Genomic DNA, 113,622 nt, shown 5'->3' on the forward strand with positions numbered 1-113,622 from the left:
CAGCGTTGGCCGCCAGGTCCGACGATTTTTCGTCGGCGGCGGCAAAGTGGCGCGCCGAAATGCCGCTGCGCGATACGATCCACTCGTCGGAAGTTTCGATGCCCTTGGCGGCCAGCTGCTGGGCCAGGTCCTGGTTGGTCACACGTTGCGCCGGCAAGTAGCTGCCGGTGCCGATAATTTTGCTATACAAGGTCATGCCGTCTATTCCACTCGATAGTTAGCCAGCAACGACGCCGGCGGCACTGGGGGCGGCTGCAGGTGCGGCAGCCGCCTCAGGCGTTTCAGTGTTGCGCGGCATCAGCTCGGCGATCAGGGTCGAAATGTGCGGCAACACGTCATTTTTGGCTGCATCATACGCCCGCTTGATCGCCCACTCAAAGGAATATGCGTCGGCGCCACCATGGCTTTTGAACACCAGGCCGCGCAAACCGAGCAGGCTGGCGCCGTTATAGCGCGACGGCGACAGGCGGTTCTTGATGGCAGTGAGCGCGCCGCGGCCCAGCAAGGCGCTGAGGATGGTCAGCGGCGTACGCTTGAATTCGGTCTTGACGGTGTCGGCAAAGAAGCGGGCCACGCCCTCCACTGCCTTGAGCGTGACGTTGCCGGTAAAGCCGTCGCACACCACCAGGTCGGTGGTGCCCTTGAAGATGTCATTGCCTTCAACGTTGCCGAAGAAGTTCAGCGCGCCGCGTTCGTGGTCGATCTGCAGCAGCTTGCCGGTGGCCTTGACCACTTCGTTGCCCTTGATGTCCTCGGTACCGACGTTAAGCAGGCCGATGGTCGGGCGTTCGATGTTTTCCATGGCCGAGACCAGCACCGAACCCATGATGGCGAACTGGTGCAGGTGATGCGGTTCGCAATCGACGTTGGCGCCCAGGTCGAGCATGTAGGTCGGGCCGTTCTTCTGGTTCGGCATGATCGAGCAGATCGCCGGGCGATCGACGCCGCTCATGGTTTTCAGTACGTAGCGGGCCACTGCCATCAGGGCGCCGGTATTGCCGGCCGAGACAGCGGCCTGGGCCTTGCCGGATTTGACCTGCTCGATCGCCACGCGCATCGACGAATCTTTTTTTCGGCGCAACGCAACTTCCAGCGGGTCGTCCATGGTCACCTGCTCGGAAGCGTGGACGATGGACAGGCGCGGATGGGTGTCGGCGTGATGCTTTTTCAGTTCGGCGCGCAGGACGTCTTCGAGTCCGATCAGGATCAGCTCGGCGTCTTGTTCGCGGTTGACGAAGGAGATTGCTGCGGGAATGGTGACCGATGGACCGTGATCTCCGCCCATGCAGTCGATAGAAATTTTGATTGTCATTGTTTGGGTTCAGTACCACGCTCCAGCCCTTCCGGGGCGAGCTGCGGCAAGCTGCGGACCAGTAACGGCCGGCGTATCAACATGACGGTGTGCAAAAGTGGTTTGCAGCCGATGAAAAAAGAAAAAGCGATGCTCAATAACTCAGCACCGCCTGTTTCCGTGTCCAGCAAAAGCGTCGATTACTCGTCGTTTTTGGTTTTCAGGACTTTACGACCACGGTAGAAGCCGTTAGGGCTGATGTGGTGACGCAGGTGGGTTTCGCCGGTGGTTGGCTCGATACCCAGTTGTGGAGCAACCAGGAAATCGTGCGAACGGTGCATACCGCGCTTCGAAGGGGACTTCTTGTTCTGTTGAACTGCCATGTTAATGACTCCTAATACATAAGTTCTAAAATTTTAACACAATCGATCAGCAAATACATGCGAATCGAGTATCCCGCCGGCAATACAGCCCGGCGACGTTAAATGCGGGTACTACTTTTACTACAACTTGCCAATACTCGATTACTGCACGCGCATGACACGTTCTTTACTACAGCTTGTTCGGATTTGCGGCTTACCGGTGCCGACTTATTTCAGGCCCTTGAGTGCTTCGAAGGGCGAGATCTTGGCGCTTTTCGCCTTATCGAGCAGTGATGCGTCAGGGCAGACTGCGTGGCGCGGCGATTGCGGCAAGGCCAGCAACGCTTCATCTTCCACCAGGTCCATCACCAGCATGCTGCGGGTGCCGACGATCACATCGATCGATTCGTCAGCAATAATTTCTTCGATTTCGTCGGCTTCCTGATCATCCTTACCAAGCACCAGCACGGTCGACGAGTCGAGGGTGTGGGCATAAGGTGTCAGGCACCGCTGGCAGACCAGTTGCACCGTGCCGGCAACCGACAGGGTCAACTGCGGGTAGCCCATCTTGCCGGCGCCGCCTTCTACCTTCCAGGTAATCTCGCCGGACGCGTCAGCGCAGTCCTTGGCCAGACGGGTCATTTGAGCAACAGGCGTTACGCCGTGTTCGCTGCCATTGTGACGACAAAAATCAAAAGCGTCGATGACCGTAGCATTCATTACAGAAAAATTCCCCGGAAAACCTGCGATAATAGCAGGGTTTTCACCCGCAAGTCAAAAGCTGTATGACTTAACACGCTGTTTGAGCATTTTTACGGTTTTTAATGTGTCCGGCGCGCATCAGCGAACGCCGGCGACAGAGCATATAACATTCCCCCCTATGACATCAAGTTTACCGTTACGCCTGGTGCTGGCATCGAGCTCCGCCTACCGCAAGGAGCTGTTGTCGCGCTTGCACTTGCCGTTCGACGTGGCCGTGCCCGATATCGACGAAAGCCCCCTGCCCGGCGAGACGCCGAGCGCCACCGCGCTGCGCCTGGCGCGCGAAAAAGCTGCTGCCGTGGCCGCCAAACTACCGGGCAGCGTCGTGATCGGCTCCGACCAGGTGGCCACGCTCGACGACGAACAGATCGGCAAGCCCGGCAACCATGCCAACGCGCTGGCGCAGTTGCAAAAAATGCGCGGGCGCGAAGTGGTCTTCCACACCGCGCTGTGCGTGTGGGATGGCCGCGCCGAGCACCCCGACAGCGCCGCCCAGCTGGCCGACATCCAGACCCGCGTGACCTTCCGCGACCTGCCCGATGCCGAGCTCGACGCCTACCTGCGGATCGAGCAGCCGTACGACTGCGCCGGCAGCGCCAAGAACGAGGGGCTCGGCATTGCCATCCTGGAACGGATCGACAGCACCGACCCCACCGCCCTCACCGGCTTGCCTTTGATCGCCCTGACAGGCATGCTGCGCAATCTTGGTATTTCCTTTTTTAGATAGTTGATGAGTTATTCATGCCCGGCACCTTATTTTTGATTCCAAATACCCTGGGCGAGACCGAAGCGCTCGCCTCCGTGCTGCCTGAACAGGTCCAGCGCATCACGTCGCAGCTCGATTATTTTGTGGCCGAGAACGCCAAGACCGCGCGCGCCTTCCTCAAGCTGGTCAATGCCAGCCATCCGTTGAGCAAGCCGCTGCAGGAAATCACCATTTCCGAACTGAACGTGAATACGCCGCCGGCAGCGCTGGCCGGCTTGCTGGCGCCGTTGCTGGCCGGTCGCGATGGCGGGCTGGTGTCGGAAGCAGGCGTGCCGGCCGTGGCCGACCCCGGCGCCGATCTCGTGCGCCTCGCGCATCAGCACGGCATCCCGGTACGGCCGCTTGTGGGCCCATCGTCGTTGTTGCTGGCAGTAATGGCAAGCGGCCTGAACGGCCAAAGCTTCGCCTTCAACGGCTACCTGCCCACCGATGCGGCCCAGCGCAGCGCCCGCATCAAGGAACTGGAAACCCGTTCACGCAAGGAAAAGCAAACCCAGCTGTTTATCGAAACGCCGTATCGCAACACGGCCATGCTGGAAGCCTTGGTCGGCGCCTGTGCGCCAGGCACGCTGATTTGCGTGGCCACCGATTTGAGTCTGGCGACGGAAACCATACGCACCCAGACCGGGGCGCAGTGGAAGAGCCAGCTGGCTGGCGGCAAGGCGCCCGATTTTCACAAGAAGCCGACGGTGTTTTTGTTGTTGGGACAGTAAGGTCTTTTATTAAAACCCGCGCGAGTATTCCGTCACCCACTCGATCGCCGCCAGCTGTATCGCATACAGCTCGGCCGGCCTGACGGCAATCTGCTCCAGCATCTGCCCCAGCGCCACCGCATCGCGCCCGCGCTCGATATTCTCGATCAGGCTCAGCAGCACGCCGTAGTCCCCCGCCCGCTCCAGCAGCGCCGTGCGCACTTCGTCGAGCACGTTCACGCTGTCGAGCAGTTCCTGCATGTGGATCGAAAACAGCGTATCCATCAGCGACATCACGCCCACCGTAAAGCCGATATCGGCGCTGGTGCGCTGCCCGGGCCGCGTATGTTCGACCAACAACTCGATGGTTTTGCCGCGCGTGGTGGCCAGTTGCAGCAGGGGCGACGTGAATTCGTGCGCGCCGCCGCTTTTTACATACAGCAAAATCTGCAGCCAGCGCCGCAATTGGCGCCTGCCCAGCACCATCAACGCATGCCCCACCGAATTGATGCGGTAGCGCGTGCCCACCGCCGGGGTATTGACCAGCCGCAGCAGATTGAGGGTGATCAGCGCATCGTGCTTGACCATCGATTCGATCTCGTGGCTGCTGGCATCGGTATCGATCAGGTCGAGCAAGTGCAGCACGCTGCGCTGGGACGGCGAGATCTTTTTGCCGCTGAGAATGACGGGACGGGCAAAGTAATAGCCCTGGAAGTATTCAAAACCGAGATCCATGCATTGGCGGAACTCTTCCACCGTCTCGACCTTTTCAGCCAGCAGCTTTTGCTTCGGATTCTTCAGTACCCTGGCCAATGCCGCCAACGTGCCGGGCTTCATCTGCTTGATATCGACCTTGATCACGTCGCACAGCGGCTGCAGCTTTTGCACGTCCGCCGTCTCGCCGATGACGTCGTCGAGCGCGAAGCGAAAGCCGGCGCGCTTGAGCTCGCGCACGCGTTCGAGCACGGCAGGCGTGGCTTCCACGGTTTCCAGGATTTCGAGGATGACCTTGTCGTGTGGCAGAAAGCGGATGAAGTCGCTCATCAGGCCAACTTCATCGACATTGACGAAGGCAAGCTGGTCGCCCACGACCAGCTCCATGCCCAGCTCGGACGCGTGGGCGATCACCGTGGCGGTGGCGGACGCATCGTCGCGAAACTCTGCGGTGGTGGCGGTGTGGGCGTCGCGGAACAGCAGTTCGTAACCGACCAGCCGCTGGCCCCGGTTGAGGATGGGCTGACGGGCCAGGAAGAAATTATCGGCAAGCCTGGACGGTGGCAGCTCGGTCGCTGACAGCATGGACATCCCCTCAGGAGACCCCGAAACCTGTTGCGTGGCCCCCGCTAAAGTGCTGGAACGCGGCGCTGAACTGACGTCGGCGCCCGCGGATACCCAACTATACCCGATGCTACCAAAATGACAACTAAAAACCTATCGCGTGCCGGACCGGCGCGGACCATTGTTGCGTGCAACTGCGGGCTGGTCGCTGCCAGCCGGCTTGGCGGCCGTCGGCCGGGCCGGGGCTGGCCTGGCCCGGGCAGGTTTGCCTGTTGGGGAGGTCTTGGCGTCGGCAGACAAACCTGCCGAAGCGGCCTTGGCACCGAACGCTGGCTTGCCGCCAAACCCGGGCTTGGCATTGAAAGGCGTACTGGTGCTCGCGCCCGGACGGCCACCGGGACGACCGCTGGCGCCGGGACGACCGCCGGCAGCACCCTCGCCGGTGCCGGGACGGGCCAACGGGGTGCGGGTGCGGATCGATTTACCGACCGGCAGCGGCTTGCCGCTCTCGAGCGTAAAGCGTGCGCCGCTGTCCTTGCCCAGCGCCTTGACCAGCCACGGCATCACTTCCTTGAGCATCGGCTCGAGCGTGTAAGGCGGATTGAGGATGAACATGCCGCTGCTGTGCAGGCCGAAGCCATCGGGCATCGGCGTGTGGGTGGTGAGCACCACGTTGAGCCAGTCGTTGCATTGCAGTTGCTTGAGCTTGTCCGCGAATTCGCGCGATTCCATCCGTTGCAGCAGCGGATACCAGACCGCGTACGTGCCGCCCGGGAAGCGCAGCAGCGATTCGGCCAGCGTATCCTTGACCTTTTTATAGTCCTGCTTGTCTTCGTACGGCGGGTCGATCAGCACCAGCGCGCGGCGCGATGGCGGCGGCAGCAGCGCCTTGAGCGACTGGAAGCCGTCGCCCTTGGTCACCAGCACGCGCTTGCCGCGCGTGGTCGGGCGGATGCCCTGCTGGGCGGCGTGCTCGTCGAGCTTGCGGAAGTTATCGGTCAGCAGCTTGAAGTCGGCCGGATGCAGCTCGAACAGGCGCAGGCGGTCATGCTCGCGCGCCACCAGGTCGGCGATGAACGGCGAGCCCGGGTACTGGCGCATCTTGCCGCTCGGGTTCATGCCCTTGATCAGGTCAACGTATTCCTTGACCGGCGCCGGCATGTCCTTCAAGTCCCACAGCGGCCCGATGCCGGTGTCGTACTCGGCGTTCTTGGAGGCGAAAGCGCCGTCGAGCGCATACACACCGGCGCCCGAGTGGGTGTCGATATAGGTGTAGGCGGTGTCTTTCTGATTCAAGTATTGCAGCATCTGGATGGTCACGAAATGCTTCAATACATCGGCGTGATTTCCCGCGTGAAAGGCGTGGCGGTAGCTGAACATGTGTGGGGACTTTCTAAATAGGTAATGCAGACTGGACTGCGCAATCCCGCATTATCCACCAGAACCGGGGCCGGACCCAAAAACGGTTGTACCACGTTTGCATCAAGGCGCACACGTCGGGCAAATCTAAGATGGCGAATTGACCAACGGGGAGGTAAACATGAAGATGACCATCGTGACCGACGATCAGGGAGAAATTCTGGGGGCGATACCGGGAGACACCGTGCCGGAGCACGTGATATTGAAGGACTTTCAGTCCCACATCGTGGAAGTGCCCGATGACACCGGCGCGATCACCGACGGCGCGGAATTGAAGAAGCGCCTGCAAGAAGCCTTGCAGGCGCAGCACGGCAGGCAGTAACCCTCACCCCGCGCTTATAACGCGGAGCAGGCTTTACCGCTCGCGGTCGGGCCCTGTCAGGCTCCGACCCCGCCTGGCCGTGCGGGTTTTAAACTGGTTAAGCAACCTTTTTGTCGAAGAATTGTTCGTCCTCGGTGGAACCGTGCAGCGCCGTGGTGGACGACTGGCCGTTCTGGATGGTCTGGGTGACGGCATCGAAGTAGCCGGTGCCGACTTCGCGCTGGTGCTTGACGGCCGTGAAGCCCTTCTCGGCAGCAGCGAATTCTGCTTCCTGCAATTCCACGAAAGCCGACATCTGGTTGCGGGCATAGCCGTGCGCCAGGTTGAACATGCCGTAATTCAGTGCATGGAAACCAGCGAGCGTGATGAACTGGAATTTATAACCCATGGCGCCCAGCTCTTTCTGGAACTTGGCGATGGTGGCATCGTCCAGGTTTTTCTTCCAGTTGAACGATGGCGAGCAGTTATAAGCCAGCATCTTGCCCGGGAACTTGGCGTGCACGGCGTCGGCGAACTGCTTGGCAAAAGCCAGGTCCGGCTTGCCGGTTTCGCACCACACCAGGTCGGCATACGGCGCGTAGGCCAGGGCCCGCGAAATGGCCTGCTCGATACCCGGTTTGACTTTATAAAAGCCTTCCACGGTGCGCTCGCCGGTGCAGAACGGACGGTCGTTTTCATCGACGTCGGACGTCAAGAGGTCGGCCGCTTCGGCATCGGTACGGGCGATCACCAGGGTGGAAGTGCCCATCACGTCGGCTGCCAGGCGGGCGGCGGTCAGTTTTTCCACGGCTTCGCGCGAGGGCACCAGCACTTTGCCACCCATGTGGCCGCATTTCTTGACCGAGGCCAGCTGGTCTTCGAAGTGGACGCCGGCAGCGCCCGCGTCGATCATCGACTTCATCAGTTCGTAGGCGTTCAGTACGCCGCCGAAACCGGCTTCGGCATCGGCCACGATCGGCGCGAAGTAATCGATGTCGTCCTTGCCTTCCGACCATTGAATCTGGTCGGCGCGCTGGAAGGTGTTATTAATGCGGCGCACGACCAGCGGCACCGAGTTGGCCGGGTACAGCGACTGGTCCGGGTACATCTCGCCAGCCACGTTGGCGTCGCCCGCCACTTGCCAGCCGGACAGGTAGATCGCTTTCAGGCCCGCTTTGACTTGCTGCATGGCCTGGTTGCCGGTCAGCGCGCCGAGTGCGTTGACGAATGGTTCGTTGTTGACCAGGTCCCACAGTTTTTCGGCGCCGCGCTTGGCCAGCGTATGCTCGATCTGCAGCGAGCCGCGCAGGCGCACAACGTCTTCCGCCGTGTAGGTGCGGGTAACGCCCTTCCAACGTGGGTTGGTGTCCCAGTCTTGTTGCAGGGCGGCGATTTGCTGTTCACGAGTTGCCATGGTGTTCTCCTAGGGTTGATTCAGTTTGGTGGTAAAGAATGCCGTGCTGTTGGAACTATAGTAGTCCTTTTTGTGCAGCGCATGAGCAGTCTTCTATAAGACATATAACTAAAATATATTCCTTAACAATCAACGCATTAAAAATCATTTTTCAGGATACGGAACGCCTTTTCTCAGCATGAAAGAAGTCGATGCTGCAAACTCACATGAAATCCCACGATGTGAAATTGATTTTCCGCCAGATGAAAAAAGGGCGCAAAAAGCGCCCCTTGTTGTGATCCACAACCGAACTTATCTAAAAAATAATTCTGAAAAGTGATGCAATCGCCCAACACTCGCGGTTTTTCAATCGGATCGGTCTCACGCCGCCTTGGCCGCCAGCATGGACCGGCTGTTATTGCCCACACCGATGGTGGTGAAGATCACCAGTGCCTGGAAGATGGCGATGCCGACGAACACGCCAGCCGGGTGGCCGGCATCCATCAGCGCCGCAAACATCAGCGGGCCGATGGCCAGGCCCGTGTCCAGCCCCGAATACACCACGCCGAACACGCGGCCGGTGGCGTTGGCTGGCGCCGCGCCCCGTATCATCAGGTCACGCGACGGCCCGGCAATGCCGGTGGCAAAACCCACCAGTCCCATCAGCACGATCGACATCCAGGCTGGCACCACGGCTGCCGCCAGTATCAATGCGAACACCGCTGCCGCCGCAAAAGCGCCGATGATGATGCGGTCGTGGCGGCCATTACCCGCACCGAGGAAACCGCCGTACAACATGCCGACCGCCGACGACAGCATGAAACACGTGTACGCCGACGTGGCCCACGCCAGCGACATGCCGTACAGGCTCACCAGGCTGGTGGAAGCAAAGGTCTGCACACCAGCCAGGGCCACCGCCGAAATCACGAAGAAGGCAAAGCACATCCACACCACTTTCAGGCGCAGGAAGCCAAGTGCGCTTGCTCCGGCCACGACTGCCGCGCCGGTGGCAGGTACGGCCGCCGGTTCCGGCCGCAGCGCGTGACGGTTCCAGAGCAGCAGCGCCAGCACGCCCAACGGCAGCACGGACGCGCACAGCAGCGCGGTGCGCCAGTCGGTCCGGCCGGCCACCGACGTCAGGAACAATGGCGACAGCGCCCAGCCGATATTGCCGCTGATGCCGTGCACCGAGAAGCCGTGCGCCAGCCGCTTTTTTGATACGCGCTGGTTGAGCAAGGTGTAGTCGGCCGGGTGGAACACGCAGTTGCCGCAGCCGGCCAGGAAAGCGCCAACCATCAACTGGCCGTAGTTCTGCGCCGACGACAGCACCACCGCAGAAATGCCCAGCAGCGCCACGCCGCTCATCAGCACCACCCGCGCGCTGAAACGGTCCACCACGAAACCGGCCATGGCCTGCCCCACGCCGGACACGGCAAAGAACACCGTCATCAAAAGGCCCAGTTCTCCATACGACAAGTTGAACTCGGGTTTGAGCCACGGGATCAGTGCGGCCAAAATCAAGTGATAAAAGTGGGAAGTGCCGTGCGCCAGTCCGACCAGGCCGATCACCCGGGCGTCTTGCCGAAATAATTGTTTGTCATCCATTGTGCGCTCCTGTTGCTATTTTGAAACGCCAGTGTAGGCCGAAACGCGCCGTCTGATTTAAGATAGGACGACATCTTTTAGCGCGATTCCGCCACAACCCGCCACCATGCCAGCTCCGATCGTCACCCACACCTTGTTCAACCGGGTAGGCGTCTACCCTACCCTGCAACGGCAAGTCACCATCGCCGGACGCAACCTGGCCGCCAACGCTGTGCTATTGCCGCATCACCATCCGTACGGCCAGTTCACGTACGCCATGCAGGGCATGGTGCGGGTGACGGCCAACAACAGCAGCTGGATCGTGCCGCCGCAGCGGGCGATCTGGATCCCGCCCGACATGGAGCACACGGTGACGGTATTGGAACCGACGCTGCTGCGGCCGGTCTTCGTGCATGCGAGCCGCTCGCCGTTTGCCGGCGACGATTGCAAGGTGGTACACGTATCGAACCTGCTGCGCGAGCTGATCGCCGCGCTCGAGCAGCACGACGAGCACGAACAGTCGGACCGCGAGCGGCTCCTGAGCGAGATGATTCTCGATGAAGTAACGCGCTGCGCGGTGCGGCCGATGCGCGTGCCGCTGCCAGTGGACAAGCGCCTGAAAGCACTGTGCGATGCGCTGATCGACGATCCGGGCGTGGAGCTGACCTTGCAGGATTGGTCGGGCCGGGTGGGGGCGTCCGAGCGGACCTTGACGCGGTTGTTCGAGCGCGAACTGGGAATGAGTTTCGTGCAGTGGCGCCAGCAGGTGCGGCTGGCGCACGCAGCGCCATTGATTGCGCGCGGCATGCCGCTGTCGCAGGTGGCGGCCCAGCTCGGTTATGCGAGCCAGTCGGCGTTTTCGGCGATGTTCAAGAAAACGTTCGGCAGCACGCCGACGGCGTTTTTTAGTTAAGTTGCACCGAGATCCGTCATCCCCGCGTGCGCGGGGATGACGGCGTTGCGGCTCACGGTTCACGGCTGGCTGCCAGCCGTTACCTGTTACCTGAACGTCAGCTCGCCATTTTCCGCATCGACGTGAATCACGTCCTTCGGACCAAACCGCCCTTGCAGAATCAGCTTGGACAGCGGATTTTCGATCTGCTGCTGGATCGCGCGTTTCAGTGGACGAGCGCCATACACCGGATCGTAGCCTGCCTCGGCGATTTTTTGCAGCGCGGCGTCGGTGATTTCGAGCGCCATGTCCATCTTGCCCAGGCGTTTTTCCAGGATCGCCAGCTGGATCTTGGCAATCGCGCCGATGTTCTTCTCGTCGAGGCCATGGAATACCACGATCTCATCGATGCGGTTGATGAACTCGGGGCGGAAGTGCGACCGCACCTCGGCCATCACCGACAGCTTGACCACCGACGGATCGGAATCTTCCATCGCCTGGATTTTATGCGAGCCCAGGTTGGACGTCATGATGATCACCGTGTTTTTGAAATCGACGGTTCGGCCCTGGCCGTCGGTCATGCGGCCATCGTCGAGCGCCTGCAGCAGCACGTTGAACACGTCCGGGTGCGCCTTCTCCACTTCGTCGAGCAGGATCACGCTGTACGGCTTGCGGCGCACCGCTTCGGTCAGGTAGCCGCCCTCGTCGTAACCGACGTAGCCGGGCGGCGCGCCGATCAGGCGGGCCACCGAGTGTTTCTCCATGAATTCGCTCATGTCGATGCGGATCATCGACTCTTCGGTGTCGAACAGGAAACCGGCCAAGGCTTTCGACAGCTCGGTTTTACCCACGCCCGTCGGTCCCAGGAACATGAACGAACCATATGGCCGGTTCGGATCGGACAGGCCGGCACGCGAGCGGCGGATGGCGTCGGACACGGCCGAAATCGCCTCGTCCTGGCCCACCACGCGTTCGTGCAGCTTTTCCTCGATGTGCAGCAGCTTGTCGCGCTCGCCCTGCATCATGCGCGAGACGGGAATCCCGGTCGCGCGCGACACCACTTCGGCAATCTCTTCGGCCCCCACCTCGGTGCGCAGCAGGCGCTGCTTCGGCGGCGTATTCTTTTCCAGCGACACGCCGTTGGCCGCCGCCGTTTCGGCCTGCTTCAGTTCCGCTTCCAGCTCGGGCAGGCGGCCGTATTGCAACTCGGACACGCGCTGCCAGTTGCTCTCGCGCGTGGCCTGCTCCATTTGCAGCTTGATGCGCTCGATCTCTTCCTTGATATGGGTGCTGCCCTGCACCACCGCCTTCTCGGCCTTGAGGATTTCCTCGTAGTCGTTCAGTTCGCGTTGCAGGCGTTCGATTTCTTCCTCGATCAGGTCCAGGCGACGGCGCGAGCCCTCGTCCTTTTCCTTTTTGACCGCTTCCTTTTCGATTTTCAGCTGGATCAGGCGGCGTTCGAGCTTGTCCATCACCTCGGGCTTGGAGTCGATCTCGATCTTGATTTTCGACGCGGCCTCATCGATCAGGTCAATCGCCTTGTCGGGCAGGAAGCGGTCGGTGATGTACCGGTGCGACAATTCCGCCGCCGCGATGATGGCGGCGTCCGAAATGGCGACCTTGTGGTGCAGCTCGTACTTGTCCTGCAAGCCGCGCAGGATGGCAATCGTGTCTTCCACGCTCGGCTCATCGACCAGGATTTTCTGGAAGCGGCGCTCGAGTGCGGCATCTTTCTCGATGTACTTGCGGTACTCGTCGAGGGTGGTGGCGCCCACGCAGTGCAGCTCGCCCCGGGCCAGCGCGGGTTTGAGCATATTGCCCGCGTCCATGGCGCCGTCAGCCTTGCCGGCGCCGACCATCGTATGCATTTCGTCGATGAAGACGATGGTCTGGCCTTCGTCCATCGCCAGCTCCTTGAGCACGGTTTTCAGGCGCTCCTCGAACTCGCCGCGGTACTTGGCGCCGGCCACCAGCGCCGCCATGTCGAGCGCGAGCACGCGCTTGCCCTTGAGCGAATCGGGCACTTCGTTGTTGACGATGCGCTGCGCCAGGCCTTCGACAATCGCGGTTTTACCGACGCCCGGCTCGCCGATCAGCACCGGGTTGTTCTTGCTGCGGCGTTGCAGCACCTGGATCGCACGGCGGATTTCATCGTCGCGGCCGATCACGGGGTCGAGCTTGCCGGCGCGGGCGCGCTCGGTCAGGTCCAGCGTGTATTTTTTCAGCGCTTCGCGCTGGCCTTCGGCCTCTTGCGAATCGACCTTGCCGCCGCCGCGCACGGCCTCGATCGCCGCTTCCAGCGCCTTGCGCGTCAGGCCGCTTTCGCGGGCCAGCGTACCGGCGTCGGACTTGTCTTCGGTGAGGGCCAGCAGCACCATTTCGCTGGAAATGAACTGGTCCGCGCGTTTTTGCGCTTCGCGGTCGGCCATGTTGAGCACGCCAACGAGCTCGCGGCTGGCCTGGACGTCGCCGCCCGTGCCCGACACCTTGGGCTTGCGGTCGAGCGCATCCTTGAGCGACTTGGTGAGACCGCCAACGTTGACACCGGCGCGCTGCAGGATCGAGCGGGCACTGCCGTCGTCCTGGTTCAACAGCGCCAGCAGCAAGTGGCTGGGTTCGATGTACTGGTTGTCATTGCCCACTGCCAGACTCTGCGAGTCCGACAAGGCTTCCTGGAGTTTGGTCGTGAGTTTATCTTGCCGCATGGTGATGCTCCGATAGATTTGAGTTAGCGCACAGATAGGGTTGTACGACTACTTTTCAAGACCTGCGACCAGAACCATTTGACAACATCAGGTAGACGCGGCCCCCCGCCATTTGGCCAGCGCCGCGTCGTCGCTCACGCGGGCATCGACCCACCGGGCGCCGTCTGGCGTGACTTCCTTCTTCCAGAACGGCGCGTCGGTCTTCAGATAATCGATGATGAACTCGCAGGCGGCAAAGGCCTCGCCCCGGTGCGCGGCCGTGGCCGCCACCAGCACGATCTGGTCGAGCGGCTTGAGCGGCCCCACGCGGTGGATCACCAGCGCCCCGAAGGTTGGCCAGCGCAGCCTGGCCTGCTCGATGATGGCGGCAATCGACTGCTCGGTCATGCCCGGGTAGTGCTCCAGCTCCATCTCGGCCACCGACGCGCCGTCGTTGAGGTCGCGTACCGCGCCGACGAACGTCACCACCGCGCCGATCTTCGGGTTGGCGGCGCGCAGGCGCGCCACCTCGGTGGTCAAATCAAAATCTTCGGTCTGGATCCGGACCTGATTGAGTTGACTACCCTCGCTCATGCCCGCTCCGAACCGCCGATCCGGCGCAGCAGCTGCTCGATACGGCTGACGGTGCGGTCGTCGGCCAGCGCCGGCATCGCGCACAATTGCAGGTAGGCGGCGGTGGCCGACAGCGGTTTCTGGCCCGATTTCAACGACGTTTGCAACACTTCTACCTGCATTTTCAGGCGCTCGCGCGCGAACTCGGCGCCGGAATCGACCCCGGCGACGATCTCCAGGCGCAGCACTTCGTCGAGCAGCTTGGCGCGATTGGCTTCCAGCTGCCTGGTGTACGACTCGCGTCCCGCCTCCAGGGCCGTCACGCCAGCCGCAAAGCGGCCTTGCAGCGCCTTGTCGTAGTCGCCGCCGAGCGGCGGCAACGCGGTCCAGCGGGCTTGCCAGGCGTCGGCATCGAGTTGTTCGCCCTGCCCTGCAATCGACTGCTCCAGCGCCTGCACCAGGCGCAGCTTGTCGCGCAGTGCATTGGCCTGGGCGGCGCCGGCGCGGCGCTTGATGGCGTCGGCTTGCGCTTGCACGCCGGCCACTGCCGCCTGATAACGCTCGTTAATGCGGGCTTCGGCCGCGCGCGGCACCACGCCGGCGCTGTTCCACGCCGTTTGCGCATCGCGCAGGGTGTGCGCGATGGCTGCCAGTTGGGCTTTGTCGTCGCCGCTGAAGGTGGCCGTTTCCAGCGCCTTGCAGAGGTCTTCGCGCGCGTGCAGGTGGGCTTTGCGCTCGTGGTCGGCGGCGTGCGCGGTTTCCTTGCGCTTGGCGAAAATCGCATCGCACACGGTGCGGAAACGCTGCCACAGCGCCTGCTCGATCTTGCGCTCGAGCGGCAGCGCCTTGGCCAGCTCCTGCCAACGTTCCTGCAGACGGCGCAGCTTGTCGAGCGTGTGGCGGTCGGCCGGCTGCAACTGTTCAGCTTCGGCAATCAGTTCCTCGCGCTTGGCTGCCTCGATCTTGCGCTGTTCGGACAATGGCGCCTGCAACTGCCCCAGGGCCTTGTCGAAGGCCTGGTCGAGCTTGCGCTTTTCCTTGCGGTCGATGGCGCCGAGACGGCCCCACACCTGGCGCAGGCGCTGCACGGCAGCGGCAACGTTTTTCAGGTCGGCGCCGTCATGGGCCGAGTCGGCCATGGCGCGGATCTCGTCGATCAGCGCTTGCGCCTTGGCAGCGTTGGCGTGGCGTTCCTCGGCCAGGTGCTTGAAGTGGGCGGCGGCCGGCGCGTAGGCGGCGGTGCAGGCAGCGTCGAACTTTTCCCACAAGCCCTTGGGCGCGTGGCCGGAGACGGCGTCGAGCTCCTTCCAGCGTTCGCGCATGCTGCCCACTTTTTGCGCCAGCTCGCTCATCGACAGGCCCTGGACCGGCAGTTCTTCCACGGCCTTGACCAGTTCCTCGCGCGAGACATTGCCGCTCCAGCGGGCCCAGTCGGCCAGGCGCTTGAGTTCGGCACGAACGTGATTCAGGTGGTCGGTCTGCTGCTGCGACAGGCGGATCTTGTGATCCTTGAGCCATTTGTCGTGCTCGGCAGCGGCGTGCAGCGAGCCCTGCTCGAGGGCTGCTTCCATGGCCTCCAGCGTGTCGAGGAATTTCTTTTCCACTTCCTTCGATTGCTGGGGCTTCGGTGGGCGCTCCTTCTTGGGCGCGGGAGCGGCGGCGTCGGTGGCTGCGGGGCTGGCTTCGGCACCGGCGGCATTGGCGGCCGATGGATCGGCTGCCGTAGTGGCTGAGGTATCCGCTGCCGTAGCGCCCGGTGCGTCTGCGGCCGGGACAGTAGCGCCGGAGGCAGCGCCTGCAGAAGCGCCGCCAGGTACGGCGGTGACAGCAACTGTGGCGGCCCGGCGTCCGGCAGCAGCGAACGCAGCACGCGCCTGCTCGATAGCCTGGTTGTAATCGGACAGCAAATGACGTGGCAACGCCGCGTGCTCGGGCGCCTGCTGGTAGTCGGCCAGTTCGGCGGCGTGGCGCGCCAGCGTTTGTTCGGACTCGCCCACCGGCAGTCCTGCATTCGGCAACTGGCGCACCACGGCCATGGCATCGATGATCTTGCGCTGCAGCGCCACTTGCGCTTCCAGGCGGCCTGCCAGCGCGGCGCGGGCGGCCGCATACGGCTCTGCCACCGCCGGCACCGCCGACGTGATGGTCCACTGGCGATCGAGTTCGGCCACCTGGTTCGGTGTCAGCTTTTCTTCCTTCAGCAGGCGCTCGGCCTGCTCGAGGCAGGCCTGGGCTTTTTGCAGCTCGGCCTGCTGGTAGCGGATGGCGTCGAGCCGGCCCTGCATCAGCTTGGCCACGCGGCGGTCGGTGTTGCGCATGGCGGCCAGCACTTGTTCCAGTCCTGACTGCGATTGCACGTGTTCGGCGGCGGCCAGGCGCACGCCGGCAAATTCGCTTTGCAGGATCAGGGCCACGGCGCCCGCTTCGTCGCCAGCCAGCGCGGCGGCGCGTTGCGCCTGCTCATCGCGGCGGCTGGTCGAATCCGCAGCCGCCGCGGCGGCTCCCGTATCCGCTGCGCCCGGAGCATTGGGCGTGGCCTGGGTTTGGGCGGTAGTGCGCTTAAAGATGAAATCGAACATGGGGCGCTATGGAGGTGGGATAAACCACCATCATAGCAAAGCAGAAGGAATTTGCCCGGCGGGCGTGCGGCGGGCGTGTAATTCGTGACCGGACGGCGCGGCCAGCGTCAATTTGGCGGGCTACTGGCAGGCTGTTGCGCAGGCTATTTGGCCATGGCTTCGTCGAGCAAGCCGTGGCGTGCCGCCGGCCGCGATCGTGCCGGCCGGGTGTGCGGCAAGTCCTCTTTTTCATCGTCATCGTCCACCAGCGGCAATACCTGCAACCCGGGTATGGTGATCTGGGCGTCGGTGAGTTGCCGGACCGCAGCACGTGGCGCCACGGCTGCCGGGGCACAACGCTTCATTTCTTCCAGGTGCTTGTCGTGCATCATCAACTGGTTGGCGATGGAGAACCAGGTATCGCCGGCGAATGCCGCACGGGCGATGGCAAACAGTTCCTGTTCTTCCTTTTCCAGCCGCTTCAGCATGGACGAACAAAAGGTTTCGATGCTGTCGCACACTTGTTCGACGCGAAAATCTTGCATGCCGGCAAAAATACCCATCTTTTCCTGCAAGTTGCGGATGGCGGTGAGCGCCGACTGGTTCAGGCGGTTGAGTTCGTCAAGCAGGTGGTCGGCACGCTCGGTGGTCTGGCGCAGCGCGGGAATCAGGTACATTTCGGTTTTGCGCCAGTGACATGCCTGGTAGAGCTTGTGCAGCGATTCGCAAGCGAACTCGAGTTGCGAGAGCGTGATGCTGTTTTGCTGCAGCAAGGTATTGCGGACGTATTGCTGGAACGATTGCAGACTGAGGCGGACGCTGGCTTGTTCCACCGACAGCGCAACCAGGGTATATGTGGCTGTTAACATTCTGACTCCCAAAACTGAAGTTGCGCGCCCATGGCGAGACAGCGAGAGCGGAAGTGGAAAGTGTAAATAATTCCGACACCTGCGCCTTGACCCAAGACAAACCTGGTCCAACGCGGTGCATGAATTGAATGTCCAATATATAACAGTCTGCGGGCGAAATCTACTTCAATGACAGCTGCAAACGCACCATGCCGGGCTCCTGGTGCGGCAAAACCACGCCGCCGAAATGGCGCACCAGTTTTTGCACGCCGAGGTTCTCGGCCAGCGCATCACCAACGATCTCGGCCGTACCACGCGCGCGGAAGTAATCGACCAGCTTGCCGAACAGGATGTAGCCGAGCCCTTTCCCCTTCAGGTCAGAGCGGATGATGATAGCGAACTCGGCACTCTGGTTGGCGGGATCGAGCACCGCGCGCACCACGCCCAGGGTTTCGGCGCCGCCACCGGCAAGCGGCCTGGTCGCGATGAAGGCCATGGCGCGGTCGTAATCGATCTGGGTCAGGCGCGCCAGCTGGGCCGGCGGCAACTCGCGCATGGCAGTGAAGAAACGCAGCCGCACATCGTCGGCATCGAGCGCGTGGAAAAACGCCTGGTGCTGCGCGGCGTCCTCGGGCCGGATCGGCCGCAGCACGATGTCGCCGCCATTCCACGCCACCGTTTGTTCGAGCTCCTGCGGATACGGCCGGATCGCCAGCGTGCGGCGGCTGCGCGGCGCCGCCAGTTGCAGGCGCGCGCCCAGCGCCACCACCGCGCCGCCGATCGCCAGCACCGGGTTGAGGTCGAGTTCAGCCAGCTCCGGCACGTCGGTCAGCATGTCGGCCACCTGCACCAGCGTGCGCACCAGCGCCTCGGCATCGGCGGCGGTCTGGCCTTGCGCGAGCAGGCGCGAGATGCGGGTACGGCCCACCATGTCGCGCGCCAGTACCATGTTCAGCGGCGGCAGCCCGGCCGTGAGGTCGGCCAAACCCTCGGCCGCCAGGCCGCCCTGGCCGAAGAACACCACCGGCCCGAACACGCGGTCGATACCGATCCCGATACGCACCGCTGCCGGCGTGTGGCCTGCCAGCGCGGCCTGCTGCGGCGTGGCGAGGGCGATGCCATACGCGGCCAGCAGGCTGCGCGCTTCGTCGTCGCTCAGGACCACCGGCCCCTTGTTCTTTTCCTGTTCCTTGCGGTGCGCCGCCAGCGCCGCCTTGACCAGCGTACGTGCGGCCGCCCGCGGCGGCGCGGCGGTGCCCGGCACCCCGGCCGGCACCTCCATCAGCAAGGCCTGGTTGCGGCGGTATCGGGCCATCTGCAAAAAGCCGTGGACCGCCGTTTCCGGGGTCTCGAACGTGGGCAGGCCGGCGTCGGCAAACTGCCGCCGCGCCCTCGCCGCCGAGACGCCGCCCAGCCAGCACGACAGCACATTGCGGCCACCGGTCTGGAACAGCGGCGCCAGCGCCTGCGCAATCGCCTCGCTTGCCACCATGGCCGTGGGCGCGTGCAGGAACAGCAGTGCGTCGGTCTGGTCGTCGGCCAGCAGCGCCTGCGCCGCCGCCACGTACAGTTCGACCGGAGCATCGGCCGGCAGGTTGATCGCCAGGTTGGCCGTCGAGTTTGCAGTACTGGTGGCAGCATTCGCTGCCCCCTGCTGCGCCAGGCGCTTGCGGGTGGCAGGCGACACCGGCGCCGGGCGCAGTTCACCTGCGGCCAGCGCATCGGCCGCGACCAGCGCCAGGCTGGCGCCATTGGTCAGCACGGCCAGTCGCTCGCCGCGCTGCGGACGGCGGCGTGCCAGCGTTGCCACGGCATCGAATAAATCTTCGGTGGAGTGCACGCGCAGCATGCCGGCGCGGCGGATCGCAGCGTCGAACACCAGGTCGGCGCCGCCATCGAGCTCCTGGCGCACCCCCAGCTTGAACACGATCACCGGCTTGGCGCGCGCCGCCAGCCGTCCGGCCGACATGAATTTACGGGCCGAGCGCAAGTCTTCCACGCATAGCAAAATCGCCTCGGTGCCGGCATCGGCGGCCAGGTAGTCGAGCAGGTCGCCAAAATCGACATCCACATCGTCGCCCAGCGTGACGAATTGTGAAAAGCCGATGCCGCGCTCACCTGCCCAGTCCAGCACCGCCCCCGCCAGCGCGCCCGCTTGCGACACGAACGCCAGCTTGCCCGCGCCCGCCGGCACATGCGTGAAGCTGGCGTCGAGACCCAGGGCCGGCGCTTGCAGGCCGATGCTGCCCGGCCCCAGGATGCGCAGCAGGTGCGGGCGCGCCGCGTCCAATAACGCCTGGCGCTGCGCGCGGCCACTCACTTCCGTCATGACAATGACGGCGCGGGTTCCGCGCGCGCCCAGTTCGGCGATCAGGCCGACGATGGTGGCCACTGGCGTGCAAATGATCGCCAGATCGGGCGCCTCGGGCAGCGCGGCCACGCGCGTGTAGCACGGCATGCCGTGCAACTCGGTGTACTTGGGATTGACGGGCCAGATTTTTCCGATCGCGGCAACGCCACCGGCGGCCAGGTTGGCCAGTACGCGGGTGCCCACGCGGTGCGGCTTGCCGGACGCGCCGATCACGGCCACGGAACGGGGCGCCAGCAAGCGGTCGAGATGTTTGATGCTCATGCGGCCCTTTCAGTGAGTTGCTACCAGCGCGACGTGTGCTCCTCGGTCACGCCCATCATTTGCGTCACCATGCGTTTTGGCTCGTCGGGCGTGCTGCGCACCCAGCCGGTGAACGTGCCCACCGGTTGCAAAAACCGGCTGGCTGCGACCAGGTTCTTGCGGTTGTCGCGGCGCGCGCCCTCGGGCGTGAAGTGCAGCTCGAGCAAATCGTCTTCCGTAAAAATATGCCAGGTCGATAACGGATCTTTTGCATCGTACAGGAAGCGGGCCGGCGCCAGTGCGTGCACCTGGCCGTCGAGCCACAGGGCGTTCTCGTTGGCGCCGAAATAGCCGGCCTGCAGGTTGAACCCCAGTTCGAGCGTGTGCGCCGAGGCCCAGCGCCACGCAGTATTACGCGCCAACAGGCCGTTGGAGTAGTCGAAACTGGCCACGCCGCCGGCCAGGTCGTACTCCTCGCGCCAGGTACGCACTTCGCCGCTGAGCGGCATGCCCGACGATTTTTGCGTGGTATGCACGGCGCCGCCTGCCACCGCCCCCACGGCCAGCAACAGCGGCGCGTTGGGCGGGCCGAATTCGGCGTCGATCTCCAGGTAGTCGCACACCACCGACAGCGTAAAACTGCCCGCGCCCGACGGCTCGAGCGCGATGCGTCCCTTGGGCGACTCGAAATGACTGGCGCCGCCCGAATGGTCGGCAACACGGCCGCGCCGGCCCAGGCGGCCGTCAGCGGAAAAATTGGCCAGCATGTCGCCGTCGTTGCGGTCGAACGCATAGGCGAACGCGGTGCTGGTCCAGCCCAGGTCGACGATCGCCACGCCGCAAAACACCCGCTCGGTGCACAGCGCCACGTAATGCCAGCGCTTGTGGTGCAGGCGACGCCACAGCGCGCCGTGCGCGTACGGCGGCGCCAAGCCGTCCCAGTCGACATGACCGGTCTGGCCGGCATAGCGGCCCAGCAGCGGCTGGCCGTCGGCACTCAATAGGCTGGCCGGCGCGTGAGGCAGGATCATGCTGGTTCCGTTTTTCTCAAGATTGGTCCTCTGCCCGGTGAATATCGATGGCCGGACATCCGGCCCGTCGCTATTTTAATAAGGATTTCAAAGTAGCTGACAGTCCGGATGCGCTATATTGTGTTTTTCCCGGTCGTTTACTCTCAATTCATGCGTCTGCTGCACACCTCCGACTGGCACCTCGGCCAATCCCTGCACAATTTCGAACGTCACTACGAACACCAGCGTTTCCTCGACTGGCTGCTCGACACCATCGTAGCCGAGCGCGCGGACGCGCTCCTGATCGCCGGCGACATCTTCGACAACGCCAATCCCTCGTCGGCCTCGCAAAAGCAGCTGTACCGCTTCCTGCAGCGCGCCAAAGAACGCATGCCGCACCTTAACCTGGTGGTCGTGGGCGGCAACCATGATTCGCCGGGCCGCCTCGAAGCGCCCGGGCCGCTGCTCGAAGCGCACGGCACCCGCGTGATCGGCGCCGTGCAGCGCCACGCGGACGGCGCCATCGACCTGGAAGCCCTGGTGCTGCCGCTCACCGGCGCCGACGGGGCGGTGCAGGCGTGGTGCCTGGCCGTGCCGTTCCTGCGCCCCGGCGACGTGCCGCGCAAAGCTGCCGACGCCGAAACCGCCGACAGCGCGGCCGATCCCTACCTGGCCGGCATCGCCCTGCTCTACAAGCAGGCACTGGACCTGGCGCTGACCAAGCGCCAGCCCGGCCAGGCCATCGTCGCCATGGGCCATTGCCACATGGTCGATGGCCAGATGTCGGCCGACTCCGAACGCCGCATCGTCATCGGCGGTACCGAGATGCTGCCGGCCGGGATCTTCGATCCCGCCATCGCCTACGCGGCCCTGGGCCATTTGCACCTGGCGCAGGCGGTGGGCAAACAACACCACATCCGCTATTGCGGCAGCCCGATTCCGCTGTCGTTTGCCGAGGTAGGCTACCAGCACCAGGTGCTGCGCATCGACCTCGATGGCGACGCGGTGCGCGAAATTGCGCCGATTGCCATCCCGCGCGCGGTGCAGCTGCTGCGGGTGCCGGCCAAGCCGGCATTGATCGGCCAGGTGCTGGAAGAACTGGCCGCTCTTGACGTGCCAGACGCGCCTACCGAAGAACAACCGTTCCTGGAAGTGCGGGTACGGCTCGACGCACCTGAACCCGGCCTGCGCGCGCGCATCGAAGCGGCGCTGGACGGCAAGCCGGTGCGCCTGGCAAAGATCGAGACGTCGAGCGCGGCGCGCGGCTCAGTGCTCGATGCGGAAGTGATGACGCTCGACCGCCTGGAACAGCTGAAACCCGACGACATCTTCCGCCAGCTCTACCAGCAGCGCTTCGGCAACGAGGCGCCGCCCGATCAGTTGAGCGCCTTTGCGGAGTTGATGCTGCCATGAGAATCTTGCGCATCGGCGGTAAAAACCTGGCGTCGCTGGCCGGGGAATTTTCGGTGGACTTCGAGCAGGAGCCACTCGCCTCAACCGGCCTGTTCGCCATCAGCGGGCCCACCGGCGCCGGCAAGAGCACCCTGCTCGACGCCCTGTGCCTGGCACTGTACGACGACACGCCAAGGCTGCTCAAGGTGTCGGGGCGCAGCATGCTGGCCGACGTGGGCAGCGAAACGGTCTCCACCCAGGATACGCGCACGCTGCTGCGGCGCGGCACGGCGGACGGCTACGCCGAAGTGGATTTTATCGGCAACGACGGCGCAGCGTACCGCGCGCGCTGGAGCGTGCGCCGCTCGCGCACCCGGGTGGAAGGCGCATTGCAACCGACTGCCATGACCTTGCACCTGCTGCCCGCGCTGCAACCGATCGGCGCCACCAAGACCGAAGTCAGAGGCGAGATCGAACGCCGCATCGGCCTGTCGTTCGAGCAGTTTACGCGCGCCGTTCTGCTGGCGCAAAACGAGTTTTCCGCCTTCCTCAAGTCGGAAGACAACGAGCGCGGCGAACTGCTGGAAACGCTGACCGGCAGCACCGTCTATACCGAGATTTCGATGCGCGCCTTCGAGCGCGCCAAGCTCGAACAACAGGCGCTGCAAAAGCTCAACGCCCGCCTGGCCGACCAGAAGCCGCTCTCCACCGACGAGCGCGCGGAGATCGAAGCGCAGGCGGTAACTGCTACCGCAGCGTTGCAAGCGCTGGAACAGCGCAAGGCCGACCTGGAACAGGAATTGCGCTGGCATCGCCAGGCGGAGCAACTGGAGCAGGACGAACTGGCCGCGCGCCAGGCGTGCGAACGGGCGGCGGCGGACGTGGCAGCGTCCAGCCCGCGCCGCGCCGCCCTCGCCCAGCTGGTCGCCGTGCAGGCGGCGCGGCCGCTGGCCAATGACATCGCCCGCATCGAAGCGGACATCGCCGCCACCGAGGCGGCGCTGGCAGCCGGGGTCCAGGCGATGGCCGGCGCCGCGCTGCAACTGGACCTCGCCAACGCCGGCCAGCAGCAGGCTGCCCTGCAAGTGCAGCAAGCGGAAGCGGCGCAGCGCACGGCCGGACCGCAGCTCGACCAGGCCAAGGCGCTCGATGCCCGCGTGGAAGCGATGCTGCCAACCTGGCGCCAGGCTTCGACTGCCCGCGAAACCGCCAACCACGCCGAAGCGACCGCCAAGGCGGCGCTGCAAGCACGTCAAGATGAACGGCGCCGCCTGCATGCGCAGGTGGAAGCCGGCGCCGCGTGGCTGGCGCAGCACCGGCAATGGCAAACCCTGGCGCAGTCGTGGGACCGCTGGGATGTGCTGTTCGCGCAGGCCGGCCAGGCCGCCGGTCAAGCCGAACGCCTGAACGACCAGCTGGCGCGCGTGCAGCGCGCCGCCAAAGCCCACCGCGACGACGAAGCGCAAGCCGCCGCCAGACTGGCCACGTCGTCCACCGTGCTCGAAACGCTGGAAGCGCGGCGCCAGGATGCCAACTCCGCGCTGGCCGCCTTCGATGCCGAGCGGTTGCACACCGCGCGCAGCGGCTGGCAGCAGCACCGCGATCTGCTGGCCGGCGCCGAAAAGCTGTGGTTCGAGCTGGACACGCGCCAGCAGCGCCAGGCCCAGGTCGAGGCCCAGCGCCAGCAACTGCGCACCGCCAGTGCCGCCGCCGAACAATTGCTGGCGACGGCGCAGCAAGAAGCCACCGGCCTGGCCGCCGCCCTGGCGCAGGCCGAACGCTCGTTGACACTGGCGCAAGCCGCGTCGGGCGCAACCGTCGAAAAGCTGCGCGCCACGCTCACCGACGACACGCCGTGCCCCGTGTGCGGCGCCCACGATCACCCGTACCGCCACCACGATCCGGCCATGCAGGGCATGCTGGACAGCTTGCAAGCGGAGCTGGCGCGCTGCCGTCACCAGTTCGACGTCAACGTCAGTCAGCAGGCCGTGCAGCGCGCCACCGTGCACGCCAGCAGCGAACAATTGACAGCGCTGACACTGGAGGGGGAAGGTGTCCTGCAGGCACTGGATCGCGCCAGTGCCGCCTGGCGCGACCACCCGTTGCTGGCCGACGACAGCCCGGCGCCGCCGCCGGCCGAACATGCGCGCCGCGACTGGTTCGCGGCGCAGCTGGACACCGCCCGCGCCAATTTGCAGGCGATCGAACAACAGGACCGGGCAATGAACGCGGCCCGCATCACGCGCGACCAGGCGCAGGCAGCCTACGAAGCGGCGGCCGCCGACATGAAGCAGCTGCACGACACGGTCGCGCATGCCCGCACCGCGCTGGCGCAGGCCGGTGCCGAAGCCAAGGCGCTGGAAGACCAGCGCGGCGAGGTGATGGCAACCCTGGCCGACCTGCTGGCCGACCTGGACCCGGCATTTACTGGCGGCGACCTGCCTAACGAAGGCTGGAAGGACGACTGGAGCGCGGCCCCCGCACGCTTCCACGAGGCGCGCCAGGCCGAAAGCCGGCAATGGCTGGCGCAGCGCGACGCCCATGACCAGCGCAGCACAGCGCTGGCCACCTTCGACGTGGAGATGAAGGCGCTGCACGACGCCGTGAGCCGCGCCGGCGAGGACGCGCTGGGAGTGCGCCATGCATTTGCCCAGGCCGACGCCGCACTGAAGGAGACCCAGGACCAGCGCATGGCGCTGTGGGGCGGACGCGAAGTGAGCGCGGTCGAACGCATGCTGGCCGCCGCCATCGAGCAGGCACGCGCACTGCTGGCCACCCGCCAGCACGAAGCGCAGCAGGCCGCGCAAGCGCGGGTGCGCGCCGACGAGGCGCATACCCAGGCCGGCAACCGTTTAAGCACCTTGCGCACGGCAGCGGACACAGCCCGCCAGCAGTTGGCGCAATGGCTGGCCGACTTCCAGCAACGCCAGCCATCGAACGACAGCGACGCCGGCGTGGCAGATCTGAACCGGTTGCACGCGTTGCTGGCGCAACCGCCGGCCGCAATCGACGTCGAACGCACGGCGCTGGCGGCCATCGACCGCGCTGCCGACAATGCGGCCACGGTGCTGGCCGAACGCCAGCGCCAGCGTGCGCAGCACCAGTTGGCGGCGCCGCCAGTACGGGTTGCCGCTGATGGTCCCGCGGCCGATATTGCAGACGATCAGCTGGCCGCTCCAGCGGCGCCAGTGAACGTGCTGGCCGCCGCCCTCAACACCTTGCTGGCCGAGCGCAAGGCCGCCCAGGACAACGCCGCCGCCGTGCAACTGGTGCTGGCGCAGGACGACGCCAGGCGCCAGCGTTCGCAATCGATGCTGGCCGAGATCGCGCACCAGGAAGCGATCGAGCAGCGCTGGTCGCGCATGAGCGACTTGATCGGCTCCGCCGACGGCAAGAAGTTCCGCAACTACGCCCAGCAGTTCACGCTCGATGTGCTGCTCGGTTACGCCAACGCCCACCTGAATCACCTGTCGCGCCGCTACCAGCTCGAACGGATCCAGAATCCGGCCAGTCCGTCGCTGGCGCTGCTGGTGCGCGACCAGGACATGGGCGGCGAGATGCGCTCGGTACACTCGCTGTCCGGCGGCGAATCGTTCCTGGTCTCGCTGGCGCTGGCGCTGGGACTGGCCTCGCTGTCATCGAACCGGGTGCGGGTGGAGTCGCTGTTCATCGACGAAGGTTTCGGCAGCCTGGACGCCGAAACCCTGCGGGTAGCGATGGATGCCCTCGATGGCTTGCAGGCGATGGGCCGCAAGGTGGGCGTGATCTCGCACGTGCAGGAAATGACGGAGCGGATTTCGACCAAGATCCTGGTGCAGCCGGCTGCCGGCGGGCGCAGCACCATCAGCGTGGTATAGTTTTTTAGTCATGCTATGATTTGAGCTCCTGCCTGGGAGTTCACCATGAGCATAGGCGCCATCACCATCAGCCCCGCGGTCAGCCAGCCGGAGCGCTTTACGCCCGCGGCGCGCACCGGTGCGCCCGTGGCGGCGTCCACGTCGCAGGACTCCGGCGCTTCCAGCACCACCACCCTGACGCCCGAGGCGCTCAAAATGGTGGAAGACCTCAAGGCGCGCGATACCGAAGTGCGCCAGCATGAGCAGGCCCACCTGGCCGCAGCGGGCGGACTGGCCATCTCCGGCGCCACCTACACTTACCAGCGCGGTCCCAACGGCGTCAATTACGCCATCGGCGGCGAGGTGCAGATCGATACCTCGCCCGGCGCCACGCCCGAAGAAACCATTGCCCGCGCGGCCTCGATCCAGGCTGCCGCCACCGCGCCGGCCGATCCTTCCGGCGCCGACCGCGCGGTGGCCGCCCAGGCGCAGCAGATGGCGGCCCAGGCCAGGGCCGAACTGGCCAAGCAGGACGGCGGCAACGGCGCGCCAGGTGAGCGCGTGCAGCGCGGCTACGCGATCGAACCCGGCGCCGCGCCCACCATCAATGTGACTGCGTGAGTGATAAAATCGCGCCTTTCGTCCCAACCTGCACAGATCAATCATGTTAAAAGCACCACGCACCCTCACCTTCAAATGCGCCAAGTGCGCCAAGGCCGTCCAGGTACGCCTGCAAAAAGTGTCGGCCTGCTCGCACATCCAGCCGTACCTGGGCGTGTGCCCATGCGGTGAAGTCAAGCACCATGCCATCGGCCAGAAAGACGCGGTGGCTTCCTACCTGGCCGCGCCGGAAGGCTGGACCCATCACCACTAAACATTAACAAAGCGGCAAACCCTCAAGTTCAGAAAAGTCCGGCCGTTATAGAAGTACTATCAAACGGAAGCTGCCATGGCCAACATCCCCGCACTCGGCGCCCGCACTCTGCCGGCAAACTACTATCCAGCCAGTCCCCGGGCCGAGGGTAAAACCGCCAATGCCCCTGCCACGCAAAAGGCCGGGGAAGCCTCGACCTTGTCGAAGTTGTCGAGTAACGCGCTGGACATGCAGCAGCGCGTGGCTTCGCTGGGAAATGCAACCGTCGATTTCGCGCAGGATTTTGTCAGCAGCTTCACCCACGCGCTGTTCGGCGACGACGCCAAGGGCGCCACTATCGATTTCGACTCGGCCAGCCTGGAAGCCTCGTCCAGCGTGGCGATGGGCGTACAGCAAACGTCCGACGCCAACGGCGTGCGCACGCTGGCCGGCTTGAGCCTCACCGACAGCTCGCACTTCATCGGCAAGGGCACCATCACCACCGCCGATGGCCGCAAGTTCGACTTCGAAGTGGAAGTCAAATACGACTTCCAGCTCAATGCCGCCGCAGGCAGCCAGACCGGCAAGCCCGCCACCGACAAGGCCGACGCCAGGCCGCAGGGCACCGACCTGGCCGACCTGCCCACCGTCAAGGTGCCGAATATCGATTTCCCCGGCACGCTGGCCGACCTGTTCCAGTTGATCGGCCGCGATTTGCAGTCGGCCCTGTCCAGCAGCGGCGACCAGTCCGACCAGACCGGCGACAACATCGACCGCAACACCTTGCGCGGCCTCTCGCTGCGCCTGCTTAACCTGGTCGATAGCAAGAACGCTGATACCTACACCATTCCATCTGCCGCAGAGAAAGCCAAGTCGGTCGCCGCCTATGGCGCGCAGGCGCCGGTGGACGACGTGACGATGCCGGTCAAGACGCAGCCTGACGCGGCAACGTCGCAGATCGAAGCACCGGTGCCGGAAGCAACGGCTGCCGCAGCATCGGCTGCCGAGGAAACGCCCGCGCGCTGACCGCGCGGCATCGACGCGCGAGCGATCCCGGTTGCGGCCCGCCAACGCTCCGGCATCGGCCTGGTGGCGACACGCCTGCGGCCCGCTAGCCTCCCGCTGATGGCTTGCTCGCGTGCCCCGGTATAATACGCACCCGTATCACGCACTCTCCACGCCAACGCCGGATGAACGCAACGCGTCGCCGGCGTTTTTTGCGTGCCTTGCGTCGTCCATCCGCTCATTACCGCTTATTACCTTTACCGATCGCCCGCCATGTCCGCAAATACCCCCACCTCCCCTACGCCGCAGCAAATCCACTGGGAGGAAAACGGCGTGCAGCACAGCGCCCGCTGGCGCTCCGAGGCGGGCATGCCGCCCCCCAAGCGCGTGGTCATCGCCGACGACCGCACCAACGCCGATGTCGCGTACCGCCTGGCGTGCGAAGGCACTGCCCTGCTGTGGCGCGGCGACTTCCAGAACGCGCGTCAACTGCTGCAAGCACTGGCACGCCGCGCCGACCACAAGAGCAAGCCGGCCAAGAAAGCCAAGCCGGCAAAAACCCCGGCTACGCCCACCGAGGCGTTCCACCTGCACCGCCAGGCCCAATCGCAACGCGCCCGCACCCTGGCCATGCTGCTGCTGCCGTTCGAAGACGGCTACACGCTGCCGCTGCGCCGCGCGCCCGACGTGCAACTGGCCTGCAACGAAGCTTACGGCCGGTTCGAAGAGCCGTTTGTCGCCTCGCTGCGCGAGCTGCTGGGCGTGATCGGCGCCCACGAATGGCGCCGCACCGGCGTCGAGATCCCGGCGCTGGGCGCGCGCATCCATCCGTACTACGGCGTGTTCTCGCCCGTGCGCGGCGAGTACGTGCAACTGGTGGCCGAGGCGCCGCTGCCATCCGATACATCGCTGGCATTCGACATCGGCATCGGTACCGGCGTGCTGTCGGCCGTGCTGGCGCAGCGCGGAATCAAGCGCGTGGTCGGCACCGACCAGGACCAGCGCGCGCTGAGCTGCGCCCGCGAAAACATCACCCGCCTGGAACTCGAACAGCAGATCGAGCTCAAAGTGGCCGACCTGTTCCCCGAGGGACGTGCGCCGCTGATCGTGTGTAACCCGCCGTGGGTGCCGGCCCGCCCGAGTTCCGCCATCGAACACGCGGTGTACGATCCCGAGAGCCGCATGCTGCGCGGATTCCTCGCCGGCCTGACCGAACACCTGGCGCCGCGCGGCGAAGGCTGGCTGATCCTGTCCGACCTGGCCGAGCACCTGGGCCTGCGCCCGCGCGCCGAGCTGCTGGCGTGGATCGAGGCAGCCGGCCTGAAGGTAGTGGACCGCATCGACGTGCGCCCCACCCACCCGCGCGCCGCCGACGCCAGCGATCCGCTGCACAAAGCCCGCGCCGCCGAAGTAACGTCGCTGTGGCGCCTGGCAGCCGCCTAAACCCTTACCCCAGGGCAGCATGAAAAGCTGTCCTTGCGCAATCGGCTGAACCTGTATATAATTCATGCCTCAGACGCGGGGTGGAGCAGTCTGGCAGCTCGTCGGGCTCATAACCCGAAGGTCACAGGTTCAAATCCTGTCCCCGCAACCAAATACAGCAAACCGTTGATTTTCATCAGAAGATCAACGGTTTTTCTGCATTTGGATGTGCACTTTCGACACAAGCCGGCTCAATGTGCTAGCCTTGAACTCTGTGTACTGCCCGTTAAAAACAGGCTCGGCCAATACAGCCTTTATTCAAGCCATACAGGAGGTCAACATGACACCCACTCAATTCGAGGTATGCGAGGAACGCGTACCTTACGGCAATGACGTAACTGTCGTCGAGCGCGATGGCGTGGTCTACGTTGATGGCGTACCCTTCACGCCCGAAATGATCGCTGCGTTCACCAAGCCGGATATTCCACGCTCGAGGCGCGTAATGACCAAGGAAGAAATTTTGTCATTGCAAGTACCTTTGTAATGCACGTCAGTTTCGACCTGTCTCACCCCAACTTCTCATCGAAGTTGGGACTACTTGCCGCAACCAACCCCGCGCTCCATAATTCCCTCCTGAGATTTTTCGCCGATGCGAGTGGCGCTTCGCTCGATGATTTTCTTCGACAGAACGTTTGCTGCATTCACAACGCACCGCATTTCTTTGCCAGCACCGTCTTCGGTCACTTCACCCCAGCCACGGTCCAGCTCTTCGAAATTTACGTCGAAATGGAAACCAGCAATGCCATGCTGACTGGCCACATGGTACCCGTGTCATTTTGGCGCCCCGAGTATCTTCGGTGATCAGAGTGCATTGGCACGGGATGAACCCGGTCACATATCCAAATCCCGCCAAAACTGTCACAATTATTCCTTTCAGTAATTCGAAGGAGTGAACGGTGAACGATCAGGACCAGCAAGTGGGCGCGACACAAACAACAGCACAGCAGGATGCCCCCGCCAGCCCTTCGCGCCGGCGCATTTTCCAGGCTGCTGCCGCCACCGGCATCGCTACTACCCTGCCAGCCGTCGCCACCCTGGCTGAAGCAACCACCAAGCCCGCCATCACCAGCGGCTCGCTCGACGCCAAGCTCAAGGCCAACGTCAAGAACGTGGTCGTGATCTACCTGGAAAACCGCAGCTTCAACAACCTGTTCGCCGACTTCCCCGGCACCGCCCAGCCGCTGTCCGAAGTGCCGGCCGCCGCTTACGTGCAACGCGACCGCGATGGTTCGGTGCTGGCCACCTTGCCCAAGGTATGGGGCGGCATGGTGCCCGAGCAGCAAAATATCGGCGGTACCGACTACCTGATCAAGGAAGACCAGATCAAGGACCTGCCCAACGCGCCGTTCAAATTGAGCGACACGGCTGGCAAGCCACTGCCCGAGGCGATCATCACGCGCGACCTGGTGCACCGCTTCTATAACAACCAGATGCAGATCAACGGCGGCAAGAACGACGGCTTTGCCGCGTGGGCCGACAGCGGCGGCCTGGTGATGGGCCATTACGGCGAGACGTCGAAAAACCTCAACCTGTGGCAGATCGCGCGCCAGTACACGCTGTGCGACAACTTCTTCATGGCAGCCTTTGGCGGCTCGTACATGAACCACCAGTTCCTGGTCACCGGCCGCGCCAACGAATACTTCAACGCCGCCGACACCGCCGCCAAAAAGAAGATCGCGGTGCTGGAAGACGGACCGCAAGGCGTGCGCCTGGCCGTCAAACCCGACTCGCCCAAGTCGGCGCTGGACGGCAAACCCCACTACGTCAACGACGGCGCCATCACGCCGGACGGCTACGTGGTCAACACCATGGCGCCGCCGTATCAGCCCAGCTATATCCGCCCGGCCTACGACGGCGATCCGCTGGCTGCCGATCCGGCCGACGCCAACACGCTGCCGCCGCAAACCTACGACACCATCGGCGACCTGCTGTCGCGCAAGGGCGTGAGCTGGGCGTGGTATGGCGGCGGCTGGCAAGCGGCCCTCGATCGCAAGGGCGGCGGCAGCAAGCCTAACTTCCAGTTCCACCACCAGCCGTTCAACTACTTCAAGCAGTTCGCACCCGGCACCGCTGCGCGCGCCGAGCACCTGCGCGACGGCGGCCTCGGTGACAGCCCGATCTCGAACAAATTCATCGCCGCAGCGGTAGCGGGCAAACTGCCGGCCGTGACGTTCTACAAACCGCAGGGCAACCTGAATCTGCACGCCGGTTATTCGGACATCGAATCGGGCGACGCCCACATCGCCAACGTGATCGAGCACCTGAAAAAATCCCCGCAATGGAACAACATGGTGGTGGTGATCACGTTCGACGAAAACGGCGGCTGGTGGGACCACGTGGCGCCGCCCAAGGGCGACCGCTGGGGTCCGGGCTCGCGCATTCCGGCCATCGTCATCTCGCCGTTCTCGAAGAAGGGCCAGGTCGATCACAGCTTCTACGATACGACATCGATCCTGCGCTTCATCACGCGCCTGCACGGCCTGCCGCTGCTGCAGGGGCTCAAGGTGCGCAACGAGGCGTTTGCGGCCAACCACGCCACGCCGCCAGGCGATTTGACTGGCGCGTTGAGCTTCCGCTAAAGGTTTTTTGCCCACGCGCTTTGTGATACACTGCGCGCTTCACTGAGCCCGACTCTCGCAGCCGGGCTTTTGTTTTGAGCGACGCTTTTTGGAAATGCGTCGTGGGCACGAGATTGCGCAATGAGAGATAAAAAAGACAACGCCACGTTCGACCTGCCCGGTTTCGGCCCGGCCGCGCCGCTCGAACCGGAAGCCAAACGGCCGCCAGCGCCACGTCCGCGCAGGTCTGGCCTCAAGCAGGAACAGCTCGAACTGCTCGAGCCGACCGACAACTCGGGCTTGCCGGTCTGGGTGCGCGACGACAAGCTCGATCTCACCGGCTTGCCCGTATGGGCGCCGGATTAAGCGCCCGATTAAGCATCACCCGTAATACCTTCAGCATCCCCTCACACAGCATCAGGGCCGGAACGGAGCCTGTTAGACTGTGCCAACGTCCTTTTTGAACAGGTCTGACACCATGACATCCACCGACACCTTCGCGCCCGACCAGCAAGACGACGCGACCTCCTTCGCCAGCCTGGCGCTCAATCCCGCGCTGCTGGAAAACCTCGATACGCTCGGCTACAAGGAAATGACCACCATCCAGGCCCAAAGCCTGCCGTCGGTGCTCGCCGGCCGCGACCTGATCGCGCAAGCGAAAACCGGCAGCGGCAAGACCGCCGCCTTCGGCCTCGGTATCCTGAATAAACTCAATCCGGCGTGGTTCGCGGTGCAGGCACTGGTGCTGTGCCCTACCCGCGAGCTGGCCGACCAGGTGGCCAACGAGCTGCGCCGCCTGGCGCGCAGCACCGGCAACGTCAAGGTGCTGGTACTCACCGGCGGCTCGCCGATGCGCCCGCAGATCGCTTCGCTCGAACACGGCGCCCACATCATCGTCGGCACGCCGGGCCGCGTGCGCGACCACCTGGGCCGCGCCACGCTCGACCTGTCCAAGGTCGAAACCCTGGTGCTCGATGAAGCGGACCGCATGACCGACATGGGCTTCTACGACGAAATCGCCGGCATCGTCAGCGCCTGTCCGAAGCGCCGCCAGACCTTGCTGTTCTCGGCGACCTACCCGGACGACATCCGCCGCGCCACCGATTCCTTCCTGGTCGATCCGGTCGAAGTGACGGTGCAGGCGCAGCACGACAACAGCCAGATCGAGCAGCTGTTCTTCGAAATCGGTTTCGACAACCGCAACCAGGCCGTGGCCACGCTGCTGGGCCACTACAAGCCGGTGTCGGCGATTGCCTTCTGCAACACCAAGGTGCAGTGCCGCGAACTGACCGAGCACCTGCGCGAACAGGGCTTCACGGCGCTGGCCTTGTACGGCGAACTGGAACAGCGCGAGCGCGACGAGATCCTGGTGCTGTTCGCCAACCGCAGCTGCTCGGTGCTGGTCGCCACCGACGTCGCCGCGCGCGGCCTCGATATCCCGAACCTGGAAGCGGTGATCAACGTCGATGTCTCGAAAGACACCGAAGTGCACATCCACCGCGTGGGCCGCACCGGCCGTGGCGGCGAAAAAGGCCTGGCGCTGTCGCTGTGCGCGCCGAACGAGAAAAAATGGGTCAAGCTGATCGAGGAATACCAGAGCGCGCCGGTCGAATGGTACGACCTGAAAAGCCTGGACGGCGGCGACTACGGCGTCGATCCGGCGCCGATGATGACCTTGGTGATCAGCGGCGGCAAAAAGGACAAGCTGCGCCCCGGCGACCTGCTGGGCGCCCTCACCGGCGAAGCGGGCCTGAGCAAGGAGCAGGTGGGCAAGATCAACGTGTTCGAGTTCCAGACCTACGTGGCGCTCGACCGCCGCGTGGCGTACGAGGCGTTTGATCGCCTGAGCAGGAACAACCCGCTCGGCGGCGACTTTGGCGCCATCAAGGGCCGCAACTTCAAGATGCGGTTCATCGAGGTTTAAAAAAAGCCGGCGCGAGCCGGCTTTTTGACATCAGCGCTTGTGCTGCTCGATATGCGGCAGCAGCACCGTCAATATCCCCAGCAGCGGCAGGTACGAACACAGTTGGTACACGTAGGCGATGCCCGCCACGTCGGCGATGTGGCCCATGGCCGCCGCGCCGATGCCGCTCACGCCGAACATCAGGCCAAAGAAGATTCCCGCGATCATGCCCACCTTGCCCGGCATGAGCTCCTGTGCGAACACCACGATGGCGGAAAACGCCGACGAGATCACAAAGCCGATCACCACTGTCAGCACGGCGGTCCAGAACAGGTCCACGTACGGCAACGCCAGCGTGAAAGGCGCAGCACCGAGGATCGACATCCAGATCACGCGCTTGCGGCCAATACGGTCGCCGATCGGGCCGCCCATGAAGGTGCCTGCCGCCACGGCGGCCAGAAACAGGAACAGGTACATCTGCGCCGACGACACCGATACGCCGAATTTATCAATCAGGTAGAACGTGTAGTAGCTGCTCAGGCTCGACATGTAGATGTACTTCGAGAAGACCAGCAGCGCCAGCACGGCCAGCGCGCCATACACGCGCGCTTTGGGCAGCGGCGACTGTGCCACGACCGCCTTCTTGCGCGGCAAGCTGGCCAGGTGGGCGCTGTGCCAGCGGCTCACGTACACCAGCACCGCAAACGCCACGCCGACCAGCACCGCGAACCAGCCGATATTGCCCTGGCCACGACCGATGATGATGGCGGCGGCCAGCACGGGACCCAACGCCGAGCCGACATTGCCGCCCACCTGGAACAGCGACTGCGCAAAGCCGAAACGTCCGCCCGACGCAGTGCGCGCCACGCGCGAGGCCTCGGGGTGGAAGGTCGAGGAACCCACGCCGATCAGCGCGGCCGATACCAGCAGTGCCGGGAAGCTGTGCGCCACCGCCATCATCAGCACGCCGATGAAGGTGGCCACCATCCCAGCCGGCAGCAGGTACGGCATCGGACGGCGGTCGGTGTACAGGCCGATCCACGGTTGCAGCAGCGACGCGGTGCACTGGAACGTCAGCGTGATCAGGCCGACCTGGGTGAACGACAGGCCGAATTCCGCCTTGAGCATGGGGTAGATCGACGGCAGCATGGCCTGCACCAGGTCGTTGAGCAGGTGCGCAAAAGCGACCGCGCCGAGGATTTGCATGACGGTCTGGGACTGGGTAGCGGGCGCGCTTCGTGGCGGCGCGGAGGCTGTGGCAGCAGTGGAGTTCATGGAGACACCTTGTTATGAAGAGCTGGAAGTGTAATATGGCTGGCAACACCGGATATTCCAATCTTCGTCTAGAAAGTGACAAATGGCTTCTCCCGAACGCAGTAGCGACCACCGCGACTACCAGCGGGTGCCGCGCGTCGTCACGGCCATGGCGCGTGATGAACAGCATGGCGTCACCGTCAAGCCGCACAGCCACGAACGCGCGCAGCTGCTGTACGCCACGGCAGGCCTGATGCGGGTGAACACGGACCTCGGTGTGTGGATCCTGCCGCCGCGCCGCGCGTTGTTCATCCCGCCCGGTGTCGTGCACTACTGGACCTCGATGAGCAAGGTGACCATGCGTACCATCTACATCGAACCATCGGCGGCGGCCAGCTACGGCAACACCTGCCGCCTGATCGAGGTGAGCGCCCTGCTGCGGCAGTTGATCCTGGCGCTGCTGGAAGAGCCGATCGAATACCCGATTCCCGGCCGCGGCGAACACCTGGCCATGCTGATCCTCTCGGAACTGGCAGCAGCTGAGACAGTGCCCATTGCCATCCCGTGGCCGCGCGACCGGCGCCTGGTGGCCGTGTGCGACGCCATCGTGGCCGATCCCGGCAGCGCCCGCACCATCGAGGACCATGCCGCCGACGTGGGCGCCAGCGCGCGCACGCTGATCCGGTTATTCCCGCAGGAGACCGGCCTGCACTACCGCCAGTGGGTGCAGCAGGTGCACCTGGCCGAGGCGTTCGGCCGGCTGGCGCAAGGCCACAGCGTGGGCGCCATCGCGGCGGCACTCGGGTATGCGAGTCCCAGCGCGTTTACCGCCATGTTCCGCCGCATCCTGGGCAAAACGCCGCAGCACTACCTGACGGAATGGCGCACACCCGTCGAAGTGGAGTAATCAATACCGGGACCTGCGGCGCGATCAACTACAATGCAGCGATCATGGAAAAACTCATCGCCGAGCTCAGAAGGCTCTACCTCCCCGACAGCCAGCACCCGGTGACCGCCGCGCTGGAAGACCACCTGCGCGCCAACACCACCCTGGCCATCGACCTTGCCACCAACGGCGGTACGGCGACCGCCACGGCGCGCGCGCTGGCGCTCGATTTCCCGCGCGCCGCCGACGAGCAGCACTGGCTGCTGCTGTGCGACGTGGCCAACGCGCTGCAACAGGATCTGAAATTGCCGGCGCCGGCCGTCAGCGTCAACGGCGCCGACAAGTACAACCTGTGGCTATCCTTCGCGCAGCCGGTACCCTTGGCGCGGCTGCGCCGCTTCCACGCCCTGCTGCACCAGGCATATTTCGCCGACCTCGATGCGGCGTCCGGCGCCACCGTGGTGGAAATGCCGCCCTGCCTGCACCAGCGCAGCGGCTTGTGGGCCGCGTTCATCAACCCCGCCATGGGCGCGTCGCTGGCCGAAGACCTGGGACTGGAGATGCCGCCGCCGATCAGCGCACAGGCCGCGTTCCTGCAGGGCCTCGACAGCATCACCGCCGAGCAGTTCGAGCATGCGATGCAGGTGCTGCAAGCGGCCCCCGGCAACGCAGCTGCGCCAGCCCAGGCGGTCACCGCCAAGACCGCGACGCTGGCCCCGGCAGCCGGTGGCGACAACGCGTCAGGACTCCTGCTGCAGCACGCCACGCTAGAAGACATCGTGGCCGAACTCCACCGGCGCAACATCGAACCGACGCTGCGCCACGTGTTGCATCGCCAAGCTTAGCGCACCGCCAGCGAAACGCTGGCCTTGAACTGCGGCGCGCGCCGGTGCAGCGTGGCCTGCTCGTACGAATACGCCATGCGGATCAGCGCAGCCTCGCTGTAGGCCGCGCCCACGAACGACAGCCCCACCGGCAAGCCATGCACCTGCCCTGCCGGCACGGTGATGTGCGGGTAGCCGGCCACCGCCGCCGGCGACGAGAAGCTGCCGCCGTAATGGTCGCCATTGATGAAATCCGTCAGCCACGCGAGGCCGCCGGTGGGCGCCACCAGCGCGTCCAGCTTGTGCTCCTTCATCACCTGGTCGATACCTTCCGTGCGCGCGTAGCGGCCGTTGTTGACCAGCGCTTCACGGTAGGCCGGTGCATCTAGACCATCCTTGGCCTGTGCGCGTTCGAGGTACTCCTGGCCGAAGTACGGCATCTCTTCCTGCGCATGCGTGCGGTTGAAGGCGATGACGTCGGCCATGTTGGCCACCTGCGCATGCGGCGCATATTCCTTCAGGTACGCTGCCAGTCCCGCCTTGAATTCGTACAGCAGCACCTCGGTCTCCGAGTCGCCATACTTGTCGCTGTTGGGCACTTCCACCTCGACCAGCACCGCGCCCTGCGCGCTCAACTCGTCGAGCGCCTTGGCGATCACGGCATCGACCTCCACGCTGCGGCCGAAGAAATTGCGCGCCACGCCCAGGCGCTTGCCCTGCAAGCCACCGCGCTCCAGCGCCGCCAGGTAATTGACCGGTTTCGTTTCGCGGGTGGCCGCATCGCGCGGGTCGGCGCCGGCGAGCGCGGTCAGCAACGCCGCCGCGTCGGCCACGGTGCGCGCCATCGGCCCGGCCGTGTCCTGCGAATGGGCGATCGGGATGATGCCGCTGCGGCTCACCAGCCCCAGGGTCGGCTTGATGCCCACCACGCCGCAGATCGATGCCGGCGAGACGATCGAGCCATCGGTCTCGGTGCCCACGGCCAGCGTGGCCAGACCGGCGGCAATCGCCGCGCCCGAGCCGGAACTCGAGCCGCTGCAATTGCGATCGAGCGCATACGGGTTGCGCGTGAGGCCACCGCGCGCGCTCCAGCCGCTCACCGACTGGGTGGAGCGCATATTGGCCCACTCGCTCAGATTGGTTTTGCCGATGATGATGGCGCCGGCGGCGCGCAGTTGCGCAGCCACGTGGGCGTCGCGCCGGGCGCGCACGCCGGCCAGCGCCAGCGATCCGGCAGTGGTGCTCATGCGGTCGCCGGTGGCGATGTTGTCCTTGAGTAGAACCGGGATGCCGTGCAGCGGACCGCGCACCCGCCCGGCGGTGCGTTCGCGGTCCATCTCCAGCGCCAGCTTGAGCGCTTCGGGATTGACCTCGATGATGGCGTTGATGCGCGGGCCGGCCTTGTCGATGTTGCGGATGCGGGCCAGGTACTGCGAGGTGAGTGCGTGCGACGTGAGCTTGCCGGCCTCCATTTGCTGCTGTTGCTCGCGCACGCCGGCTTCGAGAATGCCGCCGCTGGTCGGCTTGACTGCAGCCAGCGCCTTGCCGCTGCCTGCCACCGCACCTGCGGTCGCTCCCGCCACCACGCCCATCCGAACGAACTGCCTGCGATCCATGCCCACCCCTGTCAATTGAATTTGCTGCGCTGCATTAATATAGCAAAGCCTTATCGGTACAGGCGAAAAAAAAACGCCCCGGAGGGCGTTTTTCTGACGATCGTTCGATTACTCGATTGCTCGCGCTTGATTGCTCAATTAGTTGCGAACGATTTTTTTGTATTCGTTGGTACGGGTGTCGATTTCGATGACGTCGTCCTGGCTCACGAACAGTGGCACTTGAACCGTGAACTGCTTCGATTCGATGGCGTTTTCGATGCGCGCTTCTTTCAGTACGTTACCCGAGGTGTTGCCCTTGACTGCAGGCTCCGAGTACACGATCTGACGCTGGATGGTGGTTGGCAGTTCGACCGAGATGGCTTTGCCATCGTAGAAAACTGCTTCGCATTCCATACCGTCTTTCAGGTAGTTCAGTGCGTCGCCCAGGTTTTCTTCTTCGATTTCGTACTGTTCGTAGTCAGCGTCCATGAAGACGTACAGCGGGTCGGCGAAGTACGAGTAGGTCACTGGCTTTTTGTCCAGAACCACGACGTCGAACTTGTCGTCGCCGCGGAACACGTTTTCCAGCGGGCTGTTGGTCAGAAGATTTTTCATCTTCCATTTGTAGGTGAAGCCGGTGCGGCTCGAACCGTTGACGTCCGAGCGCAGCACGATGAATGGCTTGGCATCGACCATGATGATGTTGCCGACACGAATTTCTTTTGCTGGTTTCATAGTAATTTACTTAAAAATTTAAGTTGCGTAAAAATCATCTGCGCCGGGCGCAAGGCCATCAGCTCACGATTGATCAGGGTAAAAAATGTTCTAGAGATTAACCCGGCATTATACCCGGGTTTTCTGGCGCAGCCTATCTTGGCCGTGGCTTAAGCACCTCTGATCGACTGCGCGAAAGCCAGCAGGTTGGCGGCCAGGTCGCCGTGTGCGGCCACCTGCTGCTCCCATGCCACCGCGCGCGCGGCGATCTGCGGCGCCTCGGCACGCAGGTCGCGCCACAGCGCAGGCCAGTCGGCGCCGAGGTGAACGCCGTTCCACGCCAGCGAAAACGCCTTCATGGCTTCGAGCCCCACCGCGTACCGCTGCAAAAAGGCGCGCAATTTCTTGTGGTGCAAATTGTCGTCTTGCGCGTAGATATGCCACACGAACGGCTTGCCCGCCCACTGCGCGCGCACCCAGGAATCCTCGCCGCGCACCAGGTTCACATCGCACGCCCACAGCAGCTTGTCGTAGTCCGGCTGCGGCACGAACGGCAGCACGCGCACCGTCAGATTGCCCTGAGTAGCGGCCGCGCCGGCAACCGCGTCGATTCCAAGAAAGTCTTGTACCGCCTGGGTCGCCACGCCTTCGGGCACGAAACAGGTGATGGCGTCAGCACCGTCGCGCCACGCATCGAACAGCGGCGCCACCGGGGCAATCGGGTAGCAGAACAGCGACACGCGCGTAGCTGCCAGCTCGGCCGGCATGGCGCCGAGCGACTGCAAAAATTCGGTCGCCGTTGCCGGATCTTGCAGGAACGCGCGCCGCTCATCGAACAGCGCCGCTTCGCGCGGCAGACCGCCGGTTTTTTCCGTAAAACCGGGGAAGAAAAAGTGCTTGGTCAACGGCAGTTGCGGATGCGGCGACGTCAGGCGGTGGCAACCTTCCACCCATTCTTCCGCCGTCAACCCTTCGAGGTTGAACCACACCGGGCGCGGCGTGCACTGCGCCATCGCGGCCACGTAAGCGGGCGGCAGATCGACGGCGAAAAATTCGATGACGATATCGGCCACGTCGTCCACCGTGTACACGCCGTCCTGGTCGCGCCAGTGGCGCACGGCCACGCCCTGCACCACCTGGTTTTCAGCCGTAATATCGACTTCGGGGCGCAGGTGGCGGAAGCTGACCAGGTCGTCCACCCACAAGCGCACCGCGATGCCGTGCTCGGCATGCAGTTGGCAGGCCAGGCGCCAGCAGATGCCGATGTCGCCATAGTTGTCGATAACGCGGCAAAACAGGTCGAGGCGCAGGGTCATGGTAGCGAATAAAAAAGGCGGAATGAAAAAAAGCCGCACGAGGCGGCTTTTTCCTGTTGCTGTCTGGCGTCTCCACGGGGATTCGAACCCCGGTACTCACCGTGAAAGGGTGATGTCCTAGGCCTCTAGACGATGGAGACAGAAATCTGTCGTACTGACCTGGCATTACAAATTGGAAATATCTGGCGTCCCCAGGGGGATTCGAACCCCCGTACTCACCGTGAAAGGGTGATGTCCTAGGCCTCTAGACGATGGGGACATTTCCAAGGCGCGAATCATAGCAGTGTACCGCCATCAACGCAACCAAAACCGTTGTTTTCACAGGATTTTTTTGGTTTCACCAAAATAACACGCATAGCAAAAAGCCGCTCGATGAGCGGCTTTGCTGTACTGCTACCTGGCGTCCCCAGGGGGATTCGAACCCCCGTACTCACCGTGAAAGGGTGATGTCCTAGGCCTCTAGACGATGGGGACAGTGTCTGTGCTCTCTACGCAGTGGTGGAGGTAAGCGGGATCGAACCGCTGACCTCTTGCATGCCATGCAAGCGCTCTCCCAGCTGAGCTATACCCCCCGGGCGCAGAAAGTCTTCTGTCGTACATCTACTTTTTTACTACTGCCAGCACAAACAAGCTGGCGTCCCCAGGGGGATTCGAACCCCCGTACTCACCGTGAAAGGGTGATGTCCTAGGCCTCTAGACGATGGGGACCTTGGCACTACGGTAAAACAATATAAACCATTTACTACATCTGCCTTTGCGCTGTTGGTGGAGGTAAGCGGGATCGAACCGCTGACCTCTTGCATGCCATGCAAGCGCTCTCCCAGCTGAGCTATACCCCCCGGGCGCAAAAACAATTCACTTCTTACTGCTACCAGCTCTGGCGAAGCTGGCGTCCCCAGGGGGATTCGAACCCCCGTACTCACCGTGAAAGGGTGATGTCCTAGGCCTCTAGACGATGGGGACCTTGGAACTACGGCACTGCTTTTACTACATCATCTCTGCAAACCTGGTGGAGGTAAGCGGGATCGAACCGCTGACCTCTTGCATGCCATGCAAGCGCTCTCCCAGCTGAGCTATACCCCCGTTTGCGCGAGAGACAAGAGTATAGCAGAGGCTCCGTATTATGCAAATACCCTTTTGCAACTTTGCCCCTGCAATCAACTAATAATTAAAGGAACTTCGCCACGCGCGCCACAACGGTCTCGCGACCGAAGATTTCCAGCACCGCGTCGATCGCCGGCGTCTGCAACTGGCCGGTCAGGAACAGGCGCAGCGGCATGGCCATCTGCGGCATCTTCAAACCGTTCGCAGCCAGCACTTCCTTGATCATGGCAGCCAGCGCGGCCTTGTTCCACTCCACCGTCTGGCAGCGCTCGGCAAACTGCGCCAGCGCCGGCTTCACGGCATCGGTCACGTGCTGGGTCAGCAGCGCAGCGTCGGGCTGCGGCGTGCGGAAGAACAGCATCGATGCGTCGGCCAGTTCGTTGACGGTGTTGGTGCGTTCCTTCATCAGGCCCAGCACCACCCCCAGCGCCGGCGCGCCGTCGAACTCGGCGCCGTTGTCCAGCATGCGCGGGCGGGCCAGGTCGGCCAGGCGTTCGTTGTCGGCCTGCTTGATATAGTGGTTGTTCAGCCAGTTCAGCTTTTCGATATTGAACTGCGCGGCCGAATTCGACAGGTGGCTGCCGTCGAACCATTCGATCATCTGCGCCATCGAGAACACCTCTTCGTCGCCGTGGCTCCAGCCCAGGCGCGCCAGGTAATTGAGGATCGCTTCCGGCAGATAGCCTTGCGCCGGGTAGTCCATCACGTTGACGGCGTCCTTGCGCTTGGACATCTTGGCGCCATCCGAACCGAGGATCATCGGCAGGTGGCCGTATTCCGGCAGCGGCGCGCCGATGGCGCGCAGGATGTTGATCTGGCGCGGCGTATTGTTAACATGGTCGTCGCCACGCAGCACGTGGCTGATTTCCATGTCGAGGTCGTCGATGGCCACGCAGAAGTTGTACGTCGGCGTGCCGTCCGGGCGGGCGATCACCAGGTCGTCCAGTTCCTTGTTACCGATGGTGATCGAACCTTTGACGAAGTCGTTCCAGGTCACTTCGCCATCGAGCGGATTTTTAAAACGCAACACCGGCTTGCGGCCTGCGGGAATGGCCGGCAGGGTCTTGCCCGGCTCCGGGCGCCAGGTGCCGTCGTAGCGCGGCTTTTCACCGGCGGCGCGCATGCGTTCGCGCATCGCTTCCACTTCTTCGGGCGACGAATAGCACTGGTAGGCGGTGCCGGCTTCCAGCATCTGCGCCAGCACTTCGCGGTAGCGGTCCATGCGCTGCATCTGGTAGAACGGGCCTTCGTCGTGGGCCAGGCCCAGCCACTCCATGCCTTCGATGATGGCTTGCACCGCTTCCGGCGTGGAGCGCTCCAGGTCGGTGTCTTCGATACGCAGCACAAAGGTGCCGCCGAAGTGGCGGGCGAAGGCCCACGAGTACAGCGCCGTGCGGGCGCCGCCCAGGTGGAGATAGCCGGTCGGGCTGGGGGCGAAACGGGTACGGACTGGTTTGGCTGGTGCGTTGGTCATCGGGATCAATAAAGCTGAGGTAGAAAGACCGCTATTTTACAGCCTTGATACGCGGTTCCGTCACCAGCCGCTGAAACGCTCCCATTTGCGCGGCACACCGCCCTCCTGTGGCAATACATAATAGAAGGGGTGCTGGGCGCCGGTGGCGCAGGCGTGATTGGGCACGATGCGCAGGCTGCTGCCCACCGGGTACCGCGCCGCCAGATCGACGATGTCACCGGTCCATTGCAACACGCCGTGCTCCTGGTTGGCCTGGTTGAATGCCAGTTCGGCGATGGCGTTGCCATCGGCATCGCACACCATGCCGTAGCCATAATCGCGCACCTGCTTTTGGGTGCCGCGGTCGCGGCTCATGGCCATCCAGCCGGCGTCGGTAATGATCCAGCCATCAAGCGGGCGGTGGCCGATCACCGTGCACAGGACGGACAAGGCGATATCGCCAGTTTCGCACACGCCCACGCCAGCCATCACCAGGTCGAAAAACACGTACACGCCCGCCCTCACCTCCGTCACGCCATCGAGGTGGCGGGCCGACAGCGCGGTGGGCGTGGAGCCGACGCTGACCACTTCGCACGCATGGCCGGCCGCGCGCAGCCGTTCGGCCGCATCGACACAGCGGCTGCGCTCCTGCTCGGCCATGGCGGCCAGGGCCTCGGGCGTGTGCAAATCGTAGGAACTGCCGGCATGGGTCATCACACCCTTCAAGCGTGCGCCGCCGGTCAGGGCAGCCGCCACGTCGAGCAGCAGCGGGTCGGCAGGGGCGATGCCGGAGCGGTGGCCGTCGGTATCGACTTCGATCAGCACGTCGTAACACACGCCATGTTCCCGTCCGTGGCGCGCCACCTCGGCAGCCATGGCGCTCGATTCCACCAGCATCGTCAGGCGCAGCCCGGCGCGCACCAGCCGCAGTGCGTGATCGAGCTTGTTCGGCACGATGGCCACCGCGTACAGGATGTCGTCCACACCCGCCGCGAAAAACTGCTCGGCCTCTTTCAAGGTGGACACCGTGATGCCGCGCGCACCGAGCGCCAACTGGCGCCTGGCTACTTCCAGGCACTTACTGGTTTTGACGTGCGGGCGGAATGCCACACCAAGAACATTCATGCGCTCCTGCATGCGCGCCATATTGTGCTGCATGCGCGCTTCGTCCAGCAGCAGTGCCGGGGTTTCCAGGTTCAGTTCCATGTACACTCCTCGTCGGTTTTTAAGACAGTTTATCCATTTTTAGATAAAATTCCAAATACTATCGACAACCAGGAACCATCATGCGCGACACCGCCCAATTGCTGCTGCTCGATCGCGATGCCATCGCCGCCCTGCTCACCGCCGACCTCGCCCTGCACGCCGTGCGCGACGCCTTTACCCTGCACAGCCGGCGCGAAGGGAGGGTGTTCCCGGTGGTGCGGGAACAGTTGGCGGACGGCGTATTCGGTATCAAGTCCGGCGACGTGGCGGCGCGCCGCCTGCTGGGCTTCAAGGCGGCCGGCTTCTGGCCCGCCAACCGGCTGCACGGTGGCGAACCGCACCAGGCCACGGTGATGCTGTTCGATCCCGCCACCGGCCGGCCGATGTGCCTGATGGACGGCAACGCCATCACCACCGCGCGCACGGCCGCCGCCGCCGAACTGGGGACGCTGCTGCTGGCGCGCGCCGACAGCACCCGCCTGACCGTGTTCGGCACCGGCGTGCAGGCCCGCGCCCAGGTGGCGGCCGCCATGCGCGCCCTGCCCGCGCTGGCGTCGGTGCGTTACGTGTCGCGCGATGGCAAGCCGGACGCGCGGTTCGAGGCTGCCCTGGCCGACCAGCGCAACATGCGCGGCGTTGGCGACGCGTCCAACGTGAGCAACATGGGCAGCGTGTCCGACATGTGCAGCATACGCCACGCGCCAGACGCAGACATAGCGGTGGCCGACAGCGACGTGGTCATCACGGCCACGCCAGGCGGCGGTGCGCTATTTAATATTGATGCAGTGCGGCCGGGCACGCACTTCACCTGCGTGGGCGCCGATACGCGCGGCAAGCGCGAACTGCCCGAGGGCTTGCTGGAACGATCGCGCGTGGTGGCCGACGATCGCGCGCAAGCGCTGGCGCTGGGCGAGATGCAGTGGGCGGCGGATATTGAATGCGTGGAGCTGGGGGACGTTTTGACCGGCGGCGCATTTACGCGCGCGGAGAACGACGTCACGGTGTTCGATATGACAGGGCTGGCGTTGCAGGACCTGGTGCTGGGGGAGTGCTTATTTGCTGCGGCGCTGGAAGCGGGTGTCGGGAACGGCGTTGCATGGCCGTGGTAAAAACAGGTTACACCCAGCCGCAGGTCCGTCATCCCCGCGAAGGCGGGGATGACGGATCAAACGCCAACGATTTAATCGTTCTTGATAACGATACTCGGGAACTTGCTGGTCATGTCCTTGGCCTTCTCCGCCACCTGCACCGCGATCTTGCGGGCGATGTCTTTATAGATCGCCGCGACCGGGCCATCGGGATCGGCCACCACGGTCGGCTTGCCGGAATCGGCCTGCTCGCGGATCGACATGGTCAGCGGCAGCGCGCCGAGGAAGTCCACGTTGAAGTCCTTGCACATCTTTTCGCCGCCGCCGGCGCCGAAAATCTCTTCGGCGTGGCCGCAGTTCGAGCAGATATGGGTGCTCATGTTTTCCACGATGCCCAGGATCGGAATGCCGACCTTTTCGAACATTTTCAGGCCCTTGCGGGCGTCGAGCAGCGCGATGTCCTGCGGCGTAGTGACGATCACGGCACCGGTGACCGGCACTTTTTGCGATAACGTCAACTGGATGTCGCCGGTACCGGGCGGCATATCGACGATCAGGTAGTCGAGGTCGCGCCAGTTGGTTTGTTCCAGCAGTTGCTGCAACGCCTGCGTGACCATCGGGCCGCGCCAGACCATCGGCTCGTCCGGGTCGATCAGGAAACCGATCGACGACACTTGCACGCCGTGGTTTTCCATCGGCTCCATCGACTTGCCGTCGACCGTTTGCGGGCGGCCGGACACGCCCAGCATCATCGGCTGCGACGGACCATAAATATCGGCGTCGAGCAGGCCGACCGACGCGCCTTCGGCAGCAAGCGCCAGCGCCAGGTTGACGGCGGTGGTCGATTTACCGACGCCGCCCTTGCCCGACGCGACGGCAATGATGTTTTTCACATTGGGCATGAGCTTGAGGCCGCGCTGCACGCTGTGGGGAATGATCTTCGAGCTCACACCGACGCTGATATTGCCGGCGCCAGGCAAGGCCTTCAGCGCGGCGATAACGTTGCGGCGGATGCTGTCGACCTGGCTTTTGGCGGGGTAGCCGAGCTCGATGTCGAGCGAAATGTCGCCATTGTCAACTTTAAGATTTTTCACGGCCTTGCCGCTAACGAAATCTTTCGTTGTATTTGGGTCAATAACTTGCGACAGGGCGGCTTTGACTGCGTCTACTGTGATACTCATGAGGCTCTCCGTGAAATATGCGCCCATTCTAGCGCATCGCGGCAAAAATCCCCGGCCGGCCGTCCGGCGGGATGACCGCCAACCCGAACCGCTGTTAAAATGCTTCTTTTCCACCCACAAAGTGCATCAACCATGACCCGCAAGCTGTTCGTCACCACTGCCCTGCCCTACGCAAACGCCGCTTTCCATATTGGCCACATGATGGAGTACATCCAGGCCGACATCTGGGTACGGTTCCAGCGAATGCAGCGCGACGGCGAAGGTGAAAACAGCACCCCGCGCGTGGTCCACTTCGTGGGCGCCGACGACACGCACGGCACGCCGATCATGATCGCCGCTGAAAAGGAAGGCATCACGCCGCAGGAATTCGTGGCCAAGATCGCCGCCGGCCGCGCCCAGTACCTCGACGGCTTCCACATCGCGTTCGATAACTGGTACTCGACCGACTCGCCGGAAAACGTCGAACTGTCGCAAGGCATCTACCGCAAGCTGCGCGAAGCTGGTCTGATCCAGACCAAGATCGTGCCGCGCTTCTACGACCCGGTCAAAGGCATGTTCCTGGCCGACCGCAACATCAAGGGGGAGTGCCCGACCTGCCACGCCAAGGATCAATACGGCGACAACTGCGAAGTGTGCGGCGCGGCCTACCAGCCTACCGAACTGATCAACCCGTTCTCGGTGTTTACCAACGCCACCCCGGTGCTCAAGGATTCGGAACAGTACTTCTTCAAGCTGTCCGACCCGCGCTGCTACCAGTTCCTCAAGGACTGGCTCAACACGCCCGGCCGTTTGCAGCCGGAGATGGTCAACAAGGTCAGCGAATGGCTGGGCGAGTCCGGCGAAAAGCTGGCCGACTGGGACATCTCGCGCGATGCGCCGTACTTCGGCATTCCGATCCCCGACGCACCCGGTAAATTCTTCTACGTCTGGCTCGACGCGCCGGTGGGCTACCTGGCCAGCCTGAAAAACTACTGCGACAAGCAGGGCATCGACTTCAACGAGCTGCTCAACGATCCGGCCACCGAACAGATCCACTTTATCGGCAAGGACATCGTGTCGTTCCACCTGCTGTTCTGGCCCGCGATGCTGAAGTTCGCCGGCCACCCGGTGATCGACAAGCTCAAGGTCAATGTGCACGGCCACCTGACCGTCAACAACGAAAAAATGTCGAAGTCGCGCGGCACCGGCATCTCGCCGCTGCGCTACCTGAACCTCGGCATGAACCCGGAATGGCTGCGCTACTACATCGCGTTCAAGCTCAACTCCAAGGTCGAAGACCTGGACTTCACCGGTGACGATTTCGTCGCCCGCGTGAACAGCGATTTGATCGGCAAGTTCGTCAACATCGCCAGCCGCTGCGCCGGTTTCATCGCCAAGAAATTCGACGGCAAGCTGGCCGACACGCTGTCGCCCGGTGCACAGGAGTGGATCAAGCGCGCGCTGGTCACGCTTGACGGCGTGGAGCGCCAGGCCAATATCGCCGCCAACTTCGACGCCCGCGAGTACGGCAAGGCGCTGCGCGAAATCATGGAAATCGCCGACATCACCAACCAGTACGTCGACGAAAACAAGCCGTGGATCCTGGCCAAGGACGACGCCAAACTGGCCGAACTGCACGACGTCTGCACGGCGGCGCTGATCCTGTTCCGCCAACTGACCATCCTGCTCTCGCCGGTGCTGCCTGGCGTGGCCGCCAACGTGGCCAAGTTCCTGAATGACGGCCAGCTGGTGTGGGCCGACACCGATGTCGCCAGCGGCGCTGTCTCGCAAGCGCTGCTTGGCCGCACCATCGGCGCCTACACGCACCTGATGACGCGCGTCGATGCCAAGATGATCGAGGATCTGTTCGACGCGCCTAATCAGCAAGCCGCAGCCGCGCCGGCTGAAAAACCGGCCAAGCCCGCCAAGCAGGCCGCGCCTGCCGTGGCCGCGCTAGTGGTGCCAATGCCCGAAGGCGTGGAAGAACTGGCGCCGCAAATCTCGATCGACGATTTCGTCAAGATCGACCTGCGCGTGGCGAAGATCGTCAACTGCGAACACGTGGACGGTTCCGACAAGCTGCTGCGCCTTACGCTCGACGTGGGCGAAGGCCGCCTGCGCAACGTCTTCTCGGGCATCAAGTCGATGTACCAGCCGGAAGACCTGGTGGGCAAGCTGACCGTCATGGTGGCCAACCTGGCGCCGCGCAAGATGAAGTTCGGCGTCTCCGAAGGCATGGTGCTGGCAGGATCGGCCAAGGATGAAAAAGCCAACCCTGGCATCTATATCCTCAACCCATGGCCTGGCGCACAACCCGGCATGCGCATCCGCTAGGAAGCCGCTCATGATGCCCTTAGCTTCGTTGCAGCGCCTTGCCGTGCCGGCGCACTGTCTGCGGCGCTGCGCCTCGCTCTGGGCATCATGAACATGATGCTCTCGGCTTCGTTGCAGCGCCTTGCCGTGCCGGCGCACTGTCTGCGGCGCTGCGCCTCGCTCTGGGCATCATGAATCGGCCTCCCAGGAAGATCGTCGTCCGCGAAGCGACCCATGAAGACAGTCAGCTCATCGCCGCGCTCACGCGCGCGGCGTGGGCTGGCAAGGTCAGCGTCACTTCCAGCGGCCACCGCGAAACCGCCGTCATCGTTGCAGACCACCTGCGCGATGGCGGCGGTTTTGTCTTATTGGTCGATGATGAACCGGTAGGCTCCGTGCGCTGGCTGCCGCTCGATGGCGGCAGCCGCACCTGGGAGGTGTGCCGCATGGGCGTGCTGCCCGCGTGGCGGGGCCACAACCTGTCGCAGCACCTGCTCGAAGCGGTGATCCACCATGGCCTGGCCTGCGGCGTGGACGAAGTGCGCCTGGCGGTGCGCGCCGACCAGCGCAAGCTCGTCGATTTTTATGCGTCGTACGAATTCGCGCTGGCCGAGGAACTCGAATACTCGCACGCCAACCCGCTCGAACCGCCGCCACTGGTGATGCGCCGCGCGCTCGCGTGGTAGCACTGGCTAGTAATCGGGTAGGAACCGTTCCCACTCGCGGACGAGTAACCCTCCTACTTATTTCAACAAGCGCTTGTGAAATACTGCTCGGCGACTCCACTCCAAAGGTAGAGTCAACCCGAAATTGAGATGCCGACTTGCGATCCAAGCGCACTCTGCAGCAAAACCTAAACGTCTGTCCCAGCCAGACCTATCCGGCGCCAAATGATGGTCCCACAGATGCGCCAACTGCTCAGGCCGCCTTATGCCATAAGGCTCGCTTTCAATTTCTCCTTTACAGCAATTTGTTGAGCTGCGCCAATCGCGCACGCAACAGTAGAACTACGGGGGAGCTTGTATGAAAATTTTCGTGGACTAATATTTCCTCAGCCATTCATCTTTTGGCTGGGTTAGCACACCATTCTTTTTATAACGGAGACCATCATGACTCACCACCTCCAGCGCACGCTGTGGCACGCGCTCGTCTGTATCCTTCTATGCTGGGCCTGGCCCTCATGGAGCGCAACACCAGGTCCCGGCAAGTGGAGCGCGCAACAAACCTGGGCTGCCGACACTGCCAACGGCGGCAACCTCACCGGCTTCTTCTACTGGCCAGCAAGCGAACCCAAGATCGGTGGCAAGCGCGCACTGGTGCTGGTCCTGCACGGCTGCAAACAAACCGCTGCCGGCGACGTCATCAACGGAACCGATGGCGGCTACAACTGGGCTGCCATGGGCGACCAGTATGGCGCCGTGATCCTGGCGCCTAACGCGACCGGCAATGTGTACTACAACCATTGCTGGGACTATGCGAACACCAGCCACAGCCGTACTAGCGGCGGCCACGACAAGGTGCTGCTCGACCTGGTGGACCGCTTCGTCAAGGATCCGCAGTACGCGATCGATCCGAACCAGGTGTACGTGACCGGCCTGTCGTCGGGCGGTGGCCAGACCATGGTGATGGGTTGCCTGGCGCCGGACGTGTTTGCCGGCATGGGCATCAACGCCGGTCCCACACCGGGCACCACCACGCTGCAGATCGGCAGCGTCCCCAGCGGCTACACGTCCGACACTGCGGCATCGCGCTGCAAGGCGATGGCCGGCAGTGCCGCCAGCAAGTTCAGCACGCAGATCGCCGGCGCCATCTGGGGCACGTTCGACTACACGGTCGGCCAGGCCTACGGACCGCTTGCCACCGAGGCGATGCGCAAGATCTACGGCGGCTCGTTTACGCCAGCGCCAGCGGAAACCGTTGCTGGTGGCGGCACCAACATCCCCTACCGCGACAGCAACGGCAAGGTGCGTACCCACGAAATCACGGTGGCCGGCATGGGCCACTCGTGGCCGGCCGGCAAAGGCGGGCAGAACGTCAACTTCGTGGACAATACCAAGGTCAACTACCCGGCGTTCGTGATGGATTTCTGGTACAAGAACAACCTGCGCGTCGGTGAAAGTACCGGACCGGAAATGACAGCGTGCTCGGCTGCCGCCATCAGCACCACCAGCGCCAGCGTCAGCGGCGCGGCCACCGGCAACGTCAGCAACTACACGGTCGTGCTGAGCGGCCCCACTGCCGTCAACGACAGCACAGCGGGCAGCGGCGCCAACTTCAACAAGACCTACAACCTGGCTGCCGGCAACTACAGCGGCACCGTGACCGCCACCGACACCGCCAACCGCACGTCGGCTGCCTGCAATATCACGCAGTTCTCGGTCGGTAGCGAGCCGGCGCTAACGCCCCCCACCGGCATCGCCGCCGGCGCCGTCACCGACACCACCGTGGCGCTGACCTGGAACGCTGCCGGCGCCGCCACCGGCTACAACGTGTACGTGAATGGCTCGCGCGTGACGTCGTCACCGGTCGCCGGCACCAGCTACACCGTCGGCGCCCTCACTGCCAACACCAGCTATACCATCACGGTGACGTCGGTAGGCAACGGCGGCGAAAGCGCGCAGTCGGCGCCGTTGACGGTCACCACCAGCGCCGGCAACGGCGGCTGGACCTGCACCACGGTCACCGCCAGCAACTACGCCCACGTGCAGGCAGGCCGCGCCACCAACAAGTTCGGCCTGGCCTACGCCAACGGTTCGAACGACCTGATGGGGCTGTCGAGCCTGTTCTTCCGCAGCACCCTGGCGCAGACTGCCGAGGCATACTACAAGGTGGGGATTTGCCCATAAGCCAGGGTTGCTCGGGTAATCCTTGACCGCTCCTGTCGCGCCAGCAAGTGCGACAGGGGCGGTATCACGCAATGGGACCAGGATGGCAACCCGGCGCCCTGCCGTCCGACGCGGGCATGAGCGTGTGTCCTACGGCTGAACTTGCTATCGAATGAAATAATCAAGCCTCATTCAATGCAACAAGAGGAGCTGACATGAACACCAAGACTACCGCCAAAGTGACCGCCCTGATCGCCACCCTGTGCATGACCGCCAGCGTCTTTGCGCAAAATTCGGCGCTGACGCCGAACCAGCTGAGTCCGCAGGAAGCCGCGCCGATCAGCACCACCTCGCTGCAAGCCGCGTCCACCACCGGTGAACTGCACCCGACCCTGCCGAGCCACGCGGCCACCCAGACCGATCCGCAACAACGCTACCAGACCCGCCAGGACGCCAAAATGGCCAGCGCCCAGTACACCAAGGATGTGAACTGCGTTGACGCTGCCGTCGCCACGCCGCCAGCACAAACCGCTGCCCACGCAGGCAAGCACGACAATCGCCTGGCAAAAGCCGATTGCGCCCTTCCGAATGTCCGTCCAATGGTGCGCTAAACCGCGGCATCCCGGTCTTGCAAAGCCGCCCCGGGCAACCGGCGCGGCTTTTTGCATTCAGGCGCCAATGATCGCAGCGCCGGTAATCAAATTCGCCCCGGGACGCTGTGGCGCGGTAAAATAGCCATTGCTAATCCACTCATACGGACGATATGAAACTCTCTAAACAACATTCGATGTACGAATCCGACCACACGCTGTTCATCAAAGAGTTGAAAGCGAAGAATCCGGCGATCGAAGCTGGTCAGCAACAGGGCCGCGCCCTGCTGTGGGACCGTCCGCCGATCTCGCTCGACGAGCAGGAGCGCCAGCTGAAGTCGGCCGTCAAGCAGCAAGCCTACGTCTACCAGAACAAGCTCTGATCGCTTCAAGGCGGCAGGCATGTTGCCAGAATCAGCAGCGGAACCAGCACCGGCCACGGCGGCTGAGGCAGGCACAGCGGCCCTAACGGCCGATGTGTCCGGTTTTGCGCGCCTGTACGGCGAACCTCTGCTCACGCTGCCCAATGACCTGTACATTCCGCCCGATGCGCTCGAGGTATTTCTCGATGCATTCGAAGGCCCGCTGGACTTGCTGTTGTACCTGATTCGCAAGCAGAATTTCAATATCCTCGACATACCGATGGCGCAGCTCACGCTGCAATACCTGAAGTACGTGGACCAGATCCGCAAGTCCAACCTGGAACTGGCGGCCGAGTACCTGCTGATGGCGGCCATGCTGATCGAAATCAAGTCGCGCATGCTGCTACCGCAGCGACAGACCGACCTCGACATCGAAGCGGACGATCCGCGCGCGGAACTGGTGCGGCGCCTGCTCGACTACGAGCAGATCAAGCTGGCCGCCTACGATCTCAATACGCTGCCGCAGCTCGACCGCGACTTCGTGCGCACCCAGATTCATATCGAGCAAAGCCTGGTGACCGTGCTGCCCGACGTGGCGCCACTGGATTTGCAGCAAGCCTGGCTCGACGTGATGAAGCGCGCGCGGCTCACGCAACACCACAAGATCAGCCGCGAAGAACTGTCCGTGCGCGAGCACATGACGGGCATCCTGCGCCGGCTGCAATCGACCCGCTTTGTCGAGTTCGCGGACCTGTTCGACGTGGCCGGCGGCGTGCCGGTCGTGGTGGTCAACTTCGTCGCCCTGCTCGAGCTGGCCAAGGAGACGCTGATCGAGATCACCCAGGCCGAACCGTTCGCACCGATCTATGTCCGGCTGGCGTATGCGCCGGCCTGAATTGTTTACCGAAATGACCCATGAAAATCATCACCACCATTGAAGAATTGCGCGACCAGCTCAGCGGTCAACTGCGTACCGCCTTTGTTCCCACCATGGGCAATCTGCACGAGGGCCACCTGTCCCTGATGCGCCTGGCGCGCAAGCATGGCGATCCAGTGGTCGCGTCCATCTTCGTCAACCGCCTGCAGTTCGGCCCCAACGAAGACTTCGACAAGTATCCGCGCACTTTCCAGGCCGACGTGGAAAAACTGGAGAAGGAAGGCGTCTATGTGCTGTTCGCGCCGACCGAAAAGGATTTGTACCCGGAGCCACAGGAATTCCGCGTCAATCCACCGGCCGACCTGGGCAATACGCTCGAAGGCGAGTTCCGCCCCGGCTTCTTCACCGGCGTCACCACCATCGTGCTGAAACTGTTCTCGTGCGTGCAGCCCAAGGTGGCCGTGTTCGGCAAGAAGGATTACCAGCAGCTGATGATGGTGCGTAATATGAGCCGCCAGTTCGCGCTGCCGACCGAGATCATCGGCGCCGAAACCTATCGCGCCGAAGACGGCCTGGCGCTGTCGTCGCGCAATATGTATTTGTCGGAAAACGAGCGGGCCGAGGCGCCGGCGCTGTACCAGACGCTGAACTTCGTGGCCGAAGAAATTCGCGCCGGCCACCTGGACGTATTCCAGGTCGAGCACAAGGCGATGGAAAACCTGGCGCAGCGCGGCTGGCAGCCCGATTATGTGTCGATCCGCAAACGCATCGATTTGCAGCCGCCGTCGGCGGGCGACCTGGCGCAAGGCGCGCCGCTGGTGGTGCTGGCGGCAGCCAAGCTGGGCACTACCCGACTGATCGACAACCTGGAAATTTAATCCTGCAGATGGCGGTCTCAGACCGCCATCTGCTGCGCCCATGCCAGCGCCTGCAAATGGGCCTGGTTGATTTCCTCCGGGTGCAGCTTGAGCGCGATCGCCAGCGCTGCCACCAGGTCCGAGTTCAGCTCGCACGCCTCGGCCAGCGCCAGGTACGGCCCGTAGCGCCCGCTGCGGGTCAGCAACGCTTCCACTACCCCCTCGGGCAGCTGGATGGTCTCCAGCACTTCCGCCATCGTCATCCCCAGCAAGCGGTCCAGCAGCGAGAACATGCCTGCCACGAAGACCTGTTCGGCCTCGCTCTTGCCCAGCGTGTCGCGCGCCAGCAGTTCGGCCAGGCGGCCGCGCACCACGGCGGTTTCCAGCAGCACCGGCGAGTAACCGGTGGTACTGGCCGTTGCCAGCAATAACGTCAACCAGCGATGCAGCGGCGAATAGCCGAGCAAGGTCAGGGCCTGGCGCATCGACTGCACCTCGCGCCCGGCGCCGAAGCCGGCTGAATTGATAAACCGCAGCAGCTTGTACGACAGCGTGGGGTCGCGCTTGAGTGCAGCTTCAATCTGGGCCAGGTCGGCGTTTTCTTTGACCATCTGCATCAGTTGCAGGATGATGGCCTGGGCCGGATTGAGGCCCCGTGCGGTGTTGCCCGGACGCGGTGTCAGGTGCAGCTTGCCGACAAAGGCATTCAGGCCCAGTGCGGCGCAGGCGTCGAAGTCGGCCCAGTTGCTGACCGGGCGCGCCACCATGGTCAGTCCCGACTGCTTGAGCGCCGCATACGCGCGCGCCTGGGTGGCCACGTTGGCGCCACTGAAGCGTACTTCCACGAACGAGGCCAGCGAGGCCAGGCGCAGTCCGGCCGGGGCGCGGGCAAAGTTGCGCAGCAAGATGCCCACGCCACCGGCGCGCAGCGCGTGCACGGCTTGCAAGGTATCGGGATTGGCCAGCGTGGCGGCGGGCAAGGAGAGCACCGTGCGCGCGGGCGGCATGCGATGCAGCGCATCGGCCGAGAGCATCTCGGGCACGGCTTCGAGGAACAGGATTTTATCGAGCAGGAGCCAGGTCTCGCCGTCTTCGCCACCGATCACGTGGCTGGCGACAAAGTTCAGCAGGGACTCGAGGGCAACGACCGGCGCAGCAGAAACGCCGCTGGCCTGCACAGGCTGCTTCCAGGTCAACTCATACCCGACCACCCGCTGCTGCGGGTCGAGCAACGGCTCGCGAACCAGGAAATGAGTGTGGTGCATGGCCGTCCGTGGGCAGGCTGTCGAGCGTAGCCGGGCCAGGCCCGACCACTAAGGTATTACGCGCCCAGCTTTTCGAAAATCTTGTTCAGCTTTTCGTCCAGGGTGGCGGCGGTGAACGGCTTGACCACGTAACCATTGGCGCCAGCTTGCGCGGCAGCGATGATGTTTTCCTTCTTGGCTTCGGCAGTCACCATCAGTACCGGCAGCTTGGCCAGTGCGGGGTCGGCACGAATGTTTTGCAACATCGTCAGGCCGTCCATGTTTGGCATGTTCCAGTCCGAGACGACGAAGTCGAACGACTCGGCGCGCAGCTTGGCCAGCGCCATGACGCCGTCTTCCGCCTCATCGACATTGGCATAACCCAGTTCTTTTAACAGATTTCGGACGATGCGACGCATCGTCGAAAAATCGTCAACAACTAAAAATTTCATCTTTGGATCAGCCATGAATTACTCCGTTGTTTCTTTACGCGGTTGTTAATATTGCCTACAAACTCCAAGCAAGTTGTAGGATAGCATTTTCGTTGCTCCAAGGCGAACAAAGTCGCAGTAAAACGTCACTGCAACCACAATTACGCCTTTTACACCCGCAATGCGCGCATGCCGTGCTGCGCCAGGTAACCCAGCACCATGCCGGGCAGCGCCGTCAGGGCGCCTACCTCGTGCGCAGCGCCGATCGCGATCGCTTCGCGCGGCATGCCGAACACCACGCAACTGGCCTCGTCCTGGGCGAAATTATACGCTCCGGCATTCTTCATCTCCAGCATGCCGGCTGCGCCATCCTTGCCCATGCCGGTCAGGATCACGCCCACCGCGTTTTTGCCGGCCGCCTGCGCTGCCGAGCGGAACAAGACGTCCACCGACGGCCGGTGGCGATTGACCGGCTCGGCCTGGTCGATCCTGGTCATGTAGTTGGCGCCACTGCGGGTCAGGTACAGGTGCGAGTGGCCGGGCGCAATGTAGGCGTGGCCGGGCAGCACGCGTTCGTTGCCCTGCGCTTCCTGCACCGAGATCTTGCACAGCGAGTCGAGCCGCTTGGCGAACGAGCGGGTAAAGCCTTCGGGCATGTGCTGGGTGATCAGGATGCCGGGGCAGTCCGACGGCATCTGCATCAGGAATTCACGGATTGCCTCGGTGCCGCCGGTGGAAGCGCCGACGATAATCAGCTTTTCCGACGACAACAGCGGATTGCGCAGCGCCGACAACGGCGTGCTGCCCTGTGCAGCGGCGCCCGGTTGCGGCAAGGTGCGGGCGCGCACGCGGGCCTTGGCGGCAGCGCGGATCTTGTCGGAGATGAGGTCGGTGTATTCGCGCATGCCAGCCTGGATCGAGATTTTCGGCTTGGTGACGAAATCGACCGCGCCCAGTTCCAGCGCGCGCATGGTGATCTCGGAGCCGCGCTCGGTCAGCGACGACACCATCACGACTGGCATCGGCCGCAGGCGCATCAGCTTTTCCAGGAAGTCGAGGCCGTCCATTTTCGGCATCTCGACGTCGAGCGTGAGCACGTCCGGGTTGTGCTGCTTGATCAATTCGCGCGCGACCAGCGGATCGGGTGCCGTCGCCACCACCTCCATGTCGGGTTGACTATTGATGATCTCGCTCATGACACTGCGGATCAGCGCGGAGTCATCGACGATGAGAACTTTGATCTTCATACGGTTGCTTTCTACACATTAAAACAAATCGATTTCGCCACCCACCGGCGCTTTCTTCAGGCGGCTCGCGTATTCCACTTCGCGCTTGACCAGCGTATCGTTATGGGTCTGCATCAGTTTTTTCACCAGCACCTTGCCGGTGCGCGGGAAGAAATACACCTTGCGCGGGTGGATGTCGTTCAGGTCCTCGGCCACCACGCGGATGCGCTCGGTCTTGAGGAAGCTGAGCACGAACGCCGCATTGCGCTCGCCCACGTTGATGGCCGTAAAGCCTTTCAGCACGGCGCCGCCGCCGAACACTTTCGCTTCCAGGTTTTCGCGCTTGGCGCCGGCCTTGAGCAAATCGTTGATCAGGATTTCCATCGCGTACGTACCGTAGCGCGCCGAGGCCGACACCGGGCTGCCGTCGCCGCCGCCATCGGGCAGCATGAAGTGGTTCATGCCGCCAAGACCGGTGGTACGGTCGCGGATGCAGGCCGACACGCACGAGCCCAGCACGGTCACGATCAGCATGTCCTTGTTGGTGAAATAGTATTCTCCCGGCAGGATCTTGGCCGCTTCGCAGTCGAAGGTGCGGTCGTAGTACAGATTCGTGGCAAATTGTTCGAGGTCCATGGCAGCTCTCTAGGGTCGGGCCGGCGCCTTGGCGGCGGTCCGGTGTTTGTCGTCGAGCTCGTACACCGTCTTGCCGCGCAGCTTGAGCGCGTCGGAGACGTACAGGAAATTCTCGGAGTGGCCGGCGAACAGCAGCGCATCGGGCTTCATCAGGGGCACGAAGCGCGAGAGGATCTTGCGCTGGGTGTCCTTGTCAAAATAAATCATCACGTTGCGGCAGAAGATCACGTCGAACTGGCCGCTCACCGGCCAGCTGTCGGCCAGCAGGTTCAAAGGCTTGAAGGTGATCATGTTGCGCAATTCCTGGCGCACGCGGGCCTGCCCTTCGCGCTCGCCCTTGCCCTTCAAGAAAAAGCGCCGGCTGCGTTCCGGGCTCATCTTGTCGAGCCGGTCCATCGTGTAGACGCCGTTGGCGGCGTGGGCCAGCACATTGGTGTCGATGTCGGTGGCGATGATGTGGCAGTTGGGCGTGAGCGTATTGAACGCTTCGCACACGGTCATGGCGATCGAATACGGCTCCTCGCCGGTGGACGCGGCCGAGCACCAGATGTTCAACGTCTCGCGCTTGCCCTTGACGTGATCGGCCAGCAGCGGGAAGTGGTGCGCCTCGCGGAAGAACGACGTCAGGTTGGTGGTGAGCGCATTGGTGAACGCTTCCCACTCCTCGCCCAGGCGGCCCGCTTCGAGGTCGTCCAGGTAACGGGCGAACGAGGCGATGCCGGTGGCGCGCAAACGGCGGGCCAGGCGGCTGTACACCATTTCCTGCTTGCTGTCGGCCAGCGAAATACCGGCGCGTTTATAAATGAGGCCGCGCACACGCTCGAAGTCCCGGGCATTGAAATCGAACTCTTTAACGGTGTCTTTACTGTGCGGCATGGTGTGTCCTTGATGTTGCATTGATGCTAGCTTTAAAACTCTTCCCACTCGTCAGCCTGGGGCTTGGCGATGGGTTTCGGTGTGCTTTTTGGTGCGGCCTTGGGGGCCGCTTCCTCCGCCGCAGGCCTGGCGGCCGGCTTGGGGGCAGCAGCGCCAGCCAGGCGGGCCGCCGGTTTGGCAGCCGGCTTGCTGGCAGCGGCAACCGGGACGGCGCGCGGTGCAGCAGCCGGAGCGTAGGCGGCACGGCGGCCACCATTATCAGCGAGCTTGAAGATGCTGACGGCGCGCGCCAGGATCTCGGCCTGCTCCTGCATGCTCTCGGCGGCAGCGGCCGCCTCTTCCACCAGCGCGGCATTTTGCTGGGTCATCTCGTCCATCTGGGTGATGGCCTGGTTGACTTCCTCGATGCCGTGGCTTTGTTCCTGGGTGGCGGCGGTGATCTCTCCCATGATGTCGGCCACTTGCCGGATCGACGTCACCACCAGCTCCATGGTCTGCCCCGCTTCATCGACGAGGCGGCTGCCGGCATCGACCTTGTCCACCGAGTCACTGATCAGTTCCTTGATCTCGCGCGCGGCGCCAGCGGAGCGCTGCGCCAGGTTGCGCACTTCGGACGCCACCACTGCAAAGCCGCGGCCCTGTTCGCCGGCACGGGCAGCTTCCACGGCGGCATTCAAGGCCAGGATGTTGGTCTGGAAGGCGATGCCGTCGATCACGCCGATGATGTCCACGATGCGGCTCGAGCTTTCCTTGATCGAGCCCATGGTGGAGACCACTTGCGAGACGACGTTGCCGCCCTTTTCCGCCACCGACGATGCCGAGACCGCCAGCTGGTTGGCCTGGCGCGCGTTGTCGGCGTTCTGCTTGACGGTCGAAGTCAGCTCTTCCATCGACGACGCGGTTTCTTCGAGCGAGCTCGCCTGCGTCTCGGTACGGGCCGACAGGTCGGCATTGCCGGCGGCAATTTCATGCGCGGCAGTCGTAATCAGTTCGGAACCGGCGCGCACCTCGCCCACCGTGGTGGCCAGGCTGTGGTTCATGTCGTGCAGTGCTTGCAGCAGTTCGCTGGTTTCGTCGCGGCCCACGACCACCACTTCCGAGCTCAGTTCCCCGGAAGCGACACGCTGCGCCACCACCACCGCGCCGGCCAGCGGCACCGTGATCGAGCGGGTGATCACCACCGCGCACACCACGCCCAGGGCGACGGCCACGGCGCCCAGGCCGAACAGCAGGTACATCAGCGAGCGCACGGCGCCTTCCGAACTGCCGATCACGTCGTTCGAGCTGGCCAGTTGCAGGTTGACCAGCTTGTTGATCTGGCCCAGCGTCTGCTGGTTCAGCGGGTCGATGCGGCCCGACAGGATCTTGGCCGCGCCTTCGGTGTTGAATGCCAGGATTTGCGCCAGCGCTTCCTTGAAGGCGCTATCGGTTTGGCCGTCGAGCTTGCTGATCTCGGCCAGCACGGCCTGCTCTTCGCTGGACAAGCCCAGCGCTTTCAGGTCGTTCAGTGCTTTCTCGTACAGCGCGCGCTGGTCCTTGACCTTTTGCTCTTCCTTCTGCATCAGGCTGACGTCCGATTGCAGGCCGATATTGCGCATGGCGATGCCGGTCTCGAGCATCGCGCTTTTCATGGTGCTCGCTTGCAAGCTCTTGGCGCTGGCGACGGTGAGGCCGTCTTCCAGGCGTTTGCTGTTGTTGTAGTTCAGGTAGTTGGTCAGCAAGACCATGGCCACCAGGATGGCCAAAATGCCCCCAAAGCCGATACGCAGGCGCGTACCGATCGTTACATCGCGTAAATTCATCTCTGTTCCCCCGTGTGCTGCGTTGGTTTGCGCCACCGGAGACGTCCACGCGGTGGTGATAAGTATTCTTCTGGCGCGCCCTCTGTGGGGAGCGCCGCGGGCAGGGACGCGTACCGCTTTGGGGCTGGGTTTAGGCCGCCACTTGTTCCATCAAGCCCATGTCGGGGCTCAACATCAATTTGTCGATATTTACCAAAATCAGCATGCGCTCGTCGATGGTGCCGAGACCGATCATGTAGTCGGAGCTGAACGCCGTGCCCATCTCGGGCGCCGGCTTGACTTGCTCCGGCGTCAGGGTGGTCACGTCGGACACCGAATCAACCACCATGCCGACGATGCGGCCGTTGATGTTCAAAATGATCACCACGGTGAACTGGTCGTAGATCGGCTCGCCCAGGTTGAACTTGATGCGCATGTCCACCACCGGGATGATGATGCCGCGCAGGTTGATCACGCCCTTGATGAACTCGGGCGCGTTGGCGATGCGGGTGACCGCCTCGTAGCCACGGATTTCCTGCACTTTCAGAATGTCGATACCGTATTCTTCGGTACCCAGCTTGAACGCCAGGTATTCGTGGCCGGCGATCTCGTTGGCGCCTGTGGTCAATGCGTCGGACATGGTAATTCCTCTCTACGAAAAAATCTGTTCGTCGGCCAGCTGGCGCGACGAGCGTATCAGGGCGGCAACGTCGAGAATCAGGGAGACGCCGCCGTCGCCCAAAATGGTGGCGCCGGAAATGCCGGCCACCTTGCGGTAATTCGATTCCAGGTTCTTGACCACCACCTGCTGCTGGCCCACCAGGTCGTCGATGAACAGCCCGGCCTTGCGGCCCTCGGTCTCGATGATGACCACGATGCCCTCGCTGGGGTTGGTAAAGCGCGGCACGATATCGAACATCTGGTACAGCGGCACCAGCGGCAGATACTCGCCGCGCACCTTGATCACGCGGCCCTTGCCGCTGATTTCCTTGACATCTTCCGGCGTCGGCTGCAGAGATTCGATCACAAAGCCCAGCGGCAGGATGTACACCTCCTCGCCCACCTTGATCGACATGCCGTCCAAAATCGCCAGCGTCAGCGGCAGCGAAATCGAGATCGTGGTACCGAATCCCTTGGCCGAACGGATATCGACCACGCCGCCCATGGCGGTGATGTTGCGTTTGACTACGTCCATGCCCACGCCGCGTCCCGACACATCGGTGACGGTTTCGGCGGTGGAAAAACCGGGCGCGAAGATCAGCTGCCACACCTCGGCATCGCTCATGCTGTCGCTCACGGCCAAGCCGTTTTGCGCGGCCTTGGCCAGGATTTTTTCACGGTTCAAGCCGCCACCGTCGTCAGACACTTCAATGATGATGTTGCCGCCCTGGTGCGACGCCGACAGGAACAGCCGGCCCGCATCGCTCTTGCCGGCGGCGCGGCGCACGTCCGGCATTTCGATGCCGTGATCGATCGAGTTGCGCACCAGGTGCGTCAGCGGATCGACGATCCGTTCGATCAAGCCTTTATCGAGTTCGGTGGCGGCGCCGTTGGTGATGAAATCGACTTTCTTGCCGAGCTTGGCGGCCAGGTCGCGCACCATGCGCGGGAAGCGCGAGAACACGAAGTCCATCGGCATCATGCGGATCGACATCACCGCTTCCTGCAAATCGCGGGTATTGCGGGTCAGCTGGCTGACACTGTTGAGCAGGCGCTCGTGCTTCATCGGGTCGAGCGTATCGACGCGCTGCTCGATCATGGCCTGCGTGATCACCAGTTCGCCCACCAGGTTGATCAGCTGGTCCACTTTTTCGATCGACACACGGATCGACGACGATTCCGCGCCCGGACCGTGGGCCGCCTTTTCTTTTTCCTTCTCTTCCTTCTTCGCGGCCTTTTTCTCGTCCTCGAGCACCTGCGCCGGGTCGCTGACGATGCCGGCAGCGGCGCGGATCTGTTCCAGTGGCTGGAAGAAACCGTAGCCGCGCGCGTCGTCGCTGGCAGCCTGGGCATTGGCGCGAATTTCTTCGAGCGGCTGGAAGAAGCCGTAGCCTTCGCCGGCACTGCCGCCGCCGACAGCGGTTGCGCTGTCCGGGTGCAGCGGCACGGCGTCGAAGAAGCCGTAGCCGAGCTCGCTCTCGACCTTGTTGCGGGCCGCGTCTTCCAGCTGCTGCTGGGCGGCGTCGAGCGCCGGCAACTCGGTGACGGTCATGTCTTCGGGGTTGAGCACGAACGAGCAGATGGCGATGATATCGTCGAGGCTCTCGTGGGTGGTCACCACCATGGCGTTGCGGTCCTTGTCGAGCGGCGTGATGGAGACGTGCCCCATCAAACCGAGCTCGGCGCCGAGCGCGGTCACCTCGCGGTGGTCCATTACCGGCAACTCCAGGCGGTAGCGGCGGCCGCCGCTGTGATCGACCACCTTGACCTCGGCGCTGCCGAACGACGGCACGACCACGTGGGCCAGCGCCGCCACCGGCACGTTTTCCGTCAGTGAATGCAGCACCATGCGGATGTTGCCGACCGCGTCCTGGTCCACTTCGCTGCCGTGGCGATGGCCGTCCAGCTGCATCTTGAGGATGTCCTTGGCGGCCAGGAAGGCATCGACGTGTTCGGACGTGAGCGCCATTTCGCCCTTGCGGATACGGTCGAGCAGGGTCTCCAGGATGTGCGTCACTTCCGTCATGTCGGTCACGCCGAACGTGGAGGCGCCGCCCTTGACCGAGTGGGCGGTGCGGAAGATGGCGTTGAGATCCTCGGCGTCGGGGGCATCGATATCGACGGCCAGCAACAACCTTTCCATTTGTGCCAGCAGTTCCTCGGCCTCATCGAAAAAGACCTGGAAAAACTGGCTTATATCGATGGTCATGGTGATACTCCGTAAAGTTCGCTCAGCATCATTGCATGCGCCCGATCAGCCGATGACTTTCTTCACCACCTCGTTGAGCCGCTGCGGATCGAACGGCTTGACCAGCCAGCCATTGGCGCCGGCAGCGCGGCCCTTGTTTTTCATTTCGTCCGACGACTCCGTGGTCAGCATCAGGATCGGGGTCTTGGCGTAGCTGGGCAGCTGGCGCAGCATCTTGATCAGTTCCAGGCCGTCCATGCGCGGCATATTCTGGTCGGTCAACACCATGTCGACCTGTTGCAGCTTGGCTTTTTCCAGGCCGTCCATGCCGTCCACGGCTTCGACCACGTCGTAGCCGGCCGCCTTCAGGCTGAAGGCCACCATCTGGCGCTGGGAACTGGAATCATCAACTGCAAGTATTGTCTTGGCCATCTTGGTTCTCACTGTGTGTTGCCGGAGCTCCGGCTTGTTGCTATCGTATCGGCGGTGTTCCGGGCCGGGGGCCCTTAGAACAGTTCGATGTCGCCGCTCTCCATGTGTTGCTGGTGTACGGCCTTGCGCAGCACGCTGCGCAATTCCAGGCTCTGGATGGCCAGCGCCATGCTCACCTTGCCGAGCAATTCGACGATCTGTTCGTTATCGCTCTCGGGCACCATCTCGGCGCCATGTTCGCCCAGCGTGCCGAGAAACTCGCGCAGGCCGGTCACCCGTTTCAGGGTACGGTCGATCAACTGGCTGGTCATGTCCTGGAATTGCAGGCTGACCACGGCCGCGTTCACGTAACCGCCCACCTGGCTGGGCAGCGCTTCCAGCTGGGTGCGCTGCTCGGCCGTGATGTCGGCGCCGTCGAGCAGCTTCTGGATGGTGGGCTGTTCACCCGCCACCGCCTGGTGGATGGCCATGAAGTTGAAGGAGAGCTTGTCGATCGCTTCCTCCAGCAGCAGCCGGGTCTGGATCAGGTCGGTCTCGACCTCGGTCAGATGCTTGCGCCCGTGGTCGGACACGCCCGACATCAGGCGTTTGACATGCGACCCCAGGATTTTTTTTCTCGTCATATAAGTCTCGTGATTACTGCTTGCTGCGTTGTCGCTACGTTGGCGTTACTTTGGCGTTACTTGCGCACCGGCGGCCCCGAAGGCGGCGCTGCCGGCGCCTCCTCGACCGTGCCCTCCTCCGCGCCCACCTCGATCTGGCGGCCACCATCGCGGATCACGCTTTCCTCGGTGCGCTTGTTCATCACCAGGATACTGATGCGGCGGTTGATCGGGTTGAACGGATCGGCCTTGTCGAGGTTGGCGGCAGAAGCGAGCCCTACCACGCGCAGCACTTTCGCATCGGCCATGCCGCCGACGATCAGCTCGCGGCGCGAGGCGTTCGCGCGGTCGGCAGACAATTCCCAGTTGCTGTAACCGGTCTCGCTCATGTACGGCGTGGAATCGGTGTGGCCGGTCAGGCCGATGCGGTTCGGCACGTCGTTCAGCACGAAGCCGATCTCGTGCAGGATTTCCTTGAAATACGGTTGCAGCTCGGCGCGCGCCGAATTGAACATCGGCCGGTTCTGTTCATCGACGATCTGGATCCGCAAACCTTCGCTGGTGATATCGAGCAGCAGCTGGTTCTTGAACTTGGTCAGCACCGGGTTGGCGTCGATCTTTTGCTCGATCTTTTGCTTGAGGTTTTTCAGGCGCTCTTTTTCCTCGGCCTCGAGCGCCTTCTTGGCCGCGTTGAGGTTGTAGGTTTTCTGTTCGGTCGGATTGTCGCTGGCCTTGACCTGGCCGGTCTTGCGGGTCAGGTCGGTGCCGCCGCCCTGGATCACCGAGCTGCTGTCGCCGCTGCCCGAGCCGCCCTGCATCGCCACCTTCAATGGCGTCTTGAAATATTCGGAGATGCCGTTCAGGTCGCCCTTGGTGGTGGAGCCGAGCAGCCACATCAAGAGGAAGAACGCCATCATTGCCGTCACGAAGTCGGCATAGGCGATCTTCCACGCGCCGCCGTGATGACCGCCGCCGTGCTTCTTGATCCGTTTGACAATAATGGGCCGTAAGCCTTCTTCAGCCATGGCAGTTCCTTAATTGGACCAGCATCAGAAAATTCATCACTTCGATTTCGATTTCTTGATGTGGTCTTCCAGCTCGCTGAACGACGGCCGCTCGGTCGAGTACAGCACCTTGCGGCCGAACTCCACGGCCAGCGCCGGCGCATAGCCGTTCAGGCTGGCCAACAGGATGACTTTGACGCACTGGTACATCTTGGTTTCTTCTTCCAGCTTTTGTTCGTGCAGGCTGGCCAGCGGCGCCACGAAGCCGTACGCGAGCAAGATACCGAGGAAGGTACCAACCAGTGCGTGGGCGATCAGGATGCCCAGCTCGGCCGGCGGCAAGCCGACGTTTTCCATCGTGTGGACCACGCCCATCACCGCCGCCACGATACCGAAAGCCGGCATGCCGTCGCCGAGGCGGGCAATCGCGTGGGCCGGTGCGGCGCCCTCGTGGTGGTGGGTATCGATCTCGTTGTCCATCAGGTTTTCGATCTGGAACGCATCCATATTCCCGGACACCATCAGGCGCAGATAGTCGGTGATGAATTCGACGATGTGATGGTCGGCCAGTACGCTCGGGTACTTGGAGAAGACAGGGCTTTGTTCGGGGCTGTCGATATCGCCTTCGATCGACATCAGGCCCTCTTTGCGGACCTTGGACAGCACGTCGAACATCAGCGACATGAGCTCCATGTACAGGTCTTTATTGAAGCGCGACCCCTTGAGCAGCTTGGGCAAGGCGCCCATGGTCGCCTTGATGGTCTTGGCATTGTTACCGGCAATGAAGGCGCCAAAAGCGCCGCCGCCGATCATCACCAGTTCGAGCGGCTGGAACAGCGCAGCCAGGTGCCCGCCCGCCATGGCGTAACCGCCAAAGACGCCGACCATGATGACTACATAACCGATGATGACAAACAAGTAAGACTCCCGAAAAAGAAAAAGGGCCAAAACATTAACTTGCGGCGGCCCGATTTCATAAAATTTACGTGTAGAACTACAATAGCGTGTCTGAGTGCCCCCGGGCAAGCGAATAACGCCTAATGATGCTTAAAAGCACCATTTATAGAGGGGAGTTGACCCGTTTGTGGTGTGAATGACGAGTTCGGGCATGCGGCCCTCAATTGCAAACTCATAGCTTATTAAAGTGTCACCAGGACACATTTCCGCCTCGGCCTTGCGCCACAATGCCCCCATCACGGCCGGCGACAGGTAGGCAAACACCAGGTTGAACTGGCCGAAATCGAGTTGTTCGTAATCGCCCCGGATAAACCGGGCCCGGCTGCCAGATAGCCGCGCGCGCAGCCAGCTATACAACCAGGGAAACGGCGCCAGCTCGATACCGACCACCTCGATATCGGGCCGCACCCTGGCCAGGTACAACACAAAACCACCGAGACCGCTGCCGATATCGATCACGCGCAGCGGCTTGCCGCTGGTCGATGGCGGCGGCAACTGCTGACGCACCGCATCCCACACGGCGGGATTGGACGGGTAATAAGGCACCTGGGTACGGAAGGTGGACCAGTACCAGCCCAGCAAGATCACAAACACCAGCAGGAAGATCCACGACGGCAATTGCAGCGCCAGCGCTGCCAGCACCGCCAGCGGAAACAGGAACTCGATCACGCGCCACCACGGCGCCAGTCCGACGCGCCAGGTAATGGCAGCCGCAACCAGGCCGTGGATGACGGCGACGGTCAGATAATTAACGGGATAAAACCAGGGGAGGCGCAGCGAGGCCAGCAGGTATACCAGCGCCAGCGTGAGCGGCGCGGCGCCGCACTGGACCAGCAAGGCCCGCACGGCGGGCGTGCGGACCAGTCGGGAGAGGTAGGATGGGCTGGGCAAGTAGCAGGTACGACAGTAAAGACTGGCTGCCGGATCAGGCGGCCAAGGCGTCGGCGTCGGCCAGCTCGGCATCGCGCGCTTTTTGCGCGGCCTTGGTCTTGCCGGCGCGGGAAGGCATGTGACACAGGCCGCAGACGTAGCTGCCGTGCAGGTCCATGGCGTTGACCACGAATTTGCCCTGGCATTTATTGCACGGCGCGGTTTCCAGCATCTTGCTGCTGAAGAAGCGCACCAGGGTCCAGGCGCGGGTGAGCGACAGCAGCGGCTCTTCGCCCGGGGCCGGCGGCATTTGTTCGAGGTACAGCTGGTAAGCCTTCATCACGGCCTGGATGCCGGAAGCGCCAGCGTGGGTGACCAGGAACTGGTGGATATTGATGAACAGCGAGGAATGAATGTTCGGCTGCCAGGTCAGGAACCAGTCGGTCGAAAACGGCAGCATGCCTTTCGGTGGCGACACACCGCGCAGCTCTTTATAGAGCTTGAGCAGGCGCTCGCGCGACAGCGACACTTCCGATTCCAGCAACTGCAGGCGTGCGCCCAGTTGGATCAGTTCGATTGCCAGCTGGATTTCCTGGGCTTCGGAGACTACGCTTTTCTTGGTCATGATCTGGGCTCCCGGCTGCTGATAGATAAGGTAATAAAGCGAATTACGCGATTTCTTCAACGGCCTGGCCGGCCATCAGGATGGCGGCGTGCGACTGCGCCAGGTTGCGGTCTTTATTATAGTTGGTCAGCATCGACAGGATGGCGCTGTCGTCGAAGCGGAAGCGGGCCAGCATCATGTTGCCGCCTGCCAGTTTGAGGATCTGGGCATTGCTCATGCCTTCGATCAGTTCGGCGATTTCGGCAGCGATGCCGAGACGGAAGATCGCGGTGACTTTGTCAGCGCGGATCATTTGCTGCGCGAGCATCAGGTAGCTCAGGTTAGCATCGCGAATCTCAGCCATCATATCGTTTGCGGTCATTTCCATCTCCCAGTAGTTCGTGTGCTTCGTATATTTCACTGTGGAATTACGTTTCCAGTGAGATACATTCTGCGGGAGCAACAAAAATACGAGTAGAGGTGTACTTCCGTATTTTCCGTCGGGAAATAGCGAACGCGATCCGTCGGTGTTTGTCTTACAAACACTCGCGAATCGAGATTCTACGCCCTTGCGGCGTAGATTTTTGGTGGCTGGCAGTGTTCAAAAAAGTCCTGGAAAAGTACTGAAACTAGACCGAAAAACTTCATGCGAGCGACGCTTTTTTGCTACATCTAACCCGGTTACGGCAGCGTCTTGGAGAACTTTAGGGTTTCCACGAAAAAATTTTTAATTATTTTCGACTACCTTTCTGCAACCCGATGGGGTCTTTACCTACTTTTTCCCGCATCTTGAATCTGGTAACGGCAGCGTTCGGGGGAACTTTAGGGGTTTTTTGATTTTTTTTGAAAAAATTTCAAAAAAATTTTCTTACAGGGCTTTTTGGCTGGATTTGATGCTGGAAAGGCAATGTTTAGGTAGAATCGTGTTTCTATAGATCACTTAATCGGGAGCATGTATGGCGATATTGGTACTGGCCGGCCTGTGGAACTCTGGCCCCGCGCACTGGCAAAGCCACTGGGAACAACAGCACCCGGACTGGGTGCGGGTTCCCCACCGCGACTGGGAAACGCCTGATGGCGACGAATGGGTGGCCGAACTGGACGCTGCCATCGCCCGCTGCGCCACGCCGCCGGTCCTGGTCGCCCACAGCCTGGCGTGCGCCTTGGTCACGCGCTGGGCTGCATCAGGCTCGCCGCACGAGGTCGCCGGCGCCTTCCTGGTGGCCCCGTCCGACACCGACGCACCGTCCTACCCCGACTGCACCACCGGCTTCGAGCCGATGCAACTGGCGCCGCTGCCCTTCCCTACCCTGGTGGTTGCCAGCACCAACGACCCCTACGTCGATATCGCCCGCGCGCGCCAGTTTGCCCAGGCCTGGGGTAGCGACTTCAAGGAGATTGGCGACGCCGGCCACATCAACGGCGATGCCGGCTACGGCGCGTGGCCCGAAGGTGCGCAGTTGCTGACCGCGTTTTGCGCCAGCCTGACGCCGGCAGGGGACTGAATGCGGCATGCATGTCGTACCGCGCTGCTGGCTGCAGCGCTGGTTTCTCCTGCTTGCCTGGTCCACGCCGCACCATTCTACAACTGACCAGGGAAACCGCGCCGCAAGAGTTCGACGGCAAGCCGCACGGCGCCTCCGTCCTGTACAGCCTGGCGTGGGACGACAATGCCGTGATCGAACGCGGCAACTATGTCAGCGGCAAGCGCCACGGCCTGTGGGTGCGCAGCGGCATGCATGAGGGGGAAAGCAAGGACGCTGACGTCGATGGCGTGGCCGATGGCCCCTGGCATTACGCAGGCGCCCGCTACAGCGGGTGAATGAAAAAAGGCCCGTCGAACCTGACGGGCCTTTCGGAGCAACCGGGTTGCCGCTTGCGCGGCAAGATTAACGCAACTTACTTCGCGCTCAGCAGCAATTCATTCAAGCGTTTGACGAACGACGCAGGGTCGGCCAACGAGCCGCCTTCGGCCAGCAAGGCCTGGTCGAACAGGATGTTGGCCCAATCGTTGAACGAGCTGGCCACATCTTCCGCCTTCAAGCGCTGGACCAGCGGGTGGTCCGGGTTGATTTCCAGGATGGGCTTCGATTCCGGCGCGTTCTGGCCCGCTGCTTTCAACATGCGCAGCAGGTTGCCCGACAGTTCGTTTTCGTCCGCCACCAGGCAGGCTGGCGAGTCGGTCAGGCGGAACGTCACGCGCACGTCCTTGGCCTTGTCCGCCAGCGCTTCCTTCATCTTGCCCACCAGGTCCTGGTACGAGGTCTGGGTTTCTTCGTGCTCTTTCTTCTCGGCTTCGTCTTCCAGCGCGCCCAGGTCCAGGCCGCCCTTGGCCACCGACACCAGTTCCTTGCCATCGAACTCAGTCAGGAACGACAACATCCATTCATCGACGCGGTCGGTCAGCAGCAGCACTTCCACGCCTTTTTTGCGGAAGATTTCCAGGTGCGGGCTGTTCTTGGCCGCGACATAATTGTCGGCGGTGACATAATAAATCTTGTCCTGGCCTTCTTTCGCACGCGCCAGGTACTGTTCCAGCGAAACGGTCTGCGCGTCGTTGTCGTTGGCGGTCGAAGCAAAGCGCAGCAGCTTGGCCAGGCGGTCCTTGTTGGCCGCGTCCTCGCCGATACCTTCTTTCAGCACCTGGCCGAACTCGGTCCAGAACGTCGTGTACTTGTCTTTCTTCTCTTGCTCGTCCGAGTTGGCCAGTTCTTCCAGCATGCCGATCACGCGCTTGGTCGAGCCTTCGCGGATTACGCGCACGTCACGCGATTCCTGCAGGATTTCACGCGAGACGTTCAGCGGCAGGTCGGCCGAGTCGATCACGCCCTTGACCATGCGCAGGTACGTCGGCATCAGTTGCTCGGCGTCGTCCATGATGAACACGCGTTTGACGTACAGCTTGAGGCCGCCACGCTTGTTGCGGTCCCACAGGTCGAACGGCGCCTTGGCCGGGATGTACAGCAGCTGGGTGTACTCGCTGCGGCCTTCCACGCGGTTGTGGGTGTGGGTCAGCGGCGACTGGAAGTCGTGCGACACGTGTTTATAGAACTCGTCGTACTGTTCCGGCGTGATCTCGGACTTGCTGCGAGCCCACAGGGCGCTGGCCTGGTTGACGGTTTCGGTCTCATCCTTGAGCACGGTTTCCTTCTGCTCTTCGTCGTACTCTTCCTTCTGCATCACGATCGGCAGCGAGATGTGGTCCGAGTACTTGCGGATGATCGATTTCAATTTCCACGACGACAGGAACTCGTCCTCGCCTTCGCGCAGGTGCAGGATGATGTCGGTGCCGCGGCCGGTTTTCTCGATCTGCTCGATCGAATAGTCGCCCTCGCCGCCCGATTCCCAACGCACGCCTTCCGAGGCGTCGAGGCCGGCACGGCGGGTTTCCACGGTGATCTTGTCGGCAATGATGAAGCCGGAATAGAAGCCCACGCCGAACTGGCCGATCAGGGCCGCGTCTTTTTGCTGGTCGCCCGACAGCTTGCCGAAGAATTCCTTGGTGCCCGACTTGGCGATGGTGCCAAGGTGCGAAATGGTCTCGTCGCGGCTCATGCCGATGCCGTTGTCGGAGATGGTGATGGTGCGCGCAGCCTTGTCGAAGCCGACCTTGATTTTCAGCTCGTGGTCGTTGCCATACAGGGCGTCGTTGTTGATCGCTTCAAAGCGCAGCTTGTCCGAGGCATCGGAGGCGTTGGAGATCAGCTCGCGCAGGAAGATTTCCTTGTTCGAGTACAGCGAGTGGATCATCAGCTGCAGCAGCTGTTTTACTTCCGCTTGAAAGCCAAGGGTTTGTTTTTCTGGTGCCGTCATTATGTCCTCGTTGGAAAATGTTTGTTGGTGTCCCGGTTATGGGGCTGCCCACAAGAATTTCAAGGCCGCCCCTGCACCATGGGCGCCAGAATGATAACGCCTGTATCGCCTTGGGCGCAAAGGCCGGCTGCGCGATGCTGAGAACCTATGTTAGCTGTCGCCATTGTGCCGTTGCGCCAGTTGCAGTTGGGCGCGCTCACGGTCGAGTTCTGCGCGCAGCTCGTCCTCGCTGGGCAAGATGAGTTTATATTTACTAGCAAACAATTGCTCATGACCGTGCAAGACAGAATAGCGAACCACCGAGGCGTCCTTATGCGAACACAATATGATGCCGACGGTAGGGTTATCGTCCGGTCCACGTTTAAGCTCGTCGTACATGCGGACATACATATCCATTTGCCCGATGTCCTGATGACTGAGCTCGCCTCGCTTAAGGTCGAAAATAACGAAGCACTTGAGCAGATAGTTATAGAACACCAGATCGACATAGAAGTCGCGGCTCTCGGTACTGATGCGCTGCTGGCGAGCGACGAAGGCAAAACCCTTGCCCAGTTCAAGCAGGAAAGCCTGTAGCTGGCTCATTAACGCCTGTTCGAGTTCACTTTCCAGCAGTACCCCCGCTCCTGGCATACCGAGGAACTCCAGCAGCACCGGATCGCGTACAAATTCCCGCGGACTGGCGCTCGCTGCCGTCATTTGCAGTGCTTCCTGTTCGACGGCAGCACGGTCCTGGCTGGCTAGCAAGCGTTCGTAGTAAAGTGTACCGATCTGACGTTCTAGCGCCCGCGAACTCCAGTTCTGAACCGCCGCTTCATTCATGTACCAGGCCCTGGCCGTTTCGCTATCGACCCGTAGCAATGTGCGATAGTGAGTCCAGCTCAATTCGTGACGCAGTGCGTCACATTTTGGGAACGCCTGATAAAAAAGGCGCATGTACCGCAGGTTGGATGCATCGAAACCCTTGCCAAACTCGGCAGTTAATGCCTTGGCCAGTTCCGATAACAAGCGCTTGCCGTATGCTGCGCGGGCGGAACCGCCCTGCTCGAACTCAACGATATGCCGCCCCAATTCCCAACAGGTTTGCACCTGCACGGTATCCACCGCACGAAGCGCGCGCTGGCGTGCCTGGCGAATTAACTCACCAAGCGTAATTAGTAGCGCCGGGATTTCTTGTTCCGGCCCGGGCACAAGACCAGGATCACTCATTCGCGCAATTTCCCTATGTGAGATATACCGTTTATCAGTAGCGCTGCGGGCGCAGGACTACTTTACCGCTCCCACTGCCCGTTCGAGAAAACGCCACACGGCCGGCTCCTGCATTGCCGCCACATTGAACCGCATGAAGGTCGACGGCAGCTGGGCCGGCGAGAACAGGCTGCCGGGCGCGAGCAGGAGGTGTTCGGCCATGGCGCGCTCGGCCAGGGCGTTGGTGTCGCAGCCGGCGTCGGCCCACACGAACATGCCGGCCGGTGCGGCGTGGACGATCTTGAGTCCCACCCGCTCCATCTGGCGCAGGGTCTTGGCGCGCACGCTGTCGAGCCTGGCGCGCACACGGTCGGCATGCTTGCGGTACGAACCTTCCGACAGTACTTTATAGACGACCCGCTCGCCGATGTCGCTGGTGGTCAGCGTCGAAAGCATCTTGCGGTCGGCCAGCCGCTCGGCCCGTTCGGGCGAGGTAGCGATAAAGCCCACGCGCAGGTTGGCTGCCATGGTCTTCGAGAAGCCGCCGAGGTAGATCACGCGCTGCAACTGGTCCAGGGCGGCCAGCCGCGTGGCCGGCTGCACCGCGCTGCCCGGGTGCAGGTCGCAATAAATATCGTCCTCGACCAGGATGAAGTCGTGCTCCTCCGCCAGTTTCAGTACCTGGAACGCCTTGGCGGCCGACAGCGACGTCGAACTGGGGTTGTGCAGCACCGAGTTGATGACGTACAGCCTGGGCTTGTGGATGGCCGCCAGCTCGGCCAGCCGGGCCACGTCCGGGCCGTCGCCCAGGCGCGGGATGCCGATCACCTTGGCGCCCAGCGCCGCAAACGAACCGAACATCAGGAACCAGGCCGGATCATCGACAAAAATCGTGTCGCCGGGGCGGGTGAACTCGCGGGCGACCAGGCCCAGCGCCTGGGTCACGCCAGCGGTGGTGAGAATTTGCTCGGGGGCGGCGGCAATTTCCAGCTCGGCCAGCTTGTGCTGCAACTGCTGGCGCAGCGGCAGAAAGCCCTGCGGCACGCCGTAGCTGAGCAATAAATTGGCATTCTGGCGGCTGACCGCGCGCAGGGCGTTGGCAATCGCCGCGCCATCGAGCCAGTCGGACGGCAGCACGCCGGTGCCGGGCATTTGCTGGTGCGGCATCTGCCGGAACATATTGCGCACCAGCCACACCACGTCGATCGGCTTGGTTGCCAGCGCTGCATCCGCTGCGCCGGCGCTGGTGATTCCAGGCTCGGCGGCGTTGAGCGCCATCGGCAAGCGCTCGCGCACGAAAAAGCCGGCGCCGCGCCGCGATTCCAGGTAGCCGGCGGCCACCAGCTTGTCGTAACTGGCCACCACCGTGAACGGCGACACGCCATGGGTGGCCGCAAACGAACGGATCGACGGCATGCGCGCGCCGCCGCGCAACAGCCGCTCGTCGATGCGGGCCGCGACCGAGCGGACGATCTGGTCGATCAGGGTTTCGCCCGAGTCGCGCGACAGCAGGCCAACCATGGCGCCGCCGGCGGGTCGCGGCGCCGGCGGCGCCATTGCTGCCGCGACCGGGCCGGTCGCTGGCGCCGTCCCGACCACGGGTTCCGCCGCCTTCCCCGCCACCCGCGCAGCCTGCGCCGCCAGCGCCTCGGCCACGGCTTCCGCTGCGCGGGACGCGGCCGCGCCCAGCATCGAGGGCAGGTTTTTTGTATTGGTCATTTCGCCATCACAGTGCAAGTCATTATGTTCTCAAGTGTACCGGCACTGTACTGGTTTTGTCACGTAGCATGAAGACTGCACAACCACAGGTACCCATATGACTACGCACACCCTCGCCCCGTCTGTCCCCACCAGCAACGATACCAGGGGTATGCTGCTGGGCCTGATTGGCGTAGCCATCTTCAGCCTGACGTTACCCTTCACCCGGTTGGCGGTCGGCGGCACCGACTTCGCGCCCAACGGCCTGTCGCCGATGTTCGTGGCGCTGGCGCGCGCGCTCGGCGCGGCGGTGCTGGCCGGCGCCTGGCTGTTCTGGCAACGGGCGCCGCTGCCGCCGCGCAGTGCGTGGCGGCCGCTGGCGCTGGTGGCACTCGGCTGCGTGATCGGCTTCCCGTGGCTGACCTCGGTCGCCATGCGCACCCTGCCCGCCGTCCACGGCGCCGTGCTGGTCGGCATCCTGCCGCTGGCCACCGCCGTGTTTGCCGCATTGCTGGGCGGCGAAAAGCCGTCGCGCGGATTCTGGATCATGGCCTTGGTCGGCTCGGCACTGGTAGCCGGTTTTGCCCTGCGCCAGGGCGGCGGCGGACTGCATGCAGCTGACGTGGCAATTTTTGCCGCCGTCCTGCTGGCGGCCATGGGTTACGCGGCCGGCGGCCGGCTGTCGCAAACCCTCGGTGGCCAGCAAACCATCTGCTGGGCGCTGGTGCTGTCGGCCCCGCTGCTGTTGCCGGTGGTGGCCTGGCTGTGCTGGCGCGACGCCGTCCAGATCGCGGCTGCCGATCCCGCCGCGTGGGCCGGGTTTGCCTATACCTGCGTATTCTCGATGTTTATCGGCTTCTTCTTCTGGTATCGCGGCATGGCGCTGGGCGGCGTGGCCCGGGTGGGCCAGGTGCAACTGGTGCAGCCGTTTTTGAGCCTGCTGGGCGCGGCCGTGTTCCTGGGGGAAGCGCTGGACTGGCAAACCGTGGTTTTCGCAATCGCCGTGATCGCTGTCGTGGGCGTCGGACGCAAAATGGGGGTAAAACGGCGTTGAAACCGTGGACTATCTGGTTTTTGCCGCGTTTGCAGGCACAGCCTGCGTCAAGAGTACAATAACGGACCACCGATCAAATTTTTTTGGATAAGCCCATGTCTGTATACGAAAAACTGAAAGCGCTCGATATCACCCTGGCCGCACCTGCAACGCCGGCAGCTGCCTACGTCATGTACGCACAGACCGGCAACCTGGTGTTCCTGTCGGGTCACATCGCCAAGCGCGCCGACGGCAGCGTATGGACCGGCCAGCTGGGCAAGAATATCGATACCGCCGAAGGCAAACAGGCCGCCCGCGCCATCGCCATCGACCTGATCGGCACGCTGCAAGCGGCCGTCGGCGGCGACCTTACCCGCGTCAAGCGCATCGTCAAAGTGATGAGCCTGGTGAATTCCACCGGCGACTTTACCGAGCAGCACCTGGTCACCAACGGCGCCTCCGAGCTGCTGGGCGAAGTCTTCGGCGACGCCGGCAAGCACGCCCGCTCGGCTTTCGGCGTGGCGCAAATCCCGCTGGGCGCCTGCGTCGAAATCGAACTGATCGCCGAAGTGTCGGACGCTGCCTGACATATATATAAAAGCGCGCCGCCAGCGCGCTCGTTGAACCCACCATAGCGAGACCCGTATGAAAATCGAAAACCCGAACCCGATCCAGTGGCGCTTCGCCGAACGCGCGGACCAGCTGCAAGCCTCGTTCATCCGCGAGATCCTCAAGATCACCCAGCAGCCGGAAATCATTTCGTTCGCGGGCGGCCTGCCGTCGCCGCTGACCTTCCCGGTCGAAGAGATGCAGGTTGCCTACGACAAGGTACTGCGCGAAAACGGTAAAGTGGCACTGCAATACGGCCCGACCGATGGCTACCTGCCACTGCGCCAGTGGATCGCCGACTCGCTGTCCACCGAAGGCGCGAAAATCATCCCGGAACAGGTGCTGATGACGTCCGGTTCGCAGCAGGCACTGGACCTGCTGGGCAAGGTGCTGATCGACGAAGGCAGCCGCGTGCTGGTGGAAACGCCGTCGTACCTGGGCGCGCTGCAAGCGTTCTCGGTGTACCGTCCCGAATTCAAATCGGTGGACACCGACGAAAACGGCCTGGTGCCGTCGTCGCTGGCGCCGGTCGCCGAAGGCGCGCGCCTGCTGTACGCGCTGCCCAACTTCCAGAACCCTACCGGCCGCACGCTGTCGGTCGAGCGTCGCGTGGAACTGGTGGAAACCTGCGCCCGCCTGGGCCTGCCGTTGATCGAAGATGATCCGTACGGCGCGCTCAGCTACAAGGGCGAGCCGCTGCCGAAGATGGTGGCGATGAACCCGGACGGCGTGATCTACATGGGCTCGTTCTCCAAGGTGCTGACCCCGGGCATCCGCCTCGGCTACGTGGTGGCGCCGCTGCCGCTGGTGCGCCGCCTGGAGCTTGCCAAGCAGGCCGCCGACCTGCACACCTCGCAACTGACCCAGATGGTCGTGCACGAGGTGATCAAGGACGGATTCCTGCAACAGCACATCCCGAAAATCCGCAGCCTGTACGGCAACCAGTGCCAGGTCATGCTCGACGCCATGACCCAGTACTTCCCGGGTGGCGTGGAGTGGACCAGGCCCGAGGGCGGCATGTTCATCTGGGTGACGCTGCCCAAGCATATCAATGCCATCGCCCTGCTCGATGAAGCGATCGCGCAGAAAGTGGCCTTCGTGCCGGGCGCGCCGTTCTACGCCAACGACGCCGCCACCAACACCCTGCGCCTGTCGTTCGTGACGGTGGCGCCGGAGCGCATCCGCAGCGGCATCGAAATTCTCGGCAAGCTGATCGCAGCCAAGATTTAACGTCTTAGCAACTTAGCACCTTCCCGGGCGGCGCTCGCCGCCCGTATTTCCAAGCAGAAATACAACACTTGCCGATTCCATATCGGTATCGGTTCGCGCAAAACAGTGGTCAAACCGACCAAAAAAATTAATCAATCAACAGCATTAATGAAGGAACCCGATGAAACCGGGGCGCCCGGTGGCATTGCCACATCGGCCGGAAGAATACCGGAAGCTAATTCCTACCTTTACAGCATTCAAAGTTGTATTATTTAAAGTGAACCCCACTATTACATCAGGGCAATACATTGTCTATCTGTGCACAATTCATCCCTGTCCACCCGACGGGTAAGGATGCGGCATGACTCCCAAGGACCTCGGCATGGCGGGCCGGCGCGACGCCGCCGTCCTGATCGTCGATGACGCGCCCGAAAACCTCGCCGCGCTGCGCAAGCTGATGGTCGAACAGGGTTACCAGACCTTCGTCGCCACCTCGGGCGAACGCGCGCTCAAGATCGCGCGCCGCGTCCATCCCGACCTGGTGCTGCTCGATGTGATGATGCCGGGCATGGATGGCTTTGAAACCTGCCGCCAGTTGAAGGCCAACGCTTCCACCGCGCGCATCCCGGTGATTTTCATGAGTGCGCGCACCGGCACCGACGACGTGGTGGCCGGCTTCGATCTCGGCGCGGTCGATTACATCGCCAAGCCGCTGCGCATGGCCGAAGTGAGTGCGCGCGTGCGTACCCAGTTGCAGATCCGCGTTAACGTGGAATCGCAGGAAGAACAGGCCGAGCGCCTGCGCACCATCGTCAATAATATGGCCGAGGGCCTGCTGATCATCGAGGCCGACGGGCGCATCCAGTTTACCAATCCGGCCTGCGACAAATACCTGGGCTACCGCGAAAATGCGCTGGCCGGCAGCCATATCTCGGACCTGCTCAACCCCATGGTGGCGCAGGAGTACCTCGATTATTTCAGCCGCTACGCCGGCGCGCCCGAGGGCGCCCACCACCACGGCACGCGCGAGGTGATCATCCGCCACCGCAACGGCAGCTCGGTGTGCATGGACCTGACGCTCACGCCGATGTACCTGCGCCAGCCGCTGTTCATCGGCCTGCTGCACGACATCACCCACCACAAGCAATCGGAAGATGCGCTGCAGCGCGCGGCCATGGTCGATCCGCTGACCAAGATCGCCAACCGCCGCCACTTCGACAGTTTTCTGGAAAAGGAATGGCAGCGCTCCATGCGCAGCGGCCTGCCGTTGTCGCTGGTGGTGCTCGATGTCGATCACTTCAAGCTGTATAACGACACGCTGGGCCACCCGGCCGGCGACGCCTGCCTGCAGCAGGTAGCGCAGGCCATCGATTCGCATGCGATGCGCACGACTGACCTGGCGGCGCGCTACGGCGGCGAGGAGTTCGTGCTGCTGTTCGCCGAAACCCCGGCCGACGCGGCGCGCATGCTCGCCGAGGCGATCCGCGCCCACATCGAAGCGCTGCAAATTCCGCATCCGCGTTCGACCACGTCGGCATGGCTAACGGTGAGCATCGGCGTGGCCACCATCCTGCCGCACCAACTCGATAACACCGAGTCGCTGTTCGTCGCTGCCGACCGCGCCATGTACGTGGCCAAGGAAAAAGGCCGCAACCAGGTGCGGTGTACCAGCACCGGCAGCGCAGCGCTCGATGCGGTGAAAGCGCTGATGGTGCGTTGAAGGCTGGCTGATGGTCGGCTAACTAAGCCAAGGCCTCCTTGGCAGCTTCTTCGGGAGTGAGCCCATCATAAAACTGGTCGGTGAACCATTCGATTTCATCCTCGATATGCTCCTGCGCCTGGTCCAAGGTGGCGCCGCCGGCGACCAGGAATCCTTCGACCTCGATGCACCAGTGGATCAGCGCCAGGGTTTCCTCGTCCAGTTCTTCTTTTTTCTTTGCCATGATAAGCCTCTGCTACGTGTAGTGAATGCAAGGCGCCAGTGTAACAGGCGCCCCGCCGACTGCTCGCTCACTTTTCCGGATACAGCACCACCTGCACATAGTTTTGCAGGTCGAAGTAGCGCTGCGCCGCCTGCGCCACGTCGGCCGGCGTGACCGCCGCCAGGCGCTGCTCGAAGTTGAGGATTTCCTCGGGATCGCTGTTGTTGACAAAGGCGTTCTGCAGGGAGCCCATCCAGTAGCCGTTTTCGCGCAGACCCTTGCGGTACGCGCGCAGCATCGATGCCTTGACCTTGTCCAGGTCAGCCACCAGCGCGCCGTGCTGCTTGACGCGGTCGATCTCGGCAAAGGTAGCGGCCAGCACCTTGTCCACGTTCTCGGGCGCGCACGGCAGGTTGGCGTTGATCGCATAGCTGGCGTACGGCTGGCGGTTGAGCGAGCCGCTCAAATCGGCGCTGTAGATCGCGCCCATTTTCTCGCGCAGCACTTCGATCAGCTTGATGTTGAGGACCTCGGTGAGCACCCGCATGCGCAGCGCCTCGTCGCGCGAATACGGCGCCTCGCCGGTAAACGACAGCGAGATCACGCTCTTTTGCTCGGAACCGGCGCGCACCTCCTTCTTGACCACGCCGCGCACCGGGCGGATGCCTTCGTCGCGGAAGGCCGTGGCAATCGGCCCGGTGGGCAGGCTGGCCAGGTAGGTGGCGATCAGCGGCTTGATCTGCTCGACATCGAAGCTGCCGACGATGAAGAACGTGAAGTCGCGCGCGCTCGCCATGCGGCTGGTGTACAGGTCGAACACGCGGTCGAGCGAGAGCTGGTCGAAGTCGGCCGGCCTGGCCAGGCGCCGCACGCGCGGGCTGTCGTTGTACAGCGTGCGGCTGACGGTATCGTAGAACACCGACTCCGGCCGCACCAGGTTGTTCTGCGCCAGTTCGCGCTGGCGGTCGACAAAGGCGTTGTAGATGGTGACATCCTTGCGCGGCCTCGTCATTTGCAGGTACGTCAGCTGCAGCATCGATTCGATGTCGTCGCGGCCCGATTCGCCGCGCACCGCTTCATTGAGGGCGCTGACGCGGGCGCTGCTGCTCACGCTCTTGCCGGCCAAGATTTTCACCAGGTCGTTGGGCGAATAATCGAGCACGCCCATCTGGTTGACGATGCTGCTGGCGTAGTGTGCGGCAAAGATGTCGCGGTCATCGAACAGCGACCAGCCGCCGTAGCGCACCCCGCCCATCAGCACTTCGTCGTTATTGAAGTCGGTGGGCCGCAATACCACGCGCACGCCATTGCTGAGCACCAGGTCGGTGGTGCCCAGCTTGTCGTTGGTGGTTTGCTTGACGATGGTGCCGGCCGTGGGCTTGGCCGGCATCAGCTGGCTGCCATACGCCTTGTCCTCAATGGCCTTGACGCTGATCTTCTCGGCGGCAGTGGCCAGCGCCAGCAGATCGGCGGGTTTGGGCGCGGGTGCGCCCGGCTTGTCGATGCCGGTGTAGATCACCAGCTTGCTCTGGTTGTCGGGGATCGCCGCGCGTATCGACGCGTTCACTTCATCGAGCGTGATGCCGGGGATCAGCTGCTGAGCATACTGGTACTCGGCCACCACGCCGGGGATCGACTCGCCCTCGAGGAAGTTGCGGATGTATTCGGCCGCGTAGCCGGCCGAATCGGACTTGTCGCGCTCCTGGTACATATTCTCGTAGGTGCGCAGCATGCCCTTCTTGGCGCGGTCCAGTTCCGACGCGGTAAAGCCGAACTGGCGCGCGCGCTCGTCCTCGGCCACCAGCGCATTGATGGCGGGCGCCACGCCGCCCTTGCCCAGCACCGCACCGGCGCCGAACGAACGGTAGCCGCGCACGATCTTGCTCATGCCGCTGCCACCCTGCAGGAACGGCGGGTTGGCCTGCTGCGTCAGTTCATACATGCGCTGGCTGAGGATGAAGGCGCCGATGGCCTCGATCAGCTTCTGGCGGTAGTCGTGCAGCGTGTTCTCGGCCGGCCAGGGCTGGATCGGGTAGCGGATGTAGATGGTGTTGGTGCTCATCTCCTTGTCGGTGACGACGATGCCCTCGGACTCCTGCCGTTCGGGGATGGTGGCGTACACGCGCGGGCGCGGGTTGGCCGGATTTTTCAGCTTGCCGAAATGGCGCTCGATCAGTTTTTGCGCCTGCTCCGGGTCGATATCGCCCACCGCCACCACGGCCATCAGGTCGGGGCGGTACCAGTCGCGGTAGAAGCGCTTGAGGGCGTCGTACTTGAAGTTGCGGATGATCGGCTCTTTGCCGATCGGCAGGCGCTCGGCATAGCGCGAACCGTTAAGCACCTTGGGCAGCAGCACCTTGTTGACGCGGTCATCGACGCCTTTGCCGATACGCAGTTCTTCGAGCACGATCCCGCGCTCGCTGTCGATGTCGGCGTCGTTCATCGACAGGCCGTGGGCCCAGTCTTCCAGCACCTGGAAGCCCTGCTCCACCACTTTCGGGTTGTCGGTAGGGATGGGAAGGATGTACACCGTCTCGTCGAAGGTGGTATAGGCATTGAGGTCGGCGCCGAACTTGACGCCGATCGACTGCAGGTACGATACCAGCTCGTTGCGTTTGAAATTAGTGGAGCCGTTGAAGGCCATGTGTTCGGTGAAGTGGGCCAGACCCTGCTGGTCGTCGTCTTCGAGCGTGGAACCGGCTTTGACCACCAGCCGCAGTTCGAGCTTGTTTTCGGGGCGCGGATTCTTATGGATGTAGTAAGTGAGGCCGTTGGCCAGCTTGCCGGTGCTGACCAGGGGGCTGACGGGCAGATTGCTGGTGAGGGAAAGCGGCGCCGGAACCTTCGATTCGGCCTGCGCGAGGAAAGAGCACGACAGCAGCGCGGCGGCCAGGATGATTCTGATCTTCATTCGAGATGCATTTAAATTAAGAGAACAAGCTACCTTACACCGAATTGCCGAAATTGGGCTAGAATCGTCGCGCGCCTGCCATCCGGCAGGCGCCAACAACGTCTTCGGGGCGGGGTGCGATTCCCCACCGGCGGTAAGACCGGCAACGGTCGAAGCCCGCGAGCGCCCTGGCGGATCATCGCCAGGGGTCAGCAGACCTGGTGTGATTCCAGGGCCGACGGTATAGTCCGGATGAAAGAAGATGTGCGGTAACGTAGCCTCGCCACGCCCATGTGTTTCGTCTGGGCGTGGACGGCTGCGCGTATCTGCTTGCCCTGTCGCGTTTTTCGCTAACAGCGAGGAGCGTTTTCCATGTTCGACCCGCAATCCGTAGTACCCCTCACCACTTACACCCTGGTCTCCGACGACCTGGAAGGCCGCATCGCTGCGGCGCTGGACGCCATGCGCGCCGGCGTGCCGGTGATCCTACTCGATGATTTCGACCGCGAGAACGAAGCGGACCTGATCGTCGCCGCCGAAAAAATCACCGTGCCTACCATGGCGACCCTGATCCGCGAATGCAGCGGCATCGTGTGCCTGTGCCTCTCCGCCGACAAGGTACGCGAACTGGAACTGCCGCCCATGGCGCTCGATAACGGCAGCCGTTACGGCACGCCGTTCACGGTGTCGATCGAAGCGCGCGACGGCGTCACCACCGGTGTTTCCGCCGCCGACCGCGTGACCACCATCCGCGCCGCCATCGCCGCAGACGCGAAGCCGCATGACCTGGTCCACCCGGGCCACGTGTTTCCGCTGCGCGCCACGCCCGGCGGCGTGCTGGCCCGCAAAGGCCATACCGAAGGCTCGGTGGACCTGTCCACCATGGCCGGGCTGCAGCCGGCGGCGGTGCTGTGCGAACTGATGAACCCCGACGGCACCATGATGCGCGGCGCCGACATCGAAGCCTTCGCCGCGCTGCACGCGATGCCGATCCTGACGATTGCGGAAATGATCGCCTGGCGCCAGAAGCACGGGGTTTAAGCCGGTTTGCCTGTCCGGATAAACCGGTAAACCAGGTAGCACGCCGTCGCATACGCGGCGGCGATCAGCCCGAAAGCCCAGGGCAGCCGCACCGCCCAGCCGGGCGCCATGTGCAGCACCGCGCCCATGGCAGCCACGCCCACCAGCGCGCCGACCTGGCGGTTGGCGTTGAGCGCGGCGGCGGCGCTGTTGGCATACTCGCGGCCCGCCACCAGCATCACGGTGGCGGTCATGCCGGGAATGGCAATGCCGATGGCCAGATTCATCACCGTCGTTGCCGCCACCAGCAGCCAGTACGGCGTGTGCGGCCCCATGGTCGGCAGCATGAACAGCGCCGCCACCAGCCCCACCAGCAAGCCATACAGCATCGGCACTCGCGGACCGGTCCGCGCCGAAATCCGGCCCGACATCAGGTTACCGACGGCAAAAGCGGCCATCATCGGGATCAGCCGCATGCCAGTCTCCAGCGCGTCGGCGCCGCGCTCCTGCAAGAACAAGCTCAGTAAAAACAGCTGGCCGAAGACGGCAAAGTTGATCATGAAGCCCACCCCATTGGCGGCAGCAAAGGCCGGCGTGGCGAAGAGCGCGCGCGGAATCAGCGGATGTCCGCCGGTCCTCTCGCGCCGCACCAGCCACGTGCCGACGGCCAAGGTGGCCAGCGCCGCCGCCAGCACCGGGCTGGAAGTCCAACCCAGCACCGGTCCTTCGATCAGCACGAAACTCAGGCCAGCGAGCATGGCGACGCCCAGCGCGTGGGTCCACAACGACAGCGCGCGCCGGTTGGCCCGCGTAGCCGGCGCCACCAGGTGCGTGAGTGCGATGCCGGCCAGGCCGATCGGCACGTTCACCCAGAACACGCTGCGCCAGCCGAATTCGTTGACCAGCAAGCCTCCGACCAGCGGCCCTGCCGCCGACGAACAGCCGACGATGGCCGACCACGTCGCCAGCATGCGCGTGCGCGTGGCCGCGTCGTCGTAGGCGTGGGTGAGCAGGCTGAGGGAACTGGGCATGAACAGCGCCGCGCCCGCGCCCTGCAACAGGCGCGCAGCCACCAGCGCCGCGCCGCTCGGCGCCAGCGCGCACAGCACCGAACCGAGGATGAACACGGCCAGGCCGCCCTGGTAAACGTTCTTGGGACCAAAACGGTCGGCCAGCGCGCCGCCGGCCATCAGGAGCGCGGCAAAGGTGAGCGTGTAACCGTCCACCACCCATACCAGGCCGGCCAGCGGCACGTCCAGGCTGGCGGCGATGTCGGACAGCGCGGTATTGACGGCGGTGACGTCGATCATTGCCATCACAAAACCGATGGCCAAGGTGGTGAGCACCAGCAGCGGCGCAAATTCGCGGACCGGCGCGGCGGCCGGCAGAACGGGGCTAGTCATGGGAAATCCTTGGACAGAGGCCCTTATCTTAGGCAGGTTGCGTGATGCGGTAAATACGCATAACATCGGCACCCCGATGCAAAAATGCATTACGTTTTCAAGGGATGCCATGGACTGGGACAACGCCCGGATTTTTCTCGCCATCTATCGCGAAGGCACGCTGCGCGCGGCCGCCGGCCAACTGGGCATCGACCAGGCCACCGTGGGGCGCCGCCTCAATGCGCTGGAAGACTCGCTGGGTGCGCGGCTGTTCCTGCGCACGCCATCCGGCTACCTGGCCACGCCGGCCGGCGAACTGGCCGTCAACGCCGCCCAGGCGATGGAAGCGGCGGCGCTGCAATTCCAGCGCGAGATGCAGGGCATCGACAACCGCCTGTCCGGCGTGGTGCGGGTGACCACGTCCGACACCATGGCCGCGCACTTCGTGGTGGACGCCATGCGCCGCCTGCACCAGGCCCACCCGGAAATTCGCATCGTGCTTTCCACCGGCACCGAAATCACCAGCCTCACACGGCGCGAAGCCGACCTGGCGGTACGCACGCTGAAACCCACCAGCCCCGACCTGATCTCGCGCCACCTGGTCAGGCGCAGCATGGGCTTGTACGCGGCGCCGTCGTATCTCGCCATGCGCGGCATGCCGCAATCGGGGGTGGGACTGGCCGGCCACGACATCGTGGTGTACCAGGAAAGCGTGGCGCCGCGCCACCGCGACAAGATCTGCCGCGAGCCGGTCACCAATGCGCGTGTGGCCATCGAAGTCAACAGCGGCTTGATGCTGCTGGACGCCGCGCGCAAGGGCATGGGGGTGGCCGAACTGCCGTGCCACATGGCCGATGACGACCCGCTGCTCGTGCGCGTGTGGCCCGACCGCGTGGACCATTACGATGTGTGGCTGGTGATGCATAGCGACCTGAGTCGCAGCGCCCGCGTGCGAGCTGCTGCAAACGCCATCATCGCCAGCTTTCCTCCGGCGTAAAGCCCGCGCATCCGGACACCCTGCCGCGCAGCGCCAATGCTAATATGGCAAAATGAGTGCCAAGATCAACGCTTCCCCATCACCTCCCACTATCGTGCGCCGGCTGCACCGGGGTGCCGTGTCGTGGATACTGAGCTGGTGGCGGCTGCTCAACTTCTCGGTGCTGATGCTCACCGTGGGCGTGATGCCGGCCACCTATCGCAAGGGCAACCGCCGCATCCTGGCTCACCACCTGGTGCGCGACACGGTGCCCAACCTGGTCTGGTTCGGCGTGCTGTCGGCGCTGGTGAGCCTGGTGCTGATCCGCATTGTCGTCGTCACCTCGCAAAGCTACGGCCTCACGCGCTACGCGCTCGACCTGGTGGTGCGGGTACTCACGCTCGAACTGATCCCCCTCACCGCCGCCGCCTTCGTGGCGTTGCGCACCACCCTGCCGACGGGCCTGGAATTTTCGCAGGGCCGCAAGGCCGGCGCCGTCGCCACGTTGGAAGAACTGCGCAGCGCGTTTTTCCCGCGCGTGGCCGCCGGCATTTTCGCGGTTTGGATGCTGGCCGCCGTCTCGTGCGTGCTTACGCTGGTGCTGGCATACCTGACGCTGTATGGCTTTACGCCGTACGCCCTGCCCGGCTATACGCGCGTGGTGGGCCAGGTATTCAATCCGGCCGTTGCCATGATCCTGGTGTTGAAAATCGTGTTTTTCAGTTTTGCGGTGGGCCTGATCCCGATGGCTTCGTCGTTCTATTACGGCGCCAGCTACCGGGCCAAGGTCACGCACGGTTTGTCCGACATGGTGCGGCTGTTTGCCGTGATCCTGCTGATCGAGGTGGCGTCGCTGATGGGTAATTACTACTAGGTGTAACGATGACAGAACAAACAACGCACGAAGCCGCTCACGAAACGCCGGTGCGCAATGCCGAATTCAAGGCCGCCGTGCTGCTGGTGCTGATGGTGCTGCTGGTGGCCGGCGCTGCCGTGTATTTGATGTACGCGCGCGGCGCCTTCGAATCGACCCAGCGCCTGGTGCTCGAGGCCGACGATTCCGAAGGCGTGGTGGTCGGCATGGATGTGACGTTTGCCGGCTTTCCCATCGGCCGCGTGCGCCGCATCGAGTTGAGCAAGGAAGGCAAGGCGCGCGTGCTGGTGGACGTGCCCGAAGACGACGCCCACTGGCTGCGCACGTCGAGCATCTTCACGCTCGAACGGGGGCTGGTCGGCGGCGCCAAGCTGCGCGCCTTTACCGGCATCCCCACCGATCCGCCGCTGCCCGATGGCGCGGCGCGCACCCTGCTCGTGGGCGACCCCGGCGCCGAAATTCCGCGCCTGCTGTCTTCAGCACGCGACCTGCTGCAAAACCTCAACGACCTCACGGCCGAAAATTCGGCGCTGGCCGCCGCTCTGACCAATGTCCAGGGTGTGACCGGCAAGCTCAATGGACCTTCCGGCGCCATGGGCCTGATCGCTGGCGACGACAAGAGCGCACAGCAGCTGACCGAGCGCGCCAACCAGCTCTTGACCACCGTGAATGCCCTGGCCACCAAGGCCGACAGCCTGGTGGGCAACGCCGACAAGCAGGTGTTCGGCCCGCAGGGCGTGGTGAACGACGCCCAGGCCACCATCGTCCAGCTCAACGGTCTGCTGGCCGACGCCCGCAACAGCCTCAAGAAAATGGACGCAGTGCTGGTGGAAGCGCAGGCCGTCGGCGCCAACGCCAAGGAGGCCACCGCCGACCTGGGCACGCTGCGCAACGAGGTGGAAAGCAGCTTGCGCCGGGTGGAACAGCTGGTCAACGACATCAACCGCAAATGGCCGTTCAAGCGCGACCCGGAGATCAAGCTGCCATGACAATCAACCGCTCCCTGCTCGTGCTTGCAGCCGCCCTGTTGGCCGGCTGCGGCAACACCCCGCCCGCACCGGACTGGCAACTGACCGCGCAAAGCTCGGTCGAGCGTTTTACCAATGCCTACCTGACCGGCAACAGCCGCGTGGAAGACGCCGACTTCAAGCGCGCCCGCGACGCGTTGGCCAGCACCGGCCAGGCCAGCATGGTGCTGCGCGCCGAGCTGACCCGCTGCGCCACGCGCGTGGCCGCGCTGGTATTCGAGAACTGCGCCGGCTTCGAGCAGCTGGCGCAGGACGCCAGCCCGGCCGATCGCGCCTACGCCGCCTACCTGGCCGGCCGCGCCACGTCTGCCGACGCCGCGCTGCTGCCCGAGCAGCACCGCGCCGCAGCGTCGGCAACCAGCGACACCGCAGCGGCTGCCGCGGTGCAGGCGATTACCGACCCGCTGTCCAAACTGGTCGCCTCCGGGGTGCTGATGCGCGCCGGTAAAGCCACGCCGCAAACCCTGTCCGACGCGGTCGATGTCGCCTCCACCCAGGGCTGGCGCCGGCCGCTGATGGCGTGGCTCGGTGTACAGGTCATGCGCGCGCAGCAGGCGGGCGATACGGCCGAGGCGCAGCGCTTGCAGCGCCGGATCGACCTGGCAACCGGTAAAAAATCATGATCCCGACGATTTCCACCGTACCGGCGGACAGCGTGATTTATCAGCGTCTGCACGGCGCGAGCTTTTACGACTGCCACGCGATGGACATTCCGCCCACCGACAAATCCGCACTGGCGCTGTACCTGCAAGTGGTGGCAGACACGCCGGGCTGGGTCAACGCGCTAATGGCGCTGCGTAATCGCACGGTGCGGCTGGTGGGCCTGAAAAACCTCGGCCACCTGGGCGATGTCGATGCCGGCAAGCCGGCTGGCGACTACCGGGTTGGCGACCGGGTGGGTATTTTTTCCATCATCCACCTGGCCGACGAGGAAGTGATCCTCACCGATATTGACCACCACCTGAAGGTAGAACTGTCGGTGCGCAAGCATCCGCACAAGGTGTCGATCAGTACCGTGGTGCATACCAGGAACCTGCTGGGGCGCTGCTATATGCTGTTCGTCACGCCGCTACACCGGCGCATCGTGCCGGCCACGCTGCGCCGGGCGAAGTTCTAGCGCTCCGCCTACCCGGCCCTCTGATAAAATCGCGCTTTTGTCGTGTCGAGATTGTTCATGGCCTGCCCTCATTTCCGCCCACTGCGCGTGGCCTTGTCCACGCTCGCGCTGTCCTGCGCCATGCTGACCGTATCGGCCAGCGCCGCCCCTGAACGCCAGCAAGTCATCGTCGACATGGATATCGGCGACGACATCGACGATTCGTTCGCGCTGGCGCTGCTGCTGCAAAGCCCGGAAATCGAGATCGTCGGCATTACCACCGCCTGGGGCGACACCGCACTGCGCGCGCAATTGGTCGAGCGCATGCTGCGCGAGACGGGCCATGGCGGCATCCCGATCGCTACCGGCATCGCCACCACCGGCAATCCCCAGCCGTTTACGCAAGCGCGGTATGCGCAGCGCGGCCAGCCGGTGGCAGCGCTGCCGGCAGTCGATTTCCTGCTCGAGCACATCAGGCGCCAGCCCGGCAAGATCACCTTGCTGGCACTGGGTCCGCTGACCAACGTGGGCGCCGCCATCGAGCGCGATGCGGCCACCTTCGGCAAGCTGAAACAGGTGGTGATGATGGGCGGTTCGGTGCGCAGCGGTTATCGCAAGTCGCAATACGTGGCCGCACGCCCGGCCGACAAGGAGTACAACATCGCCTCCGAAGTAAAAGGTGCGCAAAGATTATTTACGTCCGGCGTGCCGATCGTGATGATGCCGGTCGACTCCACCCAGATTCGCCTCGATGAAGTCGAGCGCAACGCCCTGCTCGGCCACGGCTCGCCGGTGACCGACGCGCTGGCGCTGATGTACCACCAGTGGATCAACGCCTATCAACCGTGGTCCAGCAATATGCCGTCGCTGTTCGACGTGGTGCCGGTGGCGTGGCTGATCGATCAAACAGTGTGTACGACCACGCCGCTGCGCATCGCGGTGACCGCTGACGGCTACACGCGCGAGGTGGCCGGCAAGCCGAATGCCGCCGTCTGCCTGGCATCGAACCAGTCGCGCTTCTTCGAGATCTTCATGGGGCGCCTGCTGGCGGACCAGCCATGAGCAGCCGCCTGGTCTACTCCACCGAAACCGGCCGCCTGTGCCCCGACTGCGGCAAGCCGCTGGCTGATTGCGTCTGCAAGGCAGCGGCCAAGTCCAAGCCCCAAGGCGACGGCAATGTCAAGGTGGCGCGCGAATCGAAGGGACGCGGCGGCAAGACCGTCACGCTGGTGCGCGGTTTGGCGCTCGATGCCGTGGCGCTGGCAGCGCTGGGCAAGCAACTGCGCAGCGCCTGCGGCTCGGGCGGCACCGTCAAGGATGGCGTGATCGAAATCCAGGGCGACCATTGCGACTTGGTGATCGAGAACTTGAAGAAGCTCGGACACAACCCGAAACGCACGGGCGGCTAGACGAAACTGGATTCCCGCGTTCGCGGGAATGACGGTTTCCCGGACGGTGGCATCGCGTCCTGCGTTTGTCATCGAGCGTGGCTGATTCGTCATCCCGCATCGGCGCACCGCCGCGCAGGCGGGGATCCAAGTGCTTACTAAGATTTGGCCGCCGCCTCGCGCAACTTGTCCTTCTTGCTCTTGCGCTTGCCCTTGATGCCGCCATTGACCGTATCGGTCACCGCGCTGACCGGCGGCGCCGTTTCTACTGCCTCGAAACCGGCCACCGTTTCCAGCGGCAGGCAGATGGCCTGGCGCTTTTCGATCAGGTGGAAATGCTGCTCGGTCTCCGCGCTGACAAAGCTGATCGCCACGCCACTCTCGCCGGCGCGGCCGGTGCGGCCGATGCGGTGGGTGTAGTCCACGGCCGATCGCGGCAGATCGTAGTTGACCACGGCCGGCAAGCGGGCGATATCGATGCCGCGCGCGGCCACGTCGGTGGCGACGAGCACCTGCAAGCGGCCGGCCTTGAAGTCGCCCAGCACCTCGGTGCGCGCGCCCTGGCTGAATTCACCGTGGAAGGCGCCGGCCTTGATGCCGTTGCGATTGAGCTTGTCGGCCACGTGTTCTGCCGCGTACTTGGTGGCCACGAACACCAGCACCCGGTCCCACTGGTATTGCAAAATCAGGTAGCGCAGCAGCATGGTACGGCGCGGCACATCGACCAGGATCGCGCGCTGTGCGATATCGGGCTTGGTCGCCGGCTCGGCCAGCACTTCCACCCGCGTGGGCTGGTGCAGCATGGTGTCGGCCAGGGTTTGCACCGCTGGCGGGAAGGTCGCGGAAAAGAACAGGTTCTGGCGCTGCTTTGGCAGCAACTCCAGGATGCGCGCCAGCTCTTCGCTAAAACCCAGGTCCAGCAGGCGGTCCGCTTCATCGAGCACCAGCATCGCCACCCGTGAAATTTTCAGGGCGTTATGGTCGATCAGGTCGAGCAGGCGTCCCGGCGTGGCTACCACGATGTCGGCGCCGCCACGCAGCGCCATCATTTGCGGGTTGATCGACACGCCGCCGAACAAGATCGACACCTTGACCGGCATGGTCAATTGCGCGACCAGCTTGCGCACCGATTCGCCCACCTGTGCCGCCAGTTCGCGCGTGGGCACCAGGATCAGGCCATGCAGCTGGCGCGGACCGTCGCGGTTATCGAGCAGCGATTGCAGCAGCGGCAGCACAAAAGCGGCGGTCTTGCCGGAGCCGGTTTGGGCCGCGCCCAGCACGTCCTCGCCGCGCAGGATGGCAGGAATCGCTTCACGCTGGATGGCAGTGGGTTCCTGGTAGCCGATTGCAGCAACCGCGTTGACGAGCGAGGGAGCGAGGCCCAGCGAAGAAAATGACATGTTGGCCTGAGAGTGATGATGAATTGGCCGACAGTATACGCCATGCGCCGCTCCAGCCCTACGCGGGCTCGCGCACCGGCCACCATTGCACCACACCCCACGCCAGCTCCGGCACGATGAATAGCCATAACAGCGGCTCGCCGGTGGCGTTCAGCGCCCACATCATCCACGTACCAAACAGCATGCGCGCCGCGCCGTCGTAGCGGCCGAAGCGCTGCTGCGGGTCGGCAATGCGCAGCACCGACCACACCAGCACCACGCTGCCCAGCAGGCAGGCGAACAATACGTGGAATGGCGCGAACGCCGGCAGCGCGGCGCCGCCCAGCGCCTGGTTGATGGTACTGAGCTGGCTGTGGGCCAGCGCAAAGGTCCACGGCGTGGCAAACGGCGCTGTCACCAAGAGGTCGTATACGCCGCTGGCGCACACGATGCGGCGGAAGGTCGAAGCTGAAAACTGCATATTGTCTCCTGTTGTCGAACGAGACCGCATGCTAAAGCCTGGAGTACACTCCAGGGTCAAGCAAAAACAGGATGCACCATGCAAATTGGAGAAATGGCCGACGCCACCGGCCTCTCGCGCGATACCCTGCGGTTTTACGAGAAGCGCGGCTTGCTGCGCGCGCGGCGCAGCGCCAATGGCTACCGCGACTATCCGCCGGAGGCGGTCGATTGGCTGCGCTACATCCGCCTGGCGCAGTCGCTCGGCTTTACGCTGGTGGAAATCGAGGCTGACCTGCCGCTGCTGGCCAACCCCGATGCGTCCGGCGAGCAGCTGCGCGCCGCGCTGGCGCGCAAGCTCGACGACATCGACCGCCGCATCGACGGCTTGCAGGCGCTGCGCGGCGAACTGGCGCGGCGCCTGGGGCCGGATATGGAAGAATGCCCGTTGAGATCTAGCCTGGCGGCTTGATCGCCTTGCAGTTTTCGTCAGGGTAAACCGGTTCGAACTGAAGTTGCAGGCCGCCGATTACCAGTGCTTTCAGGTTCGGTTCGACCAGCGTATAGCGGCCGGCGCGCAGCGCGTCGAGCATTGGCCGGCAGCCGATGTCGAGGCGTGCCGCCAGCAGCCATTTTCCGTCCGGCTGCTCCACGTATAGATAGCCGCCGCCGTAGTACTGGTTGACCAACAGGATGTCGCGCTTGCCGTCGCCGTTTGCGTCGAGCAGCAGCGCGGTGCACTGCTGCACATCGTTTGTCAGGCAGCTGGGCAACATCTGGCCGGGCACCTCTTTCCACTCCTGCGCGACAAAGCTCACGGGCAGCGCCTCGCCTGCCGGCACCACCGTGATATTTGCCGCGATGGTGGTTGCTGTCGCCTTGCCGCCGCTCGGATTCCAGCGCTCCGTCTGTTTCAGTGCCGCCGCCGCCCGCTCGCTCACCACTTTGGCATCGGCGCCCACGCCCTGCTGCGCCAGTCGTTGCAAAGCTTGCTGGCCATAGCGTTGGCCTTCGAAACGCAGATAGCGGTAGTCGAACTTGTCGGCCTTGACCAGGCCCCGCTCCAGGCGCGATACCTGGTTGGCCACCGCAATGCGGGCCGGATCGGCGATTGGGGTAAACAGCGCCAGCAGCACTGCCAGCACCAGGAATGCCGCGCCGACATTGACCGGCGCGATTTCCACCAGCCAGGTTTCGTAGCGGTGCGCGGCCCACTGGTAGCCGATTGAGTAACACGACGCCACCAGCAGGCAGGCGGCAGCGACCACGCGGTCGGCCGTCCAGCCATATTCGTGCACCCGCAACCCCAGCGCATAGATCGCGATGCCGGTCAACGGCAGCAGCAGAATGGCGGCCATGCGGGCGGCAATGCGGATCGCCAGGCTGGCGGCGGTCTGGCCGTTCTGGAACGCGCAATTGATCAGCATGACCAGCACGGCGACGGTGGTAAGCAGCAACGAGGTCGCAAAGCGCGTCTTCCACAGGCCATCGAGGCCGGTGAACGGCAGCGTACACAGGAAACCGCCGATAATCACCACGGCCACCGGCAATATCCAGGACGCCAGCACCAGCAGCAACGAGCGGATGCCGCGCACGATGGACGGGCGCACATCGGTGATGTGCAGCGCGCATGAGAAGGCAAAGCAGATCACCGGCGCCACAAACCATGGCTTGGTCAGGAGGCGCTCGAGGAAATCGAGCTTGACCATGCCGAACAGGCCGGCGCCCATCCACAGCACCGACCACAGCGCGCCCACGAAGAAAGCGGAGAACAGCAGCTGCACCGCCAGCTTCCACGCGATTTCGAAATAGCTGCCATAGCCGGCTATACGCTTGCCGTCGGTGGTGCCGGCCATGACCAGCGCGTGGGCGACGTACAGGAACACGCTTGAAAACACGATCACCAGCATCGACGGCACGCGCTGCGACGGCCGCCCCATGAAGCCGTAGTCGAGGTGCACGGACCCGGCGCTGCGCCACGCTTCGTGCAGCGCCAGCACCACCAGCACCGCGCCGGCAGCCGCCGTCCACAGTGCCACGTGACGGGACGTCATGTGACCGAGGCTGGAAATGAACACGACCGGCAGCAGCAGCACGAGCATGAATAGCGGCATGAACAGGAACGGCTCGGTGGCGGGCCACATATTGACGGTGGCGGCGCGGTACAGCAAATACAGCAGCACGCCCTGCACCAGCCCCGTGGTCAGGCGTAGCATCATCACGCGGCGGCTGACTTCCGCGCCGAGCACTTCATCGTATTGTTCTACTTGCATGGTGATTCCGGCTCCCTTGTTACTTTGGTATCGGCGTAGTATCGCATGGAGCACCGCGGGAGTACCACGCCCGAACGGAGGCGCTATAATGTTCGGCCCACGCTGCTTTTTTCCCAACATCGTCAACAACGTTAGCATCCCCGTGAATCCACATCTCGACCAGCTGCAACCGTACCCGTTCGAAAAACTGCGCCAACTGTTCGCGCAGGTGACTGCCAATGCCCAGTTCAAGGCGATCAGCCTCGGCATGGGAGAACCCAAGCATCCGACGCCGCCGTTCATCGCCCAGGCGCTGATCGACAATGTCAAGGGCCTGGCCACCTATCCCACCACCATCGGCACCGAAGCGCTGCGCGGCGCGATTGCCGGCTGGCTCGAGCGCCGCTACGGCCTGCCCGCGATTAACCCGGCCACGCAGGTGCTGCCGGTGAACGGTTCGCGCGAGGCGCTGTTCGCGTTCGCGCAAACCGTGATCGACCCGGCCGCTAACTCTCTGGTGGTGTGCCCCAACCCGTTCTACCAGATCTACGAAGGCGCGGCCTACCTGGCCGGCGCCGAGCCGTATTTCGTCAACTCCGACCCGGCGCGCAACTTCGGCTGCGACTACGACAGCATTCCCGCCTCGGTGTGGGAGCGCGTGTCGCTGCTATTCCTGTGCTCTCCGGGTAACCCTACCGGCGCCGTGCTCACGCTCACCGACTGGGAGAACCTGTTTGCGCTGTCGGAGCGCTACAACTTCGTCATCGCCGCCGACGAGTGCTACTCCGAGATTTACCACGGTGCAGAAGCCCCCTTGGGCGCGCTGCAGGCCGCCCACATGCTGGGCCTGTCGTCGGTCGAGAAGCCGTATGCGCGGCTGGTGGTGTTCTCCAGCCTGTCCAAGCGGTCCAACGTGCCGGGCATGCGCTCGGGCTTCGTGGCCGGCGACGCGGACGTGCTGAAAAAATTCCTGTTGTACCGCACCTACCACGGCAGCGCCATGAGCACCGTCGTGCAAGCTGCGTCCATCGCGGCCTGGAACGACGAAACCCATGTCGAAGACAACCGCGAACAATACCGCGCCAAGTTCAACGCCATCACGCCCCTGCTGCAAGAAGTGCTGGACGTGGAACTGCCCGACGCCGGCTTCTACCTGTGGGCCGATGTTTCGCGCACGGGCCTGTCGGACACCGAGTTCGCCCAGCGACTGTATGCCGAATATAATGTCACGGTCCTGCCGGGCAGCTACCTGGCGCGCGACGCGCACGGCGTCAATCCGGGCCGCAACCGCATCCGCATGGCGCTGGTGGCGGAAACGTCCGAAGGCCTGGAAGCTGCGCAGCGCATCGTCCAATTCTGCAAAACCCTTGTTAAATAAAGATAGACCATCATGACCCAACAACTCCAGCAAATCATCGACCAGGCATGGGAAGACCGCGCCAACATCAACCCGGCCAACGGCGCCGCCGAACTGCGTGACGCCGTCTCGCACGTGATCGCCGGCCTGGACGCGGGCACTATCCGCGTGGCCGAAAAAACCACCGGCGACTGGGTGGTGAACCAGTGGGTCAAGAAAGCCGTGCTGCTGTCGTTCCGCCTCGAGAACAACGTGGCCATGCCGTCGGACGGCACCATGCAGTTCTACGACAAGGTCCCCACCAAGTTTGCCAACTACACCGAAGCCGATTTCGCCAAGGGCGGTTTCCGCGTGGTGCCGCCGGCCGTTGCCCGTCGTGGTTCGTTCATCGCCAAGAACGTGGTCCTGATGCCTTCGTACGTAAACATCGGCGCTTACGTCGATGAAGGCGCCATGGTCGATACCTGGGCCACCGTCGGTTCGTGCGCGCAGATCGGCAAGAACGTCCACCTGTCCGGCGGCGTGGGCATCGGCGGCGTGCTGGAACCGATGCAGGCCAATCCGACCATCATCGAAGACAACTGCTTCATCGGCGCCCGTTCGGAAATCGTCGAAGGCGTGATCGTCGAAGAAAACTCGGTGATCTCGATGGGCGTGTACATCGGCCAGTCGACCAAGATCTACGACCGCGCCACCGGCGAAGTGACCTACGGCCGCGTGCCTTCGGGTTCGGTCGTGGTATCGGGCAGCCTGCCATCGGAAGACGGCAAGTACTCGCTGTACTGCGCCGTGATCGTCAAGCGCGTGGACGCCAAAACCCGCGCCAAGACCGGCATCAACGAACTGCTGCGCGGTATCTAAGTCATCACTTCGGGAGAATCGCGATGGCCATGGAACGCCTGTTCCAGCTGATGCAGGAAAAGCATGCGTCGGACATGTTCCTCGCCGCGAACTCTCCCGTGCATTTCAAGATCGGCGGCAAGCTGCTGCCGGTCAACCAGCAATTGCTGACGCCCGAGAACATCGAGGCGCTGCTGGCACAAGTCGCCTCTCCGGCGCAAATGGCCGAACTGGCTACCACCAACGAACTCAATATGGGCATCTCGCTGGCCGGCGTGGGGCGCTTCCGGCTCTCCGCTTTCCGCCAGCGCGGCAGCGTTTCCGCGGTATTTCGCTATGTGCCCGGCAACATCCCCGCCCTGCAGGATCTGAAGATGCCGCCCGTGCTGGCGGACCTGATCATGGCCAAGCGCGGACTGCTGCTGGTCGTCGGCTCCACCGGCTCCGGCAAATCGACCACCATCGCGGCGATGCTCGACCACCGCAACGCCCACTCGGCGGGCCACATCCTCACGCTCGAAGACCCGATCGAGTTCCTGTTTACAAACAAGCAGTCGATCGTCAACCAGCGCGAGATCGGCAGCGATGCCACCAGCTTTGCCACCGCCCTGCGCAACTCGATGCGCCAGGCGCCCGACTGCATCCTGATCGGCGAGATACGCGACAAGGAAGCCATGGCTGCAGCCATCGCGTACGCGCAGTCGGGCCACCTGGTGGTCGCCACGCTGCACGCCAATAACAGCTACAACGCGCTCAATCGCATCATCGGTTTTTATCCGATCGAGAGCCGCATGGCGCTGATGCAGGATCTGTCGTCGGCGGTCAAGGCGATCGTCTCGCAGCGGCTGGTGCCAGCCCTGTCCGGCGGCGCCCGCGCCGCGGCCGTGGAAGTAATGGTCAATTCGCGCGCCGTGGCCGAGTTGATCGAGGCCGGCCGCATCAGCGAGATCAAGGATGCGATGGACAACAGCATGTCGCCCGGCTCGCAATCGTTCGAGCAGGCGCTGGTCAAGCTGGTGCAGGGCGGCGCGATCAGCGCCGACGAGGCACTGGCCAATGCCGATTCGGCCACCAACCTGCTCTGGCAACTGAATAACGCCAAAGAGCAACCCGCCGCCGATGCCGCCAGCGGCAATGCCGCAGCATCGGCTTCCTTCACCGGTTTCACCCTGAACACCTGAGGACACCATGACACCATCGATCTACGATATTCCCCTGCGCCGCATCAACGGCGAGGACGTCACCCTTGGCGCGTATCGCGGCAAGGTACTCCTGCTGGTCAACGTCGCCTCGGCCTGCGGCCTGACGCCACAATACGAGGGACTGGAAAAACTGTACCAAGACAAGCAGGCCGACGGCCTGGTGGTGGCGGGTTTCCCGGCCAACGAATTCGGCGCCCAGGAACCGGGCAGCAACGAGGAAATAGCCGAATTTTGCACCAGCAAATTCGCCATCAAATTCCCGATGTTCGAAAAGATCGTGGTCAAGGGCCAGGGCCTGCACCCGCTGTACCAGCGCCTGATCGAAGAACAGCCGCAAGCCCAGGAAAAACCGGACAGCGATTTCCGCGCCAAGCTGGCCGGCTACGGCATCAAGCAGGACAACCCGACCGACGTGCTGTGGAACTTCGAGAAATTCCTGGTCAGCAAAGAAGGCAAAGTCGTCGGCCGCTTCGCACCGGACACCACCACCGACGACGCGCTGCTCAAGGATGCCATCGAGCGCGAACTGCAGGCCTGAGTGATCCTGCCCCGCCATACCCGGGCGCCAGCTACCGCATGGTATCCTGTCGCCCTTTCGTTTTACCTGCTTGCGACCACACATGACCACCACCCTCTACGGCATCCCCAACTGCGACACCGTCAAAAAGGCGCGCACCTGGCTGGCCGACCAGCAGCACGACTTCACCTTCCACGATTTCAAGAAGCAGGGCCTCAAGCGCGAGACCGTTGCCGGCTGGCTCAAGCAGGTGCCGCGCGATGTGCTGGTGAATAAAAAAGGCACGACGTGGCGCGCGCTGTCCGATGAACGCAAGGCGGCCATCGTCGATGACGAAGCTGCTATCGCCCTGATGCTGGAAAATCCGTCGATCATCAAGCGCCCGGTGCTGGACAAGGATGGCGCCTACAGCGTCGGCTTCAGCGACGCCCAATACCAACAAATTTTCAATACCTGACATGACCCCTTCGAAAACCCTGGCGCTGACCGAAAAGCTGATTTCCCTGTCCTCCGTCACCCCCGACGACAAGGGCTGCCAGCAGCACCTGATCGACCTGCTCACCCCGCTGGGCTTCGCGTGCGAGACCATTATCTCCAACGACGTGACCAACCTGTGGGCGCGCCGTGGCACGACCTCGCCGGTGCTGGTGTTCGCCGGTCACACCGACGTGGTGCCCACCGGCCCGGTGGATCAATGGCAGTCGCTGCCCTTCAACCCCACCCACCGCGACGGCAAGCTGTATGGCCGCGGCGCCGCCGACATGAAGACGTCGATCGCGGCGTTCGTGGTGGCGGTCGAGGAATTCGTCGCCGAACACGCCGACCACCAGGGTTCGATCGCCTTTTTGATCACCAGCGACGAGGAAGGTCCGGCCACCGACGGCACCGTCATCGTCTGCAACCTGCTCAAGGAACGCGGCGAAACCATCGACTACTGCATCGTGGGCGAACCGACCTCGGACGAAACGCTGGGCGACATCATCAAGAACGGCCGCCGTGGCTCGCTGTCGGGCAAGCTGACGATCAAGGGCGTGCAAGGCCATATCGCCTACCCGCAACTGGCGCGCAATCCGATCCACCTGGCCGCGCCAGCGCTGGCCGACCTGGTGGCGGAAGTCTGGGACGAAGGCAACGAGTACTACCTGCCCACGTCGTGGCAAATGTCGAACATCAACGCCGGCACGGGCGCCAACAACGTGATTCCGGGCCAGATGGTCATCGACTTCAACTTCCGCTTTTCCACCGCCAGCACGCACGAAGAACTCAAGCGCCGCGTGCATGCGATCCTGGACAAACACGGGCTGCACTACGAACTGAAATGGGCGCTGAGCGGCCTGCCGTTCCTCACCCCGCGCGGCACGCTGAGCGATGCGCTGTCAAAGGCGATCAAGTCGGAAACCGGCGTGGACACCGAACTCTCGACCACCGGCGGCACCTCGGACGGGCGCTTTATCGCCCAGATCTGCCCCCAGGTGATAGAATTCGGCCCTCCCAACGCCAGCATCCACAAGATCGACGAGCATATCGAGCTGCGTTTTGTCGATCCGCTCAAGAATATTTACCGCCGCACGCTGGAAAACCTGCTGGCCTGACGCAGTGCGCCGGGCGTTTGCCCGGCACTTTACCGAACGAGATAGCCATGAACACCACGCCTTTCACCACGCCGCGCGACCTGCTGCGCTACGCCGTCACCCGTTTCAATACGGCCAAGCTGTTCTTCGGCCACGGCAGCGCAGAAGCCTTCGACGAAGCCGCTTACCTGATCCTGCACACGCTCAAGCTGCCGCTCGATCGCCTGGAGCCCTTCCTCGACGCCAAGCTGCTGCCGGAAGAAGTGGCGTCGGTGCTGGCCGTAATCGCCCGCCGCACGGACGAACGCGTGCCCGCCGCCTACATCACCAATGAGGCATGGCTCGGCACCTACAGCTTCTATGTCGATGAGCGCACCATCGTGCCGCGCTCCTTCATCGCCGAGCTGATACCCGAATACTTCGCGCCGTGGGTCAACTCGCCCGACAACATCGAAAACATCCTGGAACTGTGCACGGGTTCCGGTTGCCTGGCGATCATGATGGCCGACGCCTTCCCGGACGCGCAAGTCGATGCCGTGGACATCTCGGCCGACGCGCTGGAAGTGGCGAAAAAGAACGTCGCCACCTACGAGCTGCAAGACCGCCTGACCCTGATCGAGTCGGACCTGTACGCCAACGTGCCGGCCAAAAAATATGACCTGATCATCACCAATCCGCCGTACGTGAACTCGTCCTCGATGAGCAAGCTGCCGATGGAATACCGCGCCGAGCCGGAACTGGCACTCGACGGCGGCAAGGATGGCATGGACATCGTGCGCCGCATCGTCGCCGGCGCTGCCGAACGCCTGACCGACGACGGTATCCTGATCGTCGAAATCGGCAACGAAAAAGAATTCGCCGAAGCTGCCTTCGGCGAGATGGGCCTGACCTGGCTCACCACAAGCAACGGCGACGACATGGTATTCCTGCTGACCGCCGACCAGCTCAAACTGTAAAAGAACAACATGATCCGCTTCATACAAGTAAGCCTGATGCGCGGCACCAAGCCGCTGCTGGAACAAGTCGATGTTACTCTCAACCCGGGCGACAAGATCGGCCTGATCGGCGCCAATGGCGCCGGCAAATCGAGCCTGTTCGCCATGATGCGCGGCGAGCTCCATCCCGACCAGGGTGAAATCGACTTCCCGGCCAAGTGGCGCGTGGCCCACGTGGCCCAGGAAACTCCGCCGCTCGAACGCGCGGCGCTCGATTACGCCATCGACGGCGACGTCGGCCTGCGCAAGCTCGAAGCCGAACTGGCGCGCCTGGAAGCAGCGCCCGAGTCGAGCGAAAACGGTATCGCCATCGGTAACATCTACAGCGCGCTGGCCGACGCCGACGCCTACACCGTGCAGTCGCGCGGCGAGCAACTGCTGCTCGGCCTGGGCTTCACCATCGAACAGATGCAGCGTCCCGTCTCGAGTTTTTCGGGCGGCTGGCGCATGCGCCTGAACCTGGCGCAGGCGCTGATGTGCCCATCGGACCTGCTGCTGCTCGATGAACCGACCAATCACCTGGACCTGGACGCGATCATCTGGCTCGAGGACTGGCTCAAGCGCTACCCGGGCACCCTGCTGATCATCTCCCACGATCGCGACTTCCTCGACGAAGTGGTGAACGTGGTCGTGCATATCGACGAGCGCAAGCTCAAGCGCTACTCGGGCAACTACTCGTCGTTCGAGCGTCAACGCGCGGCACAAATGATCCTGGCCGCCGGCGCGCTGGAAAAGCAGCAGCGCAAGCGCGCCCACCTCGAGTCGTTCGTCAACCGCTTCAAGGCGCAGGCCTCCAAGGCCCGCCAGGCGCAAAGCCGCATGAAGGCGCTGGCCAAGATGGAAGAACTGGCGCCGCTGCGCGCTGCCGCAGAATTCTCGTTCGAATTCCGCGAGCCGCTCAGCGCCCCGAATCCGCTGTTGGTCATGGAAGACGTGGATGCCGGCTACAAGATCGAGAACGAAAAAACCGGCGAAGTCACCACCAAGACCATCGTCAACAACATCAAGTTCTCGCTGCAGATCGGCCAACGGATTGGCCTGCTCGGGGTGAACGGCGCCGGTAAATCGACGCTGATCAAGACCATCGCCGGTGAACTGGCGCCTCTGACCGGCGACGCCACCATCGGCAAGGGCCTCAATATCGGCTACTTCGCCCAGCACCAGGTGGAGATGCTGCGCCACGACGAGTCGCCCTTGTGGCACCTGGCCAAGATCGCCCCGACCGTGCGCGAGCAGGAACTGCGCAACTTCCTCGGCGGCTTCAACTTCCCGGGGACCATGGTCACCAGTTCGATCGCGCCGTTCTCCGGCGGCGAAAAGGCACGGCTGGCGCTGGCGCTGATCGTGTGGCAGCGCCCTAACCTGCTGCTGCTCGATGAACCGACCAACCACCTGGACCTGGAAACGCGCGAAGCGCTGACCGAGGCGCTGGCACAGTTCGAAGGCACGCTGGTCGTGGTCTCCCATGATCGCCACCTGCTGCGCGCCACCACCGACGAATTCATCATCGTCGCCGACGGCAAGCTGCAACCGTTCGACGGCGACCTGGACGACTACAAGGACTGGCTGTTCAAGACCAAGCTGGGTAAAGGCACCGACGTGCTGCCCGCAGCGGGCAAGGCCAACAAGACCGACTTCCCGGTGGCGTCCCCCGTGGCGCCGCCTTCGGCTCCGGTAGTAAACACCAGGGACCAGAAACGCAAGGAAGCGGAAGACCGCCAGCGCCTGGCCACGCTGCGCAAGCCGCTGGAACAGAAGATCAAGCGCCTGGACGACCAGATCGCCAAGCGCAGCGCCCAGAAAGCGGAAGTCGATGGCCGACTGGCCGATGCGACGATCTACGAAGCCGCCAACAAGGCCAAGCTGAAACAGGCCCTGGCCGACCAGACCTTCTTCACCAAGGACCTGGGCGAGCTGGAAGCGCAGTGGTTGCAGTTGCAGGAAGAACTCGAAGCGCTGGCTTAAGCAGTATCACGCCGCCTGGCGTGGCGCGCAAGGCACCTTGCGGATCGACATCAGCTTGTCGATATCGACCACGATCAGGCGGCGGTCATCCACCACGCCGATGCCGAGCAGGTAATCAACCTGTGGCGCAACCGCCGCCGGTGTCTCCACCACCGGTACCGGCTGCAATTGCTCCACGGTGAGCGACACGATGTCGGTCACGCCATCGACCACCATCCCCATCACGCAACTCGACAGCTTTAAAATGATCACGTCCGTCAGCGGATCGTGTTTCGGCGGCCGTGGGCCGAACGCGATGCGCATATCGACGATGGGCATGATCACGCCGCGCGACACCGCCACCCCGCTGATGATTTCCCCATCCGACGAAAAGCGCTCGAGCTCCTTGAGCGGACGCAGTTCCTGCACCTTGCTGAAATCGAGCGCGTAATCGAGGCCGCCGAGCCGGAACACCAGGTACTGCCGCGCGGTGGACGTTTGCGTCGCTGAGTGGGAGATGGGAGACATGATGATCCTTTCGTCCAGGGACGTGCGGTAACAGGCATGCACCATCGTAACCGCCCACCCCGCACCATATGTTGACTAGCATCAACTTTTTCCGGGCGCCGTGCAGCGCGTTTGCTACAATGCGCCGATGAACCAGCAGATCGACATCAACGACGTGGAGTTGAACGCCATTCGCGCGCAGGGACCGGGCGGCCAGAACGTCAACAAGGTTTCCAGCGCGGTGCACCTGCGCTTTGCCATTACGCCCTCATCGCTTCCCGAACATATCAAGGAACGCCTGCTGGCCCTGCGCGACAGCCGCATCACGCGCGACGGCGTGGTCGTGATCAAGGCCAAGCAATCGCGCAGCCAGGAAGCCAACAAGGACGATGCGCTGCGGCGCCTGCAGGAGCTGGTGGACAGCGTGGCCGTACTGCCCACGGTGCGCCGGCCCACCAAGCCCACGCGCGGCTCGCAGCGCCGCCGGCTCGACGGCAAGGCGAAAGACGGCGAGCGCAAACAGATGCGCGGCAAGGTCGTGATCTAGCCTCAGCCAGCCATCGCCGCCCGCACGCACTGGTGCACGCCCAGCCCGATCAGTGCGACAAAAAAGCAGCGCCGGAACACCTCGGCCGACATGCGCTGGCGCAGCCACTGGCCCGACACGATGCCCAGCGTCGCCGGCAACAGCGCCAGCAGCGAACCGGTGGCAGCATTTGCGTGCCAGTCGCCGCGCCAGGCCAGCATGGCCGCCAGCGCCAGCGTGGATACCGTAAAACTCAGGCCCAGCGCCTGCACCAGGTCTTCGCGGTTCAGCTCCAGCGCCTGCAGGTACGGCGCGGACGGCATGATGAATACGCCGGTGGTGCTGGCGATAGCGCCGGTCGCCACACCGGCCAGCGGCCCCGCCCAGCGCTGCGCCGCTGCCGGCACCTTGCCACGCCAGCCCGACAAACCCAGCACGCCGTAGCCGGCCAGTAGCACACCCAGCGCGGCCGGCGTCCATACCGCCGCTTCCGTGGCTGTGCCGATACCGCCTGGCGCGAGCAGCAGCCAGCCGCCGATGGCGGTGCCCACGCAGGTGGCCAGCAACATCGGCCGCAGCCGGCGCCACAGCGGGTACAGCGCCGGACCCGTGGCCAGTTGCCACACATTCGTCAACGCCGAAGGCACAATCAGCAAAGCTGCCGCTTCCAGTGGCGCCATCTGCAACGACAGCAAGGCCACGGCCACGGTGGGCAGCCCCATGCCGGTCACGCCCTTGACCAGGCCTGCCAGCACGAAGACCAGCGCAATAAAGAGAGTCATGTTATCCATGACTGCCATTGTCCTCCTCCGCAGCAGCGCTGCAAATGTGGAATATACTGAGCCAGACTTCGTCATTGACATAGGCTGCCATGCGCTTCGACCTCACCGACCTGCGTTTATTTGCCCACATCGCCGACAGCGGCAGCATCACCGCCGGCGCCCGGCTGGCGCACCTGGCGCTGCCCTCGGCCAGCGCCCGCGTGCGCGGCCTGGAGGAAACGCTGGGCGTGCCGCTGCTGCAACGCGGCCGGCGCGGCGTGGAGCCGACCGAAGCCGGACTGGCGCTGCTGCGCCACGCGCGCATCATCGGCCGGCAAGTGGACGACCTGCGCGGCGACCTGGCGCAATTCGCTTCCGGCCTGAAGGGTCAAATCCGGCTGCTGTGCAATACCTCGGCCATGACCGAGTTCCTGCCCGATGCGCTGGCCGCCTTTCTGGCCGCCCACCCGCGTCTGGGCGTGGACCTGGAAGAGCGCCAAAGCCGCGACATCGTGCAGGCGGTGGCGGAAGGCGCGGCCGACATCGGCATCATCACCGACGCCGTGGACAGCGCCGCGCTGCACACCTTCCCGGTCTGCGACGACACCCTGGTGCTGGCCATGGCGCGCAGCCACCCGCTGGCGCGGCAACTGGGACAGCGCCGGCGCATGGCGTTTGCCGATGCGCTCGACCATGATTTCATCGGCCTGGCCGGCGACAGCGCGCTGCAGCAGTATGCAGCCGGCCAGGCCACGCGGCTGGGGCGGCGCATGCACTGCAAGATCCGGTTGCGCAGCTTCGAGGCCGTCTGCCGCATGTGCGCCAGTGGCGCGGGCATAGCGCTGCTGCCGGCGACAGCAGCGCGCCGCCACGATGACGAACGTTTGCTGAGAATCGTGAAATTGACCGACGACTGGGCCGCGCGCAAGCTGCTCGTGTGCGTGCGCGACCTGCGCACCCTGCCCGCCCCTGCGCGCGAACTGGTGGCCGCACTGCGCGGCGCCACTGCGCCCCAGGGCGCGCCTGGAGACTAATTGTCCTGCGGGGGCGCCCAGTATATAGGCCCGACACTGCCGAAAAATAGCGTGGGGAGGCCAGCGGCCGACGCCCGCACCTTGGCCTTGAGTTCCTTGGGCGCATAGTCGTAAGGCGCCACGCCATCCGGCACATAGGTCATCGGGCGCAACTGCACTTCGCCGGTCAGCAACTGGACCGAGCATTGCGACTTGTGGATCAACTCGCGCTTTTTGCGCTCGACCTGCGCCACTTCGGCGCGCACCTGCTCTTCCTGGACCTGCGCCGCCTTGAGAGCGAGCGAGATGCGTCCCACCGACTTCAATGCCGGACCCACGGCGATCGCCATGCGGTGAAACAGCGGCTCCTGCTCGGGCGTGAGCACCACTTCGCGCTTGCGCACGCGGGTGGCCAGCGTGAGGTAGTTGCGTACCTCGGCCTGGCTGGTGATGGCGTCCATCTCCTCCTTGTACTGGACCGCCTCGCGCTGTGCCGCCGCCACTCTCGGCAGCAGGTCGGCCACCCGCTTGTCGTAGCCGGCGGTGTCGGGCACCAGCAAGTACAACAGCATTTCGTTCTGCTTGCGCGGACCGGCATGGACGATCTCGATGTGGCGCGCAGCGATCGCGCAGCCTTCGGCCACCTTGATCACCACCTCGTCGGCCATGATCTCGCAGTTGCTGGCTTCCCCGATCACCACCCGGGTGCCGGAGATGATGCAGTTTTCGGCGCGGGTGAGCGCGACCTCCCCTTTTTTGGTTTGCAGCACCGCGCCGGCAGCCACTCCGCGCACGCGGATGGCGCCGTCGGCATTGACAGCCGAGCCGCCCATCAGGTTGCTGTTGAGGGCAATGTCGCCGCCGCGCGATTCGATACTGCCGTACACATCGCCGTGGATGGTGATATTGCCGCCTTCGACACGGCGCTGTTCCTGCACCGCACCGAACTCCTCGTACTCTCCGGTCAACTGCAAATTGCCCGTGGTACGCGCGCTCACGCCCTCGCGGCTGATGATCTTGGGGCCGATCGAGATGCGGCGGGTCTTCGGGTCCACGCTGAGAAAGCCCTCGACCGACGAGACCAGGTATTCGCCGTCGCGGAAGTTTTCGATCATGGTGCCTTCGCCGGCCACCGACGCCAGCTCCAGGTCCTTGGGGGCTGGCGGGTCGATCACCGCGCCCGACATCTCGAAGCCGCGCACACCCGGTGCGGACGGCACCTTGCGCAGCAGCTTGACGTGCGGTTTCACCTGCGGGAAGCGGTTCTGGAAGGTCTGCAAATCGAGGCGGCCATCCGATTTTTCGCGCGGGGCGTCGCTGCGATGGATGTCGCGCGAGACTTCCACGATGGCCGCATCGCGTCCCGGCATGGCGTTCAGGCGCCGCGCGACCGTGATGCGCGCCACGCGGCCGGTGGCGATCACGTCGCGCACCGCCGGCGCATCGATGCCGAAGCGGATACCCTTGGCCCACATGTCCGCGACAAATTCGTCGAAGGTCAGCCGCGCGGGTTGCGGCGGCAGGCCGGGCACGTCGAAATACACCTGCTCGAAATAGTATTCGGCCTCGCCGCCGATGACCTTGACGTTCTTGTACAGCTGGCGGCGCGCAGGATGAAACGGTTCGATGCGATCGGCAAAGCGCAGCAGCGGGCGTTCGGCCAGCGCGGGCGGCAGGTCGGGACCGGCGTTATAGACCATCTTGGTAAAGATGGCGTAATGCAGGCCCACGAAACAGGCGCCCCCAAGGAAGATCTGGCCGACGGCGGCCAGGCGCGCCACGGGCGTGGCGGCAACGTCGAAGTAGATGCCATCATCACGCTTGACGAGCGCTGCGGGCAGTTCGCCCTCGGCGCCTGAATTCAACGTCGTTGCGTTTGACACGGTAATCCCCACGAAGATGTACGTCGGAGCGGAGCGCCCCTTCACTTTTTTTAATATGCCCCATAGCCTAGCATGAACCGCCATGATTGTGTACCTGCCGAGGGTCGAGGTGCCAGTTCAGCGCCCCCTCGCTCTCCCAGAACAGCACCGCGCCGCCGGTCGGGGTGCCGCGCAGGCGCTGCTTGATGTCCTTGGCCGGCTGCTGCGCCAGCAGCGGCGCGGCGCTGTCGCCTGCGCCGCCATAGAGCATGGTGCGCACAACGGTTTCGCCGCTTACCATGTGCAAGCCGCACCGCGCGGTGCCTGCCGCCGCCACCTGCTCGGCTATCACTGCGTCGCGCCGGTCGCGCAGCAGCTTTTGCTGGGTCAGCGCGATCTGGCCGTCCTTTTTGAGACGATCGAGCGACTGCATCGGTTCGGCCACGCCGGCGGCAATCTTGCGCAGGATGTGCGCCTGCTCGGGCGACACCGTCAACTCCTGGTTGCGCAGCTTGAGCGCCAGCGCCAGGTAACGCCGTACGTCGGGCAGCGCCGACAGGCGGGCCGCCTCTTCCTCGTGGCCCGCCAGCACCCGCGCCAGCTCGGCCAGGCGCACATCGAGCTCGCCGATTTCCTGACCAAAGCGGGCCACGTCGCGCAGCAGCACATAGATCACCATCTCGGTGCGGCGGCGCGGTCCGGCCGATTCGATTTCCACGTCGCGCCCGGCGACGGCGCAGCCTTCGGCCATGGTAATGCGCAGCAGGTCGGCGACGATCTCGCAGTTGGATGCCTCGCCGATGGTCACGCTGCTGCCGGAGATGATGCAGTTCTCGGCGCGTGCCACGATGACCGCGCCGCTGCCGGTGTGGATCACCGCGTTGGAGGCCACGCCGGCGATGGTAATCGGCCCATTGGCATTGCGGATGCTCCCGCCGATGAGGTTCCGGTCCAGCACCACGGCGCCGCCGCGCGAATGGATGTTGCCATACACGTTGCCATGCACCGTGATGTCGCCCCCGGTGACGTCGCGCTGTTCCTGCACGTCGCCGTATTCTTCGTAGGCGCCGGTCAGTTCCAGGTTGCCGGTGGTACGCCCGCTCACGCCATCGAGACTGACGATCTTGTCGGTGACGGATACGCGGTTGGACTTGGGATCGACGGCGAGGAACCCTTCGCGGATGGAGACGATGTATTCAACATCATCGAGTTCCTGCACCTCGGTGCCGTCGCCGGCCAGGTGCCGCAGCGCCAGGTCGGACGGTGGCGCCGGCGCGGTCATGCGCCCGGCCAGGTCGAAGCCGGGCAAACCAGGCGTGGCCGGCACTTTTTTCAACAGCCGCACGCCGGCCTTGATTTGCGGGAAGCGGTTCTCGAAACTGTGCAGATCGATGCGGCCGTCGGCGCGTTCCTTCGGTGCGTCGCTGCGGTGCAGTGCGTGCGACACCTCGAGCACCGTGGCGTTACAACCCGGCTCCGGTTCGAGGTCGGTGGCAAAGGTGATGCGCTCGGCCTTGGGCGCCTTGATGGCATTGGCCACCGCCGCCACGTCGATGCCGAAGCGGATACCGTGGCCCCACATGGCGGCGACAAATTCGTCGATATCGAGCCGCGCCACGCGCTCGGGCAGCTCGGTGCCGTCGGCCAGCACTTCCGCGTCGAGATACAGCGGCTCGAAGTAGTACTCGGCGTAGCCGCGTCCGGGCTTGGGCGTCTTGTAAAGCGGCAGGCGCCTGCCGTCGATCAGCTGCACGGCAGCGGCCAGACGCACGGCCTGCGCGGCGCCCAGGTCGGGTCCGACGTCGTACAGCGCCTTGATCAGCACCGGGTAGGACAAACCGGCCAGGCAAAAGCCGGCGCCAAACACCTGGTTGACGGCGGCGGCACGCGCCGGTGGCGGCAGGCCAAGATCGATATAAATGCCGTCCGGGCGCAGGATCAAACCAATGGGCAGGCTCGCGTCAGGCGCGGGTAGCGCGGACACGACCGATAGCGCTGCGGGTGCAACGTCTGGGACCACGATCTTCCTCCAAGGAAAACACGCGGCCGACAGGCATTGCGTGTAATAAACCAATATTACACATCATCAACCAAAAGAGAACGATTATCATGTTGAGCAATCGCTAATGTGATGCAATTGCCACACATTAATGTCATCCATGCAAAAACGCCCGCCGTGCAGGACACGGCGGGCTTCGGGATAATGGTAACTGTCGGTAGCGATGCAGGCCGAGGTCAGCGGCGTGGCGGCAGCGCGTAGACTTCGGCGCCGGCTTCGTTGATCTGGCGCCGCAGGTCGCGCCGTTCGTCGGCGGTCATGCGGCCCACGCGACGGCTCATCTCGGCGTTGCGGTTGTTCTCCTGCATGGCGCGGCGCTGTTCCTCGGCCCGCGACTCGTAACTGCGCGGATCGAGCTGGCGCGACTGATCCTGACGCAGATCTTGCCGCATATCCTGCTGGCGCGGGGCGCTTTGCTGGCTGCGATTGTCACGATTGTCGTCACGGCGGTCCTGGCCGGCGGAATGCGCGGGCAGTGCCGACAGCACACCGCAGCACACCACGACGGAAGCCAGGGTGGATCGAACGCAAAAAGATGCGCTTGCTGCCGCGTGTGTTTTTTTGAGGTCGATGAACATGGCGTTCCTAAGAGGTGATTCCATGCCCGCAGTGTATGATGGTTTGCACGAGGGAGTAAGACCAATCGGGTAAAGTTTGTAACACTTTGTAATGGGTAAAAACAGACGTTTTCGTGACGCGAATATGACGTTACCATAGCAACATCAATAAGACAACTTGGCAGAGAAATGACGACGACTACGCTTGATTCCAACAACACTGGCGGCAGTAATACCGTCAATCAGCATGGCCATCAGGCCAAGATTATGGTAGTGGACGACGACGTGCGCCTGCGCGATCTGTTGCGCCGTTATCTCACCGAACAAGGCTTCAACGTCTTCACCGCCGAAAGCGCCACCGCCATGAACAAGCTGTGGCTGCGCGAGCGCTACGACTTGCTGGTGCTCGACCTGATGCTGCCCGGCGAAGACGGCCTGTCGATCTGCCGCCGCCTGCGCGGCGCCGGCGACCAGACCCCCATCATCATGCTCACCGCCAAGGGCGAAGACGTGGACCGCATCGTCGGCCTCGAGATGGGCGCCGACGACTACCTGCCCAAGCCGTTCAACCCGCGCGAGCTGGTGGCACGCATCGGCGCCGTGCTGCGCCGCCGGGGTCCCGACGAAATTCCGGGCGCACCGTCCGAAACCCCGCAAACCTTCGAGTTCGGCCAGTTCGTACTGGACCTGGGCACCCGCACCCTGAAAAAGGCTGGCGAAACCGTGCCGCTCACCACCGGCGAATTCTCGGTACTGAAAGTATTCGCACGCCATGCGCGCCAGCCGCTGTCGCGCGAAAAACTGATGGAACTGGCGCGCGGGCGCGAATACGAAGTGTTCGACCGCAGCCTCGACGTGCAGATTTCGCGCCTGCGCAAGCTGATCGAACCCGATCCATCGAGCCCGCTGTACATCCAGACCGTCTGGGGCCTGGGCTATGTGTTCATTCCGGAGGGTCAGCCGCGCTAAGCGCGGGCTAGCACATGAAGTCCAAGTCGAAGTCACCGCTCAAATGGTTGTTTACGCTCCGTCTCGCCAGCCTGAAAAGCGGTTTGTTCTGGCGTACCTTCATCCTGCTCGGCGCCCTCACCACCACCAGCATGACGGCCTGGGTGGGCATGATCAGCGTGGTCCAGCACGATCCGCAGGTGCAGCAGATTTCGGCCCAGGTGGTGTCGGTGGTCACCATCACCCATGCCGCCCTCACCCACTCGGCGCCTGAACTGCGGCGCGAGCTGCTGTTCGACCTGGTGTCCAACGAAGGCATCCGGGTGTTCACGCTGGAAGCCGACGACCAGGTCGATCCCCCGCCCGACAACGCGCTCATGCCCGATATACAAAAGCTGGTGCGCGCCAAGCTGGGACAGGACACGCGCTTTTCGTCGAAGGTTAACGGCGTCTCCGGGTTCTGGGTGTCGTTCAAGATCGACGACGACCAGTACTGGCTGATGCTCGAGCGCGAGCGCATTCGCGGCCTGACCGGCATCCAGTGGCTGGGCTGGGCCAGCGTGGTGTCGCTCATTTCGCTGCTGGGTGCGGCCTTCATTTCCAGCCTGGTCAACCTGCCGCTGCGGCGGCTGACCAAGGCCACGCGGGCCTTTGCCCAAGGCATGCGCCCCGATCCGTTGCCTGAAAAAGGCCCGAACGAGATCCTCGAAGCGAACCGCTCGTTCAACCAGATGGTGCTGCAGTTGCAGCAGGTGGAGTCGGACCGCGCGGTGATCCTGGCCGGCATTTCGCACGACCTGCGCACGCCGCTGGCGCGCATGCAGCTCGAAGTGGAAATGGCCCACCTGTCGGACGAAGCGCGCGAAGGCATCCAGTCCGACATCGGCCAGATGGACGCCATCATCGGTCAGTTCCTCGATTACGCCAGGCCCACCGAAGCGTCGAGCTTCATCAGCGTCGATATCAGCGAACTGCTGGCCGATGTCGCGCACGACGCCGCGCGCATTCCCGATGTGCGCGTCAAGACCGACATCGCACCTGGTTTGCACGCGATGGGCAACGCCACCGACCTCAAACGCGTGATCAACAACCTGGTGGAAAACGCCCGCCGCTACGGCAAAACGCCCGACCAGGACGTCACCGAGATCGATATCGGCTGTAGCATCAAGGGCGTGGGTGCAGCCAGCCGGGTGGTGATCGAGGTGCAGGACCACGGCGCCGGCGTGCCCGACGACCAGATCGGCCAGTTGCTCAAACCGTTCACCCGGCTCGATACGGCGCGCGGCCAGGCCAACGGCGCCGGCCTGGGGCTGGCCATCGTGGACCGCGTCTTGCAGCGCCATGGCGCCGAACTGAGGGTACGCAATCGCGACGGCGGCGGCCTGGCGATCCAGATCCTGATGAAAGCAGCATGAGATATTCGACCTTGATGACCGCCGCGCTGCTTGCCGGCGCACTCGCCGCGCCCGCCTGGGCAGCAAAACCCGCCATGCCGCTGCAGCAACGCGAGCCGACCACCGAAGAGCGCACGTCGTTCGACGCTTTTTTCAGCGCGCGCCAGGCGGCCGTGCCGCAGGGACCGTGGGCCACGCGGCCGTTGTTCGCGCCCGCCTTCGAGGTCGAACGCCATGGCAACAAACAGCCGTGGCGCGTGATCGCGCGCATGGACTCGTCACCGCGCCGCTCGCACCCGGACCTGTGCCGGCAAATCCGCTCGAGTTTTATTTATGACGCCAAGGCGCCCGTGGGCGAGCGCTGGCAGGAAGCAGCCGAACCGCCGCGCTGGTACATCTGGCTGGCCACGCCCACCGTGCCCTGCGCGGCAGCGCGCTACACCACCTTGCAGGACCCGAAGGTGGCGGACGTGGACGCCGTGGCGCTGCTGCGCCAGCACCGCGATCTGCTGGGCCGCGCACGCCTGCTGTTTGCCGGCAATTCGCAATGCGCGCCGTATCGCGCGCTGACGTACCGGCTGGCAGCGCTCGAGCCGGCGGCGCCCGTCGCCGGCGCGCCGCTGATGCTGGGCATGGTGTTCGAGAGCGACCGCGATACGCTGGCGCGGGTGGCGGTGCGCAAAAGCCGTGGCGAATACACGGCGTGGAATGTCGGCTGCAGCTGAGTGCGCAGCCTGATCAGACTGATTTGCGGTTGAGCGGGTGATCGGCGCCAACCAGCAGCTTGGTCAGCAGCAGCTCGGCCGAACCGTAGCCGTACAGCGAATCGGCCTCGAAGCCGACGGTTTCGTAAGGCACCGACTCCTCGCGCTCGGAGCGGGCCGGATCGTTGCTGGAGTAGGTGACGCGCCAGGCGCGCTTGAGGGCGTCGGCCCGGCGCAGGAATTGTGGCATGGGCCACTGGGCAGGATCAAAAGCTTCGAGTTCGCCCAGCACGCGCCAGTGGCCACTGACCAGCGCCATGTCGCCCACCCGCAGTACCTTGACCGCGTCTTGCGCGGTCAACGAAGCAAGCTGCGCCAGGTCCGGCAAACCATCCTGCCTGGGACCGAACAAATAGGCCAGCATGATCTTGCTGCCCGGCGACAAACGCGCCACCAGGCCGGCGCCGTAACCACCATCGAGCAATGGCACGGCGAAAAAACTACCTTCTTGATACGACTGCCTCATTCCCATCCTTTCACTACACGTTGCGGACGGTCTTGCAGCATTGCCGGGCCCGCCTCGCTGGCGCCTTGCGGCGCAAAAGTGGCAGTGTAGCGAGGCGGCGCCGATTGTGGCGCACGCGTGACGCAGGCGTGACAATCG

At 63.6% G+C, this 113,622-nt stretch carries 104 protein-coding genes, 9 tRNA genes and 1 riboswitch (1 of these 114 only partly in view); of the genes, 53 read left to right on the top strand and 60 right to left on the bottom strand.

What is annotated here, in order from left to right; all coding sequences use genetic code 11:
- The 4 genes from SR858_RS16900 to SR858_RS16915 form a co-directional block, all read right to left on the bottom strand.
- A protein-coding gene (locus tag SR858_RS16900; protein ID WP_019920172.1) for a beta-ketoacyl-ACP synthase III crosses the window boundary here: on the bottom strand, positions 1 to 196 show its beginning. The gene continues 809 nt to the left of window position 1, outside the view; 196 of the gene's 1,005 nt are visible here — the first part of the coding sequence; its start codon is at positions 194 to 196; its stop codon lies beyond the left edge, outside the window.
- A 21-nt stretch (positions 197 to 217) separates the two neighbouring features.
- A complete protein-coding gene (plsX, locus tag SR858_RS16905) occupies positions 218 to 1,312 on the bottom strand; it encodes a phosphate acyltransferase PlsX (RefSeq protein WP_019920173.1) in 1,095 nt (364 codons plus the stop codon).
- A 179-nt stretch (positions 1,313 to 1,491) separates the two neighbouring features.
- Positions 1,492 to 1,674 (bottom strand): 50S ribosomal protein L32, encoded by a 183-nt coding sequence (gene rpmF, locus SR858_RS16910; RefSeq protein WP_008449924.1) that lies wholly within the window; start codon positions 1,672 to 1,674, stop codon positions 1,492 to 1,494.
- 207 nt (positions 1,675 to 1,881) lie between these two features.
- Positions 1,882 to 2,373 (bottom strand): YceD family protein, encoded by a 492-nt coding sequence (locus tag SR858_RS16915; RefSeq protein ID WP_026636974.1) that lies wholly within the window; start codon positions 2,371 to 2,373, stop codon positions 1,882 to 1,884.
- Between the two features lie 160 nt (positions 2,374 to 2,533).
- Here SR858_RS16915 and SR858_RS16920 point away from each other — a divergent pair, with 160 nt between their 5' ends.
- Entirely contained in the window at positions 2,534 to 3,142 is a 609-nt protein-coding gene (locus tag SR858_RS16920) for a Maf-like protein (RefSeq protein ID WP_026636975.1), read from the top strand.
- A 14-nt stretch (positions 3,143 to 3,156) separates the two neighbouring features.
- The gene (locus SR858_RS16925) at positions 3,157 to 3,894 is read left to right on the top strand and encodes an SAM-dependent methyltransferase (RefSeq protein WP_019920176.1); all 738 of its coding nucleotides are present in this window, start codon (positions 3,157 to 3,159) and stop codon (positions 3,892 to 3,894) included.
- A gap of 9 nt (positions 3,895 to 3,903) precedes the next feature.
- On the opposite strand, the gene SR858_RS16930 is transcribed toward SR858_RS16925, so the two are convergent.
- Positions 3,904 to 5,172: an EAL and HDOD domain-containing protein gene (locus SR858_RS16930; protein WP_019920177.1), complete on the bottom strand. Its 1,269-nt coding sequence runs from the start codon at positions 5,170 to 5,172 to the stop codon at positions 3,904 to 3,906.
- 132 nt (positions 5,173 to 5,304) lie between these two features.
- Positions 5,305 to 6,471 (bottom strand): 23S rRNA (adenine(2030)-N(6))-methyltransferase RlmJ, encoded by a 1,167-nt coding sequence (gene rlmJ / locus SR858_RS16935; RefSeq protein ID WP_322533674.1) that lies wholly within the window; start codon positions 6,469 to 6,471, stop codon positions 5,305 to 5,307.
- A gap of 220 nt (positions 6,472 to 6,691) precedes the next feature.
- Between rlmJ and SR858_RS16940 the strand changes: the two genes are divergently transcribed.
- The gene (locus SR858_RS16940; RefSeq protein ID WP_154819720.1) at positions 6,692 to 6,892 is read left to right on the top strand and encodes a hypothetical protein; all 201 of its coding nucleotides are present in this window, start codon (positions 6,692 to 6,694) and stop codon (positions 6,890 to 6,892) included.
- A gap of 97 nt (positions 6,893 to 6,989) precedes the next feature.
- Here SR858_RS16940 and aceA read toward each other — a convergent pair whose 3' ends face one another.
- A complete protein-coding gene (gene aceA, locus SR858_RS16945) occupies positions 6,990 to 8,285 on the bottom strand; it encodes an isocitrate lyase (protein ID WP_019920180.1) in 1,296 nt (431 codons plus the stop codon).
- Positions 8,286 to 8,645: 360 nt separating this feature from the next.
- The gene (locus tag SR858_RS16950) at positions 8,646 to 9,869 is read right to left on the bottom strand and encodes an MFS transporter (protein WP_019920181.1); all 1,224 of its coding nucleotides are present in this window, start codon (positions 9,867 to 9,869) and stop codon (positions 8,646 to 8,648) included.
- A 106-nt stretch (positions 9,870 to 9,975) separates the two neighbouring features.
- Between SR858_RS16950 and SR858_RS16955 the strand changes: the two genes are divergently transcribed.
- On the top strand, positions 9,976 to 10,761 hold the full coding sequence (locus SR858_RS16955) for an AraC family transcriptional regulator (protein WP_019920182.1): 786 nt from the start codon (positions 9,976 to 9,978) through the stop codon (positions 10,759 to 10,761).
- 86 nt (positions 10,762 to 10,847) lie between these two features.
- On the opposite strand, the gene clpB is transcribed toward SR858_RS16955, so the two are convergent.
- From clpB to SR858_RS16985, 6 genes are all read right to left on the bottom strand, one after another.
- Entirely contained in the window at positions 10,848 to 13,445 is a 2,598-nt protein-coding gene (clpB, locus tag SR858_RS16960; RefSeq protein ID WP_019920183.1) for an ATP-dependent chaperone ClpB, read from the bottom strand.
- A gap of 87 nt (positions 13,446 to 13,532) precedes the next feature.
- Positions 13,533 to 14,018 (bottom strand): molybdenum cofactor biosynthesis protein MoaE, encoded by a 486-nt coding sequence (locus SR858_RS16965; protein ID WP_019920184.1) that lies wholly within the window; start codon positions 14,016 to 14,018, stop codon positions 13,533 to 13,535.
- Complete coding sequence (locus SR858_RS16970) at positions 14,015 to 16,576, bottom strand: DUF349 domain-containing protein (RefSeq protein ID WP_026636976.1); 2,562 nt, start codon at positions 16,574 to 16,576, stop codon at positions 14,015 to 14,017. The genes SR858_RS16965 and SR858_RS16970 overlap by 4 nt, the downstream gene beginning before the upstream one ends.
- A 143-nt stretch (positions 16,577 to 16,719) precedes the next feature.
- Positions 16,720 to 17,424, bottom strand: coding sequence for a hypothetical protein (locus SR858_RS16975; RefSeq protein WP_019920185.1), 705 nt, complete (start codon positions 17,422 to 17,424; stop codon positions 16,720 to 16,722).
- A gap of 160 nt (positions 17,425 to 17,584) precedes the next feature.
- On the bottom strand, positions 17,585 to 20,035 hold the full coding sequence (locus tag SR858_RS16980) for a bifunctional acetate--CoA ligase family protein/GNAT family N-acetyltransferase (protein ID WP_019920186.1): 2,451 nt from the start codon (positions 20,033 to 20,035) through the stop codon (positions 17,585 to 17,587).
- A gap of 20 nt (positions 20,036 to 20,055) precedes the next feature.
- Positions 20,056 to 21,045: a DUF2804 domain-containing protein gene (locus SR858_RS16985; RefSeq protein WP_019920187.1), complete on the bottom strand. Its 990-nt coding sequence runs from the start codon at positions 21,043 to 21,045 to the stop codon at positions 20,056 to 20,058.
- 150 nt (positions 21,046 to 21,195) lie between these two features.
- Here SR858_RS16985 and SR858_RS16990 point away from each other — a divergent pair, with 150 nt between their 5' ends.
- The 8 genes from SR858_RS16990 (at position 21,196) to SR858_RS17025 (ending at position 30,076) form a co-directional block, all read left to right on the top strand.
- On the top strand, positions 21,196 to 22,437 hold the full coding sequence (locus SR858_RS16990) for an exonuclease SbcCD subunit D C-terminal domain-containing protein (RefSeq protein ID WP_026636977.1): 1,242 nt from the start codon (positions 21,196 to 21,198) through the stop codon (positions 22,435 to 22,437).
- Entirely contained in the window at positions 22,434 to 26,273 is a 3,840-nt protein-coding gene (locus SR858_RS16995; protein ID WP_026636978.1) for an AAA family ATPase, read from the top strand. Before SR858_RS16990 ends, SR858_RS16995 begins: the two co-directional genes overlap by 4 nt.
- 45 nt (positions 26,274 to 26,318) lie before the next feature.
- Positions 26,319 to 26,873 carry a putative metalloprotease CJM1_0395 family protein gene (locus SR858_RS17000; RefSeq protein WP_019920190.1) on the top strand — a complete coding sequence of 185 codons (555 nt, stop codon included), beginning with the start codon at positions 26,319 to 26,321 and terminating at the stop codon, positions 26,871 to 26,873.
- A 43-nt stretch (positions 26,874 to 26,916) separates the two neighbouring features.
- Positions 26,917 to 27,126 carry a hypothetical protein gene (locus SR858_RS17005; RefSeq protein ID WP_019920191.1) on the top strand — a complete coding sequence of 70 codons (210 nt, stop codon included), beginning with the start codon at positions 26,917 to 26,919 and terminating at the stop codon, positions 27,124 to 27,126.
- Between the two features lie 75 nt (positions 27,127 to 27,201).
- The gene (locus tag SR858_RS17010; protein ID WP_019920192.1) at positions 27,202 to 28,131 is read left to right on the top strand and encodes a hypothetical protein; all 930 of its coding nucleotides are present in this window, start codon (positions 27,202 to 27,204) and stop codon (positions 28,129 to 28,131) included.
- 252 nt (positions 28,132 to 28,383) lie between these two features.
- Complete coding sequence (locus SR858_RS17015) at positions 28,384 to 29,553, top strand: methyltransferase (RefSeq protein ID WP_026636979.1); 1,170 nt, start codon at positions 28,384 to 28,386, stop codon at positions 29,551 to 29,553.
- A 74-nt stretch (positions 29,554 to 29,627) separates the two neighbouring features.
- Positions 29,628 to 29,704, top strand: a tRNA-Met gene (locus tag SR858_RS17020).
- Between the two features lie 168 nt (positions 29,705 to 29,872).
- A complete protein-coding gene (locus SR858_RS17025) occupies positions 29,873 to 30,076 on the top strand; it encodes a hypothetical protein (protein WP_154819721.1) in 204 nt (67 codons plus the stop codon).
- 50 nt (positions 30,077 to 30,126) lie between these two features.
- Here the strand turns inward: SR858_RS17025 and SR858_RS17030 are convergent, their stop codons facing one another.
- A complete protein-coding gene (locus tag SR858_RS17030; protein WP_154819722.1) occupies positions 30,127 to 30,351 on the bottom strand; it encodes a hypothetical protein in 225 nt (74 codons plus the stop codon).
- A 137-nt stretch (positions 30,352 to 30,488) separates the two neighbouring features.
- On the opposite strand from SR858_RS17030, the gene SR858_RS17035 reads away from it, so the two are divergent.
- The 3 genes from SR858_RS17035 (at position 30,489) to dbpA (ending at position 34,074) form a co-directional block, all read left to right on the top strand.
- On the top strand, positions 30,489 to 32,171 hold the full coding sequence (locus SR858_RS17035) for an acid phosphatase (protein ID WP_019920196.1): 1,683 nt from the start codon (positions 30,489 to 30,491) through the stop codon (positions 32,169 to 32,171).
- Between the two features lie 120 nt (positions 32,172 to 32,291).
- On the top strand, positions 32,292 to 32,516 hold the full coding sequence (locus SR858_RS17040; RefSeq protein WP_019920197.1) for a hypothetical protein: 225 nt from the start codon (positions 32,292 to 32,294) through the stop codon (positions 32,514 to 32,516).
- A gap of 112 nt (positions 32,517 to 32,628) precedes the next feature.
- Positions 32,629 to 34,074, top strand: a complete 1,446-nt coding sequence (gene dbpA, locus SR858_RS17045) for an ATP-dependent RNA helicase DbpA (RefSeq protein WP_019920198.1) — start codon at positions 32,629 to 32,631, stop codon at positions 34,072 to 34,074.
- 30 nt (positions 34,075 to 34,104) lie between these two features.
- On the opposite strand, the gene SR858_RS17050 is transcribed toward dbpA, so the two are convergent.
- The gene (locus SR858_RS17050; protein ID WP_019920199.1) at positions 34,105 to 35,259 is read right to left on the bottom strand and encodes an MFS transporter; all 1,155 of its coding nucleotides are present in this window, start codon (positions 35,257 to 35,259) and stop codon (positions 34,105 to 34,107) included.
- Positions 35,260 to 35,410: 151 nt separating this feature from the next.
- Here SR858_RS17050 and SR858_RS17055 point away from each other — a divergent pair, with 151 nt between their 5' ends.
- Both SR858_RS17055 and SR858_RS17060 read left to right on the top strand, forming a co-directional pair.
- Complete coding sequence (locus SR858_RS17055) at positions 35,411 to 36,214, top strand: AraC family transcriptional regulator (protein WP_019920201.1); 804 nt, start codon at positions 35,411 to 35,413, stop codon at positions 36,212 to 36,214.
- Between the two features lie 44 nt (positions 36,215 to 36,258).
- Positions 36,259 to 37,038, top strand: a complete 780-nt coding sequence (locus SR858_RS17060; protein ID WP_019920202.1) for a hypothetical protein — start codon at positions 36,259 to 36,261, stop codon at positions 37,036 to 37,038.
- On the opposite strand, the gene SR858_RS17065 is transcribed toward SR858_RS17060, so the two are convergent.
- The 13 genes from SR858_RS17065 to SR858_RS17125 all read right to left on the bottom strand — a co-directional run bounded on the left by SR858_RS17065 (position 37,035) and on the right by SR858_RS17125 (position 44,405).
- On the bottom strand, positions 37,035 to 38,633 hold the full coding sequence (locus tag SR858_RS17065) for an amidase (RefSeq protein WP_026636980.1): 1,599 nt from the start codon (positions 38,631 to 38,633) through the stop codon (positions 37,035 to 37,037). The two genes, SR858_RS17060 and SR858_RS17065, sit on opposite strands and share 4 nt — an antisense overlap.
- 138 nt (positions 38,634 to 38,771) lie before the next feature.
- Positions 38,772 to 39,347, bottom strand: a complete 576-nt coding sequence (locus tag SR858_RS17070) for an elongation factor P (RefSeq protein ID WP_019920204.1) — start codon at positions 39,345 to 39,347, stop codon at positions 38,772 to 38,774.
- A gap of 149 nt (positions 39,348 to 39,496) precedes the next feature.
- On the bottom strand, positions 39,497 to 40,642 hold the full coding sequence (gene earP, locus SR858_RS17075) for an elongation factor P maturation arginine rhamnosyltransferase EarP (protein WP_026636981.1): 1,146 nt from the start codon (positions 40,640 to 40,642) through the stop codon (positions 39,497 to 39,499).
- 64 nt (positions 40,643 to 40,706) lie between these two features.
- Positions 40,707 to 40,782: transfer RNA gene (locus SR858_RS17080), tRNA-Glu, on the bottom strand.
- 43 nt (positions 40,783 to 40,825) lie between these two features.
- Positions 40,826 to 40,901: transfer RNA gene (locus SR858_RS17085), tRNA-Glu, on the bottom strand.
- Positions 40,902 to 41,040: 139 nt separating this feature from the next.
- Positions 41,041 to 41,116 (bottom strand) — tRNA-Glu (locus SR858_RS17090).
- Between the two features lie 22 nt (positions 41,117 to 41,138).
- Positions 41,139 to 41,214: transfer RNA gene (locus tag SR858_RS17095), tRNA-Ala, on the bottom strand.
- Between the two features lie 60 nt (positions 41,215 to 41,274).
- Positions 41,275 to 41,350, bottom strand: a tRNA-Glu gene (locus SR858_RS17100).
- 55 nt (positions 41,351 to 41,405) lie between these two features.
- Positions 41,406 to 41,481, bottom strand: a tRNA-Ala gene (locus tag SR858_RS17105).
- A gap of 48 nt (positions 41,482 to 41,529) precedes the next feature.
- A tRNA-Glu gene (locus tag SR858_RS17110) sits at positions 41,530 to 41,605 on the bottom strand.
- A gap of 44 nt (positions 41,606 to 41,649) precedes the next feature.
- A tRNA-Ala gene (locus tag SR858_RS17115) sits at positions 41,650 to 41,725 on the bottom strand.
- Between the two features lie 85 nt (positions 41,726 to 41,810).
- Complete coding sequence (gltX, locus tag SR858_RS17120; protein WP_019920206.1) at positions 41,811 to 43,220, bottom strand: glutamate--tRNA ligase; 1,410 nt, start codon at positions 43,218 to 43,220, stop codon at positions 41,811 to 41,813.
- Between the two features lie 60 nt (positions 43,221 to 43,280).
- Positions 43,281 to 44,405 carry an alanine racemase gene (locus SR858_RS17125; RefSeq protein ID WP_019920207.1) on the bottom strand — a complete coding sequence of 375 codons (1,125 nt, stop codon included), beginning with the start codon at positions 44,403 to 44,405 and terminating at the stop codon, positions 43,281 to 43,283.
- An 80-nt stretch (positions 44,406 to 44,485) separates the two neighbouring features.
- Here SR858_RS17125 and SR858_RS17130 point away from each other — a divergent pair, with 80 nt between their 5' ends.
- The gene (locus SR858_RS17130) at positions 44,486 to 45,514 is read left to right on the top strand and encodes an ornithine cyclodeaminase family protein (protein ID WP_019920208.1); all 1,029 of its coding nucleotides are present in this window, start codon (positions 44,486 to 44,488) and stop codon (positions 45,512 to 45,514) included.
- A gap of 71 nt (positions 45,515 to 45,585) precedes the next feature.
- Here SR858_RS17130 and apbC read toward each other — a convergent pair whose 3' ends face one another.
- Positions 45,586 to 46,674 (bottom strand): iron-sulfur cluster carrier protein ApbC, encoded by a 1,089-nt coding sequence (apbC, locus tag SR858_RS17135; protein WP_019920209.1) that lies wholly within the window; start codon positions 46,672 to 46,674, stop codon positions 45,586 to 45,588.
- A gap of 132 nt (positions 46,675 to 46,806) precedes the next feature.
- Here apbC and metG point away from each other — a divergent pair, with 132 nt between their 5' ends.
- From metG to panC, 7 genes are all read left to right on the top strand, one after another.
- On the top strand, positions 46,807 to 48,987 hold the full coding sequence (gene metG, locus SR858_RS17140) for a methionine--tRNA ligase (protein ID WP_019920210.1): 2,181 nt from the start codon (positions 46,807 to 46,809) through the stop codon (positions 48,985 to 48,987).
- Positions 48,988 to 49,157: 170 nt separating this feature from the next.
- Positions 49,158 to 49,652 (top strand): GNAT family N-acetyltransferase, encoded by a 495-nt coding sequence (locus SR858_RS17145; protein ID WP_019920211.1) that lies wholly within the window; start codon positions 49,158 to 49,160, stop codon positions 49,650 to 49,652.
- Positions 49,653 to 50,075: 423 nt separating this feature from the next.
- The gene (locus tag SR858_RS17150) at positions 50,076 to 51,812 is read left to right on the top strand and encodes an extracellular catalytic domain type 1 short-chain-length polyhydroxyalkanoate depolymerase (RefSeq protein ID WP_019920212.1); all 1,737 of its coding nucleotides are present in this window, start codon (positions 50,076 to 50,078) and stop codon (positions 51,810 to 51,812) included.
- Between the two features lie 194 nt (positions 51,813 to 52,006).
- A complete protein-coding gene (locus tag SR858_RS17155; protein ID WP_019920213.1) occupies positions 52,007 to 52,402 on the top strand; it encodes a hypothetical protein in 396 nt (131 codons plus the stop codon).
- A 152-nt stretch (positions 52,403 to 52,554) separates the two neighbouring features.
- A complete protein-coding gene (locus tag SR858_RS17160; RefSeq protein ID WP_026636982.1) occupies positions 52,555 to 52,764 on the top strand; it encodes a DUF3460 family protein in 210 nt (69 codons plus the stop codon).
- A 19-nt stretch (positions 52,765 to 52,783) separates the two neighbouring features.
- Positions 52,784 to 53,638 (top strand): segregation and condensation protein A, encoded by an 855-nt coding sequence (locus tag SR858_RS17165; RefSeq protein ID WP_051120254.1) that lies wholly within the window; start codon positions 52,784 to 52,786, stop codon positions 53,636 to 53,638.
- Positions 53,639 to 53,658: 20 nt separating this feature from the next.
- Positions 53,659 to 54,498 (top strand): pantoate--beta-alanine ligase, encoded by an 840-nt coding sequence (panC, locus tag SR858_RS17170; protein ID WP_019920216.1) that lies wholly within the window; start codon positions 53,659 to 53,661, stop codon positions 54,496 to 54,498.
- Positions 54,499 to 54,515: 17 nt separating this feature from the next.
- Here the strand turns inward: panC and SR858_RS17175 are convergent, their stop codons facing one another.
- The 15 genes from SR858_RS17175 to flhD form a co-directional block, all read right to left on the bottom strand.
- Positions 54,516 to 55,742: an EAL and HDOD domain-containing protein gene (locus SR858_RS17175; protein WP_026636983.1), complete on the bottom strand. Its 1,227-nt coding sequence runs from the start codon at positions 55,740 to 55,742 to the stop codon at positions 54,516 to 54,518.
- 56 nt (positions 55,743 to 55,798) lie between these two features.
- The gene (gene cheY / locus SR858_RS17180; RefSeq protein ID WP_008450066.1) at positions 55,799 to 56,188 is read right to left on the bottom strand and encodes a chemotaxis response regulator CheY; all 390 of its coding nucleotides are present in this window, start codon (positions 56,186 to 56,188) and stop codon (positions 55,799 to 55,801) included.
- A gap of 134 nt (positions 56,189 to 56,322) precedes the next feature.
- The gene (locus SR858_RS17185; protein ID WP_019920219.1) at positions 56,323 to 57,399 is read right to left on the bottom strand and encodes a protein-glutamate methylesterase/protein-glutamine glutaminase; all 1,077 of its coding nucleotides are present in this window, start codon (positions 57,397 to 57,399) and stop codon (positions 56,323 to 56,325) included.
- Between the two features lie 18 nt (positions 57,400 to 57,417).
- Complete coding sequence (gene cheD, locus SR858_RS17190; RefSeq protein WP_019920220.1) at positions 57,418 to 58,014, bottom strand: chemoreceptor glutamine deamidase CheD; 597 nt, start codon at positions 58,012 to 58,014, stop codon at positions 57,418 to 57,420.
- Between the two features lie 9 nt (positions 58,015 to 58,023).
- Positions 58,024 to 58,890: a CheR family methyltransferase gene (locus SR858_RS17195; RefSeq protein WP_019920221.1), complete on the bottom strand. Its 867-nt coding sequence runs from the start codon at positions 58,888 to 58,890 to the stop codon at positions 58,024 to 58,026.
- Between the two features lie 32 nt (positions 58,891 to 58,922).
- Positions 58,923 to 60,692, bottom strand: a complete 1,770-nt coding sequence (locus tag SR858_RS17200; protein WP_019920222.1) for a methyl-accepting chemotaxis protein — start codon at positions 60,690 to 60,692, stop codon at positions 58,923 to 58,925.
- A 130-nt stretch (positions 60,693 to 60,822) separates the two neighbouring features.
- Positions 60,823 to 61,311 carry a chemotaxis protein CheW gene (locus tag SR858_RS17205; protein ID WP_019920223.1) on the bottom strand — a complete coding sequence of 163 codons (489 nt, stop codon included), beginning with the start codon at positions 61,309 to 61,311 and terminating at the stop codon, positions 60,823 to 60,825.
- A 12-nt stretch (positions 61,312 to 61,323) separates the two neighbouring features.
- Positions 61,324 to 63,540, bottom strand: a complete 2,217-nt coding sequence (cheA, locus tag SR858_RS17210) for a chemotaxis protein CheA (protein ID WP_019920224.1) — start codon at positions 63,538 to 63,540, stop codon at positions 61,324 to 61,326.
- Between the two features lie 45 nt (positions 63,541 to 63,585).
- On the bottom strand, positions 63,586 to 63,951 hold the full coding sequence (locus SR858_RS17215) for a response regulator (protein ID WP_026636984.1): 366 nt from the start codon (positions 63,949 to 63,951) through the stop codon (positions 63,586 to 63,588).
- A 74-nt stretch (positions 63,952 to 64,025) separates the two neighbouring features.
- On the bottom strand, positions 64,026 to 64,574 hold the full coding sequence (locus SR858_RS17220) for a hypothetical protein (protein WP_026636985.1): 549 nt from the start codon (positions 64,572 to 64,574) through the stop codon (positions 64,026 to 64,028).
- 56 nt (positions 64,575 to 64,630) lie between these two features.
- Positions 64,631 to 65,578 carry a flagellar motor protein MotB gene (gene motB, locus SR858_RS17225; RefSeq protein WP_019920227.1) on the bottom strand — a complete coding sequence of 316 codons (948 nt, stop codon included), beginning with the start codon at positions 65,576 to 65,578 and terminating at the stop codon, positions 64,631 to 64,633.
- Between the two features lie 36 nt (positions 65,579 to 65,614).
- Positions 65,615 to 66,475 carry a flagellar motor stator protein MotA gene (gene motA, locus SR858_RS17230; protein ID WP_019920228.1) on the bottom strand — a complete coding sequence of 287 codons (861 nt, stop codon included), beginning with the start codon at positions 66,473 to 66,475 and terminating at the stop codon, positions 65,615 to 65,617.
- Between the two features lie 129 nt (positions 66,476 to 66,604).
- Entirely contained in the window at positions 66,605 to 67,405 is an 801-nt protein-coding gene (locus SR858_RS17235) for a class I SAM-dependent methyltransferase (protein WP_040377296.1), read from the bottom strand.
- 34 nt (positions 67,406 to 67,439) lie between these two features.
- Positions 67,440 to 68,009, bottom strand: coding sequence for a flagellar transcriptional regulator FlhC (gene flhC / locus SR858_RS17240; RefSeq protein ID WP_019920230.1), 570 nt, complete (start codon positions 68,007 to 68,009; stop codon positions 67,440 to 67,442).
- 43 nt (positions 68,010 to 68,052) lie between these two features.
- On the bottom strand, positions 68,053 to 68,370 hold the full coding sequence (flhD, locus tag SR858_RS17245; protein WP_026636987.1) for a flagellar transcriptional regulator FlhD: 318 nt from the start codon (positions 68,368 to 68,370) through the stop codon (positions 68,053 to 68,055).
- 574 nt (positions 68,371 to 68,944) lie between these two features.
- Here flhD and SR858_RS17250 point away from each other — a divergent pair.
- Both SR858_RS17250 and SR858_RS17255 read left to right on the top strand, forming a co-directional pair.
- The gene (locus tag SR858_RS17250; protein WP_040377297.1) at positions 68,945 to 69,493 is read left to right on the top strand and encodes an RBBP9/YdeN family alpha/beta hydrolase; all 549 of its coding nucleotides are present in this window, start codon (positions 68,945 to 68,947) and stop codon (positions 69,491 to 69,493) included.
- 53 nt (positions 69,494 to 69,546) lie between these two features.
- Positions 69,547 to 69,810 (top strand): toxin-antitoxin system YwqK family antitoxin, encoded by a 264-nt coding sequence (locus SR858_RS17255; RefSeq protein ID WP_154819723.1) that lies wholly within the window; start codon positions 69,547 to 69,549, stop codon positions 69,808 to 69,810.
- Between the two features lie 77 nt (positions 69,811 to 69,887).
- Here the strand turns inward: SR858_RS17255 and htpG are convergent, their stop codons facing one another.
- The 3 genes from htpG to SR858_RS17270 form a co-directional block, all read right to left on the bottom strand.
- Positions 69,888 to 71,801, bottom strand: coding sequence for a molecular chaperone HtpG (gene htpG / locus SR858_RS17260; RefSeq protein ID WP_019920234.1), 1,914 nt, complete (start codon positions 71,799 to 71,801; stop codon positions 69,888 to 69,890).
- Between the two features lie 150 nt (positions 71,802 to 71,951).
- Positions 71,952 to 73,007 (bottom strand): PDDEXK nuclease domain-containing protein, encoded by a 1,056-nt coding sequence (locus tag SR858_RS17265; RefSeq protein ID WP_019920235.1) that lies wholly within the window; start codon positions 73,005 to 73,007, stop codon positions 71,952 to 71,954.
- A gap of 57 nt (positions 73,008 to 73,064) precedes the next feature.
- The gene (locus SR858_RS17270) at positions 73,065 to 74,705 is read right to left on the bottom strand and encodes an aminotransferase-like domain-containing protein (protein ID WP_407654676.1); all 1,641 of its coding nucleotides are present in this window, start codon (positions 74,703 to 74,705) and stop codon (positions 73,065 to 73,067) included.
- Positions 74,706 to 74,802: 97 nt separating this feature from the next.
- Between SR858_RS17270 and SR858_RS17275 the strand changes: the two genes are divergently transcribed.
- The 4 genes from SR858_RS17275 (at position 74,803) to SR858_RS17290 (ending at position 79,255) form a co-directional block, all read left to right on the top strand.
- The gene (locus tag SR858_RS17275; protein WP_026636988.1) at positions 74,803 to 75,738 is read left to right on the top strand and encodes a DMT family transporter; all 936 of its coding nucleotides are present in this window, start codon (positions 74,803 to 74,805) and stop codon (positions 75,736 to 75,738) included.
- 95 nt (positions 75,739 to 75,833) lie between these two features.
- A complete protein-coding gene (locus SR858_RS17280) occupies positions 75,834 to 76,304 on the top strand; it encodes a RidA family protein (RefSeq protein WP_019920238.1) in 471 nt (156 codons plus the stop codon).
- 58 nt (positions 76,305 to 76,362) lie between these two features.
- A complete protein-coding gene (locus SR858_RS17285; protein WP_019920239.1) occupies positions 76,363 to 77,556 on the top strand; it encodes an aminotransferase-like domain-containing protein in 1,194 nt (397 codons plus the stop codon).
- Positions 77,557 to 77,896: 340 nt separating this feature from the next.
- The gene (locus SR858_RS17290; RefSeq protein WP_019920240.1) at positions 77,897 to 79,255 is read left to right on the top strand and encodes a diguanylate cyclase domain-containing protein; all 1,359 of its coding nucleotides are present in this window, start codon (positions 77,897 to 77,899) and stop codon (positions 79,253 to 79,255) included.
- 22 nt (positions 79,256 to 79,277) lie between these two features.
- On the opposite strand, the gene SR858_RS17295 is transcribed toward SR858_RS17290, so the two are convergent.
- Positions 79,278 to 79,478, bottom strand: coding sequence for a hypothetical protein (locus SR858_RS17295; RefSeq protein WP_019920241.1), 201 nt, complete (start codon positions 79,476 to 79,478; stop codon positions 79,278 to 79,280).
- A gap of 67 nt (positions 79,479 to 79,545) precedes the next feature.
- Positions 79,546 to 82,368, bottom strand: coding sequence for a M16 family metallopeptidase (locus SR858_RS17300; protein WP_019920242.1), 2,823 nt, complete (start codon positions 82,366 to 82,368; stop codon positions 79,546 to 79,548).
- Between the two features lie 96 nt (positions 82,369 to 82,464).
- A riboswitch (FMN riboswitch) is annotated at positions 82,465 to 82,615 on the top strand.
- 104 nt (positions 82,616 to 82,719) lie between these two features.
- Here SR858_RS17300 and ribB point away from each other — a divergent pair.
- Positions 82,720 to 83,388 carry a 3,4-dihydroxy-2-butanone-4-phosphate synthase gene (gene ribB, locus SR858_RS17305; protein ID WP_019920243.1) on the top strand — a complete coding sequence of 223 codons (669 nt, stop codon included), beginning with the start codon at positions 82,720 to 82,722 and terminating at the stop codon, positions 83,386 to 83,388.
- Here ribB and SR858_RS17310 read toward each other — a convergent pair.
- The gene (locus tag SR858_RS17310; RefSeq protein ID WP_019920244.1) at positions 83,385 to 84,770 is read right to left on the bottom strand and encodes an MFS transporter; all 1,386 of its coding nucleotides are present in this window, start codon (positions 84,768 to 84,770) and stop codon (positions 83,385 to 83,387) included. The genes ribB and SR858_RS17310 overlap by 4 nt on opposite strands.
- Before the next feature lie 109 nt (positions 84,771 to 84,879).
- Between SR858_RS17310 and SR858_RS17315 the strand changes: the two genes are divergently transcribed.
- Genes SR858_RS17315 through SR858_RS17345 form a run of 7 tightly spaced genes read left to right on the top strand, consistent with a single transcriptional unit; the run spans position 84,880 to position 90,132 of the window.
- Positions 84,880 to 85,746 (top strand): LysR family transcriptional regulator, encoded by an 867-nt coding sequence (locus SR858_RS17315; protein ID WP_019920245.1) that lies wholly within the window; start codon positions 84,880 to 84,882, stop codon positions 85,744 to 85,746.
- 52 nt (positions 85,747 to 85,798) lie between these two features.
- Positions 85,799 to 86,599, top strand: coding sequence for an MlaE family ABC transporter permease (locus SR858_RS17320; protein ID WP_051120255.1), 801 nt, complete (start codon positions 85,799 to 85,801; stop codon positions 86,597 to 86,599).
- 8 nt (positions 86,600 to 86,607) lie between these two features.
- Entirely contained in the window at positions 86,608 to 87,588 is a 981-nt protein-coding gene (locus SR858_RS17325; RefSeq protein ID WP_019920247.1) for an MlaD family protein, read from the top strand.
- Positions 87,585 to 88,250 (top strand): hypothetical protein, encoded by a 666-nt coding sequence (locus SR858_RS17330; protein WP_019920248.1) that lies wholly within the window; start codon positions 87,585 to 87,587, stop codon positions 88,248 to 88,250. The genes SR858_RS17325 and SR858_RS17330 overlap by 4 nt, the downstream gene beginning before the upstream one ends.
- The gene (locus SR858_RS17335; protein WP_019920249.1) at positions 88,247 to 88,744 is read left to right on the top strand and encodes a DUF2867 domain-containing protein; all 498 of its coding nucleotides are present in this window, start codon (positions 88,247 to 88,249) and stop codon (positions 88,742 to 88,744) included. The genes SR858_RS17330 and SR858_RS17335 overlap by 4 nt, the downstream gene beginning before the upstream one ends.
- A gap of 57 nt (positions 88,745 to 88,801) precedes the next feature.
- The gene (locus SR858_RS17340) at positions 88,802 to 89,785 is read left to right on the top strand and encodes a nucleoside hydrolase (protein WP_084669791.1); all 984 of its coding nucleotides are present in this window, start codon (positions 88,802 to 88,804) and stop codon (positions 89,783 to 89,785) included.
- A complete protein-coding gene (locus SR858_RS17345; RefSeq protein WP_019920251.1) occupies positions 89,782 to 90,132 on the top strand; it encodes a translation initiation factor Sui1 in 351 nt (116 codons plus the stop codon). Before SR858_RS17340 ends, SR858_RS17345 begins: the two co-directional genes overlap by 4 nt.
- Positions 90,133 to 90,269: 137 nt before the next feature.
- Here the strand turns inward: SR858_RS17345 and SR858_RS17350 are convergent, their stop codons facing one another.
- Both SR858_RS17350 and SR858_RS17355 read right to left on the bottom strand, forming a co-directional pair.
- Positions 90,270 to 91,511, bottom strand: a complete 1,242-nt coding sequence (locus SR858_RS17350) for a DEAD/DEAH box helicase (RefSeq protein ID WP_019920252.1) — start codon at positions 91,509 to 91,511, stop codon at positions 90,270 to 90,272.
- Positions 91,512 to 91,569: 58 nt separating this feature from the next.
- Positions 91,570 to 91,971, bottom strand: coding sequence for a hypothetical protein (locus tag SR858_RS17355; protein WP_019920253.1), 402 nt, complete (start codon positions 91,969 to 91,971; stop codon positions 91,570 to 91,572).
- 78 nt (positions 91,972 to 92,049) lie between these two features.
- On the opposite strand from SR858_RS17355, the gene SR858_RS17360 reads away from it, so the two are divergent.
- Positions 92,050 to 92,421 (top strand): MerR family transcriptional regulator, encoded by a 372-nt coding sequence (locus tag SR858_RS17360; protein WP_026636991.1) that lies wholly within the window; start codon positions 92,050 to 92,052, stop codon positions 92,419 to 92,421.
- Here SR858_RS17360 and SR858_RS17365 read toward each other — a convergent pair.
- Positions 92,405 to 94,222, bottom strand: coding sequence for a DUF4153 domain-containing protein (locus tag SR858_RS17365; protein ID WP_019920255.1), 1,818 nt, complete (start codon positions 94,220 to 94,222; stop codon positions 92,405 to 92,407). The genes SR858_RS17360 and SR858_RS17365 overlap by 17 nt on opposite strands.
- Before the next feature lie 142 nt (positions 94,223 to 94,364).
- Here SR858_RS17365 and dapC point away from each other — a divergent pair, with 142 nt between their 5' ends.
- From dapC to SR858_RS17405, 8 genes are all read left to right on the top strand, one after another.
- Complete coding sequence (gene dapC / locus SR858_RS17370; protein ID WP_026636992.1) at positions 94,365 to 95,579, top strand: succinyldiaminopimelate transaminase; 1,215 nt, start codon at positions 94,365 to 94,367, stop codon at positions 95,577 to 95,579.
- A gap of 12 nt (positions 95,580 to 95,591) precedes the next feature.
- A complete protein-coding gene (gene dapD, locus SR858_RS17375; protein WP_019920257.1) occupies positions 95,592 to 96,419 on the top strand; it encodes a 2,3,4,5-tetrahydropyridine-2,6-dicarboxylate N-succinyltransferase in 828 nt (275 codons plus the stop codon).
- A 23-nt stretch (positions 96,420 to 96,442) separates the two neighbouring features.
- Positions 96,443 to 97,579 carry a PilT/PilU family type 4a pilus ATPase gene (locus SR858_RS17380; protein WP_019920258.1) on the top strand — a complete coding sequence of 379 codons (1,137 nt, stop codon included), beginning with the start codon at positions 96,443 to 96,445 and terminating at the stop codon, positions 97,577 to 97,579.
- A 7-nt stretch (positions 97,580 to 97,586) separates the two neighbouring features.
- Positions 97,587 to 98,138, top strand: coding sequence for a glutathione peroxidase (locus tag SR858_RS17385; protein ID WP_019920259.1), 552 nt, complete (start codon positions 97,587 to 97,589; stop codon positions 98,136 to 98,138).
- A gap of 82 nt (positions 98,139 to 98,220) precedes the next feature.
- Positions 98,221 to 98,574 (top strand): ArsC family reductase, encoded by a 354-nt coding sequence (locus SR858_RS17390; RefSeq protein ID WP_019920260.1) that lies wholly within the window; start codon positions 98,221 to 98,223, stop codon positions 98,572 to 98,574.
- Position 98,575: 1 nt separating this feature from the next.
- The gene (dapE, locus tag SR858_RS17395) at positions 98,576 to 99,709 is read left to right on the top strand and encodes a succinyl-diaminopimelate desuccinylase (protein ID WP_019920261.1); all 1,134 of its coding nucleotides are present in this window, start codon (positions 98,576 to 98,578) and stop codon (positions 99,707 to 99,709) included.
- A gap of 47 nt (positions 99,710 to 99,756) precedes the next feature.
- The gene (gene prmB / locus SR858_RS17400) at positions 99,757 to 100,644 is read left to right on the top strand and encodes a 50S ribosomal protein L3 N(5)-glutamine methyltransferase (protein ID WP_019920262.1); all 888 of its coding nucleotides are present in this window, start codon (positions 99,757 to 99,759) and stop codon (positions 100,642 to 100,644) included.
- A 9-nt stretch (positions 100,645 to 100,653) separates the two neighbouring features.
- The gene (locus SR858_RS17405; protein ID WP_019920263.1) at positions 100,654 to 102,648 is read left to right on the top strand and encodes an ATP-binding cassette domain-containing protein; all 1,995 of its coding nucleotides are present in this window, start codon (positions 100,654 to 100,656) and stop codon (positions 102,646 to 102,648) included.
- 6 nt (positions 102,649 to 102,654) lie between these two features.
- On the opposite strand, the gene SR858_RS17410 is transcribed toward SR858_RS17405, so the two are convergent.
- Positions 102,655 to 103,155 carry a chemotaxis protein CheW gene (locus SR858_RS17410; RefSeq protein ID WP_040377455.1) on the bottom strand — a complete coding sequence of 167 codons (501 nt, stop codon included), beginning with the start codon at positions 103,153 to 103,155 and terminating at the stop codon, positions 102,655 to 102,657.
- A 127-nt stretch (positions 103,156 to 103,282) separates the two neighbouring features.
- On the opposite strand from SR858_RS17410, the gene arfB reads away from it, so the two are divergent.
- Positions 103,283 to 103,681 carry an alternative ribosome rescue aminoacyl-tRNA hydrolase ArfB gene (gene arfB, locus SR858_RS17415; RefSeq protein ID WP_019920265.1) on the top strand — a complete coding sequence of 133 codons (399 nt, stop codon included), beginning with the start codon at positions 103,283 to 103,285 and terminating at the stop codon, positions 103,679 to 103,681.
- 2 nt (positions 103,682 to 103,683) lie between these two features.
- Here arfB and SR858_RS17420 read toward each other — a convergent pair whose 3' ends face one another.
- Positions 103,684 to 104,442: a sulfite exporter TauE/SafE family protein gene (locus SR858_RS17420; protein WP_322533675.1), complete on the bottom strand. Its 759-nt coding sequence runs from the start codon at positions 104,440 to 104,442 to the stop codon at positions 103,684 to 103,686.
- A gap of 89 nt (positions 104,443 to 104,531) precedes the next feature.
- Between SR858_RS17420 and SR858_RS17425 the strand changes: the two genes are divergently transcribed.
- Entirely contained in the window at positions 104,532 to 105,455 is a 924-nt protein-coding gene (locus SR858_RS17425) for a LysR family transcriptional regulator (protein WP_019920267.1), read from the top strand.
- Here SR858_RS17425 and SR858_RS17430 read toward each other — a convergent pair.
- From SR858_RS17430 to SR858_RS17440, 3 genes are all read right to left on the bottom strand, one after another.
- A complete protein-coding gene (locus SR858_RS17430) occupies positions 105,452 to 107,317 on the bottom strand; it encodes a flagellar assembly protein A (RefSeq protein ID WP_322533676.1) in 1,866 nt (621 codons plus the stop codon). The two genes, SR858_RS17425 and SR858_RS17430, sit on opposite strands and share 4 nt — an antisense overlap.
- Before the next feature lie 67 nt (positions 107,318 to 107,384).
- On the bottom strand, positions 107,385 to 109,316 hold the full coding sequence (locus SR858_RS17435; RefSeq protein WP_322533677.1) for a flagellar assembly protein A: 1,932 nt from the start codon (positions 109,314 to 109,316) through the stop codon (positions 107,385 to 107,387).
- 215 nt (positions 109,317 to 109,531) lie between these two features.
- Positions 109,532 to 109,933: a hypothetical protein gene (locus SR858_RS17440; protein WP_154819724.1), complete on the bottom strand. Its 402-nt coding sequence runs from the start codon at positions 109,931 to 109,933 to the stop codon at positions 109,532 to 109,534.
- Between the two features lie 246 nt (positions 109,934 to 110,179).
- On the opposite strand from SR858_RS17440, the gene ompR reads away from it, so the two are divergent.
- The 3 genes from ompR to SR858_RS17455 are packed head-to-tail and all read left to right on the top strand — an operon-like array spanning position 110,180 to position 112,979.
- Positions 110,180 to 110,881, top strand: a complete 702-nt coding sequence (gene ompR, locus SR858_RS17445) for an osmolarity response regulator transcription factor OmpR (protein ID WP_227012300.1) — start codon at positions 110,180 to 110,182, stop codon at positions 110,879 to 110,881.
- A 14-nt stretch (positions 110,882 to 110,895) separates the two neighbouring features.
- A complete protein-coding gene (locus SR858_RS17450; protein ID WP_019920272.1) occupies positions 110,896 to 112,275 on the top strand; it encodes a sensor histidine kinase in 1,380 nt (459 codons plus the stop codon).
- Positions 112,272 to 112,979: a hypothetical protein gene (locus SR858_RS17455; protein ID WP_322533678.1), complete on the top strand. Its 708-nt coding sequence runs from the start codon at positions 112,272 to 112,274 to the stop codon at positions 112,977 to 112,979. Before SR858_RS17450 ends, SR858_RS17455 begins: the two co-directional genes overlap by 4 nt.
- A 13-nt stretch (positions 112,980 to 112,992) precedes the next feature.
- Here the strand turns inward: SR858_RS17455 and SR858_RS17460 are convergent, their stop codons facing one another.
- The gene (locus SR858_RS17460; protein WP_019920274.1) at positions 112,993 to 113,484 is read right to left on the bottom strand and encodes an Imm26 family immunity protein; all 492 of its coding nucleotides are present in this window, start codon (positions 113,482 to 113,484) and stop codon (positions 112,993 to 112,995) included.
- Positions 113,485 to 113,622: the final 138 nt, after the last annotated feature.

The sequence above is a fragment of the Duganella zoogloeoides genome, from assembly GCF_034479515.1.
Taxonomy (GTDB): Bacteria; Pseudomonadota; Gammaproteobacteria; order Burkholderiales; family Burkholderiaceae_D; genus Rugamonas; species Rugamonas zoogloeoides.

Bases quoted from the DNA above. Each gene is read 5' to 3' on its own strand.
- SR858_RS17390 (WP_019920260.1), top strand. From the start codon at position 98,221: ATGACCACCACCCTCTACGGCATCCCCAACTGCGACACCGTCAAAAAG.
- SR858_RS17410 (WP_040377455.1), bottom strand. From the start codon at position 103,155: ATGTCTCCCATCTCCCACTCAGCGACGCAAACGTCCACCGCGCGGCAG.
- SR858_RS16915 (WP_026636974.1), bottom strand. From the start codon at position 2,373: ATGAATGCTACGGTCATCGACGCTTTTGATTTTTGTCGTCACAATGGC.
- prmB (WP_019920262.1), top strand. From the start codon at position 99,757: ATGAACACCACGCCTTTCACCACGCCGCGCGACCTGCTGCGCTACGCC.
- dapD (WP_019920257.1), top strand. From the start codon at position 95,592: ATGACCCAACAACTCCAGCAAATCATCGACCAGGCATGGGAAGACCGC.
- SR858_RS17155 (WP_019920213.1), top strand. From the start codon at position 52,007: ATGAACACCAAGACTACCGCCAAAGTGACCGCCCTGATCGCCACCCTG.
- SR858_RS16980 (WP_019920186.1), bottom strand. From the start codon at position 20,035: ATGAGCATCAAACATCTCGACCGCTTGCTGGCGCCCCGTTCCGTGGCC.
- SR858_RS17025 (WP_154819721.1), top strand. From the start codon at position 29,873: ATGACACCCACTCAATTCGAGGTATGCGAGGAACGCGTACCTTACGGC.
- SR858_RS17330 (WP_019920248.1), top strand. From the start codon at position 87,585: ATGACAATCAACCGCTCCCTGCTCGTGCTTGCAGCCGCCCTGTTGGCC.
- SR858_RS17040 (WP_019920197.1), top strand. From the start codon at position 32,292: ATGAGAGATAAAAAAGACAACGCCACGTTCGACCTGCCCGGTTTCGGC.
- SR858_RS17315 (WP_019920245.1), top strand. From the start codon at position 84,880: ATGGACTGGGACAACGCCCGGATTTTTCTCGCCATCTATCGCGAAGGC.
- SR858_RS17405 (WP_019920263.1), top strand. From the start codon at position 100,654: ATGATCCGCTTCATACAAGTAAGCCTGATGCGCGGCACCAAGCCGCTG.
- apbC (WP_019920209.1), bottom strand. From the start codon at position 46,674: ATGAGTATCACAGTAGACGCAGTCAAAGCCGCCCTGTCGCAAGTTATT.
- SR858_RS16995 (WP_026636978.1), top strand. From the start codon at position 22,434: ATGAGAATCTTGCGCATCGGCGGTAAAAACCTGGCGTCGCTGGCCGGG.
- SR858_RS17205 (WP_019920223.1), bottom strand. From the start codon at position 61,311: ATGTCCGACGCATTGACCACAGGCGCCAACGAGATCGCCGGCCACGAA.
- SR858_RS17265 (WP_019920235.1), bottom strand. From the start codon at position 73,007: ATGAGTGATCCTGGTCTTGTGCCCGGGCCGGAACAAGAAATCCCGGCG.
- cheY (WP_008450066.1), bottom strand. From the start codon at position 56,188: ATGGCTGATCCAAAGATGAAATTTTTAGTTGTTGACGATTTTTCGACG.
- SR858_RS17060 (WP_019920202.1), top strand. From the start codon at position 36,259: ATGGAAAAACTCATCGCCGAGCTCAGAAGGCTCTACCTCCCCGACAGC.
- SR858_RS17005 (WP_019920191.1), top strand. From the start codon at position 26,917: ATGTTAAAAGCACCACGCACCCTCACCTTCAAATGCGCCAAGTGCGCC.
- SR858_RS17160 (WP_026636982.1), top strand. From the start codon at position 52,555: ATGAAACTCTCTAAACAACATTCGATGTACGAATCCGACCACACGCTG.
- SR858_RS17125 (WP_019920207.1), bottom strand. From the start codon at position 44,405: ATGGAACTGAACCTGGAAACCCCGGCACTGCTGCTGGACGAAGCGCGC.
- SR858_RS17455 (WP_322533678.1), top strand. From the start codon at position 112,272: ATGAGATATTCGACCTTGATGACCGCCGCGCTGCTTGCCGGCGCACTC.
- SR858_RS17320 (WP_051120255.1), top strand. From the start codon at position 85,799: ATGAGTGCCAAGATCAACGCTTCCCCATCACCTCCCACTATCGTGCGC.
- SR858_RS17130 (WP_019920208.1), top strand. From the start codon at position 44,486: ATGCGCGACACCGCCCAATTGCTGCTGCTCGATCGCGATGCCATCGCC.
- SR858_RS17385 (WP_019920259.1), top strand. From the start codon at position 97,587: ATGACACCATCGATCTACGATATTCCCCTGCGCCGCATCAACGGCGAG.
- SR858_RS16970 (WP_026636976.1), bottom strand. From the start codon at position 16,576: ATGTTCGATTTCATCTTTAAGCGCACTACCGCCCAAACCCAGGCCACG.
- SR858_RS17365 (WP_019920255.1), bottom strand. From the start codon at position 94,222: ATGCAAGTAGAACAATACGATGAAGTGCTCGGCGCGGAAGTCAGCCGC.
- SR858_RS17070 (WP_019920204.1), bottom strand. From the start codon at position 39,347: ATGAAACCAGCAAAAGAAATTCGTGTCGGCAACATCATCATGGTCGAT.
- SR858_RS17280 (WP_019920238.1), top strand. From the start codon at position 75,834: ATGTCTGTATACGAAAAACTGAAAGCGCTCGATATCACCCTGGCCGCA.
- SR858_RS17425 (WP_019920267.1), top strand. From the start codon at position 104,532: ATGCGCTTCGACCTCACCGACCTGCGTTTATTTGCCCACATCGCCGAC.
- SR858_RS17250 (WP_040377297.1), top strand. From the start codon at position 68,945: ATGGCGATATTGGTACTGGCCGGCCTGTGGAACTCTGGCCCCGCGCAC.
- metG (WP_019920210.1), top strand. From the start codon at position 46,807: ATGACCCGCAAGCTGTTCGTCACCACTGCCCTGCCCTACGCAAACGCC.
- SR858_RS17335 (WP_019920249.1), top strand. From the start codon at position 88,247: ATGATCCCGACGATTTCCACCGTACCGGCGGACAGCGTGATTTATCAG.
- flhD (WP_026636987.1), bottom strand. From the start codon at position 68,370: ATGACCGCAAACGATATGATGGCTGAGATTCGCGATGCTAACCTGAGC.
- SR858_RS16920 (WP_026636975.1), top strand. From the start codon at position 2,534: ATGACATCAAGTTTACCGTTACGCCTGGTGCTGGCATCGAGCTCCGCC.
- SR858_RS17165 (WP_051120254.1), top strand. From the start codon at position 52,784: ATGTTGCCAGAATCAGCAGCGGAACCAGCACCGGCCACGGCGGCTGAG.
- dapE (WP_019920261.1), top strand. From the start codon at position 98,576: ATGACCCCTTCGAAAACCCTGGCGCTGACCGAAAAGCTGATTTCCCTG.
- cheD (WP_019920220.1), bottom strand. From the start codon at position 58,014: ATGGACCTCGAACAATTTGCCACGAATCTGTACTACGACCGCACCTTC.
- SR858_RS17015 (WP_026636979.1), top strand. From the start codon at position 28,384: ATGTCCGCAAATACCCCCACCTCCCCTACGCCGCAGCAAATCCACTGG.
- SR858_RS17275 (WP_026636988.1), top strand. From the start codon at position 74,803: ATGACTACGCACACCCTCGCCCCGTCTGTCCCCACCAGCAACGATACC.
- SR858_RS17145 (WP_019920211.1), top strand. From the start codon at position 49,158: ATGAATCGGCCTCCCAGGAAGATCGTCGTCCGCGAAGCGACCCATGAA.
- SR858_RS16975 (WP_019920185.1), bottom strand. From the start codon at position 17,424: ATGTTAACAGCCACATATACCCTGGTTGCGCTGTCGGTGGAACAAGCC.
- SR858_RS17285 (WP_019920239.1), top strand. From the start codon at position 76,363: ATGAAAATCGAAAACCCGAACCCGATCCAGTGGCGCTTCGCCGAACGC.
- SR858_RS16955 (WP_019920182.1), top strand. From the start codon at position 9,976: ATGCCAGCTCCGATCGTCACCCACACCTTGTTCAACCGGGTAGGCGTC.
- htpG (WP_019920234.1), bottom strand. From the start codon at position 71,801: ATGACGGCACCAGAAAAACAAACCCTTGGCTTTCAAGCGGAAGTAAAA.
- SR858_RS17460 (WP_019920274.1), bottom strand. From the start codon at position 113,484: ATGAGGCAGTCGTATCAAGAAGGTAGTTTTTTCGCCGTGCCATTGCTC.
- SR858_RS17310 (WP_019920244.1), bottom strand. From the start codon at position 84,770: ATGACTAGCCCCGTTCTGCCGGCCGCCGCGCCGGTCCGCGAATTTGCG.
- SR858_RS17175 (WP_026636983.1), bottom strand. From the start codon at position 55,742: ATGCACCACACTCATTTCCTGGTTCGCGAGCCGTTGCTCGACCCGCAG.
- SR858_RS17010 (WP_019920192.1), top strand. From the start codon at position 27,202: ATGGCCAACATCCCCGCACTCGGCGCCCGCACTCTGCCGGCAAACTAC.
- SR858_RS17355 (WP_019920253.1), bottom strand. From the start codon at position 91,971: ATGCAGTTTTCAGCTTCGACCTTCCGCCGCATCGTGTGCGCCAGCGGC.
- SR858_RS17380 (WP_019920258.1), top strand. From the start codon at position 96,443: ATGGCCATGGAACGCCTGTTCCAGCTGATGCAGGAAAAGCATGCGTCG.
- SR858_RS17000 (WP_019920190.1), top strand. From the start codon at position 26,319: ATGAGCATAGGCGCCATCACCATCAGCCCCGCGGTCAGCCAGCCGGAG.
- earP (WP_026636981.1), bottom strand. From the start codon at position 40,642: ATGACCCTGCGCCTCGACCTGTTTTGCCGCGTTATCGACAACTATGGC.
- flhC (WP_019920230.1), bottom strand. From the start codon at position 68,009: ATGACCAAGAAAAGCGTAGTCTCCGAAGCCCAGGAAATCCAGCTGGCA.
- SR858_RS17345 (WP_019920251.1), top strand. From the start codon at position 89,782: ATGAGCAGCCGCCTGGTCTACTCCACCGAAACCGGCCGCCTGTGCCCC.
- SR858_RS17200 (WP_019920222.1), bottom strand. From the start codon at position 60,692: ATGAATTTACGCGATGTAACGATCGGTACGCGCCTGCGTATCGGCTTT.
- arfB (WP_019920265.1), top strand. From the start codon at position 103,283: ATGAACCAGCAGATCGACATCAACGACGTGGAGTTGAACGCCATTCGC.
- SR858_RS17050 (WP_019920199.1), bottom strand. From the start codon at position 35,259: ATGCAAATCCTCGGCGCGGTCGCTTTTGCGCACCTGCTCAACGACCTG.
- SR858_RS17450 (WP_019920272.1), top strand. From the start codon at position 110,896: ATGAAGTCCAAGTCGAAGTCACCGCTCAAATGGTTGTTTACGCTCCGT.
- cheA (WP_019920224.1), bottom strand. From the start codon at position 63,540: ATGACCATCGATATAAGCCAGTTTTTCCAGGTCTTTTTCGATGAGGCC.
- gltX (WP_019920206.1), bottom strand. From the start codon at position 43,220: ATGACCAACGCACCAGCCAAACCAGTCCGTACCCGTTTCGCCCCCAGC.
- SR858_RS17220 (WP_026636985.1), bottom strand. From the start codon at position 64,574: ATGACGAGAAAAAAAATCCTGGGGTCGCATGTCAAACGCCTGATGTCG.
- SR858_RS16965 (WP_019920184.1), bottom strand. From the start codon at position 14,018: ATGAGCGAGGGTAGTCAACTCAATCAGGTCCGGATCCAGACCGAAGAT.
- panC (WP_019920216.1), top strand. From the start codon at position 53,659: ATGAAAATCATCACCACCATTGAAGAATTGCGCGACCAGCTCAGCGGT.
- SR858_RS17440 (WP_154819724.1), bottom strand. From the start codon at position 109,933: ATGTTCATCGACCTCAAAAAAACACACGCGGCAGCAAGCGCATCTTTT.
- SR858_RS17065 (WP_026636980.1), bottom strand. From the start codon at position 38,633: ATGGATCGCAGGCAGTTCGTTCGGATGGGCGTGGTGGCGGGAGCGACC.
- SR858_RS16985 (WP_019920187.1), bottom strand. From the start codon at position 21,045: ATGATCCTGCCTCACGCGCCGGCCAGCCTATTGAGTGCCGACGGCCAG.
- SR858_RS17325 (WP_019920247.1), top strand. From the start codon at position 86,608: ATGACAGAACAAACAACGCACGAAGCCGCTCACGAAACGCCGGTGCGC.
- SR858_RS17270 (WP_407654676.1), bottom strand. From the start codon at position 74,705: ATGACCAATACAAAAAACCTGCCCTCGATGCTGGGCGCGGCCGCGTCC.
- SR858_RS16990 (WP_026636977.1), top strand. From the start codon at position 21,196: ATGCGTCTGCTGCACACCTCCGACTGGCACCTCGGCCAATCCCTGCAC.
- SR858_RS17150 (WP_019920212.1), top strand. From the start codon at position 50,076: ATGACTCACCACCTCCAGCGCACGCTGTGGCACGCGCTCGTCTGTATC.
- ribB (WP_019920243.1), top strand. From the start codon at position 82,720: ATGTTCGACCCGCAATCCGTAGTACCCCTCACCACTTACACCCTGGTC.
- SR858_RS17300 (WP_019920242.1), bottom strand. From the start codon at position 82,368: ATGAAGATCAGAATCATCCTGGCCGCCGCGCTGCTGTCGTGCTCTTTC.
- motB (WP_019920227.1), bottom strand. From the start codon at position 65,578: ATGGCTGAAGAAGGCTTACGGCCCATTATTGTCAAACGGATCAAGAAG.
- SR858_RS17360 (WP_026636991.1), top strand. From the start codon at position 92,050: ATGCAAATTGGAGAAATGGCCGACGCCACCGGCCTCTCGCGCGATACC.
- SR858_RS16930 (WP_019920177.1), bottom strand. From the start codon at position 5,172: ATGCTGTCAGCGACCGAGCTGCCACCGTCCAGGCTTGCCGATAATTTC.
- rpmF (WP_008449924.1), bottom strand. From the start codon at position 1,674: ATGGCAGTTCAACAGAACAAGAAGTCCCCTTCGAAGCGCGGTATGCAC.
- aceA (WP_019920180.1), bottom strand. From the start codon at position 8,285: ATGGCAACTCGTGAACAGCAAATCGCCGCCCTGCAACAAGACTGGGAC.
- SR858_RS16925 (WP_019920176.1), top strand. From the start codon at position 3,157: ATGCCCGGCACCTTATTTTTGATTCCAAATACCCTGGGCGAGACCGAA.
- clpB (WP_019920183.1), bottom strand. From the start codon at position 13,445: ATGCGGCAAGATAAACTCACGACCAAACTCCAGGAAGCCTTGTCGGAC.
- SR858_RS17055 (WP_019920201.1), top strand. From the start codon at position 35,411: ATGGCTTCTCCCGAACGCAGTAGCGACCACCGCGACTACCAGCGGGTG.
- ompR (WP_227012300.1), top strand. From the start codon at position 110,180: ATGGTAGTGGACGACGACGTGCGCCTGCGCGATCTGTTGCGCCGTTAT.
- plsX (WP_019920173.1), bottom strand. From the start codon at position 1,312: ATGACAATCAAAATTTCTATCGACTGCATGGGCGGAGATCACGGTCCA.
- SR858_RS17185 (WP_019920219.1), bottom strand. From the start codon at position 57,399: ATGAAGATCAAAGTTCTCATCGTCGATGACTCCGCGCTGATCCGCAGT.
- SR858_RS17195 (WP_019920221.1), bottom strand. From the start codon at position 58,890: ATGCCGCACAGTAAAGACACCGTTAAAGAGTTCGATTTCAATGCCCGG.
- SR858_RS17295 (WP_019920241.1), bottom strand. From the start codon at position 79,478: ATGGCAAAGAAAAAAGAAGAACTGGACGAGGAAACCCTGGCGCTGATC.
- SR858_RS16940 (WP_154819720.1), top strand. From the start codon at position 6,692: ATGAAGATGACCATCGTGACCGACGATCAGGGAGAAATTCTGGGGGCG.
- SR858_RS17290 (WP_019920240.1), top strand. From the start codon at position 77,897: ATGACTCCCAAGGACCTCGGCATGGCGGGCCGGCGCGACGCCGCCGTC.
- SR858_RS17420 (WP_322533675.1), bottom strand. From the start codon at position 104,442: ATGACTCTCTTTATTGCGCTGGTCTTCGTGCTGGCAGGCCTGGTCAAG.
- SR858_RS17340 (WP_084669791.1), top strand. From the start codon at position 88,802: ATGGCCTGCCCTCATTTCCGCCCACTGCGCGTGGCCTTGTCCACGCTC.
- dbpA (WP_019920198.1), top strand. From the start codon at position 32,629: ATGACATCCACCGACACCTTCGCGCCCGACCAGCAAGACGACGCGACC.
- SR858_RS17350 (WP_019920252.1), bottom strand. From the start codon at position 91,511: ATGTCATTTTCTTCGCTGGGCCTCGCTCCCTCGCTCGTCAACGCGGTT.
- SR858_RS16950 (WP_019920181.1), bottom strand. From the start codon at position 9,869: ATGGATGACAAACAATTATTTCGGCAAGACGCCCGGGTGATCGGCCTG.
- SR858_RS17215 (WP_026636984.1), bottom strand. From the start codon at position 63,951: ATGGCCAAGACAATACTTGCAGTTGATGATTCCAGTTCCCAGCGCCAG.